Here is a 113,809-nt window from a genome sequence, read left to right on the forward strand (position 1 = left end):
AGTAGACACCCGGCCCCTGGCTCCTGCGAGCCCGAGAAAATCGTCGGTGCCCCGCCAAGGTCCACGTGGACCACGGAGGTGGGTGCGGGGCGGGGGCGCGGATCCCTAAAAATCCAGGCGTCTCCGCCCCGCACCCACCGGGCCGAGGGATCACAGATCGCTGGCTCGGTGCCATGTCGGCACCGCCCAACCCCGTGCTGGCTCGATGGCGGAGGCGTCTCGGTCACAAGCGTTGCTCCCTGACGATGTCGGCGGGAGATGTGCCGGCGGCCAATCAGATCTGAAGGCTGTCCGCCAACCCCTTATCCTGGCTCATCGGCGCATCGCCCATGACCTTTCAGGCGAAGGCCCGATTGACATCAAAGTCGGTCCCCTCGCGCAGCATGTAGTAACAGGCTCGTGCCAACTTGTGCGCCACCGTCTTGATGGCGACCACGCCATTGGTCTTGGCGCGCTTGCGCTGGTCGTAGCGCTTGATCGCGGGGTTGTAGCGCACCGCGAAATTGGCCGCATCCAGATAGGCCCAAGCCAGATATTTGTTGCCGCTCTTGGTGTTGCCCCGGCCCTTGCGTTTGCCGTTGGAGAGCCGCTCGCTGCCGACGAGGCGACTGTATGACGCGTCGTTGCCGACGCGGGCAAAGCGCTCGATGGGGCCGGTCTCCAACAGGATCGTCAACCCCAGCACCTGACCGATGCCGCTGGTGCTGAGGAGATGCCGATACTCGGGCCGGCTTTTGACCTGCGCGCAGGCCTCGCGCTCCAACAGATCGATCGCCGCCTCTTGACCACGCATGGCCAGCAGGGTGCTCTGTACCGCCAGGGCCAAATGTACATCCGGCAGCAGCTCGCCCACGGTCTCGGGCGTCAGGCGTCGGATCGCATTGGCACTCAGCGAGCGCCCGCGGTTGCGGGAGAACAGGTTCTGCACCGCCAGGACGTTGGCCGTATGCTGTTGGACCAGGCGACTGCGCCGGCGCAGCAGATCGCGCACGGCGCGCTGTTCCTTGGGGTAGATATAGCCCTCCGGCAACAGCCCGAGGCGCAGCAGCTTGGCCAGCCAGGCGGCGTCGGAATCGTCGTCGCTGTACTTCAGCCCGAGTTTCTCGTTTTCCTCAGGCGACCAGCCCCATGACTGCGGCGATGAGTGGATTTCGGGTGCCGTGGCGGGGATCGTCGCAGTCGACCCCGAAACCCACGTCGGCGAGATCATGGGCGAGCGCTCGGCGCACATCGGCGAAGGCATATTCGGTCCGACGCGCGGCGGCATAATGCCACGCGGGGGCCTGCTCCAAGCTGGTCGCGTCGCTCCAGGTGATGGTGGTGGCCACCATACAGAAGTGCAGATGGTTGGTGACCGCATCGGGATTGCGGGTCTGCGTCCGGGCACTGCCGATCTCCTGCTCGATTTCTCTGAATCCGGCTTCGATTTTCCAGTGCGCCCCATAGATTTCAATGATTTGCGAAACCATCAGGGTCAGATCTGTGGTCACCGGCGCGACCCATTGGGTGCGTCGGTAGACCCAGACCACGCGCACTTGGCAGCGCAGGGTCTTGAGCATCACCACCTGCTCGGCGGCCACCACGTCGCGCACCCGACCGTAGAGGTTGAGCGAATACGTCCGCGCGGTGGCCCGCAGCGCGGTCTGCATGGCCTTGACACTGCCAAGGCGCTCACCGTACTTGCGGGGGCGTCCGGCGCGTCCCGGCACGGCCACCGGCAAGTCATGAAGCACCGCGTTCACGCGCAGACGCGAGAGCAGATGCGCACGCGAGCCGAGCGCCCGGCGCAAGGGCTTGAGCAAGCCGTTGTTGCCGAACCAGCTGTCGGTGACCAGCAGGATCGGCGCCCGCGGAAAGACCCCGGCAAAGGTCTGAATCAGGCGCACGGCTTGGGTGAACTTGCTCTCGAACGTGAGCGCCCGACCGCGAATGCGCACGCTGCGTAGCACCATGGTCGCTTTGCGCAGATAAAAGGCGAAGGCCAGCGGCAGGCAGCACCAGCGCCCGTGAATGACCTTCAGCAGACCGAGCGTGACGATGGTCTGCGCCCACGGAAACGCGCTTTGATTGGTCTTGGCGGCATGATCGAAGCTGCGCTGGCAGGCAAACACCTTGGTGCCGGTCTTCGGATTGATCGAGTCGTCCAGCGCCAGCACCACACGCCCGTCGGTGAGGGGGCGGGGATCGCCCGCCAGAGCACCGCGCAGACCCGCGCCCACGGCAGCTTCACCGAGGCCATGAAGGTGTCATACTTCGCCTCGCCGATCACCACGCCGCAGAGCGTGGCGATGGTGCGCAGCAGGTTGGAGGTGCGCGAGGCGGTGATCGGCAGCAGGATGGCCTGCAGAGTAAGAATGGGTCTCGGGCTGATTCGACGCGTGGACAGCCAGGCCGAGGGCTTGAGCTTACCTTAGAACCAGCACCTCGATCATCGACGATGCCGAGCGACGCTCGCGCTCCCCGGCGAGTTTGAGCGGCGCCTTGATCTCGGCGGAGGTGCGGATGATGAGGACTTAATTCTTGGGGCGTGCCATGCCGAGGTCACCTGATCGTCATCCGTCCGGTACCGCCAAGATATGACTGTGCCGGCAATCGCTAAAGGCGTTGAAGCGTGTGCGAGTTCATGGCTTGACGTGGATCTGTCTTCGCTGATCTCGGATTGGCCGATGGGGCGATGCTGCTCAACCATCGGGATCGCGTCCGCGAGCATGCCTACCTGGCTGCGGTTACCATTATCGGCTTCGTGTAGCCGTTTGTCCGCTGTCCGGACGACAGAAAGATCCGGTGAATAATCCGTCAACGAAGACATGCGAGGACTCTCTATGGCGCTCGATCAAAAGGCATTGCAGAGGAAGCGGGCCAAGCGTGAGCTGAAACGCAGGCAAACCAAGCCGGCGGCTTCGGGGCTGCCGGGAGTCTTGTCTCAGGCGCGCGTCTGGGCCAACGCGGGCCGGGCGCCGATCGCGGATGTCTTTGTCCCGTCGAACCTCTTCGAGCTGGGCATCGGCACCGTCTGGGTGAGCCGGAGTCTGCCCGATGGGCGCTATGCCGTCGCGGGGATCCTGGTGGATGTGTTTTGTCTGGGCGCCAAAAACGCCTTGTACAAGATTGTCGATGCGGCCGAGTATCCGACCGTCCTGGCCCGCATCCGAGGGAATCCGACGGAATCGGCCGAGGCCCGGCATCCTAGCTGTGCGCGCAAGCTAGTCGAAGAGGCATTGGCCTATGCCAAGGACCTCGGCTTCGAGCCGCACGCAGACTACCGGATTGCCCGGTTGATCTTCGGCGACATCGATGCCGATGCCTGCTCGGTGTCCTTCACCTTCGGGAAGGACGGCAAGCCCTTCTATATCTCTGGGCCGAACGACACAGCGGCAATGCAGCGGCGCATCGTCAAGCAGCTGGAGCGTCGCTGTGGTCCGGGGGATATGACGATCTCGTGATGGTGTGACGTCGTCGGATCGGGATCGGCTTTCGGGCATGCGGAGTCGGGCTGACTACTCACGGAAATCGTCTTACGGCAGGTCGCCCCGACGGAAGAGCAGGTAGCCGCCTAGGGCGCAAACGGTGCCGACCAGCATCGGGTAGACAATGGCATAGACCATGTATCCGGCCTGCCCGAAGTTGTCGAGGATGACGTAGGCGGAGGGGCCGAGCATGACCAGCTGTGAATCGAGCAGGAGCATCGCTGCGGTGCGGAACACCTGCATCGGATTGGCCAGCGCGATGCCGACGACCGTCTCGGGCGGGATCTGATTGCGGATCAGTGTGCCGAGCAGGATGAGATCCAGGAACAGCAGGAGCGTCAGCCAGACCACGAAGGCGGACGCCTGGGCGACATCGGCCGAACGGCTGAGTGTGGAGAGCAGCATCCCGATGCCCAGAAAACACCAGGCCAGCGCCATCAGAAGTGTCGTGTACCAGATGAAGAGCACCCAGGGCACCGCGGCCCCTTTGACCGAGCCCCAGATGATGGCGCCGACCATCGCGAGGAACACGGGTAGGAAGACGACCAGGAAGCGCCCGGCGAGCTTGCCCCAGTACCAGGGCGCCAGACCGATGGGCAGCGAGAGCAGATATTCGTAGACGCCGGCCTCGCGGTCGCCGGCCACCGAGCGGACCGTCGTGATGAGCACGAAGACCGGCAGGATCGCCATGGCGAGCTGGATATAGGTCACCATCAGGCGGGACAGCCCGGTAAAACCCATGATCCGCGACTCGGTGAGCCCGAAGGCGAACAGCAGGACCACCAGCCCGCCGAAGACGAGCGTGTAGGCAACGAACCACTTGGCCCGAAACGATTCGAGGAGATCGGTTTGGGCGGTCAGCCAGAATTCACGCATGGTCTCGGGACTCCGTTAACAGCTCAATGCGCATGGTCATGCGGGTGCTCGTTCGGCAGCACTTGACCTGCCGGCGGGATCTCAGGCGATGGCACGCCGGGCGACGCCGGGTTGGCATCCAGATGTCCGCCGTGGACATTGAAGCGCGCTTCGACATCGAAGATGTGCGCCTTGGCCTGCGCGAAGTCGAGCCCGTCCGGCGCGGGCTCGGGTTGGGCACCGAGTCCGTATTCCATCGGCGTGACCTGGCCGCTCAGATAGGTCGCGGTGCGCGCGTCGATCCAGTCGCCCGTGCGCCAGTCGTTCACCCAGATCTCGGTGGCGGGGTCGTCGCGCTCGGCGCGCTCTTCGAGCCAGATCAGGGCGCATCCGATGTCGTCGAAGCGATAGACGCGTGAGCGTCCGTCCGGTGTCGGGACACGCACCTGAGCGGAGTGCAATCGATCCGAGAGGACCATGCGGCAGCGCTCGCAGGTGTCGCGGTCCCATTTCACCTCGACAGGCCCTTGTCCCGGATCGCCTCCGCAGGCGGAGAGGATGAGCGCCAATAGGGCGAACAGCAGGCCGGTTCTGAACCGCGTCCCGACTGAGAAAGGGAGGCTTGGCGGTACAGTCACCGACCGGTGCAACCCAATCGATTCGAGCTGGACGCGGTTCAGAAAAAGACAGAAAACATCATCAAACCGCGTCGACTGCAGCGCCTGTTGGATGCCGCGAGTTGAGATGCAGGCTGACGCCGATCCATACCGCACCTGACGCGGTTTACGCATACGCCACCTCGGCCAACTCCGGCTCGCTCGCCGCATCCAAGCGGATGGACTCAAGCAGCGCCGCATAGCGCGATAGAAGCCCCAAAAATCGTAGCCGATCCGCCCCGGCGACCCAGCCCTCCCAGGTGATGCCCTGATCTAGGCTGCGCAGACCCCAGGGCGTGACCGCCCGTGCAAAGGCGTCGTCGGCACGGGTCAGGACCAGGCGGCAGCGCAGACGGCTGGTGAGATCGACCAGGTCCGCGACGCGATCGTCGAGGACCACCAGGCCCTGATCCATCTCGATGACCCGGTTCACGAGCGCGGCGACCTCGTCCAGACGGTGACTGGAGATCAGCATGGCGACCTTCTCCTGACGCTCGGCGAGGAGCTCGAAGAAGATGTGTCGCGCGTCGGGATCCAGGTTCGCGGCGGGCTCGTCCATGACCAGCAACTCGGTATCCCGACCCAGGGCGATGCTGATCAAGAGCTTTTGTTTCTGGCCGCCCGAGAGCTTGACGAAGGGCTGGTGCCGAAACGCCTTGGCGTTCAGCCCGAGCCGTGTCGCGACTGCTTCCATGCGCCGCGGATCTGCACCGCAGACCCCGGCAGCGAACTGGATCAACTGCCCGACCGGCATCTTCAGCGGCGGCGGCAGTTGCGGCACGAAGCCGATCTTGCCCAGCACCTCGCGACGGTGCTCGCGCGGGTCCAGATCATCGACGCGGACCTTGCCCTGACAGACATATTCCCCGAGCAGACAGCGGATCAGCGTGGTCTTGCCGGCCCCGTTGGAGCCGACCAGGGCGACGCGATGTCCGCGCTCGATGGTGAGGTCGATGCCCTTCAGAACGGTCTGGCGACGAAAGCGTTTGCTGACCTGCTCGAAACGGATCATAGGGCCTTCTCCAGTCCCTTGAATTTGAAGCTCAGCGAGCTGGTCGGACAGATGTCGACGCAGAGACCGCAGCGGGTGCAATCGGCGCCGATGTCGGTGGTGAGCCCGGTTGCCCGACCGCGAATAGTGACATCGAGTACATGCGGCACCATGCAGATCTTCCGACAGTCGCCCTCGTGGTGGCAGCTCTGCATGTTGTACTGCACCCGCAACGGCGAGACGACACCGACCAGGCCATAGGTGATGCCGATCGGGCAGACATAGCGGCACCAGGCCCGGCGCGAGAGCAGCACTTCGAAGGCCAACAGGGCGAGGATCCAAAGCAGGGCCAGACCGGGACCATAGATCAACGCGCGGCTGAGGATCCCGGTCGGCGAGATGGTCTCGAAGACCGTGTAGCCGGTCAACAGTGCAAGCAGGGCGAAGATGACATAGAAGACCGCCCGCACGGAGCGATGGAGCTGGATGTCGATCGCCCAGCCGCGCTTGGCGAGCCACAGATGCAGCGACTCGGCCCATTCGGCGACGAGATGATAGGGACAGACCCAGGAGCAGAATGTGCGCCCGCCGAGCAGGATCCAGAGCACCAGGACGGTCAGTGTGCCGATCAGCAGGTTGATCACGATGTGCTTGTAGGCGAGCGTGACCTGCAGCGCCGAGTTCAGATCGGCTAGGTGAAAACCGATGACGCGCGAGGCGGTCAACGCGCCCTCGACCAGTTGCACGTCGAGCACATAGGACACGACGAACAAGAGGTTCACGACGATCAAAGTGATCCAGCGGCGATTGCGCCATTTGTGGCGGCTCGGGCTGCGCGCGTGACCGTCCTCGGCCGCGCGCAGCGCCTCGCGGGTCAGCGGCGTCTTGCGCTTCTCTTTATAGATCAGCTGGATCGGAATCGGAATCTGCTCGGGTGCGGGCTTGACCGGTTTGAGCCCAGCCAACTGACGCAGCGAATCGACGAAATAGCTCATTGGAAGTCGGCGCTCCGGTGGATGTCCACGACGATGGCGGCGGGCTCGGCGGGACAGACCATCTCGCAGACTCCGCATCCGACACAGCCGTCTTCGACCACCGGGATCGTGCCGCGACCGGTCGGCATCGGCTGCATCCGGATGGCGTGCAAGGGCGGGCACTGATTGGGATCGCCCGAGGGCGGCGTGCCGGCATCGCATTGGGCGATGCGGATCTCGATCGGGCAGAGTCGGACACACAGATCGCACAGCGGCAGGTCGAACGGATGCTCGGCGAGCGGGATCGGATTCCAGCGGTCGACGGCCTCGAAGCGCAGCAGGCCGGGGTGATCCGTGCCGCGCGCCGCGCCTTTGAAGGGTTGACCGCGCACGGCGAGACAGCGGCCGGGCCGGGCGAGTCGTGCAAATCCCATCCGCGTCTCGGCGGGATAGTCGATGTCGTGCGTCAGTGCACCGGTCGGACAGGCCAGCACGCATTGCAGCCCGTCGCAGGAGAAGTCGCAGGCCTGGTCGCGCGCCTCGATGTAGGGTACACCGATCCCGACACCGTCGGTGATGTCCGCGAGCTTGATCGCTTCGACCGGACAGACCTGCACGCACTGGCCGCACTTGATGCAGGCGGAGAGAAATTCCTGCTCGTCGAGCCGATCCTTGAGTGCGCCCGGTGGGCGCAGACGCGCGTTGGCCTGGCCGATCAGCGGGATGAGTCCGGCGAGCGAGGCCCCGACCATCCCGACAAGCAGGGCGGTGCTGCGCAGAAACTCGCGCCGCCCCTGCTCGCGCAGCTTCTTGGTCTTGCGCCGCGGCTTGGGTTTCGGCTGGGCAGTGGATGTGTCTTTCATCGTCGGTCGACCTCTCAATCCCGCCCGAGCGAGCGACGCAGCGCCTCGTAGGCGTCATAGCCGCCCGGCTCGACGTCCGGGGCGGGCGCCTCGGGCTCCGCATCCGGATCCAGCTCCCAATCCGACCCGCCGGCCAATCCGGCTTCGGGCACGGCGAGCACGACCCGGGTATCGGCGTTCCACAGCGGATGCTCGTCGCGCACCAGCAGATCCGGGGTGGTGAAGGGCGCGAGTCGCTCGAGGAAATCGATGACTTCGAGCATCGGCGAGCCCTTGAAGAATTGCGCCGGGGGCACGTCCATCCAGAGCCGATCGGCGAAGGCTTGAATCAGATGCGCGGAATCACCGATGCCGTCGTTGTTTCGATCGAAGCCCTCGTAGTCGTCCCAGTAATTACCGTTCCAGGTGTTGCGATTGGCGGTCTTGCCGCCCTCCACCACCACCTGCGTGGTGTTGCCCTTAAACCGGTTTCCGGTCAGGACGTTGCCCTGCCAGTCATTGATGAAGCGGATCCCGATGCCGTTGTAGGCGATCAGATTGTCGCGAAAATGATTGATACTGCCGGGCTGGTAGGGCGAGACATCCAGATACAACCCCTCGGCGCAATAGAGGATGCGGTTGCCCTCGATGACGACGTCCGAGGTCTCTTTGAAACCGATCCCGATGCCGGTCGTGCCGGTAGCGTTGGCGATCAGGTTGTTGCGCACGACGATGCCGTCGCTGTACATCAGGAAGATCCCGACCGTGTTGTTCTCGTAATGGTTGCCCTCGACCCGGTTGGTCTGGGAGTACATGAAATGCAGCGAATAGCGCCCGCCGCGCGCATCGTTGCGGGCGATCAGATTGTCGCGCGAGTACCAGACCACGGTGTCGCGTGCATCGCGGATGACGTTGTCGGTCACCTGGTTGTTGAAGCTGTACCAAAGCCGGATCGCATCGCCCCGCACACCGAGATCGACCGGCTTGGAGGAGATGTGGTTGCGCCGCACGATGTTGTTCTCGGACTGCTGCAGGTCGACGCCGAACAGGGCGTTGTCGATGCGGTTGTCGCTGATCACGTTGAACTTGCCGCGGACCTGCACGCCCGAATCCAGATCGTTGTGCGAGCTGCCCGAGTTGGTGAGATGCAGGTTCCGAAGCGTCGCCCCGTCGGTCTCGAGCAGCACCACGGTCCCCTTGCCGCCCCCGTCGATCGTCACCCGATCGCGACCGTCGATGGTCAGCGGCTTGTCCACACGCACCGGCCCGGCGTAGATGCCGGGCTCGGGCATCAGCACCGAACCCGCTTCGGCGGCATCGACCAGTGGCTGAAAAGGTGGGTAAGCCGCGTGGGCCAGTGCCGGCAGTAGCAGCAACGCCGCCCATGCAAGCCGGCCGGACCGGGTTGGACTTGAGCTCATGCCGAGGACTTGATCTGCTTGCGTCGCAGCAGACTCGCCGCCGCCAGCACGACCGAGAGCAGCAGCATCAGCCCGAAGCCCCAGTAGGGATAGGAATGGGTCCCGAACTGGGCGACCTTGCCGTCGCCGAAGACGGTTGGCATAAAGGGCTTCACCGTGAACGCGCCCATCGCGTTCATATTGTGGCCGTACCACCAGAGCCAGGCGGAATAGTCCAGGATGAAGATCAGCGGCAGGGCCATCGGCGCGATGATCAAGAGCCAGTAGAGCGGGCCTTGGGATCGGCGGGCACCCCAAAGCAACAGCAGCATGGCGCCGATGATCCCCCAGAAGACGACATGCGCGGCCGTGCTCATGATGCCGACCATCGGCCGGATCTCTTCGGGGTTGTTGAAATAGCGCCCGAGGCTCTTGCCGTAGTGCCAGGCGAGCAACTGGTGGCCGCTCCCGGTCCACTCCATGCGCTCGCCGGCGGCCTGTTTGGCCTGATCGCGCTCGAAGGCACCACGCAGGCTTGCAGCCAGTACCGACTTGTCCGGCTCGCCGGCGATGTCGATGTCCGCAGCACCCGAATCGGCTTGCGTGACCGCATCACCCTCCAATGAGGCCTTCATCTGGGCGATCAGCGCCTCGGCCGGCGACAGGCGCTTTTCGGCTTCGGGTGTGGCCGTCTCTTGATCGAGCGCGAACGCCAGGGCACTCAGATAGCCCCGGCTGTTGAGCTTCATCCCGTCGGCCGTGTAGAAGGTCATCGCCATCCAGCCGACAATCAGCGCAAACCCGGCGCCCATGACCGCCATGCGGGTCTTGGAGCCGGGGATTGCGAATCCGATGATCATGACGCCGAGCATCGACAGGAGAAAGGGCGCAAAGGCCCGCTCGACCACGCCGCCGGCCGAGATGGGATACATGCCGACATAGTGATTGATGGTGTCCATCTCGTGGACACAATTGAGCGCCTCGTCTTCGATGATCTCCGACTTCTCCACCATTTTGCAGCCATTGAAGACGCCGTTCATGTGGAAATGGATGCGCACGCCGTCCGGGAAGGATTCGGGCGGATAATTGGGCGCGGTCAAGGAGACCCACCAGATGGGAACGAAATAGATAGCGCCGAGCAGGATCAGTCCGATCAGGCTCAAGCCGAAGATCAACGGCGTGCGCTGATCCGAAAAGGATGGAGTCGAGTGATTGCTCATGATGGATACGGCCATGCGCGTGCGTTGCGTGGAGGAGCCTTCAGCATCGATCCGGCCGGCAGGATCCGCGTCGCGGGCCTGTGCGTCACTCCGGCCAAGTCGGCGGGCGTGCCGCGTCGCCAGGTCATCTCGGCCTGATACCATCAGGGCTGGAAGCCCCGGCGACGCCGGTCAGGCTGCGCCCGACTCACTCGAAGTCAGGGTTCTTCCAATCCACCGAGTCGGCCAACTGCTCCTCGGGCACCGGCTGCCAAGAGGTGTAGCTGATGACCGCCTGCATGTCCTTGTCGGAGAAGTTTTTGATCTGCTCGACCATCTCCGGATTGGCATTGCGGCGCTTATGGTCGCGGATCCATTCGAACTGGCGAACCATGTATTCGTAATGCTGCCCGTTGATGCGCGGATAGAATTTCTCCACGTCGCCCATTCCGATCTCGCCGTGGCATTTCACGCAGTTGTCCTTGTAGAGCTGCTCGCCCAGCGTATATTCCTCGGTTCCGGGACCCCAAGGCCCTTTGCCCCACGCCGGGTTCATCGGCAGGCTTTCGATATAGGCCACCACATCGGCCAGCGCTTGTGCATCGCCGATCGATTGCGGGAGCGAGAAGGGATACATGGTCGGGTTGTCGCGGTTCTGTGCCCGGATGTCCGCCATCTGCTTGATCAGCACACCACGATGCTGGCCGGCTAATTGCGGGAAGGTTCCGTCAGGCGTACCCCAGCCTTCGGGCAGATGACAGGCGGCGCAGACCTCGTAGACATCCATGCCGTTCTCGATGTCCGGTTCGAGATGCAAGGCGGCATCCTGCTCGCCTCCGCCTTGATTCCAATCCACAGGCTCGGCGCGATGGACACGATCGGTGTCGCTCGTATCCTCTGCTGAGAGTGTTCCGGCTGTCCCGACGGCCGCGGCCAGGATCGCGACTTGAAAAAGGTGACGTTGATTCATGACATACTCCGAATCGAGCTTGAAGGACTCACATTGCGGTGAAAGGCGATAAGAGTCGCTTCGACGTCTTGTGTGTTGAAAGTGAACATGCTCGCACCGCGAGGGGACACGAGCCCCGTACAAGCGACGGATGATATGGGCGACGTTGGGGGACGCGCGTTTAATTCAGCGTACCCAGCCAGTTCGCGATGGCTCGCATCTCCGCCTCGTCGACAAGGTGCATGACACCTTTCATCGCTGCGGTCATGCCGTTGCTTCGGGCGCCGCTCTTGATGTCCACCATTTGATTGTAGGCGTAATCCGGACTTTGTCCCGCGAGCTTCGGGTAGATGGGCAGGATGGGTGTGTTGGCGTCTTTGCCGTGACAGGCGACACAGGTCTTGGTGACATAGAGTTCGGCGCCGTCCATCGCGAGAACGGGCAAGGATGCCGTTGTCGCCGCGGCGATCGAGATCGAGATGAGAGCGGACTTCAAGGCGTTCATCGTGGATTCTCCGGCGATTAGCCGATTGCGGATATCGAGAGGCTGTCATCGACCGGGATCGAGATCCCGGTCGATGACGCGACTTCACTTGTTGACCGTCGCGCCCTCCTCATCCAGGAGGTTCTTCGCACGCAGGCCCAGGTCGGCGGCCTTCACCTGGTACTGCCACCACTGATTGGCCCAGAGCATGGCGTTCTGCCAGTCGGCCTTGGCGGCGGCATCCTCGGATTTCTTCTTGGACTCTTGTGCGAATCCGAGCTGGTCGGTCGCATCCTCCACGAGCGCGACTGCGATCGGGAAGTCCTGGAAGTTTCGAGCCGTGATGTAGGCGACGACCTGGTCGATGACTGCTTGGGTCTCGAGGTTGGTCTTGACCTGGGTGTCGTAGTCGGCTTGCGAATACAGAGTCCCTTCGACCATCGAGACCTCGGTTGCCTGATAGCCCTTCGGACGGACCAAGAGATAACCCTGCATCTCCAGATGCAACGCGGAGCAGAACTCCGTGCAGTAGTAGGGGAAGACGCCTTCCTCGTCGGCGACGAAGCTGAACGAGGCGGTCTTTCCGGGCTCGATCGAGAGGTTCACGTTTTGCCCGTAGAGGGCGAATCCATGCACCTGGTCCTGGGCACGCTCGAGGTTGGTGAGGTGCAGATGGATCTGATCGCCGACCTCTGCCTCGATGATCTCGGGTGTGATGTGCGAGCGAATCACGGTGCCCATCACGCGCGTCGTGCAATTGCCGTCTGCATCGCAAGTCCGTTCGGTGGTCTCGCGGCCGGCACGGGTCCGATTCGGATGCACTTCATCGGTGCGACTGTTCCAACCCGATTTGTAACGCACGGCGGGCTGCAGCTTCTCGGCACGGATCGCGGCTGCATAGTGGGGCTCGCCGAGCGGCAAGGGCATGTCGTAGAGGAGCTGCATCTTGTCGCCGCTGATGTCGATCAGCTGATGGTTCTGCGGATGCAGCGGGCCGACAGGCTGATGACGATCGATCGAGAGCTTGTTGAGGGCCACCAGATACTTGCCCTGCGGGTTGACGGTGTCGCCCTCCATCGTCATGAGGTGACCGATGTTGTAATGGATCGACAGCTTGTCGAGAACCTTGCCTTCACAGTAGTCGTATTTCGCGACTTGCGAGTCCACATACAGCGAGGTGTAGGCGACGCAGGGTTTGGAGTCGAACTGTGTGTGCAGCGGGCCTAGGCCCAGATTCACCTGAGTATGGAGCGCCGCCTGCATCGGAATGATCGGCACGCCGTAGGGATCCTTGCCCTCGAAGTTGCCCTCCTCGATGGCCTTCATGATCTTCTCGAAGCTGTAGACCGAGACATGGCTGTCGAGCTTGCCCGCAACGATGATGAACTTGCCGTCCGGAGTGACGTCCACCCCGTGTGGACTCTTGGGTTCGGGAACCAGGTAGATCAGGCCCTCGGCGATCGCTTGCTCCATCGGGATGAAGTACATCCCCTTCTCTTGCTTGACCTTGCCGGCCTTCACCAGTTCCTCGGCCTTCTTCCAATTGGTCACGTGCAGGAAGTCGGTGTCCTTGGAGGAGCACCCGGCCTCGAAGGGCGGGCGTCCGCGCTCGATACCGCCCACATAGCGTTCGGTACAGAATGAGTTGGTAAAACCCCAGCCGTAACTGTCCTTCTTGCCTGCATCGGAGAGATCCTGACTGTAGGGGCCGAGCTCGAGCGTGAAGGAGTTTTCGGGCGCGATGCGGCCCTTCTCCTTATTGAAGCTCCAATAGGTGAGGCCGCCGCGGTACTTTTCGTTGAACTCCTCCAGCGGCACGAAACCGTCGTCGAGGAGCGGGGCAGCGTATTGCGCCGCTTCCATGACGTATTCGGTATTCGGCGTCACGAAAGCGCCGCCGTGCGAGGACTTGAAGAAAGGGTTGACGACGATCTGCTTGGTTTCGAAGTCGTGCAGATCGATCACCGCGATGCGCGGGTTGGCCTTGTCGTTGATGAAGACGAATTTAGCGTCGTAATCGCCGTCGGTCTCGGACATCGCGGGGTGATGGGTGTCGCCGTAGACCAGATCCTTTCCGCGTGTACGACCCTGAGCAAGGACCGCCTTGGACTCGTCGTCGAAGCCGTAACCCTGCCAGGGCTCGGGCGTGAAGACGCCGATATATTTCAGCAGCCGCATCGAGGGGATCCCGTAGACGATCACCTGCCCGGACTGTCCGCCGGAGGCAAAGACCACGAACTCGTCGCGTCCGCCCGTCGGAACATAGGTCTTGGCCGCGGCGAGAAGATCCTTCTCGGTCAGGCCGCGTCGATCCATGACGTCCTTCAGGGTGTCTTCGGACCAGGCGGCGCCTGCGGCCCCGAGTCCGAGGATGACCCCTGTGGCGAGGGTCGTCAGACGATGTGCTCTTTTGTTCATGTGTCCTCCTACGGTGCCATTGAACGAGATCTCGAACCGGTCAGTCGACCTGCTCAAGCTAGCAAAAGGCTCCGAGGAGAAACTTGATTCATGTCAAATCCTGCAGGCGGTGCGTGATATCACACACCTTTGAACTGCGCCGGACGTGGTTTAGCTGCGGTGACATGCCGTGCGCTCGACGGCTGGATTGGCTTGGCGAGGGCCGTGTTGTGGTCCGGCAAGAATAGTAGAATATGCTAATATTTTAAGTGGGGCTAAGTTCAATGCGGAGGTTTCGGCGATGTCCACGCGATACGGTCTGTCGGTTTCCTGCGTCGGTCTGCTCATGCTACTGGCCGGCTGCTCCATGGGCTCATTGTTCATCCATGAGCAGCGCAGCCCTTACGACTTCGATGCCACGGTGGCGAAGGTCGTGGAGAACGCACACGCAAGAGGTTGGATCGTCCCGCAAACATTCGACTTTCAGAAGTCTCTGGTAGCCCATCATCAGCGGGATCCCGGACGGATGAAGGTCATCAAGCTCTGCTCGCCCGAGCTGGCGTCGCGGATGTTTGCCCATGATGACTCGAAGTTCGTGTCCGTGATGGCGCCATGTTCCATCTCCGTGTACGAGAAGTCCGACGGTCGGACCTATCTCGCCGCGATGGATATGGCTCTGATGTCGAAGCTGATGGGGGGTGAGGTCGGACCGGTGCTTGCGGAGATCGCGGATGAAGACGCCGCGATCATCGGTTTCGCTTCGGTCGATCGATGAGAGGTTGCTGGATGCGCGGCCTCCGAGGATGTTCTCGGTACCGCGCATCCATGTCGCTCAGGTGGGGAATGACAATAGGACGATAGTGACTGTCGCCCGCGTCAGTCCGATGCCTGGTCCGGCGTCTCTTGCGGTTCCGCGGCATCTGCCGGAGTCGGTTCGGTTTCCGGCTCTAGTTCCGGCTCGGGTTCGGGCAGGGGCTCCTCGGCAAGCGGCTCTGCCGTTTCGGTCGTGACCGTCTCTTCGGAAACGACGGCCTCCTCGGCACCGGACGCCGCCTCCTGCGTGGCGTCGGCGGGAGGTGCGGTCTCCTCGACGACGCCCGACATCTGCTGAAGCTGTGCCCAACCACGCGCGACATGCCCTTCTCGCCAGAGCAAGAGAAGTACACCGAGTAGGACGAGGAGCACGAGATAGAGTCTCCAGGGACGGCGCTTCTCGGCGAAGGGATCGATGAGTGAATACTCCGAGCCGCGAGGACGCTCGGCGAGGCGAGTGAGGCTGGCGCCGAAGGGGATGTTGATCTTTGCCGAGCTGTTGATCGCCCAGCCGTTGCCGTCCAGGAGCGGCCCGAGATTGCGCGCGCGCAACTTCAGGTACGCGAGCAGCATCGAGGGTCCGGAGATCGCGAGGATCACCCCGAGCACGGCGAGCGGGATCTGCCACCAGGCAAGGTTGAGCAGACTGGCCAGCACCGTCGCCAGGGCGGTGCCGATTGCACCGACGGCGAGACCCAGCGCGGCGAAGATACCGGCGAACTTGGCGATGTCGAAACCGCTTGCTGCGGGAGCCGCCGCCGGACCTGCGGTTGCGGCCTCGGCAAGGCCCTTGCCGGCGGTCTCGTCGACCGCCTTGTCGCGCTCGCCGGCGAATTTCTCGATCTGCTCCGAGACCATCCGTGCGATGCGCTTGTAGGGTCTCCAGAAGGCCTCGCCGACGCCGATCGGCTGCTCCACGATCTTCGTGACCGTGGCATCCCAGTCGCGGCCATGTCGGTCATAGAAGATGCCGTTGCGCCCGACCATCAGGTTGTCGGCATGGCCGCCGGTCATCGCGGCGACGATGCTCATGGTCTCGGTCCCGCCGCGACGCACGCAGTGGCAGTAGGCGAGATAGGTGCGGCTGAGCGAGGCCATCGCACTGTGTGCGTCGATGTCCTTGACCTGAATACAAAGCTCGCAGCTGCGGCCGTCCAGGAAGAGTGTGCCGGCCTGAAAGATCGCCTTCTTGTCGCCCGAGTAGAAATCCGTCAAACAGACGAAGTTGTTCAGCAGGGTAAAGAGGTATCGGTAGTAATGCACCAGCCGATCCACCAGGACGATGGCGTCGACGGCCTCGGCGAGCTTGAGATCCTCCTCGATGAGCATGCGGATCGCCGATTCGGTCCCGTCGGAGAGCAGCTCGCGCACTCGCAGGATCCCCAGCGGATCAACCGCGGCACCCTGCATGCGGGCCATCCAGGCGGCATTGGCGGCGAACCGCCGACGGATATCGAGCCACTCGGTCTCGGTCAGCTCCTGGTGCGGACCGAGCAGCGTGTTGACGACACGGTCGCGAAATTCACGCAGTGCCGCCGACCACGCCGGATTGACGCCTTGGTCGAGCGGAAGCGCGCGCTTCGCCTCGATCCGGGCGATCGGGAAGGCGGCAATGTCGTCCGTGCCCTCGGACAGTTCTCGCACGGAGACCGCCAGATAGGCCGCTTCGCTCGGATTCAAGGCGCCGGCCGCGTTGCGGTCGTACTCGGCGAGTCGGGTCCGGGTGAAGAAGTCGTCGATCTTGGCCTTGACGGCATCGACGGCGTGCCTCGCCGATTCGGTCGCCTCGCCGAGCGGGAGCAGATTGGCGGGATCCGCCTCGGCCTCGGCCCACCAATCGGAATAGGCGCGCGCCTCGGTGAAGAAGTGCTCGCACAGCTCGGGGGAGATGCCCTGTGCGCCGCTGCGGTCGGTCACGCTGCCGACGCAGGTGATGATGTCGGCGATGGCGCGGGCGATCTCGGGATCTGTCGCCGAAGCGGGGGGGACGACACCGTCGCCGTTGAAGCGCGCGGTGGCGAAGATCTTTCCGGTATCGGCGGTGTCCTCGGCCGTGATGACCACCGCGTCGGGCTTGCCGAGGTTGGCGAGGATGTTCCGGGCCGACTCCAGCACGCGGCGCCCCTCGTCCGTCTCGGTGTTGATGACCGAGAGCGGGAGCACGGACTCGCCCTTGACGAGATCGTCCGGGTTCTTCAAGGCGCGGCAGGTCCAATCGGCCGCGGCCAGGATCTCGGGCACGCGGATGCGTCCGTCCTCGTCCGTGTCGAGCAGGGCCAGGGTGTGGGTGTCGAGCTCGAGTCCGGTGGTCGGGCAGCTCAAGGCGGCCCAGAGCTTTTGATCCAGCTCGGCGAGATGACAGACGTCTGCGCCGGTTTCGATGCGGACTTGGTCGAAACCGCCGAGGCGATGGAAACGCCAGCGGAAGTCGCGGGCGCGATCGGATCTGGCCATTCGATGCTGCTCCTTGGAGTGTTGTCTCATCGGGAACTATGGACCGCAATCCGAAAGATGCCAATCCGGGCGTCTTGGTCGATGCCTTGGGCCCGAACGGTGACGGGCGTCGTATCGGGCGCTTGGATGCTTCGGCAAGGATTGTTCCTCCACAGCCTCTCCGGAGCCTAGGCTTCGTGGTCAGTCCGAGCCGTAGACGCCGCATCCGTCTCGGCCAACCGTGCCGTCAGGATATCGAGCAGTCGGGGGTGACCGCCGACCAGCGCGGACGGATGGACGCGAAAGCCCGGGTGATCGCGCTCGACCGAGTGACAGATCTCGGCGATATCGCCGCTCGGACCGGCATGTCGTCCGGGCGACAGGAACAACATGGAGAGGATGACCGGGGTCGAGACGTCCTGCGTAGCGAGTGCGCGCAGACGATCCTCCAGAAGTTCTCCATTGAAGTCGTACTCCGCTCCGGGACGCCGCTCCATCACAGCCTCGCCGAGTTCGACTCGAGGCCCGGAGTCGTCGGCGAGGCGCCGCGCCAACTGCCGGGCAAGCCAACGCCGCACCTCGGTCACGGCGGGGATGGGTGAGCCGTGGTCGACCAGTAAGATTCGACGCGGGGCGACGCCCTGCTCGGCGGCGCTCTCCCGAATCCGCTCCAGAAGGATTTCGACCAAGTCGGGCTCACCCTCCGGCAAGGGGCAGAGTGCTCGCGCAATCCGGACCTCGAAGGGGCCGAAATCATCCTGCAGGGTCGCGACGCGCTCCGGGACATAGTCGCTGATGGCCCGGCTCGGGCCGAAGAAGAGCGGGAGGATCAAGAAACGCCGGGCGTCCTCGTCCAGGCGACGACGCAGAAAGGACTCGAAGGTGTCGGCGGGTTGCCCGTGCAGTTCGCTCGGTGGGATTCGGTCCGAGTGTAGAAGGGAGACGGGGTGGACGGTCTCGCCGAGACGCTCGGCGAGACTGCTCGCGATCCGCCTCAGACTCAGCGTGGAATCGGCGCGCTTGGAGCCGTTGTCGATCAGCAGGATATCGCGCATGGTGTGGTCTTGTCGTCGGGGTTGGTCAGGTTGCATGCCGTATGAGATGGGGTGGCGTAGGGTTCCGCTCAAATCCGATTGATGATCCGACCAGCCGTCGGATCGACAGGGACATGCTCGGGTCGATTCCGGGTCCTAAACGGAAGTTGACTGGATCGTCGGCAACAGGTCCGGGCGGGTTTCGCCCGAGAGGTCAGTGTCCACGCAGGACGAATCGGTCGAAAGACGCGGGATTGATTGCGCCGGCAAGCTGCGCGAGAGGGATTGCAGAGGGACTAAGCAGAGGATCCAGGGCGTGTCGAGTCTCGCAGGCCTGAACGGCATATCGCCGCACACCCTGTTGGGCGAGCGCGGCGGCGAGCGTCGCGAGATCGAGCGCGGTCCACTGCGGCATGACGGTGGTGCGGACCTCCAGCTGAACACCCGAGGCTTGGATCAACGACAGGCTCTCCCATGCCGCCTCGCCGGATTGCGGAATGCCCGTAATGGCCGGATAGCCCTCGGGCAACGCCTTGATGTCGAGGGCCACCCAATCCAGGAGCGGTAAGAGGCGTGCCAAACGTTTCGGCACGGACCCCGCGGTGTGCAGACCGACCTTGAACCCGAGCCCCCGAACCTCGGTCATGGCCGCAGGCAGTGCGGACTGGAGGGTCGGCTCGCCGCCGCTGAAGACGACGGCGTCGAGCAGCCCGCGGCGACGCTCGAGGAATGCGCTGATCTGCGACCAAGCGATGACCGGGGTGGCGCTCGGGTCGATCAAGGCGCCGTTCTGGCAGTAGCGACAGCGCCAAGGACAGCCTTGGAGGAAGACGACCGCAGCGAGCTCGCCGGGGTAGTCGATCGTCGTGAGTGGAACGAAGCCGCCGATCCGCAATGGTCCCGCGTCGGCCGAGTCTGCGACGTCGGAAGAGATCGGCAGATCGAGATCGCTCGGGAAGGGCATTTGTCGAGACATGGGTGCGGCGGGTCGACGGGCTCGAGTCGGCTCGAAGACCTAGGCGGCTGCGCGGCGCTCGTGGCGGATCGCCGATCCGGTGGGCGCCTCGTTGAAGTAGCAGCGCTCGGCGTGCTCGGCGCGCTTGCCGACGTTGAAGGCCGAGACCGGGCGGTGGTAGCCCATGACGCGGGTCCAGACCTCGCAACGGGTGCGTTCTTCGGTCTTCAGCTCGATGGTTGGGTTGGTCATGGTCTCGCTCCTGATGTCGTTTCGAATGATGGTGTGTGGTGTTGGTCTGTCGAGCGGCCGAGCGTTTGGTGATCCCGTGCTCGAGCTACGCCGCCGTCTCGTCAAGCGCTGCGGTCTTGCGTGCGATCAGTTCGCGGTCGCAGACCGGGCAGAATTCGTGCTCGCCCGCGATGTAGCCGTGCTTGGGGCAGATCGAAAAGACCGGCGTGACCGTGATGTAGGGCTGACGGAAGTTCTCCAGCGCCCGCCGGACCAACCGTTTACAGGCGTCGGTCGTCGAGATCTGCTCGTTCATGTAAAGGTGCAGCACCGTGCCGCCCGTGTATTTGGTCTGCAGCGCCTCCTGCATGGCGAGTGCCTCGAAGGGGTCGTCCGTGTAGCCCACCGGCAGCTGGGAGCTGTTGGTGTAGTAGGGCGTTTCGGGCGTGCCGGCTTGGAGGATGTCCGGGAAGCGCTTCTTGTCCTCGCGGGCGAAGCGATAGGTCGTGCCCTCCGCCGGCGTGGCCTCCAGGTTGTACATGCTGCCGGTCGACTCCTGAAACTCCACCATCCGTGCGCGGACATGATCGAGGATCCGGCAGGCCATGGCGTGGCCCCATGCCGTGGTGATGTCTTCGGCATCGTCGGTGAAGTTGCGGATCAGCTCGTTGACCCCGTTCACGCCGATGGTCGAGAAATGGTTGCGCAGGGTGCCCAGATACCGCTTGGTGTAGGGGAAGAGCCCGGCGTCCATGTGACGCTGGATGACCTTGCGCTTGATTTCCAGACTGTTGCGCGAGAGGTCCAAGAGTGTATCGAGCCGCGCCAACAGCCCGGCCTCGTCGCCGCGATGAGTGTACCCGAGCCGCGCACAGTTGATGGTCACGACGCCGAGCGAGCCGGTCTGCTCGGCCGAGCCGAAGAGCCCGTTGCCGCGCTTGAGCAGCTCACGCAGGTCCAGCTGGAGCCGACAGCACATGGACCGCACCATGTTCGGGGAAAGCTCCGAATTCAGGAAATTCTGGAAGTAGGGCAGGCCGTACTTCGCCGTCATCTCGAACAGGTGCTCCGCGTTCTCGCTGTCCCACGGGAAATCGGAGGTGATGTTGTAGGTCGGGATCGGGAAGGTGAAGATCCGACCCTTCGCGTCGCCCTCGGTCATCACCTCGATATAGGCCCGATTGATCAGGTCCATCTCGGCCTGGAGATCGCCGTAGGTGAAGGGCTGCTCCACGCCCGCGATCACCGGTACCTGCTCGCGCAGATCCTCGGGGCAGACCCAGTCGAAGGTCAGATTCGTGAAGGGTGTGTTACCGGTGACGAAGGTTTTGCCGTGACGGCGTGCCACGAAGGTGCCGTTGCGGGTGGTCGGACACCAGACCCGGCCCTTGTAAGGCTTGCGCTCGATGAGCTGGATGTAGGTGTCGCGGTTGCGGATGATGTTGAGCACATGCACGCCGGAGTCTTTGCGTGTGTAGACCGTGCTGCCATAGCCGGCCAATGCGCACAACTCCTGCAGGGCATCGAGATTCTCCCGGTCGTTGGTGTAGATCCGGACGCGTCCGCTCTCCTCGACGCTGCCGTTGCCCTTCACGTAGGTGTCCAGGAAGAGTCGAATCTGGCGGACCGACAGGGTGCGGATGAATCCGGGGACACACTTGCGCTCGAGATACCCGAGCACGAAGTTGCTCGCGTCGCGGTTCAGGCGATAGCGGCAGACGGGGTGATTGGCGTAGGTCCCTGTGTGCTCGTAGCGATGCCAGCTCAGATCGAGTTCGTGCAACAGCCACTCGATCTCGGCGGCGTTTTCAGGGTTTCCCGTCGACTGATAGAGGGCAACCCGGCGGCGACCGTCGCTGAAGTCGAAATTGCCCTCGGCCACCACCCAGGCCATCAACATGACCAGCTTGTCGTCGACCTCAAGCGTCGATGTCGTCTCCCAGGCATTCGGTATGATGACCGGGGACTTCATCTCCGCGACGGTTTCGATGTCTTCCAGCACCCAGCGGTCGTCGCTGTTGAAGACCTTGCGCAGGATCTTGTGGCGTGGCGTAACCCATTGCTCCTGCGTGCGGTTGCGCAGCACGTACATGTCGCCGTCGAAATCGTAGGCGGTGATCGCCAGCGGCTCCAGATATTCGAGCTGATTGGTGCGCCAGTCGAGTGTGGCGATCTTCTCGCCCGGGGCGATCTGGTCATGTCGCTTCCACCCGTTCTCCGTCAGACACTCGGTCTCTTCGTCGACACACTGACAACCCCAGCGCGACGGCACGTTCAGGTTATAGATCAGCTCCTGGATCGCCTGCTTGACATGCGGATAGTCCAGCCCGTCGACGCGCACGAAGGGCGCCATGTAGGTATCGAAGCTCGAAAACGCCTGTGCGCCCGCCCACTCGTTCTGGAGCGTGCCGAGAAAGTTGACGATCTGCCCGATCGCCGAGGACATGTGCTTGGGTGGACCCGCCTCGACCTTGCCCGGAACCCCGTTCAGCCCCTCGTTGAGCAGGGTGCGCAGCGACCAGCCGGCGCAGTAGCCCGAGAGCATGTCTAGATCGTGGATATGGATATCGCCTTCGCGATGGGCCTGGCCGATCTCGGGCGGGTAAACGTGACTCAACCAATAGTTGGCGATCATCTTGCCCGAGGTGTTGAGGATCAGGCCGCCGAGCGAGTAGCCCTGATTGGCATTGGCCGCGACACGCCAGTCCGAGCGGTCGAGATACTCGTTGATGGAACCGCCGACATCCACCAGTGTGCGATGCTCGTCGCGCAGCTTCTTGTGCTGCTCGCGATAGACGATGTAGCTGCGGGCGGTCTCGAAATGGTTTGCGCTGATCAGCGTCTGCTCGACGACATCCTGGATGCCTTCGATATCGGGCAGGCGGTCGGCCCCGTAGCGATGCGCCAGCACCTTGACCACTTGAGCAGTCAGTAGACTCGCCTCGGGCGTGCCGAACTCACCGCTTGCCTGTCCGGCGCGACGGATCGCCGATTCGATCTTGGCCGCATCGAAACGCACCTCGACACCGTCGCGCTTGCGGACCCGCAAGGGCAGGGTCGACAGGTTGTTGTGCTGGTGTCCCATGGAGACGTCTCTTGTCCGTTGCCACTATATATTGTGGTGTAGACTATAACGCCAACTAGATGCTGTGTTGGAGAGTTTGCGGGGAAGTTGATCGGGATCAACACGAATGCATTCTTCGGTTGCGCTCCAGGCAGCTCCGGTTGCGCGCCAGTGGGACGATCGGCTGCTTGACACCCGGGCACCGAAACCGGACGATGCAGATCCGCACGGCTGGTCGTTCGACGGCCGGGGGTTGTGGATTGCTTATCCTCACCCCATCAACCTGATCTACTGCGCGGTCGCGCCTCTCGCTCTCATGCCTTCGATGCCCCGCAAGCTTTTTATCCAGACCCACGGCTGTCAGATGAACGAATACGATTCGGCCCGATTGGCGGACGTTCTGCATGCGTCCGCAGGTCTGGAGCTGACGCAGCGGGCGGAGGATGCCGATGTCCTGCTGCTCAACACCTGCTCGATTCGCGAGAAGGCTCAGGAAAAAGTCTTCTCCCAGCTCGGACGTTGGCGGGCGTTGAAGCTCGAGAATCCTGACCTGGTGATCGGGGTGGGCGGTTGCGTGGCGAGCCAGGAAGGCGAGGCCATTCGTACGCGTGCACCCTATGTCGACATCGTGTTCGGCCCCCAGACGCTGCATCGGTTGCCCGAAATGCTCAAGAACCTCGAGGAGCGTCATTCTCCCCAGGTGGACGTGTCATTCCCGGAGATCGAGAAATTCGATTGCCTGCCGACACCCCGGGCCGATGGACCGACCGCCTTCGTGTCCGTGATGGAAGGCTGCTCCAAGTACTGTACCTACTGTGTTGTGCCCTACACGCGCGGGGAGGAGATCAGCCGCCCCTTCGACGACGTGATCGCCGAGGTCGCCGTCCTGGCCGAGCAAGGCGTGCGCGAAGTCACCCTGCTCGGGCAGAACGTGAATGCCTATCGAGGCGCTTTTGCCGACGAGACCTGCGAGGGTGAAACCGCCGATCTTGCGCTTCTGATCCGCTATGTCGCCGCGATCGACGGGATCGATCGTATCCGCTTCACCACCAGCCATCCGGTGGAGTTTTCAGACAGTTTGATCGATGTCTATGCCGACGTTCCCGAGCTCGTCGGCTTCGTGCACCTGCCGGTGCAATCGGGCTCGGATCGGATCCTCGCCGCCATGAAGCGCGGGCACACGGCGCTGGAGTACCGCTCGAAGATCCGCCGGCTGCGCCAGGCTCGGCCCGGAATCGGCATCTCCACGGACGTCATCGTCGGCTTTCCCGGCGAGACCGAGAGCGACTTTGCCGCGACCATGGATCTGGTCGAGGAGATCGGGTTCGACCAGAGCTTCAGCTTCATCTATAGCCGGCGGCCCGGCACGCCGGCGGCGGATTATCCGGACGATGTGTCGCTTGCCGACAAGAAATCTCGGTTGGAGCGGCTTCAGGCGCGCATCAACGACAATGCTCGTCACTACAGCCAGGCGATGGTCGGCACCCTTCAACGCATCTTGGTCGAGCGCCCGTCGCGCAAGGATCCGTTCCAGCTTGCAGGTCGGACCGAGAACAACCGCGTCGTCAATTTCACCGGCGCGCCTGCGTTGATCGGCGATTTTGTCGAGGTCGAGATCACCGAGGCGCTCCCCAACTCGCTGCGTGGTCGTCTCGTCACCGCCCCGGCGGTTCGGCCGGCGATGAGCGGAATCGACGCTTGAACGCGACCACCCCCTTGTCCGCCCAACCGCAAACACTGGATCTGGAGCTCAAGCCCGCCGACAACGTGCGGCTCGCCAATCTTTGTGGCCAGTTCGATCAGCATCTGCGCCAGTTGGAGCGTCGACTCGGCATCGAGATCAGCAATCGCGGCGTCAACTTCCGTCTGATCGGCGATCCGCAAGGCGTACGCCTCGGCGAGCAGCTGCTCCAAGATCTCTATGCCGAGACTGTCGCTGAGGTCCTCACGCCCGAGACTATTCATCTCTGGCTCCAGGAGTCCGGGGCCGACGCGCTTTTGGAATCGGCCGAGGATCGTCTGCCGGATGTCGTCATCAAGACCAAGCGCGGCCTGATCCGAGCACGCGGACCGAATCAGCAGAGTTATCTCCACGCCATGCTCAAGCACGACATCAACTTCGGTGTCGGTCCTGCCGGGACGGGCAAGACCTATCTCGCGGTGGCCTGCGCGGTCGAAGCGCTCGAATCCGACAGCGTGCGCCGGCTCTTGCTGGTGCGACCTGCAGTGGAGGCCGGCGAGCGTCTGGGGTTCCTGCCCGGCGATCTGGCCCAGAAGATCGATCCCTATCTGCGTCCGCTCTACGACGCACTCTTCGAGATGCTCGGTTTCGAGAAGGTCACCAAGCTGCTCGAGCGCAACGTCATCGAGGTCGCCCCGCTGGCTTACATGCGCGGTCGTACGCTCAACGACTCCTTCATCATCCTCGACGAGGCCCAGAACACGACACCCGAGCAGATGAAGATGTTCCTGACGCGCATCGGTTTCGGCTCGACCGCGGTGATCACGGGCGACGTGACCCAGGTCGATCTGCCGCGCGGGCAGCCCTCGGGTCTGCGGCAAGCCGTCGAGATCCTCAAGGATGTCGAGGGCATCAGTTTTACCTTCTTCAACGCTCGCGACGTGGTGCGCCACGCCTTGGTTCAGCGCATCGTCAGCGCCTACGATGCCTTCGAGCAGCCGGTACCTCTGCGGGGGCGGGCGCCGAAGGCATGAGCGGCGATCGGCCCGTGACGCTGGATCTGGATCTGCAGATCGCTTGCGAGGCAGAGGATCTCCCGGCCCCGGCCGACTTCGAGCGCTGGGCGGCGGCAGCCTTGTTCGGTCGGCGCGAGCGTGCGTCGCTCACCATTCGCCTCGTGGATGCCGAGGAGGGCGCGGCCCTGAACGGAACCTACCGGGGACGCCAAGGGCCGACCAATGTCCTGTCCTTTCCGTTCGAGCTTCCACCCGAGCTGGGGCTCGGTCTCGATGCGCAGGATCCGATCGCCGATCTGCTCGGCGATCTCGTGATTTGCGCCGGGGTGGTGCAGCGCGAAGCACGCGAACAGTGCAAGATCGCGCAGGCCCACTGGGCCCACATGGTGGTGCACGGCGTCCTGCATCTGCTTGATTACGATCACCTTACAGAGCACGATGCCGAGGAGATGGAAACCCTGGAATCGGGTATCCTCGGCGCGTTGGGCTTTCCTTCACCTTACGAGGATCAATAACACACGATGGCCAGCGATCGATCTACCGAGGGCTCGCGTTCACGCAACTGGTTCGAAAGGATCGGCCAGATGCTCGGGGGCGAGCCACAAGACAAGGAGCAGCTCTTGGAGGTGCTCAAGGATGCGAAGGAGCGTGAGCTGCTCGATACCGATGCCTTGAGCATGATCGAAGGCGTCTTGCAGGTCTCCGACCTGCGTGTGCGCGACATCATGATTCCACGCGCAGAGATGGTCTCGCTCAGACGCGACGACCCGCTGGACAAGATCCTCGAGATTGCCGTCAAATCGGCACATTCCCGTTTCCCCGTCACGGGCGACGACAAAGGAGAGGTCGTCGGCATCCTGCTCGCCAAGGACCTGCTGTCCTTCTGCCGAGATCACGGCGGCCGCGCCTTCAACATCCGCGATCTGTTGCGCTCCGCGGTCTTCGTGCCCGAGAGCAAGCGCCTGAATGTCCTGCTCAAGGAATTTCGTTCCAGCCGTAATCACATGGCGATCGTGATCGACGAGTACGGCAGTGCCGGCGGACTCGTGACCATCGAGGACGTGCTCGAGCAGATCGTCGGCGAGATCGACGACGAGCACGACTACGACGAAGGTCCCGGGATCTTCCGACGCGGCAAGAACGAGTTCAGCGCCAAGGCGCGCACGACCGTCGAAGACTTCAACGAGTATTTCGGCAGCGACTTTTCCGACGAGGAGTTCGACACCATCGGCGGTCTGGTCGTCAACGCACTCGGCCATCTGCCCAAGAAAGGCGAGTCGGTCGAACTCGGTCGGTTCCGCTTCACCGTGATGCGTGCTGACAGCAGGCGTGTCCACCTCGTGAGCGTAGAGGCGTTGGATTTCAACGAAGACGCGCCCGTTGTCTCGGAAGACGCCGCGCGACCGACCTGAAGCTGACGGCTGACGGCTGACGGCCGGAGATTGGAGCCAATGGAACTGAAACACCTATGCGTGTGTCGATCACTGCTGTCTGTTCTTATGCTGCTGTGGTCGGCTTCATCATTCGCCGAGCGCCTGGACGCCGTTCTGAGCGCCGAGCAACCTTGCCCTGCGACGGTCTCGATCAAGCGTCCCGACAACCCGGGTTCGATCCATCTCGTCCCCGGACAAGACTACCCGGTCGTCGGGACCAATCGTGCCGATCCGAGCCACTATCGACTCAGGTTCGAGGACGCGAGCCCGAAGGAGCGCTGGGTCGAGATCCGATGCGGTCGACTTGCCGACGACGCTGCGAACACTGCGGGTGCGGACGCACGCCCGTCGTCGCCCCCGTCCCCGTCACCCCCGCCGTCATTGCGTGCAGGCGCGATGGAGAGTCAGCTCGTGCTGGCGGCCAGTTGGCAGCCCGCCTTCTGCGAGTTGCGCGCGACGCGCCCGGAATGCCGGGACCAGACGCCCGAGCGTGCGGATGCGCGGCGCTTCTCGCTCCACGGTCTCTGGCCTCAGCCCATCGGCAACAGCTATTGCGGTGTCGGCGAGCGGGAGCGGACGCTTTCGACGTCGGGCCGGTGGCGCTTCTTGCCCGCGCTCGATCTGGATGCGACCACACGCGCGCGCCTGGACAGGTTGATGCCGGGGACACAGTCCGATTTGCAGCGGCACCAGTGGGTCAAGCACGGGTCCTGTTACGGCACGGATGCGGATACCTATTTCCGTCATTCCATCTTGCTGCTCGAGCAGCTCAACGCCTCAGGCGTTCGTGCACTGTTCGAGGAGAACATCGGCAAGCGTCTGAGCGCGACCCGGGTGCGGGCCGCGTTCGACGACGCCTTCGGCAAGGGGGCGGGCGAGCGGGTCCGCTTGAGCTGTTCAGATGGGTTGATCGAGGAGCTGCGGATCGGTCTGAAAGGTGTCGTCGACGACACCGCCGAGCTGGGCGAGTTGATCCTTGCCGCGCCCAAGCGGAGTCCCGACTGCCGCGGTGGATGGGTCGATCGAGCGGGCCTCGACACAGCCCGTCAGCGCTGAGTCCGTGCGGCAGTCTAAATTCGACCGATCGTCCATGACGGTACCGCTCCGGCCGTCTTCTCCATCGCGAGTGCATCGGCGAGTCGCGGCAGCAGCTCCGCGAGCCGCTCTTCCAGGCGCCAAGGTGGGTTGAGAATCAGCATCCCGGACCCGTACATCCCGAAGTCGTCGACCTGTCGCCGTACCCTCAACTCGCACAGAAGCCCGTCCGGGACGGATTGCCGGATGCTCCCGATCAGTTCCGCGGAACGATCGCGCTGCAGCCCCAGACGTGGGAACCAGAGTGCGTAGACCCCGGTCGGCCAGCGGGCATGCGCGGCGACGAGTGCGTCTGCAACGCGTCTGTACTCGGAGACCTGCTCGTATGGCGGGTCGATCAGAACCAGTCCGCGTGCGGGCTTCGGCGGCAAGAGTGCGGTCAATCCTTCGAGACCGTCGCGACGATGGATGCCGATCCGGGGGTCGTTGCCGAGATGGCGACGCAGCGTCTGCGACTCGGTCGGATGAAGCTCCATCAGAATCAGCCGATCCTCCGCGCGCAGCAGATGCGCGGCGAGGGCGGGTGAGCCCGGATAGACCGAAAATCCTCCGCCTGGATTCAGCGCGCAGATGGCCCCAAGATAGGCCGACAACTGCGGAAAGGCATCACGCTGCTCCCAGAGTCGCTCGATCCCGAGCCGATATTCCGCGGTCTTGAGTGCCTGCTCGGCGCCTAGATCGTACCGACCGGCCCCGGCGTGCGATTCGACGTAGACCAGCGGTTTGGGCTTCTTCAGGAGTGTCTCCAACATGAGGCTGAGAACCGCGTGCTTGAAGACGTCTGCGTGATTGCCGGCGTGGAAGCCGTGAAGGTAGCTTAACAGGCTGGTGCTCCTCTCGGATCCAGTGCCTTGGATGTGCCGATCGCAAACCAAAACGCGTTCGGCGCACCCGAATAGCGCGACGACGCTGCACGGGGACGCGCCGCCCCGCGGGAGAGACTACCCGCGAGGCAGGTTGTCGCGCGCGTTTTGCTTAGACCCTGCGCGCGTCCATCATGCGCTCGATGATGGGCTGCAGGATGATTTCCATCGCCATACCCATCTTGCCGCCCGGCACGACCATGGTGTTGCGCCGCGACATGAAGGATTCGTGGATCATCGACAAGAGATACGGGAAGTCGATCTGGAGCCGCTCGGGATCTTTGAATCGGATGATGACGAAGCTCTCGTCGGGTGTCGGAATATCACGTGCGATGAAGGGGTTTGAAGTGTCGACCGTCGCCACACGCTGGAAGTTGATGTCCGTGAGCGAGAACTGCGGCGTGACGTGGCGGATGTAGTCCGGCATGCGGCGCATGATGGTGTCGACGATCGCCTCGGCCGAATAGCCGCGCTCGGCATTGTCGCGGAAGATCTTCTGGATCCACTCCAGGTTGATGATCGGGACCACGCCGACGCCGAGATCGACGTGCTGGGCGACGTTGTCCGCCTCCGTCACGACCAACCCGTGGAGTCCTTCGTAGAAGAGCACGTCGGTGCCCTCGGGAAGATCCTCCCACGGCGTGAATTGGCCGGCCGTCAGCTGCGTGCCGAGGCGTGCGTTGTGGTGATCGGCCTCCGAGTCGCTGTGGATATAGTAGCGCTGCTTGCCGGTGCCGCTTTCGCCGTAATTGCGAAAGAGTTCCTCGAGGAGGTCGAACCGATTGGCCTCGGGGCCGAAATGGCTGAGGTTGCGGTGGGTCTCGGCCGCTCGCGCCATCTCGGCCTTCATCTCGACGCGATCGTAGCGGTGGAAACTGTCGCCCTCGATCACGGCGGCCTTGATCCCGTCGCGATAAAATATGTGCTCGAAGGCGCGCTTGACGGTGGTCGTACCGGCACCCGAGGAACCGGTTACCGCAACGATCGGATGTTTCTTGGACATGGTCTTCTCCTCGTTCTCTTGAGCTGAGAGCCTCGTCGCGGCCGGCTTTGAGCGGGCTGCGATCGGGCTTGCGATCGGTCCGGGGATCGAACCCGGAATCGGAATGGATGCGCGCGGGCCGGTCGATCTCGTTTCGCATCCCTGGATCGGCGACGGGCCGAAATGCGCGAAACGATTCGCTAATATACCATGATCGATCCATACGGCAGCGATCGCGCAAACGCGTCTCGGAGGGAAGGGAATGAATGGAATGATCAGGCGTTTCGGTGTGTCGGAGGGGCTGGCGGGGAACCCGGAGTTTCAATCGGCCTTGGTGCGTCTTACCGCCTGCCTGCTGGGCGCGCTCTACATCGCCGTCGGCGCCTCGACGCAGTACTACCGGGTCGACGTTCCCTACTATCTCACGCTCTTCGGCATCTACCTGGTCTCGAACATCGGATTTCTGGTCAGTATCGCCCTGCGCTCCGAGTGGCCGGCGCGGGTCTACCTGGGGATCTGTCTGGATGTCGTCGCCATCAGCCTGGCGATCTTCATCACCCGCGAGGCCATTAGCCCTTTCTACCTGCTCTATATCCTGGTCTTCATCTCAGCCGGAACGCGATTCGGCAAACACCATCTCGTGGTCGCCTCGCTCGCCGCTGTCTTCGGCTACAACGTCGTCCTGATCGCGCTCGACGAATGGCGTCTTCACACCTTCGAGGCGACATTCTTCCTGGCGCTCCTGGTGCTGCTGCCACTGTATCAATACTCCTTGCTGCGCAAGGTCCAGGATGCGCGCGCCGAGGCGGAAAGGGCCAATCAAGCGAGAGGCGATTTTCTGGCCTTCATGACGCATGAGCTGCGCACCCCCTTGACCGGCGTCGTTGGCATGACCGAGCTCTTGCGAGGAACCCGACTGGATGACGAGCAGCGCGATTGTGTCCAGGCTATCGCCAACTCGGCGGATATCCTGGGTGCGCTGATCGGAGACATTCTGGATTTGTCGAAGATCGATGCGCATCGGATCGTCCTCGAGCGTATCCCTTTCGATCCACGCAGTCTGGTGCGCGACGTTTCCGATGCACTTGCGATGCGCGCGTATTCTGCCGGACTCGAGCTCATCGCCGATGTCGATCCGAACGTCCCCCCTCGGTTGATCGGCGACCCGCTGCGGTTGCGCCAGATCCTCTTCAACCTGATGGGGAATGCCGTGAAGTTCACGCCGACGGGCGAGGTCCGGGTACACCTGAGCGTTCGACCGCCCGAGGCCGAGCAGAGCGGCCCGCACTTGCTCGTCGAGGTCGTCGACACCGGGATCGGCATTCCGCCCGATAAGCTCCCGCAACTCTTCGAGCGCTTTCGCCAAGCCGACGAGTCGACCACGCGCCGCTTCGGCGGGACCGGTCTCGGCACGACCATCTCGCGCGAGCTGACCCTCTTGATGGGTGGGGCGATCGGTGTCGAGAGCGAGGAGGGGCGCGGGAGCCGCTTCTGGATGCGTCTGCCCTTGATCGAGGATGACGCGGCGGTGTCGAGCGCGCCGGGCAGTCGGCTCCGCGGCTTGCGAATCCTGATCCTGGAGCCGAACGCCACCTGTCGCGCATTGGCCTGTGCCGCCTTCGGGCGCGAGGGCGCGGCCTGCGAGACGCTTGCCGAGCCTGCCGATGTCGACTCGGCGCAGACGCGGGGGCAGCGTTTCGATCTCCTCGTCATCGCCGATCATCCGCAGGGACGGGATCTGAATGCGGCGCGGGCGGAGGTCAAAGCGGCACTTGGCGAGCCGGTGCACTGCCTCTTTCTGGTTTACCCCGGACGACGCCCCGCGCTCGAGGAGACGACGGATGGCTGTCTGACGAAGCCCTATCTGTCCGAGGATCTGATCGCTGCGGCCGAGTCGCTTTTGGGGCGCGCCGAGGTCGCGACGGATGGAGCGCTGCGAGCCGGGGCGTCCTCGCCGTCGCTCGGTTTGGAGCCGATCGCCGATGCGGCCCGGATACGTGTCCTGGTCGCCGAGGACAACGAGATCGCGGCCAAGGTGATCACTCGTTTCCTGGGCAAGATGGGCTTCGATCTCACTCGGGTTGCCGACGGCGAGGCGGCCTTGACCGAAGCGCTCGGCGGCGACTACGGGATCGCGATCGTCGATCTGCGGATGCCCAAGCTCGACGGGATCGGCTTCGCCCGGCGCTACCGCGAGCAGGCACCCGAGCGGGCGATCCCGATCGTCGCTCTGACCGCGAACGCCTCGGAGGACGTCAAGCGTGACTGCCTGTCGGCCGGGATGAATGACTTTCTATCGAAACCAGTCAAGCCCCAAGAGCTGCGCCGAACCCTGGAAGCGGCACTCCGCGAGCTTCCGGCCGCCGACCGCCAGACTCCAGCAGTCGATCGATCGCTTTGACAGTGTCGACGCCCGTCATCAATCCCGAGGCTGGAGGCTGGCCGAGCGCCTCCTCAACCCGCCGCAGGTGCCGCTACGCCGCCGGCGGGTGCCGAAGCGTCCGCGGATTTCGCTGCACGCACAGCCGCGCGTCGCTTGACGCGCTTGTCGATCAGGTTCTTCAGTGCGATCAAGAGGCCGAGGCCGATGAAGGCGCCGGGCGGGAGGATCGCGATGAGCGCGCCCTGGAATCCTTCGCCCAAGCTGAGACTCAGGCCGGTCGCGGCGTCCCCGAGCAGGAGGTTAGCTTGGTAGAAGAGTGTGCCTTGACCGACGAATTCGCGCATCCCTCCCAGGGTGACCAGGACCAGCGTAAAGCCGAGCCCCATCGCGATCCCGTCGAGTAGTGCGCGGTCGACGCGATTCTTGGAGGCAAACGCCTCGGCCCGGCCGATGATGGCGCAATTGGTCACGATCAGCGGAATGAAGAGCCCCAAGACCAGATAGAGCTCGTAGAAATAGGCTTGGATGCTCAACTCGACCGCCGTCACGAAGGACGCGATCACGAGTACGAACACGGGCAACCGGACCTCCGGGCGAACCAGGTCGCGGATCAGGGAGACGGCCGCGTTGGAGAGGACAAGTACGGCCGTCGTGGCCAGGCCCATGCCCAAACCGTTGGTGGCGCTCGTGGTGGTCGCGAGCAAGGGGCAGAGCCCCAGCAGGGCGACGAGTGCTTGGTTGTTGTTCCAGAATCCGTCGCCGATGATGCTGCCGTAGGGTTGCGATGCCGCCATCAGCCCGCTCCCTTCGCTGCGGTCTTCACGCCTTCGACGGGTTCGAAGAGGGCATCGCCCTGTTGCTGAACGAAGATGAGTGTGTTTTTGACCGCCTGCACGATCGCACGGGGAGTGATGGTCGCCCCGGTGAACTGATCGAATTCGCCGCCATCGCGCTTCACCGCCCAGCCCTCGAGCGTCGGATTGGAAAGCGACTTGCCGTCGAAGCTCAACACCCAATCGGATTTGCGCTCCTCGATCTTGTCGCCCAGCCCGGGGGTTTCATGGTGGTAAAGGACCCTCACCCCGCCGAGGCTGCCGTCGCGCAGGACCGATACCAGCAGTTGGATCGGGCCGGCGTAACCGTCCGGGACGACGGGGTCGAGGATGACCGCGGTGGGTTCGCCTGCCTTGCGCACGCGATAAACGCGCGTGTTCTCGGCACCGAGGAGTTCGCGCGCACTGACCTGGATCAAATCCTCGAGCGGCTCGTTGTCGAACTGTCCGTCCGGGATGATGGATTCGAGTTTGCTCTGCATCGCGACCCGTTGGTTCTCGGCGATGCGCCCGTCCATCAGGTGGTGGGTCACGGCGACGAGTGCGACGCCGGTGACGGAGAAGGCGCTCAACACGACGGCGGCAAGGATGATCGGTGCTTTCTTCATGGGTTTGCTCGGTTTCCGCTGTGCCCGAAGACCCTGGGCTGGGTGTAATGGTCAATCGTCGGGGCGACGATGTTCATCAACAAGACCGCGAAGGCGACGGCGTCCGGGTAGCCGCCCCAAGTGCGGATCACGAACACCAGCAACCCGATCGAGGCCCCGAAGATGAGCTGCCCGGTCTTGGTCGTACAAGCGCTCACCGGATCCGTCGCGATGAAGAAGGCCCCTAAGATGGCCGCTCCGCTGAATAGATGGAAGGCCGGGAAGGGGTGGGTCGTCGGATCGATCAGCCAGATTGCACCAGCTGCGACGGCCAGCGCCGCCAGCATGGAGACCGGGATGTGCCAGGTGATGATGCGCCGCCACAGGAGATAGACCCCGCCGAGCAGGAACCCGTTCGCCACCCATTCCCAGCCGCGTCCGCCGAAGTCGCCCCACAGCGGACTGAGACGGATCTCCGCGATGGGCATGCCTTGATCGAGCTTGCCGCGCATCTCGTCGAGCGGTGTCGCGGCGGAGATAGCGTCCCACTCGACACCGCTCGGCAAGGCACCCCCGAAGATCAGTCGCAGCGACTCGGTGAAGGAGACCGCGTGCTCGGCCAGCATGTCGGGCGCCAGCCAGGTGGTCATGGCGACCGGGTAGGACACGAGCAGAAAGACGTAAGCGGCCATCGCCGGGTTGAAGGGGTTGTAGCCGATGCCTCCGTACAACTGCTTGACCAGGACGATGGCGAAGAGCATGCCGAGCAGGGTCATCCACCAAGGCAAGGTCGGCGGAACCGAGATGGCGAAGAGCACGGCGGTGACGACGGCGCTGTAGTCGCCGATGGCCGGCCCGATCGGGCGTCGGCGCACCCGCATGACCGCCGCCTCGGCGATCAGGGCCACCGCTACGGCAAGCGTGATGTTGATGAGCACGCCCCAGCCGAAGAACCAGATCATCGCCGCCACCCCGGGCACCAGGGCGAGCAGGACCTCCTGCATGACCCGGTCGACCCGATTCGGCCGTGACCCGTGGGGCGAGGAGACGAGCGTCGCGCTCATGCCTGTCCCTGCCGCGCTGTCCCGGCGTAGGCCGAACGCGTCGCCGACCCTGCGGGCAAGCCGGTCTGCTCGGTATCGGCCGTGGTCTTGCGGCTGGTGTGCCGGCGTGTCTCAGGCGTCATCGGTTTCCTCCGCCTTGGCGGCCGCGGCCTTCTTGGCCGCAGCGCGTTGCTTGGCCGCCTCGATCGCGGCCTTCTTCGCGTCTTGGTCGGTTTGGCTCTTTCCGGGACCCGCATCGAGCGATTCCTTCTTCTGGCGAAGCCGGGCCTTGCGCTCGCGCTCTTGGCGTTCGAGCCGGGCCTGCTTGGCCTCGTGGCGCATGCGTGCGAGCTCGGCCTTGCGCTTGTCTTCTTCGCGTGCCCAGACCTCGTTCTTGGCGTACCTGTAGTACTGAACCAGCGGGATGTGGCTCGGACACACCTGTGCGCAGCACCCGCATTCGATGCAGTCGAAGAGGTTGTAGTCCTGGACCCGGTCGAGATCCTTCGCGCGCGCATGCCAGTAAAGCTGTTGCGGCAGGAGCTTGGCCGGACAGACCTCGGCACACCGACCGCAGCGGATACAGGCGAGCGCGGGCCCGGGGTCGGGGGTCTCCGCCTCGGTCAAGGCCAGCACGCAGTTGGCCGGCTTGGTGACCGGGATCTCGGCATGCGCGATCTCGAAACCCATCATGGGTCCGCCGCAGACGAGCTTGCGCGGGCGCTCGCGATAGCCGCCGCAGTGTGCGATCAGGTCCGACACGGGCGTGCCGATACGCACCTCGAGGTTGCGCGGCTCGGCGATCGCACGTCCGGTGACGGTGACGATGCGCGAGGTCAGCGGGCGACCCTCGAGAACGGCGTCGGCGACCGCAGCCGCGGACCCGACGTTCTGGCAGACGATGCCGATCCGCGCCGGAATGGCGTGGGTCGGGACCTCCTCGCCGGTGAGGATGCGGATGAGCTGCTTCTCCCCGCCGCTCGGGTAGAGGGTCGGGATGGAGCGGATCTCGGTATAGCCGCGCATGTCCGTCTCGGCGAGTGCGAAGCGCATGGCTTCGAACGCCTCGGGCTTGTTGTCCTCGATCCCGATCAGGATCCGCGGATCGCCGAGCAGGTGATGCATGATTCGCACACCCGCGAGGATATCTCCGGCGCGCTCGCGCATCAGCAGATCGTCGCAGGTGATGTAGGGCTCGCATTCGGCCCCGTTGATGATCAGTGTGCGGATGCGTTGATCCGGGCCGGGGTTGAGCTTGACGCTGGTCGGAAACGAGGCGCCGCCGAGTCCGACCACGCCGGCCCAACGGATGCGCTCGCGAATCTCGGTCGGGTCCAGCTGCGCGTAATGGGTTATCGGCTCGGGCAGCTCGGCCCAGGTGTCCTCGCCGTCGGTCTCGATCACGGCGCAGAGCGCGGAGAGCCCGGACGGGTGCGGGACCGGATGCGGCTCGATCGCAACCAGGGTTCCCGAGCTCGAGGCATGGATACAGGCGCTGACATAGCCTTCGGCCTGCGCCAACAGCTGTCCTTTGAGAACTCGGTCGCCCACCTTCGCCACCGGCCGCGCGGTCGCCCCGATGTGCTGCTGCAAAGGGATCACGAGGCGCTTGGGCAGCGGCATGACCTCCACGGCGCGGCCGTTGGAGAGCGCCTTCTCGTCGGGCACATGGATCCCGCCGTGGAACGTCCACAAGCGATCGCGGCGCAGGAGTGATTGGATGGCTGCCATGGCAGGGCTCCGGTCAGGCTGCCTCGGTCTCCCGCTCGGGCGATGCCGTGCGGGTGGCGGGCTCGCTGGACGGATAGGGCCAGCGCCAATGGGGGATGTCGGTGGCGATCGGCACCATATGAATGCACTCCACCGGACAGGGCGGCAAACACAACTCGCAGCCCGTGCATTCGGCGGCGATGATGCCGTGCAGCTGTTTAGCGGCGCCCACGATGGCGTCGACCGGGCAGGCTTGCAGACACAGGGTGCAGCCGATGCAGGTCTTGGCGTCGATCACGGCGACCGAGGGCGGTTTCTCTTCGATCTCGAGTGCGGCAGGCTCGCGCCCGAGCAAATCCGCCAAGGCGAGCAGGGTCGCTTCTCCGCCCGGGATGCACTTGTTGATCTCGTCCTCGCCGCGGGCCAGGGCCTCGGCATAGGGACGGCATCCCGGGTGGCCGCATTGGCCGCACTGGGTTTGCGGCAGGAGCGCATCGATCTGATCGGCGATCGGATTGCCTTCGACGCGAAACCGGATGGCCGAATAGCCGAGCAGGAGTCCGAGGACGGCGGAGAGTGCGGTCATGGCGAGGATGGCGGTCAACATGACGATCGTCCGGTCAGCTCGATACGAGCCCGGCGAAACCCATGAAGGCCAGCGACATGAGGCCCGCGGTGATCAGGGCGATGGCGCTGCCCTGGAAAGGCTCCGGGACATCACCGACCGCGACGCGCTCGCGCACCGCGGCGAACAGCGTGAGCACGAGCGAGAAGCCCACGGCGGCACCGAAACCGTAAAGCGTTGCCTCCACCAGGCTGCGCTCGTCCTGCAGGTTCAGCAAGGCGACACCGAGCACGGCGCAGTTGGTGGTGATGAGCGGCAAAAAGATCCCCAGCACCTGATAGAGCAGCGGGCTGGTCTTGCGCATGATGGTCTCGGTGAACTGCACCACGGCCGCGATCACCACGATGAAGGCGATGATGCGCAGATACTCGATGCCGAGCGGCACCAGCATGTACTCGTTCACCAGCCAGGAGGTCACGGAGGAGAGCGTCATCACGAAGGTCGTCGCCAGACCCATGCCCGCGGCCGTCTCGAGCTTCTTCGAGACGCCCATGAAGGGGCAGAGTCCGAGAAATTTGACCAGCACGAAGTTGTTGACCAACACGGTGCCGATCAGGATGAGCGCGTATTCAGTCATGCTCTCTTGGGCTTCGAGGCGTGCGATGGGCGGTTATTGCGCTGTCGGGCCGCGAAATGCTGCAAGCGCGAAATCAGCGAAGGATACGCCTCGGGGGCGGTTTGCTACAACACCGGGACCGAGGGGTTATCGGGGATCGCCCCCGGCCTCCAGCCGTCAGCGTCGAGCCCTCTAGCCTTAGACCTTTACTAAACTGCGCCCGGCGCGGTTTGCGCTGTTCTCGGATGGGATTGGCCCCGGCAGACTTGACGACGCTTGGAGCCGGCGCAGCTTAAGATGATCAGAAAGATATCATTTTAAATCGCGTCCCGGCTAAGGGCTGTGGATGCATCCAACGTCGACTTCAGTCGAAAGCGAGCATATCGCTCCAGACGCGGTTTAGCTCTATTTCACCCGCATCCCGGGCTGCGCTCCCGCATCCGGGCTCAGAATGAAGATGTCTTTGCCTCCTGGACCGGCGGCCAGCACCATGCCCTCGGAGACGCCGAAGCGCATCTTGCGGGCGGCGAGGTTGGCGACCATGACGGTCAACCGGCCTTCCAGGTCGCTCGGGTCGTAGGCGGAGCGGATCCCGGCGAAGACGGTGCGGGTCTCGCCGCCGAGATCCAGCTCCAGCTTCAGGAGCTTGTCGGCGCCCTCGACCAGAGCGGCCGAGCGGATGCGCGCGATGCGCAGATCGAGTTTGCCGAAGGTCTCGATGTCGATCGTCTCGGCAATCGGCTGCCCGCTCAGGTGCTTGCCCGACTCATTCGGGGTGGCCGGCGGCGTTGACGTCGTGCTCAGGTCTTCCTTGGATGCCTCCAGCATAGCCTCGATATGGGCGGGCTCGACGCGTGTCATCAACGGTTTGAAGGGGGCGATCTCATGGTCGAGCAGGGGCTCGGCGATTGCGTCCCAGGTCAGCGGCTCGATCTGCGTGAAGGCTTCCGAGTCGGCGGCCGTACCCGGCAGGATCGGTCGCAGATAGCCGATCAGGATCCGGAAGAGGTTGATGCCCATCGAGCAGACCGCCTGAAGGTCGGCCTCTCGAGCCGGGTCTTTCGCGATCACCCACGGTGCCTGCTCGTCGATGTATTGGTTGGCGCGGTCGGCCAGCGCCATGATCTCGCGCACGGCGCGGCTGAGCTCGCGTCGCTCGTAGGCGACTGCAATGGATTCGCCGGCCTGGACAAACTCGGCATGGAGCTGCGGATCGGCCAGGGTCGGCGAGAGTCGGCCCGCGAACCGCTTGGCGATGAATCCGGCGCTGCGGCTGGCGATGTTCACGACCTTGCCGACCAGATCCGAGTTCACGCGTGCGGTGAAGTCCTGGAGATTCAGATCGATGTCGTCGACGCCCGGCCCGAGCTTGGCCGCGAAGTAGTAGCGCAGATACTCGGGATTGAGATGGTCCAAATAGGTGCGGGCCTTGATGAAAGTCCCGCGCGACTTGGACATCTTCTGCCCGTCGACCGTCAGGAACCCGTGTGCGAAGACAGCGGACGGCGTGCGGAAGTCCGCGCCGTGCAGCATCGCCGGCCAAAAGAGTGCATGGAAGTAGATGATGTCCTTGCCGATGAAGTGATACAGCTCGGCGGAGGAGTCCTTGGCCCAGAACCGATCGAAGTCCAACCCGGCGGCGCGCCCGCGAGGGCTTTCGCAGAGATTCAGGAAGCTCGCCATGTAGCCGATCGGGGCATCGAGCCAGACATAGAAGAATTTGCCCGGATGGTCCGGGATCTCGAAGCCGAAGTAAGGCGCGTCGCGCGAGATGTCCCACTCCTGCAGGCCGGCATCGAACCACTCGTCGAGCTTGTTCGCGACCTGGGCCTGCAGGCCGCCGCCGCGGGTCCAGTCACGCAGCATCGGTTCGAAGTCGCCGAGGCGGAAGAAATAGTGATCCGATTCGCGTTGCTCGGGCACGGCGCCCGAAACCGCCGAGCGCGGGTTCTTCAGCTCGTTCGGCGAGTAGCTCGCCCCGCAGGCCTCGCAGTTGTCGCCGTACTGGTCCGGCGCGCCGCACTTGGGACACTCGCCCTTGATGAAGCGATCGGGCAGGAACATCTGCTCGACCGGATCGTAGGCTTGGGTGATGGTGCGTCGACTGATATGGCCCTTGTCGCGGTTGCGTTCGTAGATGAGGTTGGCGAAGTGGCGGTTCTCGTCCGAGTGCGTCGAGTGATAGTTGTCGAATCCCACCCGGAAGGCCGCGAAATCCGCCGCGTGCTCCTCGGCGACCCGCGCGATCAGTGCCTCGGGCGTGATGCCTTCCTGGCGAGCACGCAACATGATGGGCGTGCCGTGGGCATCGTCCGCGCACACATACCAACAGGCGTGCCCGCGCATCTTCTGGAAGCGCACCCAGATATCGGTCTGGATATATTCGACCAGATGGCCGATGTGGATCGGCCCGTTGGCGTAGGGCAGTGCGCTGGTGACCAGAATGTCTCGGGGGCTGCCGCCCTGGATGTCGCGGGTTTGGCTCATGGATGGGCTCAAGTGGATCGGCTTTGGGGTCTCGAACAATGTCCAAGTATCTCACGGCCTGTTGCGGTCCGGACAGAGCGGCCCCGGCCGGCCGGTTTCATGTCGAGACTTGATTTAAGGCCTGTCCACACCAAACGTCGGTGTGAACTTTTCCGAACCCGGGCTCATCATCGCGGCCCATCGAAAAGCATCTGTTTTACGTGACCCGGCGGCGCCGGGCACATCCATCTATCCTGGAGTACCTCATGTCCGAACCCACGAAAGAAGCCGTCGAAGCCGCCATCAAGGGCTACAAGGAACCCCATCTCGGGCGCGATCTGGTGGCGGCGCATTCGATCAAGGGCATCGAGATCGAGGGCGGTCAGGTCCGCATCAAGGTCGTCTTGGGCTTCCCGGCCAAGACCATCTGCGCCGGCATCGCCAAGACGATCGAAGAGGCTGTTCTGAAGGTCGAGGGTGTCGAGATGGTGCAGGTCGACGTGACCTGGGAAATCAAGTCGCACTCGGTTCAAAAGTCGCTCAAGCCGATCGACAACATCAAGAACATCATCGCCGTGGCGTCGGGAAAAGGCGGCGTCGGCAAGTCCACGACCGCCGTCAACCTGGCACTCGCATTGTCGGCCGAAGGCGCGAGCGTGGGCATCCTGGACGCCGACATTTACGGCCCGTCCCAGCCGCGCATGCTCGGCATCTCGGGCAAGCCCGAGTCCAAGGACGGCAAGAGCCTGGAGCCGATGAACGCCTACCACCTCCAAGCCATGTCGATCGGCTTCCTGATCGATGAAGAGACGCCGATGATCTGGCGCGGTCCGATGGTCACCCAGGCCCTGGAGCAACTGCTCAACGATACCAACTGGTCGGATCTCGACTATCTCGTCATCGACCTTCCGCCGGGTACGGGCGACACCCAGCTGACCCTCGCCCAAAAGGTGCCGGTCTCGGGCGCCGTCATCGTCACCACTCCCCAGGACATCGCCCTGCTCGACGCGCGCAAGGGCCTGAAGATGTTCCAGAAGGTCGAAGTGCCGGTGCTCGGCATCGTCGAGAACATGAGCACCCACATCTGCTCGGCCTGCGGTCACGAGGAGCACATCTTCGGCGAAGGCGGCGGACAGAAGATGTCCGAGCAGTACGGCATCGATCTGCTCGGCTCGCTCCCGCTGAACGGCCACATCCGCGAGGAGACCGACAACGGCAAGCCGACCGTGGTCGCCCAGCCGGATTCGCGTGTCGCCGAGATCTATCGCGAGATCGCCCGCAAGACCGCTGCCAAGCTGTCGTTGCAAGCCAAGGATTACGCTTCGAAATTCCCGCGGATCGTGATCCAGAATAATTAGGCCGTTTTAGCATCCCCCAGGTATCCCCGGAAAGCCCTTCCGGGGCAACACTTTAGCCTCACTGCCACCTAGTTATCCCCTCCTTTCCCCACTATAATTCCCTTAGTGAGAACTTAGGGGAGTGCTTAGTGTGGCAGCCGCAACAATCCTGACCGCGTACAAAGTCGAGACCCTGCGCTATAAGGCAGGTGGCCCGACGATCCAGCGCCTCTGGGACGCTCAAGCTCGGGGGCTGGGGCTGGAGGTCTTTCCCTCGGGGCGCAAGTCCTGGGTCTTCCGCTACAGCTTCGAGGGCAAACAGCGGATCAAGACCCTTGCCCCGTTCGCAGATGCGACGCTGGAGGAAGCGCGGGCCGATGTGGTGCGCCACCGCGAGACGCTCAAAACAGGGCGCGACCCTTTCGCCCTGTCCGTGTCGGGCAACCCGACGACTGTCGCTCAGCTCTGGGAGCGGTACAGCAAGACCGCCTACTACCTCAGCCGCAGCGACGATTTCCAGAACAACATGAAATCCGCCGCAAAGGTCTACTGGCTCCCCCTGTGGGGCTCGCGTCCGCTTGCCTCCCTCACCCGCGGCGACGTGCGGGAGTGCATCAACGCGCTGCTGTCGCAGGGCAAGGAAGGGGCGGCGCGCGGGCTGCTCAACCGCACGCGCATCCTGTTCAACTACGCGTTGGAGGAGGAATGGGTCGAGTCGAGCCCCGCCGACCACATCAAGCCCCGGTACACCACAAGCGGGCGGCGCGACGCGTGGCTTGAGACCGACGCCGAGCTGCTCGCGGCGTTCAACCTCAACGCCCCCGTCCAAGTCCGCCTCATGGTCCGCTGGATGCTGCTCACGGGCTGCCGCCGGGACGAGGCGCGGCTGATGACGTGGGACGCGGTCGCGGACGGTGTGTGGCGCGTGCCCAAGACGAAGAACGGCCACGCCCTCACCCTGCCCATCCTGCCCGCGATGCAGGCGGTCCTTGACGAGTCGCGCGCGACGTTCGGCACGACCCCGTTCGTCTTCCCGAGCACGACGACGAACCGCAAGGAGATCCCGCGTGCGAGCTTCGACTACAGCGTCCGCGTGGCGACGTGGGACAGCGACACGGGCAAGGCCGCGTGGTCGGCCCATGTGCTGAGGCATACGGTCGAGTCGCATTTGAAGGAGCTGGGGGTGGGGGAGGAGCAGCGGGACATGGTCCTCAACCACGTCCGCGCAAGCTCGGGCGAGCGGTACGGCCACGGCCAAGCCCTTGCGCTCAAGCGCGACGCCCTCGCTCCGTGGCACGCCAAGCTCGCCACCCTGCGTCCCGAGCTGCACGCGGTCGAGGCCGCAGCGGCGGCAGCGGCATGACCCAACCACAGAACGCAACGGAGACCGACACGATGGACGACCTCACCCCGATCGAGCGCGCTGTCGTCGCGATGCTCAAGCGCCCTGCCCCCTTCCCCGTGCCCGAGGTCAAGGCGGACTTCATCGTCCGCGCCTACGGCGACCCGAGCGACGTTATCGCGGCGGTGTTCGCGGCGGTGGACTGGGACGCGATCGCCGCGCGCATAGCGGACGTTCCCGAGGTGTAGCGGGCGCGCGAACCGAGGCAAAGTGCCCCCTTGTTTTCCGCGCGCGAGGGCACTAAACTGAGGGGTAATCGACGCGCGGGATGGAGGCCTCAGGCCCGCGTGGTCCGCCGTGTCGTTGCGTGCGCCCGATCCCTGCTCCCCCGAGCTGCCCTCGCGCCGCCGCCACCCCCGCCCAGCCCCCGAGAGGCATCATCGGGGCCAATGTCGAGCGACCGCAGTCCGCAAGGGCTGTCCGTTGCTCGCACGCTGGCCAAATGCTCAGTGCCGCCGCTGCGAGCGCCGCCGTTTTCGAGGCCGCTCACGCCATGCAACCCAACCCCACCACAGACCAAGCCCTCAGCGCGCTTGCGCGACTGCTCGCCCCGTACCTGATCGCCCACCTCCCCGCCTACGTCCCACCTCCCGTGGGTTACACGCCCCCTGACCCGGATGAACAGCTCAACACGCAGGAAGCGGCCAAGTTGATGACCTACAAGGAGACCACGCTGGTCGCGTGGCGACGGGAGGGGAAAGGCCCCAAGTTCTCACGCCCAGGGGGCCGCGTCGTGCGGTACCGCAGGGGCGATCTCGTCAAGTGGATGGAGGAACAACGGGGCGGGGGTGCGAAATGACCCTGCTGAACGAAAGAGCCCCGAGTCCGCGTGGCACAGACTCGGGGCGGGGGGAGGTAACGCAGTGCCCGCCGAGGGAGGCCTCCTCGACTGACACGCTCAAGTATAAGCCTCAAGCGCCTGAAACACAAGTGGAAAGTGCCCCCGCGGACGGCTGCGACAGCAACGAAGCCCGGATGTTCTTGCAACTGCTCGACCCGCGCGCGGTTCAATTCTGCTTCCAGACCTTCGACGACAGCGCGGGCAAAGACGCGCGGCTTGCAAGGACGCTGCACGGCACGCTTGAGGAGCGGTTCCGCGAGCTGGAGGGGCTGAACAAGCGCGGCGCGGGGGTGTTCGTCACCGTCAACGAGGTGGACGGCAAAGCGCGGACGGCTGAAAACATCGTCCGCGTGCGCGCCGTGTTCGCCGACTTCGACCCGCCCAAGACCCGCGTGGCAGGACAGACGGCCTACCCCCTAGCCCCGAGCTTTGAAGTCGACAGCAGCCCCGGCAAGCGGCACGTCTATTGGAGGGTGGACGGGTTGGACTGCGCCGAGTTCCAAGCGGTGCAAACGGCGCTGATTGCGCTGCTCGGGAGTGATCCCGCTCCGAATGACCTGCCTCGCGTTATGCGCCTCCCTGGGTTCTTTCACATGAAGAACCCGAGCAAGCCGCACATGGTCAGCATCGCGTGCATGGAGCCCGCTGCGGTCTACAACGCGGAGCAGATCAAGCGCGCATTCCCCCTCAAGCTCAATGGCCATGACCACCGCGAGCCGCAGGAGGTGTTATCGCTCGCGGACAGGGCGGCGTTGACCTCCGCGCTGTTCTACATCCCTGCCGATGACCGCGCGCACTGGGTGAAGATGGGGCAGGCGCTCAAGAGCGCCCTCCACTCGCACGGCGAGGACTTTGAGAGGCTGTGGCTGAGTTGGTCGGCGACTTCCGAGAAGTACGATCCAGATAATGACCCCGCCACGTGGCGCACGTTCAAGGGCACCCGCACCGGCATCGGGGCGGTGTTCGCTGAGGCTCAGCGTCGCGGATGGGTCAACCCCAAGTCGAAACCGGCCCCGGAGCCGAGCGATGTCGTCTATAGGAATGCGGCGGAGGTTCAAATGCAACCTATTGAGTGGTTGTGGGACGGGCACCTTGCTCGGGGCAAGCTCCACATCCTTGCGGGGGCTGTAGCCACGGGAAAGACGACAATAGCACTCGCGATGGCCGCGACCGTCTCGATTGGCGGGAGGTGGCCCGACGGGAGTATTGCCCAGCTGGGGCGCGTGGTCATCTGGTCAGGGGAGGACGGTATAGCGGATACCCTCGTCCCGCGATTGGCGGCGGCTGGGGCCGACCTCAACCAGATTACGTTCTTGGAAGGAATAGTAGACAACAAGGGGCGGCGGAGCTTCGACCCGTCCATTGACATCTGGGCGCTATACGAACGCTTTGCAGAGGAACGGCCCGCGTTGTTGATTATTGATTCCGTTGTGTCCGCTGTATCGACGGACAGCCACAAGAACGCGGAGGTGCGGCGTTCGCTGCAACCCCTTGTCGACCTCGGGCACGACTACGGGTGTGCTGTCCTGGGGATCTCGCACTTTACCAAGGGTACTCAAGGGGGGAACCCCGTCGAGCGGGTCACGGGGTCGCTCGCGTTCGGAGCCCTTGCCCGCGTGGTCCTGGCTGCGGCCAAGCGGCAGGAGCTGGATGGGGGCGGGCGCATTATGGTGCGCGCCAAAAGCAACCTCGGACCTGAGGGGGACGGCGTGCTGTATGACTTGCGCGTGGAGGAAATACAAGGGGGGATCATGGCGTCCCGTGTTCTCTGGGGCGGGGTGGTGAAGGGCAGCGCGCATGATCTACTCGACGCGGCGGAGAAGCGGGAGGAGCCCGGAGCGGTGAGCAAGGGGAAGGAGGCGGAGCACTTCCTGCGCGAGGAGCTGAAGGACGGCCCTGTTGCATTTAAGGATCTGGAGAAGCGGGCCGAGGCGGCGGGCATCAAGATTGACACACTCAAGCGGGCGAAGGACCGTCTAAAGATCGAGTCGACGAAGGCCGCGGGCAAGGGGGGTGCGTGGCGCTGGGAGCTGCCTGCAGGAGCAGGGTAAGAAGGGCAAGCCCCCTGAGACACAAAAACATGCCCTTCTTACCCCCTTACTCGTAGGAGTCGAGTGAAAGCGCATAAAAGTCAAAGACTTGGGCAAGGGGGTAAGGGGGTAATGTTTTCGTATCGCAGAGAGGCGTGCCCCCCTTACCCCTGCCCCCCTTACCCGAAGGAGGAAAAACCGAGCCAAGTCAACCACTTGCGTGATTCGCACGGTTTGAGGGCTTGCCCTTCTTACCCCCGCCTTGCTCTTCTTACCCTGTCCCTGTCGATGCCCTTCTTACCCCTGCCTGCGCGAGCGAAAACCCGCGTTCTGAGCCGCTGCGGACGCGCGGGGTTAGTGGGACAGCGGCCCCCCGCGCGACGCGCGCACGCGCACGCTGAGCCCCGATGCTCGCGGGTTCTGAGCCCGACCCGCGCCCCCGCCACTCTGACCAATAGGGGGCGAGCCGATCAACGGGGCTCAAGCCCTTGTGTTTTCTGCAAAAAACAATTACAATCAAGCCATTATCAGTCGCTCAAGGCCGCAAGCACATGGCGTGGGAGAAGGGACAAAGCGGGAACCCCAACGGTCGACCCCGCGGCCCCGCGAAGGAGCTAGGCGAGCTGCGGGGGAGGATCCGGGGGGAGGTGCCCGAGATCATCGACGCGCTCATCAGGCAGGCGAAGGGTGGGGACACCGCAGCCGCGAAGCTCCTGCTCGACCGCGCCGTGCCCGTGCTCCGCGCTACCGACCTGCCCGTGACGCTCGACCTGAGCGGCGATCTGCTCGCGCAGGCACAGTCCGTGGTGGCGGCGGTTGGGCGCGGCGAAGTCACCCCCCTACAAGCGGCGCCCGTGCTCAACGGGCTGGGCATCCTTTCGCGCATCATGGCAACGGAGGAGTTGACCCAGCGCATCGAGGCGCTTGAGGTCCGCGTTCATTGGGATCCACCCCCGGAGGAGGCAACACGCAATGATTGAAACACGCGCAGACGGCATCACCACCTACACGGGTCCGGACATGGCCGCCCGATTGGGCGGCGCCCCGGTCTTCCTCTCGGACGGCCCTGGGGTGCGGATCTCCTTCTCCCCTCAGCCCCTTGCTCCGTTCAAGCCCTTCGCGGCTGAGCCGAGCCGCGCCGCCGAGCCGGCCAAGCTCAGTGTCCCGCCCACGGACGACAAAACAGCCCTAATCGAGAGGATGGCCGCGCTATGATCTCCCTCCCTGCCCGAGACGAACAGGCCCGCATCCAGGCGGACTACGACACCCTCACGGCGCGCATTGGCGCGCTGGACGAGGACTGTGCTGCGGCACGCGCCGCGCTTGCCCGAGCGGAGGCGGACAAGGGGGCAGCGGCGGAGTCGTGGGCGCGCGACCCCGCGAGCAAAGCCTACGCAACCGCAGCGCGGCGGCTCAGCGAAGCGCGCGCGGGGCTGGAGGAGCTTGAGGACAAGCGCGGTGCCCTCGCCACCGTGCTCGACACGACGGGCGCCGCACTGATCGAAGCCGAGCGCCTCGCCTGGCTTGAGGGGCAGCGGTGGTGGGAGGCGGAGGCGCAGCGCATTGCCGAGCCCCTGCGCGAGAGCATCCTGGCCCTCATGACCGCGCGCAAGGGGGCGGGGGATAGCGATCCGTTCGCCGGGGTCTTCCGGGCGCTTGACATCAGCGGAGCCACCCCCCTGCCCGAGCCCCCCGCGGGCGCCCCGTCGATGTACCGGCGGCGGCTCAGTGTGAAGGGGTGGCAACGGTGACACCCGACCTGACGCGCTTCGAGGCGTGGCGCACGGAGCGCCGCTTCCACCTTGACGCCCTCGCGTGCGCGCTCCAGTATGGACGCGACCCCGAGCCGCACCGCACGCGCGTGGTGGATGAGGCGCTCGCGCTTGCCCGCGCTGCCAACGTCCGCGCGGAGCAGTGCGCGGAGTGCGGCGACGCGCAGGGCGCGGCGTGGGAGGAGGAGCAGGCGCGGCGGCTGGGCCGTGTCGCCCTGTCGGGACTCGGTTTCGCGCAGTGCCCCCAGCCCTTTGCGGAGGCGGTGGCGGAGTACCGCGCGTCCCTGCCTAGCCTTCATGGGTAATTCCCATGGAAAACCCCCGCGCAACAGGGAAAGCCTTAGTAGAGTCTTAGTGTCGCCCTGTCGCCCGCAGAATAAAACCTCAATAAACAGGGCGGTAGGCACGTTCTAACTATTGTGATCCAAAACAACTAAACTGCGCCTTTTGGAGTCTGCGAGGGCCGGGTTTGCTTCGGCCTCGTGGACTCCTGTCGGTGTCGTGCCGCGCGCAGTTTAGGATTTTTTGGGATTCGATCTCGACGAGCGGCCCAGTCCAGGGCAGGTCCGGCTGGAAAAGACACGGACCACACGTAGCAACGAATGTCTCTTCTCCGTGTACTCCGTCTTCCCGTGACAAGGAGCTGCCGAAAGTTTATACGGCCCTAATCGACAGGGGTGCTTTTCGGCAGCGGCTCTCCTGGTTGTTGTACTCGGCTCCGCGGTGTAGCCTTTCCGGCTTTGCGCGCACACCGAGATTTCGCGATGGCCATCAAGTCCGACCGTTGGATCCGCCGAATGGCCGAAGAAGGCGGCATGATCGATCCCTTCGAGCCCGTTCAAGTCCGCGAAGGCGAACAGGGGCGGGTGATCTCCTACGGGACTTCGAGCTACGGCTACGACGTGCGATGTGCCGACGAGTTCAAGATCTTCACCAACATCAACTCGGCCATCGTCGATCCGAAGAACTTCGACTCCAACGGCTTCGTGGATCTCAAGTCCGACGTCTGCATCATCCCGCCGAACTCGTTTGCGCTGGCGCGCACGGTCGAATATCTGCGTATTCCGCGGAATGTCTTGACGATTTGTCTCGGAAAAAGCACGTATGCGCGTTGCGGCATCATCGTGAATGTCACGCCGTTGGAGCCTGAATGGGAAGGTCACGTGACCCTGGAGTTCTCCAACACCACGCCCTTGCCGGCGAAGATCTATGCGAACGAAGGCGTGGCTCAGATCCTCTTCTTTGAATCCGACGAGGTCTGCGAGACCTCTTACAAGGACCGCGGCGGCAAGTATCAAGGCCAGCGTGGGGTGACCTTGCCGAAGTCTTGATGTCCGCTGAACCGGGTCCAGAGCGGAATGCGGATTTTCGAGTGAGTTCGACGTTTGGTGCATCCACGGCCCTTGGCAGGGACGCGGTTTAGCCGACGTCGTGTTTCTTCCGGGTTGGATCGACCGCCCGATCCGCCGCCCGATCACAGCTCCGCCGCTCGATGACCTGCCGGTAAAAATCCAGCATCCGTTCCGCGAGCACGGGTGCCGACCAGGACCGTGCGTGCTCGACCGCCTCCACGGCCAGACGTGCACGCAGTGCCGGATCCGTGAGGAGCCGAACTGTCTTCTCGGCGAAGTCGGCCTCGTCGTCCTGCGCGATCAGCGATCCGCCGCCGCCGGCCAGCACCTCCTTGGTGCCCATCACGGCCGTCGAGACCACCGGTACGCCCAGCGCCATGGCCTCCAGGAGCACGAGACCTTGGGTTTCCGTCTTGGAGGCAAAGACGAAGGCATCCCCTGCGCTGTAGCAGTCCTCGAGGGATCCGTCCCGCTCCAGATATCCCGTGAACAAGGTGTTGTCGGCCAGCCCGAGATGGTTCGCCAGGGTCTGAAGTCGACGTTGTGCCGGGCCCTCGCCGGCGATCACCAGGAGCACATCCGGGACCTGCGTCTTCACGCGCGCGAGCACCCGCAGGATGAAATCGATGTTCTTCTCGAAGGCGAGGCGGCTGACATGGACCAGAAGGGGTCGCGTGGACGGGATGCCTCGAGTGTTTCGGAAACGAGCGCCGTCGCCTCGGCTGAATTGGACCAGTTCGATCCCGGTCGGGATGACCGTCGCGGGCGTCTGCACCCCGTAGCCTTTCAGGACCTCGAGCATGGCGTGCGAGGGTACCGCCAGGGCATCGACAGCGTTGCACTGGGCGGTCGAGAAGTCGCGCGCGAGCCGCTGCATCCAAGCGGCGGGGACGAAGGGGACATAGTGGTGGAGATACTGCTCGAAGAAGGTGTGGTAGCTCTCCACCACCGGGAGAGCAAGTCGCTTGGCGATCCCGAGGCCCAGATAGTGCGCGAAGAAGGGCGTCTGGATGTGCACTAGATCGTATCCGCGGCTCGCCAGCATGCGGTCGTGGCGACGGACCTCGCGCGGGCGCAGCATGCGATCTTCGGGGTCGATCACCAGATAGCGCGAAGGGATGCGCAGAACCTCGAACGGCTCCGGCGCGGACTCGCCCCCGGCGGCCGAATAATCCGGCGCGATCAGTGTGACCTCATGTCCTTTTTCGACGAACTCGCGCGCAAACGTCTGGATCGACGTCGATACGCCCGTGATACGAGGGAAGTAGACGTCCGAGATCATCAGGATGCGCATGAGATGGACTTGCGGGCTGTCGGCAAATCGGCGAATCATACCCGCAGTCGACCACCAAGCCCATTCAATGAAGGATTCATGATATGACCGATCGTTTGCGCCCGAGCTCGCCTTGTGGGCCGATGTTTCCGATCCTGCTCGGCATTGTACTGGCAGTGGGACCGTTCGGGAGCGCGCTCGCTGCCGGGGCGCCCGTGCTCTGGGGCGCGGGCGTGAAGCCGTGCACCGACTTCTTGGCCGTTGCACCGGCCGATGCGACCGCGCAGGCGATCGCGGGCGAGGGCTATCGGCGCTACCAAGAGTGGTTGTCGGGGCTCGTCACCGGCTTGAATCTCGCAACGGGGCGCGACGTGTTGAAAGGCGCCGAGCTCGATGCCGCCATGATCCGTATTCGGGCCAACTGCGAGCGCCACCCGACCGACGACTTCTTCAACGCCGCCATGCGCTTGGTCCGATCGCTCGGCGACTCGAACAAGCCTTGATCCCTCTCGGCGTCGGCGCGCGCTGCGGCGTCGTCATCGAATCGTCACACGAACTTCATACAATCGGCATGATGCAAGGTCACAATTCCGGCTCGCTTCCCAACGCTCTCCCGGAGGTCCCATCATGAACAAAACGATCATCGCCACTGCGGTCACGTTCGCCGTGGCTTCGCTTTCGACTCAAGCCATGGCCCGCGATTCCGTCTGGATTGCCGGCTCCTCCACCGTTTTCCCCTTCTCCACCGCGGTCGCCGAGACCTTCGGGCGCGAGTCGTCCTTCCCCACGCCCAAGGTCGAGTCCCTGGGCACCGGCGGTGGCTTCAAGCTCTTCTGCTCAGGCGTCGGCGTGGACAAGTCCGACATCAGTAACGCCTCGCGTGCGATGAAGAAGTCCGAGTTCGATCAGTGCCAGGCCAACGGCGTGACGGAGATCACCGAGGTCAAGATCGGCTACGACGGCATCGCCATTGCGAACGCCAAGACCGGTCCCGCCCTCAACATAACCCTGGGCGAGCTTTGGATGGCCCTGGCGAAGGACGTCCCGAACGAGGACGGCAAGCTGGTCCCGAACCCCTACAAGAAGTGGAGCGAGATCAACAAGGATCTGCCCGACGTCGCGATCGAGGTTCTGGGTCCGCCGCCGACCTCCGGCACCCGCGATGCCTTCGTGGAGCTGGCGATGGAAGGCGGTTGCGACAGCTTCGATTCCGTAAAGGCGCTCGCGAAGACCGACAAGGACATGCACAAGGCAGTCTGTCACGGCATCCGTGAAGACGGTGCCTTCATCGAGGCCGGCGAGAACGACAACCTGATCGTCCAGAAGCTGATCGCCAACCCGAATGCGGTCGGGGTGTTCGGCTTCAGCTTCCTCGATCAGAACGCCGACACGCTGCAAGGTGCCAAGATCGGCGGCGTGGAGCCGACCTTCGAGACCATCGGCGACGGATCCTATCCGGTCTCGCGCTCGATCTATTTCTACGTCAAGAACGCCCATGTCGGCACCATTCCGGGCATCCAGGAATACGTGGTCGAATTCACCAACGACAAGGCATGGGGCCCCGACGGCTATCTGGCCGACAAGGGTCTGATTGCGCTGCCTGACGAGATGCGCGCCAGCGTCGCCGAGCAGGCTCGGGCGCTCAAGCCGATGGCCGCCCCGGCGAAGTAGGACCAGGGAGACCCGTTGCTCGGGTCCGACGTTCCCGATCGGTTGGCGGCCCCCGGGGCCGCTGACCCATTTTCCGTCTTTGCGCAGTCCTGGTTATGCAAACATCGACCCTTTTGATTATTGTGCTCGGCTTGATGTCGCTGGCCTACTATGTCGGGCGTAAGCGAGCCATCGTGAGTGCCGGCGGCGCGGGGCGGATCAGCACACTCCATTCGCTTCCGACCTATTACGGCCTCTATGCGGCACTTTGGGCCGGGATTCCGGCGATCTTGTTGATGGCGCTCTGGACGGCCTTCCAAGACGAGATCCTGGTGACTCTGGTCAAAGCCGAGCTGCCGGGGTCGATGCTCGAGGGACTTACGCCCGGAGCTGTGGGGCTCCTGGTGAACGACATCAAGAACCTGGCCTCGGGAGCGATCGTTTCGCGTGTGGCGACTCCGGAGATGCAGGCCGCCGCAGATCGCTTCTCGCTCTTCAGTCAGATCGCGGTTTGGGCGATGTGGCTCGGCGTGTTGGCGTTTGCCGTCGGCGGCATGGCGTTTGCTTGGGCTCGGACCAAGCCGCAGATGCGCGCACGCAACCGCGTCGAATCCATCTTCATGGTCATCCTGGTGGTCTTCTCCTCGATCGCCATCTTGACCACCCTGGGGATCGTACTCTCGGTCCTGTTCGAGTCCTTGCGATTCTTCCAGGAGATCTCTCCGCTCGACTTCTTCTTCGGCACCCTCTGGAGCCCGCAGACAGCCCTGAGGGCCGACCAAGTCGGTGCCACGGGGGCCTTCGGGGCGGTGCCCCTGTTCACCGGCACATTGATGGTATCGACCATCGCGATGCTGGTCGCGGTCCCGATCGGCCTGATGTCGGCAATCTATCTCTCGGAGTATGCGCCGCGGCGCGTGCGGTCTTGGGCCAAGCCGACGCTCGAGGTCTTGGCCGGGGTGCCGACCGTGGTCTACGGTTTCTTCGCCGCCTTGACCGTTGCACCCTTCATCCGCGAGCTCGGCATGTCCATGGGGTTGGACGTCGCCTCGGAGAGTGCGCTGGCTGCCGGTCTGGTCATGGGGGTCATGATCATCCCCTTCGTTTCATCCTTGTCCGAAGACGTCATCAATGCGGTCCCGCAGGCGATGCGTGACGGCTCCTATGCGCTCGGTGCCACCCAGTCGGAGACGATTCGACGGGTGATCATCCCGGCCGCCTTGCCCGGGATCGTCGGCGGTGTCCTCTTGGCGGTTTCCCGCGCGATCGGCGAGACCATGATCGTGGTGATGGCGGCGGGGCTCGCAGCCAACCTCACCGCGAACCCGCTCGACAGCGTCACCACGGTCACCGTTCAGATCGTGACCCTGCTCACCGGCGACCAAGAGTTCGACAGCGCCAAGACCATGGCAGCCTTCGCCCTGGGTCTGACCCTCTTCGCGGTGACCTTGGTTCTCAACGTGATCGCCCTGCAGATCGTTCGCAAGTATCGAGAACAGTATGAGTAACAGCCAAGCGGCCGGTGCGCCGCCGAAACGCACCATCGACGTCGTGAATGCGAGCCTGAAGCGGCGCTATGCCCGCGAACGGCGATTCCGTCTGGTCGGTCTCGCCGCGGTGATCCTCGGGCTGACCTTCGTGGGATTGCTGTTCGCCGACATCATTGCGAAAGGTCACACGGCCTTTGTCCAGACCTACATCCAGCTCCCGGTGACCTTCGAGGCGCAGACGCTCGACCCCGCGGGGACGCGCGACCCCGAGACCCTGGCGGGCGCCAATTATCAGGCCGTCATTCGGGATGCGCTGCGCAGCGAGTTCCCGCAGGTGACCGAGCGGCGCGCGACCCGGGCGCTTGCGTCCATGATCAGCGTGGGGGCGCCCTCGCATCTGCGTGATATGGTCCTGGCGAATCCGGATCTGATCGGTACCACCCGAGAGGTCTGGCTGCTTGCCGATGACGACATCGACATGCTGATGAAGGGACATATCGATCGGAACCTTCCCGAGAGCGAGCGCCGCGTGAAGGATCAGACGGTCGCTTGGGTCGAGCAGCTCGAGTCTCGGGGGCGCATCGAGAAGCGTTTCAACACCATCTTCTTTACGACCGGGACCTCGCGCGAGCCCGAGCTGGCCGGCATCGCAGGTGCGCTGATGGGTTCCTTCTACACCCTGGTGTTGACCCTGCTCATCTCTTTCCCGATCGGTGTCGGTGCGGCCCTTTATCTCGAGGAGTTTGCGCCGAAGAATCGCTGGACCGACCTGATCGAGGTCAATATCAACAACCTCGCGGCGGTCCCCTCGATCGTCTTCGGGTTGCTCGGGCTCGCCGTCTTCATCTCAATCTTCGGCGTGCCGCGCTCCACACCCTTGGTTGCGGCGCTCGTGCTGTCGCTGATGACCCTTCCGACCATCATCATCGCCAGTCGGGCGGCCTTGAAGTCGGTTCCCCCGTCGATCCGTGAGGCGGCCTTGGGGGTCGGGGCATCGCCGTTGCAGACGCAGATGCATCATGTACTGCCCCTGGCGATGCCCGGAATGTTGACCGGGACCATTATCGGGATGGCTCAAGCCCTGGGCGAGACAGCGCCGCTGCTGATGATCGGCATGATTGCCTTCATCGTGGACATTCCGAGTGGATTCACCTCGCCGACTACGGTCCTCCCGGTTCAAATCTTCCTGTGGGCGGACAGTCCGGAACGCGCTTTCGTCGAGCGAACCTCGGCGGCGATCATGGTGCTGCTTGCCTTTTTGATTCTGATGAACTTGGGCGCTGTCCTGCTGCGGCGCCGGTTCGAGAGGCGTTGGTGAGTGCGTTTCGCAACATACTTGGCCCCGACGCCCTCGAGCGCAGGGTCAATACTTGAGGTCAGTTATGAGCACCACGGTTGATGATATGAGTCGACGTATCGGCGCGATGAGTTCGGCGGAGCTTGCCGGTGGGCGCGAGTCGCGGGTTACGGTCGGCGATGTGACCTGCGCCAATCCAAGAATGGTGTGTCGCGATGTGGATGTGTTCTACGGGAGCACGCAGGCGATCAAAGGCGTGAGCCTGGATATCGGCAAGAACGAGGTCGTCTCCATGATCGGCCCGTCGGGCTGTGGAAAGTCGACCTTCCTGCGCTGCCTGAACCGAATGAACGACACGATCGACGGCTGCCGCGTCACCGGGTCCATCAAGCTCGATGGTCAGGACATCTACGATAAGGGGCTTGACCCGGTACCGCTGCGCGCGCAGGTCGGGATGGTGTTCCAGAAGCCCAATCCCTTCCCCAAGTCGATCTATGAAAACGTCGCCTACGGGCCTCGCATCCACGGCCTCACCAACTCCAAAGCGGAGCTCGACGAGGTGATCGAGGGCAGCCTGCAAAAGGCCGGTCTCTGGAACGAGGTGAAGGACCGACTCGACAAGCCCGGCACGGGTTTGTCGGGCGGCCAGCAGCAACGTCTCTGCATTGCGAGGACCATCGCGGTCTCCCCCGAGGTGATCCTGATGGACGAGCCCTGTTCTGCGCTCGACCCGATCGCCACCGCCATCATCGAGGAGCTGATCGACGAGCTGCGGGCCAACTACAGCATCGCCATCGTCACCCACTCGATGCAACAGGCCGCGCGTGTCTCGCAACGCACCGCCTACTTTCATCTCGGTGACCTGATCGAGGTGGGCGAGACCAACCAGATCTTTACCAACCCCAAGCACAGGTTGACCGAGGACTACATCACGGGGCGGTTCGGCTGATGGCCGGCGACAACAGCCTCGCGTCCGCAGGCGACATCGCGGGCGGTCACACGGTTCGCCGTTACGACCAAGAGCTCGCGAAACTGCGCGGGATCATCCTCGACATGGGTCAGCGGGTCATCGAGCAGACCCAAGCCGCCGTTGCTGCGGTGGTGGACGGCGAAGTGACCCAGGCGTACCGCGTTCTCGATCGCGAGCCCCAGATCGATTTTCTCTCGCTCGATGCGGACGAGGAGATCTTCCGGGTCATCGCACGTCGTCAGCCGACCGCCGTGGATCTGCGCATCGTGCTCGCACTCTCCCGGATCGCCGGCGACGTCGAGCGTGCCGGGGACAAGGCAGTGCGCATTGCCCGTCAAGCCTTGGTCCTGCGCGAAATCGGCATCGGTCAAGGCGGCATCCCGTCGGATGCACTCAAGGAGCTGCTCCGACGCCTCGACGACCAGGCCTGCTGCATGTTCGAGCGCAGCATCCAGGCCGTCGCCGCCTTCGATGTGGAGCTTGCGCTCGGCGTCTTCGAAGACGAGCCGCGACTCTTCGGCGTCTCCGACGAGGCACGCGACTTCCTTGGCCAAGAGGATCTCGCCGGATTCACGCCGCGCCAGATCGTGTGTCTCCTGACCAGTGCCCATGCGTTGGAGCGCATCGGCAACCACGCCTCCAACATCGCCGAGCAGGTCATCTACGTGGCCGAGGGCAAGGACATCCGCTACCGCAATCGCGAGATCCTGATCGAGACCCTGCGCCGCGACCGCGGTCTCTAGGCCGCGGTTGTGTTTCGGCGCCGCACGCCCGACAATCGACGGGGTGCGGACGATGCGCACGACCGGTCAACCAAACGATTCGGAGAAGTTATCCATGGCGAACGAGGGCTACCACGAGCCGACCGAAGAACTGTCCGAGGAGACCCGGGATATGCACCGGGCCATCACCTCCTTGATGGAGGAGCTCGAAGCGGTCGATTGGTACAACCAGCGGGTCGACGCCTGCAAGGACGAGGACCTGAAGGCAATCCTGGCGCACAATCGCGACGAGGAAAAGGAGCATGCGGCGATGGTGCTCGAATGGATCCGCCGCAAGGATCCGACCTTCGACAAGGAGTTGAAGGATTATCTCTTCACCGAGAAACAGATTGCCCATCACTAACTGAACCGCGTCCGGGGATACATGTTCGGGCGGCGTGAGCCGTCTGTCCGAGGTCATCACAACTCTTGGCGGTGACGCGGTTCAGGTGAAGCCAGCGAACGGTTTTACGATGGAAATGTGTTGCCTCTTGAACCGCGCCTGCTCAAACCTTTTAGGGGTTCATGTGAAGAGAGACATATCCTGGATCAGTCCATGTCTTGCCGGGCGCGGTTCAACATGAGCCGTGCCAAGCTCGATGCCGAAGCGATTGCGAGGGCGCTCTCGGAGCTCAATGCCTCCGCTGCGTCGCCGTGGACTCTGGCCGGCGGCAAGTTGCACAAGGCATTTCAGTTCAAGGACTTCGTCGATGCGTTCGGCTTCATGAGTCGAGTCGCGTTGGTGGCCGAGTCCATGGATCATCACCCCGAGTGGAGCAACGTCTACAACCGAGTCGTCGTCGATCTCTCGACCCACGATGCCGGCGGGATCACGGCACTGGATTTCACGTTGGCGAGCCGGATCGAAGGTCTGAACGGTTAGGCGTCCCGAGGCGTGGGCGTGCCCGTTCTGAGCTTGGCTTGGAAGAGCCTTCTGAATCGCCGTGGCACGGCGCTGCTGACGGTCCTCTCGATCGCTCTGAGCGTCGCGCTGCTTGTCGGTGTCGAGCGCCTGCGCACGGAGACGCGCGCAAGTTTCGCCAACACCATCTCGGGCACCGACTTGATCGTCGGCGCGCGGACTGGACCGGTGCAGCTCCTGCTCTATGCGGTCTTTCGGATCGGTCACGCGACCAACAATATCTCTTGGGAGTCCTACCGGGACATCGCGGCCCACCCCCGGGTCGCTTGGGCCATCCCCATCTCTCTGGGTGATTCGCATCGCGGCTACCCCGTCCTCGGCACCACGCCGGCCTATTTCGAGCACTATCGCTACGGCCGCGGTCGCGCGCTCGTCGTGACCGAGGGTGCGCCCTTCTCCGACCTTTACGACGCAGTGCTCGGGGCGGAGGTGGCCAAGGCGCTGGGGTACGGCTTGGGGGATTCCGTCGTGATCGCGCACGGTGCATCGGATGTCGCCTTCGCGCGCCATGACGACCATCCATTCCGCGTTGCCGGGATCCTCGCGCCGACCGGCACCCCGGTGGATCGTACGGTCCACGTGAGCCTGGAGGGGATCGAGGCGATCCATGTCGGCTGGGAAGGCGGGGCGCCCTTGCCGGGTCGGGTCGTGGATGCCGACGCGGCGCGTACGATGGATCTTGCTCCCAAAGCCATCACTGCTGCCTTGGTGGGCCTGACCTCGCGGATCTCGACCTTCCAGGTGCAGCGCTTCGTCAACGACTACCGAGCCGAGCCGCTCATGGCGATCCTGCCGGGCGTGGCGCTCGCCGAGCTGTGGGGTCTGATCGCGGTCGGCGAGCGAGCCCTGCTGCTGGTCTCGGGATTCGTCGTCGTCGTGGGTCTCTTCGGTCTTTTGACTGCGCTGCTGACGAGTCTCGGCGAGCGCCGGCGCGAGATGGCGATCCTGCGCTCGGTCGGCGCCCGTCCGGCTCACGTCTTCGCGCTGATCCTGGGCGAGGCGCTCGCGCTGACCCTTCTCGGGATCCTTGTCGGCCTCGGTCTTCTTTACGGGGCGCTGCTGGTGGCCCAGCCGCTGATTCTCTCGGCGATGGGGATCTTCGTTGCTGTCGGCACCCTCTCGCCTCATGAGATGATGTTGCTGGTGCTGGTCCTCGCCGCCGGGTTTCTGGTCGGTTTGATCCCGGGTTATCGGGCGTATCGGTTGTCCCTGGCGGACGGGCTGTCGATTCGCGTGTGAGTGATCAGCCCATGTGTTCAAGACTTGTGGCCCAAGGGGCTAATTCCCGAGAATCAAAATGACGAGACTGTTTGCGCGGCTCTTTCCGGTCATTCTCGCCCTCGGGCTCGTGGGTTGCGGCGAAGAATCGACCGGACCCGAGTCCGCGACCTCAAACGGGGTGCAGGCCGAGGAGATCGATTGGGATCGCTTGATTCCGGTCGAGTGGCAGCCCGAGACACTGCTCGAGGACTTCGACCTCGACGCGCTCGATGAGATGGACGACGAGGATCCACGCGCCGTCGAGTTGATGGACAAGCTCTTGGCACTCTGGGCGGATGCCCCGGTCGTGGAGGAGCTGGATGGCCTCGTGGTCCGTCTACCCGGCTTCGTCGTGCCTTTGGAGCTGGACGAGCGCAAAATGTCCGAGTTCCTCTTGGTGCCTTACTACGGCGCCTGCATCCATGTTCCGCCGCCGCCTGCGAACCAGACGATTCATGTGGTCGTGCCCGAGGGCCGCGAGTATGTCGGCGAGCTGTTCGATACCGTCTGGGTTACGGGGACGCTTGGTGTGATCCGCACCAGCAGCGAGCTGGCTGAAGCCGGCTATCGGATCGACGTAACCGAGATCGAGCCCTACGATGGCGAGGTGGAGCCCCTTTAAACTGTGCCCGTTATGACATGCGCCGTGTTCGTCTTGGATCGGTCTCTCATGACTCTAATCAACCTTTCAGCAGGCGCAGTTTAAGTCTTTCAATTTTTCTAAACCGCGTCGACTCCAACGTTGTTGGTGTTCTCGAAAGGGCGGGTGGATCCAAGCATCATCATGTACCGCGGACGCGGTTTAGCTTGGATTCGGCCGAGTGACCCCACATCCCCCAAGTGTCGACGAGGCGCTGCGAGCGATTGCGCACTTCACCGACAGGTGTTCCGGGCCCGGGGCACTCGATCCGCAGCGGAGACGACCTTGGATACCGACATCCTGACCCGAATCGAGATCAGCAAGGAATATCTCAATTTCAGCTCCGGCCATTTCACCATCTTCTCCGCGACCGAGCGGGAGAATCTCCATGGCCACAATTTTCGGATCCGGTGCAATGTGACGGCGCCGGTCGGGGCGGACGGCATGGCGTTCGATTACGTCATGCTCAAGCGGGTGCTCAAGGCGCTGTGCGACGAGCTCGACGAGCGCCTTCTGCTTCCGGAGCGCTCGCCGCATCTGCGCATCGAGCGCGGCGACGGGATGGTGATCGCCTGGTTCGGCGAGGAGCGCCTGACCTTACTCGAGCGCGACGTACTGCTCCTGCCTATTCGAAACGTGACGATCGAGGAGCTGGCCGAGCTGCTGCTTGCGCGCCTGCGCGTGCGACCCGAGCTGGCTGGCCGGGATCTACGCGCCATCGAGCTGGGTGTCTCGTCGGGCGACGGACAATGGGCCTTTTCGTCTTGGAGGACACCATGAATCTACTCGTCGTTACCGGCGCGAGCTCGGGGATCGGTCGTGCCATCGCGACCCGCTTCCTGTTGGAAGGCAGCGTCGTCGTCAATCTCTCTCGGCGTCCCTGCACGGAGCGTGGGGTGGAGAATCTCGCATGCGACCTGGCCCAGCCCGACGCCATCGATCGGATTGCCTCATCTCTCGGGACCTGGTTGGCCGATGCCGAACGCATCTGCCTGGTCCACAACGCCTCGATCATGCGACGCGACAGCATCGACGCCTTGCCGAGCGATGAGCTGCGTGCGGTGCTGGAGCTCAACCTAGTGGCCGCCAACGGTTTGAACCAATTGGTTCTGCCGCATATGGCCGCCGGGTCGAGCATCATCTATATCGGCTCGACCCTGGCGGAGAAGGCGGTTCCCGGCGTGGCGAGCTATGTGATCGCCAAGCATGCCTTGGCCGGGATGATGCGCTCCACCTGTCAAGATCTTGCCGGGCGCGGGATCCACACTTGCATGATCTGTCCCGGTTTCACGGATACCGAGCAGATCCGTGCCATGATCGGCGGCGATACGGACACACTTGCTGCCCTGACGGGGATGTCGGCGTTCGATCGGCTGATCGAGCCGGAAGAGATCGCCGAAACCGTGGCCTTTGCGGCACATGCCCCGGTACTGAACGGGGCGATCATTCACGCCAACCTCGGGCAGCGCGAGCGATGACCGCTGCGGCGCCGCGCATCGTCTGTATCAGCGGCGGGACATCCGGGATCGGGGCGGGGCTCGTCGCCGCCTTCATCGAGGCCGGCGATCGCGTCGTGACCTTCGGGCGGGATCCGGAGAAGGTTGCCGCGCTTGCCCAGCGGTGGGGTCAGGCCCTTGACTGCGGGAACTTACGTCTCCTGGTCGGCGATGTGACGCATGCGCACTTCCGCAAGCGTCTCTTCTCCGAGATTCGGGACGCGGACGGGCGACTGGATGTCTTGGTGAACAATGCCGGCGTGATCTTGAGCCAAGGCGATCTCGAGGAGACGGTCGATGCCTGGCGGACGACCCTGGAGGTCAACCTGATCGCGCCCTTCGCCCTGACCCAGGGCTTTCTCGGACTGCTCGAGCAAAGCGCCGCCCCGGTCGTCATCAATATGTCTTCGGCCTGTGCACAGCACCCCTTCGAGACCTGCACATCGACAAGCTACTCGGCCAGCAAGGCGGGTCTGGAGATGTTGACGCAGCGACTGGCGATGGCGCTGGGGGCACGCGGCATTCGGGTGAACGCCGTGGCTCCGGGCGTGGTGGAATCCCCGATGTGGGGCGGGGCGATCGATCTGATCGACTCGACCGTGAAACGCCGTCACCGCTTACGCCAAGAGGCCGTCGAGCCGAGCGACGTGGCGCGTGCCGTCCTCTTTCTTGCGTCCGATGATGCGCGCCGGATCACCGGTGCGTGCCTCAATGTCGATGCGGGATATGCGCTTGGCTAATCCGAAAAGAACCGTTATTCAGTCAAGACGCCAAGTGCGGAAAGACCTTTCAACCAACCTGAGCCGCGTCTCGCCTGGTCTGTCGATTCGCGGTGACTTTGCAGTCACCTCGAATCGACCCATGTTGCTGCTGACGCGGCTCAGCCGAGCTCGTCGGTCGGGATTTGCTGCATGAGCCCGAAGCTCTTCACGAAGGGATTGGCCATGCGCGGGTCCTTCAGCATCGCCTTGTAGTCACCTTCCTTGAACTTGAGCTTGCCGGTCATGAAGGCAGTGCCCATGCCGGCCATGCCGATGCCTTTCTCGACCCACTTGAGCCAATCCTTCAGATCGGCGCGCATGTCCCAGTTGGCCGGCGGATCGCTCTCCGACCAGGCGCCGGCACGAACGCATTCGCCCTTCTCGACGACGAAGATCCCGCGCGGGGTCTCCTCGTTCTTGAACCCGCAATAGATGACCGAGTTGAAATCGATCTCGGCCAGCTTGTCTTTGACCTCCGGCTCACCGTTCCAAGCGTCCTTGAGATGGTTCATCCAATCGGCGGAAAAGAGTGCGGCCATTGTTGTAGTCCTCCAGTTTAGCGGCGTGGGAACCGCGCGCGATACAGCGGCGGCGGGTAAATTCCGTTCCGGGGTCTGCAGTGTCGAGCCCCGATAGGCTCGCAATTTTACCAGGATGAGGGGAAAAGGATACGGGCCGGCATGAGGGGCCATCCGGGCGGTCCCGACAGGTTCAACCGAATTCAAGACGAATCCCGGCGGAAGCCAAGCGCTCGGCCTCTTCTTCGAGTTCCAATCGCGTCAAGGGGTGATCGGCGAGCCAGTCGTCCGGGAAGCTCAACGCGAGGTTGTCGCCGTTGGTCGTGAGTGTCGGATCGGGTTTGCTTTCCGAGGAGCGTCCGCGATGCAGCAGAACGGCCAGCCGCAGGATGACGCAGAGCCTGCGTGCCGGTTCCCTGCTCCCGTGGGGTAGGACTGCAAGCTCTTGGACGGGAAACTTCCGCCTGTGTCCGAGCACCAAGGCGGCGAGCAGCATCTGCTCCGGTCGCGTGAAGCCGGCGAGATCGGCATTGCGCAGCAGATAGGCCCCGTGTTTCTGGTGCTGGCTGTGGGCGACCATGACGCCGATTTCGTGGAGGCGTGCCGCCCACGCCAGCATGAGCCCGTGGTTGGGATCCTGCAGCGCCCAAGGTGCGGCGAGACGGCGCATAAGGGCCAAGGCGGTCGCCCGGACACGTTGGGCGTGGTCCTGATCGATCTGAAAGTGTCGGCTGAGGGTCTCGACGGTGCGTTCCCGGACATCCACGTGTTGGCTGCGCCCCATCATTTCGTAGATCAAGCCTTCGCGCAGTGCGTATTCCGAGACCTGCAGATGCTGGATCCCGAGTGTCTCGAAGACCGATCGCAGCACGGCGACACCGCCGGCGAAGACCGGCTTACGCTCCTCGGCCAAGCCCTTGAGCGCGAGGGTGGAGATTCGGCCCGTCTCCACAAGTGCATCGCGAAGCCGCAGCAACGCCGTCGCGGAGATCCCGTCTTCGCACCAGCCTTCGGCCGCCACGACTGCGGCGATGGACTTGATGGTCCCGGAGCTGCCGACCGCCGTTTGCCAGCCGGTGCGACGAAACAGCTCGCGTACGGGTCGTACCTCGAGCGCTCCCGTGAGCTCGGCCTTCTCCATGGCTCGGGCGGTGATGCGCCCGTCGGCGAAATGGCGGCGCGACATGCTCACGCAGCCCATGTACAGGCTCTCGCGCAGGCGTGGTGAAAAACCGAGTCCGACGATGATCTCGGTGCTTCCGCCGCCGATGTCGACGACCAGGCGGCGCTCGGTCCCCACGGCCAGATCATGGGCGACGCCGAGGTAGATCAGGCGTGCCTCTTCGCGACCCGCGATGACCTCGATGGGGTGGCCGAGCGCCGCCTCCGCTCGGGGAAGGAAATCACTGTCGGGCGCGAGCTGACGTAGGGTGTTGGTTCCGACCGCACGCACGCTGCCGGGGGGGAATCCACGGAGCCTCTGGCCGAATCGCTCCAGACACGCCAAAGCACGCTCGGCGACCTGCGCGTCGAGCTGCTTGTCCTCGCCCACGCCTTCGCCGAGGCGGACCATCTCCTTGAGGCGATCGGTCACCTGCATGTGACCCTTGTCGATGCGGGCCACGATCATGTGAAAGCTGTTGGACCCGAGATCGACGGCTGCGACGACCTCTGGCAGCATGGTCTCGACGGCGGCCTGGACGGGCTCTTCAATCATGGCAGGTTCCAACGCTGAACGGCGCCTAAATGGTACCAGAAGCCGGCTCGATGGCGGGTGTCGCGCGTCGCTGTCGCTCGGGATGGCCGAACGCGCGAGCACAGAGGGTCGCGCGTACACGAATGGGCTAAAATGCGCATCGCAACCGATGCGGTTGCGATGGTGTGGAGTGACAGGATGAACGAGACGCCGCTTCAGGTTCTCAACCGCGTCTTCGGCTACGAGCGTTTTCGCGACGCCCAGGCCGAGATCATCGGCCGCGTGATCGCCGGTGGAGATGCGCTGGTGTTGATGCCCACGGGCGGCGGCAAGTCGCTCTGTTATCAGATCCCGGCGATCCTGCGGCCGGGGGTCGGCGTGGTGGTCTCGCCTCTGATCGCCTTGATGCAGGACCAGGTCGATGCGCTGCGACAACTCGGGGTGCGGGCCGCCTTCCTGAACTCGTCGCTGACACTGCAGGAGGCTCGAGCGGTCGAGGAGTCGATGCTTTCGGGCGATCTGGACCTGGTCTATGTCGCCCCCGAGCGCCTGCTGACCGAGCGTTTCCTCGCCCTGCTGGATCGCGTCCGGGTTGCCCTTTTTGCCATCGACGAGGCCCACTGCGTCTCCCAGTGGGGCCATGATTTCCGTCCCGAATACATCCAACTCCACCTGCTGCACGAGCGCTGGCCTCACATCCCGCGCGTTGCGCTCACCGCGACCGCCGATGCCCCGACCCGTGCCGAGATCCTCACCCGTTTGGGCCTGGAGCAGGCCGGGCAGTTCGTGTCCAGCTTCGACCGACCGAACATCCGCTATCGCATCGTCGAGAAGGCCAACCCGCGTCAGCAACTCATCGCCTTCCTGCGCAACGAGCATCCCGGCGATGCAGGCATCGTCTACTGTCTGTCGCGACGCAAGGTCGAAGAGACGGCGGACTATCTCGCGACCCAGGGCATTGCCGCGCTCCCCTATCACGCAGGACTCCCGGCCGAAACACGCCGCAAGCATCAGGCCCGGTTCCTGCGCGAGGAGGGTGTGATCATCGTCGCGACCATCGCCTTCGGGATGGGGATCGACAAGCCGGACGTGCGCTTCGTCGCCCATCTGAACCTGCCGAAAAGCCTGGAGGCCTACTATCAGGAGACCGGGCGCGGCGGCCGGGACGGTCAGCCCGCGGACGCCTGGATGACCTACGGCTTGGGCGACGTGGTGATGCTGCGTCGCATGATCGAGGACTCCGAGGCCGAGGAGCGCTTCAAGCGCGTGGAGATGCAGAAGCTCGACAGCATGCTCGGCTTCTGCGAGACCACCGAATGTCGGCGCCAGGTTCTGCTCAACTATTTCGGCGAGCCTCTGCCCAAGCCCTGCGGCAACTGCGACACCTGCCTGGAGCCGGTCGCCACCTGGGACGGAACGCAGGCGGCGCAAAAGGCGCTCTCGTGCATCTATCGCACCGGCCAGCGTTTCGGCAGCAGCTATCTGGTGGATGTCTTGCTCGGCAAGAAGAACGAGCGCATCCGCCGCTTCGGACATGACCAAGTCACGACCTTCGGCATCGGCCAAGAGCTCTCCGCGGATCAATGGAAGTCGGTCTATCGCCAGCTCGTCGCGGCCGGGTTCATCCGGGTCGATTTCGAGGGACACGGCGCGCTCTGCCTGACCGAGCAGAGCCGCCCCCTGCTGCGCGGGGAGCGCAGGCTCCGACTGCGGCAAGACCCGGACCGCAAACGCACGAGCTCCGCCGCACGTCGGCCCGCCATGGCGCCGCCGACCGATCCGGAGGCGCTCGCGCTCTGGCAGGCCCTGCGCGACTACCGGCGTCAGCTCGCCCTGGAGCAGGATGTGCCGGCCTACCACATCTTCAACGATGTCACGCTCAACGAGATGCTGACCTATCGCCCGCGCGATCGCGACGAGCTGTCTCGGATCAACGGTGTCGGTCAGGTGAAGCTCGAGCGCTTCGGCGCGGGCTTTCTGCGGTTGCTCGCCCTGCACGAGGCGGAGCACGGCCGACCGGAACGCGTCCCGCGCTTGCCTGCCGCCAGAGCGGCTGCAGGCGAGACCCGCGCCGGAGCGATCGAGCTGGCCGACTCGGTTTTGGAGACCCTGAGGCTGCTGCGCTCCGGACTCTCCGTGGAGGCGATCGCCGATCGCCGCGAGCTGAAGCCCAGCACCATCTATACGCACCTGTCGCGCTGTATCGAGGTCGGCGAACTCTCGGTCGGCGAGGTCGTCGCCCTCGACCGGGACAGCCTGCGGGCGATCGAATTCGCCATCGAGCAACAGTCCGAGGGCGCGCTCATCAGCCTCAAGCCGATCTACGACGCCTTCGAAGGCCGCTACAACTATGGACTCTTAAGCTGTATACGGGCCGGGATGGGGATCTCTGCAGGGGGTTGATCCGCAGCAGCTCGTTATATAATCCCAACCGTGCGCGATCCAGCGGAGCCCGCCATGAGCCTGACCCAGCAAGATATCGATTTCATCAAGACCAACATGCCCGTGTGGCTTGCCGAGCAGAGTCTCGGCAAGCCAACGGCTGTTTATGAGATCGAGCTGCGCGAGCGCATGGTGCGTGTCGAGGAGGAGCTCAAACACCAGCGTGAGTTGATGCGTCAGGGCTTCGAGCAGATGGATAAGCGCTTCGAGGCGATGCAGGCCAACATGGACAAGCGCTTCGAGCAGGTCGAGCGACGCTTCGAGCAGATGGACAAGCGCTTCGACGAGATGATCCGACGCCACGACCGCCACTTCCTGTGGCTGATCGCGTTCATCACCACGGTCGGCGGCCTGGTCATTGCCGCCGGTAAGTTGTGGTAGCGTGCCCGCCGCCGAACGCTCTTACCATGTCCGATCTCGAAGGCGGCCAGCACGGAACTCGCTCAGCGTACTCTTATTTTTTTAATATCTTAAAACGGGCCAGCTCCAACGCTTATCAAGTCTGCCTGGGCCGATCCCATCCAAAAACATCGCATACCGCGCTAGGCGCGGTTTAATCCGCCTCGTACGCCAAATTCGGTGCCAGCCACCGCTCGATCTCGGGCAGCGGCATGCCTTTGCGCTCGGCGTAGTCGGCGACCTGGTCGCGGGCGAGCTTGCCGACTGCAAAGTATCGGCTGTCGGGGTGCGAGAAATAGAGCCCGCTGACCGCGGCGGTCGGGACCATTGCCTTGGACTCGGTCAGCCAAATGCCGGTGTTGCGCTCGGCATCCAGGGCCTGCCAGAGTAGATCCTTCTCGGTGTGGTCGGGCGAGGCCGGATAGCCCATCGCGGGACGGATGCCCTGGTAGCGCTCCTCGATCATGTCCTCGTTGCTCAAGGTCTCGTCGGGGGCATAGCGCCAATGGCGTGTGCGCACCCGCGCATGCAGCATCTCGGCCAATGCCTCGGCGAGACGGTCGGCGATGGCCTTGAGCATGATGGCGGAGTAATCGTCGTGATCGGCCTCGAAGGCGGCGACGCGCGGGTCGATCCCGATCCCGGCGGTGCAGGCGAAGCCGCCGACATAGTCCGGGATGCCCGTCTCGGCCGGTGCGATGTAGTCGGCCAGACATTCGTTGTACTTGCCGGGCGGCTGCTTGCCCTGTTTGCGCAGACAATGGAAGGTCAGCAGGGTCTCGCTGCGGCTCTCGTCGGTGTAGACGGCGATGTCGTCGCCGACCGCGTTGGCGGGGAAGAGACCGATGACGGCGGCGGCGCCGAGCCACTTCTCGGTGATGATCCTGTGGAGCATCGCCTTGGCGTCGTCGAAGAGCTTGCGCGCCTCGACGCCCTTCTCGGGGTCGTCCAGGATCTGCGGATAGCGCCCGCGCAGCTCCCAGGCGTGGAAGAAGAACGTCCAGTCGATATAGGCGGCGATTTCCTCGAGCGGGATGTCGTGGAAGCTCTGCACGCCCGGCTCGGCGGGGACCGGCGGCTGATAGTGCTCCCAATCGATCGGTGTGCGGTTGGCTTGCGCCTTGGTCAGCGGCACCAGATCGCGGGCCTCGTCGCGCGAGGCGCGGCGCTCGCGGATCTGCACATATTCGGCGCGCACACCGGCGACATACTTCTCCTTCATCTCCTTCGACAGCAGGCTGCCGGCGACACCGACGGCGCGCGAGGCGTCCTTCACATGGATCACCGGATGCGCATACTGCGGCTCGATCTTGACCGCCGTGTGCAGCTTCGAGGTCGTCGCACCGCCGATCAGCAGCGGGATGGTAAAGCCCTGACGCTGCATCTCCTTGGCGACATGGACCATCTCGTCGAGCGAGGGGGTGATGAGCCCGGACAGCCCGATAATGTCGGCGTTCACCTCGCGCGCCTTGGCGAGGATCCGGTCGGCCGGCACCATGACGCCCATGTCGATCACTTCATAGCTGTTGCACTGGAGTACGACCCCGACGATGTTCTTGCCGATGTCGTGCACGTCGCCCTTGACAGTCGCCATGAGGATGCGCCCCTGGGTGTCGCCCTCGCACTTCTCGGCCTCCAGAAAGGGCTCCAGATAGGCGACGGATTTCTTCATGACACGCGCGGATTTGACCACCTGCGGCAGGAACATCTTGCCNNTCCATCAGCGGGCCTTCGATGACATTGATGGGCGTGCCGAGCTTCTGGCGCGCCTCCTCGGTGTCCTCGACGATGAAGTCGGTGATGCCCTTGATCAGCGCATGCTCGATGCGCTTCTCTACCGTCGTCTCGCGCCAGGAGAGATCCTGCTTGTTCTCGATGCCCGAGCCGTCGCCTTTGTATTTGGGCGCGATGTCGAGCAGCCGCTCGGTGGCATCCGGGCGCCGGTTGAGGATGACGTCCTCGACCGCCTCGCGCAGCTCCGCGGGCAGATCGTCGTAGATGGCGAGCTGACCGGCGTTGACGATGCCCATGTCCATCCCGGCGCGGATCGCGTGATAGAGAAAGACCGAGTGGATCGCCTCGCGTACCGGGTCGTTGCCGCGGAAGGAGAAGCTGACGTTGGAGACGCCGCCCGAGACCTTGGCGTAAGGCAGCTCGCGTTTGATGCGACGGGTCGCCTCGATGAAGTCGACAGCGTAGTTGTTGTGCTCTTCGATGCCGGTGGCCACGGCGAAGATGTTGGGGTCGAAGATGATGTCCTCGGGCGCGAAACCGATCTCCTCGACCAGGATGCGATAGGCGCGCGCGCAGATCTCGAACTTGCGATCCTGGGTGTCGGCCTGGCCGACCTCGTCGAAGGCCATGATCACGGCCGCAGCGCCGTAGCGTTTGACCTTCTTGGCCTGCTCGCGGAAGGCCGCCTCGCCCTCCTTCAGGCTGATCGAGTTGACGATGCATTTGCCCTGAACGCACTTGAGCCCGGCCTCGATCACCGACCATTTCGACGAGTCGATCATGATCGGCACGCGCGCGATATCCGGCTCCGCGGCGATCAGATTCAGGAAGCGCACCATGGCCGCCTGCGAGTCCAGCATCGCCTCGTCCATGTTGATGTCGATCACCTGGGCGCCGTTCTCAACCTGCTGGCGCGCAACATCCAGCGCGGCATCGAAGTTGCCGTCCAGGATGAGTCGCTTGAACTTGGCGGAGCCGGTCACGTTGGTGCGTTCGCCGATGTTGATGAAGGTGGCTTGTGGGGTCATGGCGTAGTTTCGCTATAGCGGATAGGCGGTTGCGTTGCAGCGCGGCGCGGACGGGGGTGAGCGATCACGCAAGCAGGGTTCGCACATCATACTTGGCAATCTGCGGATCGCGCGTGCCCAGGACCAAACCGGAGGTTTGTGCCTGCGCGACCAGAAGCCGGTCGCACGGGCCGCGACGATGCATCGGTAAGCCGAGATCTGCGGTGATGTGAGGGCTCTCGATCTGGAGCACACCATAGCCGGCCTTCGGGATCGCCTCGAAGAAGTCCGCAGGCAGATCGAGCTTGCCGATCGATGACTTGATCGCGCACTCCCACAGGGGCACCAGGCTCACGCAGACGAGGTTCTCGGCCGACCCGATAACCTCCTGCGCTGTTCTCGAGAGCGCGGTTGGCTGATGGAGTGCCCGTAGAAGGGCATGCGTATCAAACAGGACTCGAACGGTCAGTCGACCATGCCGAGGTCGCGTGCGATCTCTTCGGGCCATGTGTCGCAGTCGTCGACGATCCGCAATTGCCCCCGAAGAAGCCCGAAGCACTGATTCGGCGGCGCTGACTCATGGCGGGTCATCCGCACGACACGCTTACCCATACTCGTGATGATGACGTCTTGCCCTCGGCTTGCCTGCTCGACGACCTCGGAAAAGCGGGCCATGGCGTCCGTCACATCGAGGATGGCGTTCGCCGTCGAAGATTCCGGGGACCCGGCCTGGCCTGACTATAAGGTCCGGGCCGACAGCGAGCAAGGCCGTCCGGTACTGTGTTCAGTACCCTCGTTATGTGTGGATCAGGATAAATTCATTTCCATTTCAAATCGATGCCGTGAGGCTCGACGGTTCGATTGTGCGTGACCAGGTGCAGACGTTCGACAGGCGCCCGAGGGATGAGTATCCGATCGAAGGGGAGGCGATAGTCGCTTCCCTCGTCGATCAACTGCCGGGCAAAACCGGTCTTGTCGACGTAGCCATTGTCGTGATCGCCGATCTCGCGAAAGGTCTGAATCCCGACCGGCAGTTTGCGGCGGTATCGGCTCGGACAGGTCCCTTTTTTGCATGACGACACGCATCGCCGGGTCATCCTGTCTCCGAATGTTTGCGAATCTCCACCACCTCTCCCACCACGCGGCCTGGCGGCGACAGCTCGAGATGTTGCTCGAGTCAGCCGGTGAAGGCATCTACGGCATCGACCTTGCCGGGCGTTGCATCTTCATCAACCGGGTCGGCGCCGAGCTGCTGGGTTACGACCCCGATGAGGTGCTCGGGCGCCAGATGCACTATCTCATCCATCACTCGCACGGAAACGGTGCACGCATGCCGGTGGAGGACTGCCGGATCTTCAAGGCATTCAAGGAGGGCTGCAGTTGCCGGGTCGAGGACGAGGTCCTCTGGCGGCGCGACGGCAGTCCCTTTCCGGCCGAGTATGCCTCCTACCCCATCCGCAACGGCGAGGAGGTCGTCGGCGCGGTCGTCACCTTCACCGATATCACCGAGCGCAAGCGTACCGAGGCGGCACTCCATGCCGCCCGTGCCGAGTTGGAACGGCGCGTCGTGGAGCGGACCACGGAGCTGTCTGCCGCGCACCTGCAGCTGAGCCAGGCGCACGACGGACTTCTGCGCCTCTCGGCCCATCTCAACTCGGTCAGGGAAGAGGAGCGGGCACACATCGCACGCGAGATTCACGACGATCTGGGTGCCTCGCTGACCGCCATGCAGCTCGAGCTGAATTGGCTGCGGCAACGCCTGACCGATGACCCGCTGATGCGCCGCCATATCGACGCGGCACTCGAGATCGGCGGCGGCGCCATGGATGCCCTGCGCCGCATCCTCAACGACCTGCGCCCCGGCGTCCTCGATCACCTGGGTCTCTGGGCGGCCCTGGAGTCCTTGCTGGAAGAGACCGAGGCCCGCTCGGGTCTTCACTGCAGCTTCATCTGCCCTGGCGAGGTCGAGCGCTGCCGGCTGGGCCGGGATGCGGAGATCGCCGTCTACCGTATCGTCCAGGAGGTGCTGACCAACACGCAGCGCCATGCCGAGGCACGCCGGGTCTGTCTCTCGACCCAAGCGCAGGACCGCGATCTGCTGATCGAGATGTCCGACGACGGCCGCGGGATGCGGCTGCCGGCACAGCCCGTCAGTTTCGGATTGCTCGGGATGCATGAGCGGGCGCGTGCCATCGGGGGCGAGTTCGCCATCGCCAGTCATCCCGGCGAGGGCACTCGGGTGTCTTTGAGGCTGCGGGGGGTGCTCGCGTGATCGGGCTCCTCGTCGTCGACGATCACATGATCATCCGCCGGGGTCTTATCCAGATCCTGTCGGAGGAGGTCCGGATCGGCTCCATCCAGGAGGCATCCGATGGACCCGGGGCGCTGCGTATCCTGCGCACGACCGCGGTCGATGTCATCCTGCTCGACATCGCCCTGGGCGACCGCGATGGGTTCGAGGCGTTGAAGCTCATCAAGAGCGAGTTTCCCAAGGTCGGGGTGATCATGCTCTCGGTCTATCCCGAGTCACAGTTCGGTGTGCGCGCCATCCGCGCCGGTGCCGGCGCCTATCTCAATAAAGGCTGCTCGCCCGAGGAGCTGCTCGGGGCCATCACCAAGGTGGCCGCAGGCGGTGTCTTCATCACGCCGGGCATCGCCGAGATGCTCGCGCGCAGCGTGCGCGAGGACAGCGCCCGTCCACCCCACGAGAGCCTTTCCAATCGCGAGTTTCAGGTGCTCAACCTGCTTGTCCAGGGGCGGTCCGTCTCCTTGATCGCCGAGCAGCTCATCCTGTCCTCGAACACCATCTCGACCTATCGCAGCCGCATCTTCGAGAAGCTCGGCATCCGAACCCTGGTCGAGCTGGTGACCTATGCCAATCGCCATGGTCTGATCGAGCCCTGAGCCCTACCGAACGCACGACGACATCCCTGTAGTGATTCCACTACGAGGAAATCATGGGTTTCGCGATACCGGGTGCGATCGTCGGTCCGGACAATGGGACCATCGAAAAAAGCCGGGGACAGCACGCGATGCGCAAGGCCGGATTCAGACTCGGGGTGTTCGTCTTCAAGGACGCGGAGGTCATCGACTACGCCGCACCCTGCGGTGTGCTCTCGGTAGCACGACGGTTCGACCCCGAGATCGATGTCTTCCTGGTCGCCGAGACCCTGCGTCCTGTCCAGACCCAGGCCGGCATCACGGTGTTGCCCAATTACGGTTTTACCGACCGACCGGCGATGGACGCCTTCCTGATCCCGGGAGGGTTCGGCACACGTCAGGAGATGCACAACCGCAATCTGCACGACTTCATTCTGGGGCTTCCCGACGCCTGTCTCCTCACGAGCGTCTGCACCGGCTCCTGGATCTACGCCTGTATGGGCCTGCTCGATGGGCTGCCGGCCACCAACCGCAAGGAGCCCGATCGGCTCGAAGCATCCCACCTCGGCAAGACCCCGATCGCCCGGTTGGCCGAGCTGGCCCCGGCCTGTCGAATCAGTCACGCCCGCGTGGTCGATGCCGGACGCATCGTCACCGCAGGCGGCATCAGCTCCGGGATGGAGCTGGGATTCCATCTGCTGCGGCGCGCCGGATATGACGCCGCGTTCATCCAGGGCGTCGCTCGGGTCATGGAATATCAACGGGCCTACGCGCTTTACGAGCACGACATCGAGTATGCGAATCCGCCACTCGGCTCGCCCAAGCTCATCTCGGCCTAGGTCCGACCATCCCTGTCGGAACGCGCGTCTGAGTTCCCCATCGGCATCCACTATCGGAACGAGGAACCACTCATGTCCCTGCCCAATCCCTTCGATCCCGACGTCAAACTGCACCGCGGCGGCTGCTCCTGCGGACATCATCGCAACCAGGCCGAGCATGATCAGGCCCATGCCCAAGACCAGCGGCAGCAGCAGGATCGGCTGGTCGAGGGCGCCGTCATGCGCGCGCTCTTCCCTCGGGACGCCGAGCGGCGTCGTTTTCTGAAGACGGTCGGGACAGGAACGGCCCTGGCCGCGATCTCGAGCATCTTCCCGCTCGGGCTCGCCAAAGAGGTCTTCGCGGAGACCAACGGGCCACTCGAGAAGACCAAGTTGAGCGTCGGCTTCATCCCCATCACCTGCGCGACGCCCATCATCATGGCGCATCCGCTGGGGTACTACTCGAAGTACGGGCTCGACGTCGAGGTGGTCAAGACCGCCGGTTGGGCCGTGGTGCGCGATAAATCACTCGCGAAAGAGTACGACGCCGCCCACATGCTCTCCCCGATGCCCCTTGCCATCACGATCGGTGCAGGATCCAACCCCATTCCCTGGACCATGCCGGCGGTCGAGAACATCAACGGCCAGGCCATCACGCTCGCGATGAAGCACAAGGACAAGCGCGACCCGGCCGACTGGAAGGGGTTCAAGTTTGCCGTCCCCTTCGATTACTCGATGCACAATTATCTGTTGCGCTACTACCTCGCCGAGCACGGCTTGGATCCGGATCGGGACGTGCAGATCCGCGCCGTACCGCCGCCCGAGATGGTCGCCAACCTGCGTGCCGACAACATCGACGGCTTCCTGGCTCCCGATCCCGTGAATCAGCGCGCGGTTTACGACGGTGTGGGCTTCATCCACCTCCTCTCCAAAGAGATCTGGGACGGACACCCCTGCTGTGCCTTCGCCGCCAGCCGCGAGTTCGTCACCGGCATGCCCAACACCTATCAAGCCCTGCTCAAGGCGATCCTGGATGCCACCGCCTATGCCCGCAAAGCCGAGAACCGCAAGGAGATCGCCGCGGCGATCGCCCCGGCCAACTATCTCAACCAGCCCGTCACGGTGGTCGAGCAGGTGCTCACCGGGACCTTCGCCGACGGCTTGGGCAATATCGTGCAGGATCCAGAGCGGATCGATTTCGATCCCTTCCCCTACGAGTCCTTCGCCATCTGGATCCTGACCCAGATGAAGCGTTGGGGTCAGATTGATGGCGATGTCGACTACGCGAAGGTGGCAAGCGAGGTCTTCCTCGCGACGGATGCGGCCCGTCTCATGAAAGAGGTCGGCATGGAGGTTCCGACCGATCCGGTGATGGCCTTCTCGGTCATGGGCAAGCCGTTCGATCCGTCGGAGCCGGCGGCCTATATCGAGAGCTTCCCGATCCGGAGGACCTGACGGATGAAGCCAACCAGCTTCTGGGCAGCACCGATTCTCTCGCTGCTCTTCTTCGCCGCCTTCGTCGGTGTCTGGCATTTCTCGACCCAGCAGACCCTCGGCGAGGTGACGGTGGATCCGGAATACGCGGCCCTCATCGGCGCACAGGCGGCCACGGGCGGGCAGTCAGCGATGCCCGGTCCGCTGGATGTCGGCGCGAAGCTCTGGGAGCACATCCGGGATCCCTTTTATGACCGGGGGACCAACGACAAGGGCATCGGCACCCAGCTGATCTACTCGATCGGGCGCGTGTTGATCGGATTTGCGCTCGCGGCGCTGGTTGCCATCCCCCTGGGCTTTGTGATCGGGATGTCGCCGTTGATTTATAAGGCGCTCGATCCCTTCATCCAGGTGCTCAAGCCGATCTCGCCGCTCGCCTGGATGCCACTTGCGCTCTACACCATCAAGGACTCCAACATCTCGGCCGTGTTCGTGATCTTTATCTGCTCGCTCTGGCCAATGCTGGTGAACACCGCTTTCGGTGTCGCCTCGGTGCGCAAGGACTGGCTGAATGTCGCCCGAACCCTCGAAGTCTCGTCACTGCGCACCGCCTTCCAGGTCATCCTTCCCGCCGCCGCGCCCACCATCATGACCGGGATGCGGATCTCGGTCGGCATCGCCTGGTTGGTCATCGTCGCCGCCGAGATGTTGGTCGGTGGCACCGGGATCGGCTACTTCGTGTGGAACGAGTGGAACAACCTCTCCATCACCAACATCATCACCGCCATCCTTCTGATCGGCCTGGTCGGAATGATGCTGGACACCCTGCTCGCGCAGCTGGCTCGCGCGGTCACTTACAAGGAATAAGCCGCATGTCGCAGCCCTTTCTGAAGATCGAGGGATTGACCAAACGCTTTGCAGGCACAGGCGGATCGCCCGACTTCACGGTCTTCGAGAACATCTTTTTCGGGATCGAGAAGGGTGAGTTCGCCTGCATCGTCGGCCACTCCGGATGCGGCAAAACCACCATCCTGAACGTCCTGGCCGGACTGGACGAGGCCACCGAGGGCGGCGTGGTCATGGGCGGTCGCGAGATCGCAGGTCCCTCGCTCGAGCGCGGCGTGGTCTTCCAGAGTCACGCCCTGCTGCCCTGGCTGTCCGCCCTGGGCAACGTCGCCTTCGGCGTGCGCTCGCGCTGGCCCCGCTGGTCGTCCAAAGAGATCGAGGCCCACAGCGTCCGCTACCTGGAGATGGTCGGCTTGGGCGCGGCCCTTCACAAGAAGCCGGCGGAGCTTTCCGGCGGCATGAAGCAGCGTGTGGGCATCGCGCGCGCCTTTGCGATCGAGCCCAAGATGCTTCTGCTCGACGAGCCCTTCGGAGCGCTCGACGCGCTCACGCGCGGCACCATCCAGGACGAGCTCCTCTCGATCGTCCAGGCCACGCACCAGACCGTCTTCATGATCACGCACGACGTCGACGAGGCCATCCTGCTCGCCGACAAGGTGCTGCTGATGAGCAATGGCCCGTACGCAAAGATCGCCGAGATCGTCGAGATCACGATGCCGCGCGACCGCACCCGCGCGACCGTCCATCACGACCCCCAGTACTACCGGATCCGCAATCACCTGGTCGACTTCCTGGTGAATCGCTCCAAGACCTATGCGGGCGAGCAAGGCGACGACCCGGTGCACCCGCCGATCGTCCGTCCCGGACTCGACGGCGGCGCTCGGGTTGTCCCGCTCACCAAGACACCGGCCACATCGAATCAGGCCAGCCCTGAACCAGCCCTTCGCAACGCATCCAACTGATGGAGACCACACCATGACACGCGACGACGTCACCGCTCTCATCCTGTCCGCCAAGCTCGAGAAAGGACTGAGCTGGTCCCGGCTCGCCGAGATCATCGGCCACAGTAAAGAATGGTCGACCGCGGCCCTACTGGGTCAGATGACCCTCACCGAGAACCAGGCCAAGGCCGTCGGCGCCGCGCTCGGGTTGCCCGACGAGGCGATCACCCAGCTCCAGATCGTCCCCTTCAAAGGGTCCTTACCCACCGCTGTGCCGACCGATCCGCTCATCTACCGCTTCTACGAGCTCGTCAATGTCTACGGGACATCGATCAAGGCGCTGATCCACGAAGAGTTCGGCGACGGCATCATGAGCGCCATCGACTTCAGCATGGATATCCAGCGCGAGCCCGACCCCAAGGGCGACCGCGTTCAGATCCGGATGAGCGGGAAATTCCTGCCTTATAAGACCTATTAGCGCAGCGTTCGCCGGGCGCCGTTGTCGGATCTTTTCAAGGGGCCGGAGTGCTCGTCCGCAGCGATTCGAGAAGCAGGCGATGCGGCTGCGATTCGGGGCAAGGAAGAAGCGGTGTAGGGTGACGTCAGTCGCCCAGCGGTCCTGCGTGGCTATGGCGTCAGGTCCGGAAATCACCCACCGGGTCGCTCGACTCCGGCGCTAAATCGTCTCGACCTCGAAGCCGACCAGGGTGCGACGCTCTCGGCTGAATTCGATGCCGATCAGATGGATGGGTTCGCCGGCGGCGCGGTTCTTCTCCGCGTAGCCGCGATCCTTGATCTGCTGGAGCGCGCGTCCCTCGGCTGCGAGCTCCACGACCTTGAATTCGAACAGCCAGATCCGGCCGTTGAACTTAAGAGTCAGGTCGATTCGGCCTTGATTGCCGGAATCCTCCGGTGTCAGGTCCAGTCCCGGGGCGGCAAGGTGGCTGTAGAAGACGCTGGCATAGAAGCCTTCGTACCGAGCGATCGGGTGGCCGTCATGCCACTGATGCGGAATGGCTGCGAAGAGCGCTTCGACATGGGCACGTAGGGCGCTGAAATCGCCGGACAGGAGCACAGATCGTGATGTCCTTCAGGTTGTTTAACCCCGAGAAGATACTCACCTTGCTGAATTTGGTCACCCCGCTAAGGAAGGCGAAGCGGATGTGGGCGTCGGATCCCTTGACCACCGAGTAGAGATTACGCAGTCCGTCGCGCATGGCGCGAGCCGTGTCGCGGTCGTTCAGATTATCGAGGATCGGCTTGTCGTATTCATCCGCCAGGACCACGACACGTTGACTGTAGTGGGCGTGGGTCTTGCGGGTCAGCTCGCCGAAGGCCCCGGCGATGTCGAGATCCGGATGGACGGCGACCGCCAGTGCCTCGCGGTTGATGCGCAGCAGATCGGCGATTCGCGCATCCAGTCCTTCGCGACTTTTCAGCACCCCTTCGGCAAAGCTGATCCGGATGACCGGATAGCGCGTCGACCAGTCCCAGTGCGGATGGATCGCCAGGCCCCGGAACAGCGCCTCGTTGCCGGCAAACAGCTCGGCCAGGGTGTCGATCAGCAGCGACTTGCTTAGATCACCGGCACACTCGTCAACCGGTGTCTTCATCCCTTTCCGGATCGATTCGCGCATACCGGGGACAGATAGCAGAAACAGTGACTCACGCGGTGTAAGCTGGTGTTTGCTTGCCTGAGCGGTCTCCCCGTGGGCTTTGCCGTTTTCCAGGGACAATGGCCTCCACGCATACTCGGCTCGGCGCAGATAATCCCATGCAAATTACTGAAAGAATAATGGTTTGTTGGATGCGTCAGGGTGCTTGCATCTAACCCCCTCGGCGTCGGGCAAGATTGTACGAGCCCATGACCGGAAGAAAATCCAGATCGGCCTGAAGGACATCGACCTCCAGGCGCACGCCGCCACCGAAGACCAGGGGCAGCACCCGATCACTGCGCGGCGGCTCGAGGGCTTGGCTGAACGCCACCGGCAGCAAGCGCAACGGCGCCTCGGCGCGGGATCGCGCCTGCCCGCCGCCGGCTTGGTGCTCCCGGCCGAAGACGGCCCGCCAGCGCGACAGACTCCCGGTCGAAATGCCGTGGCGTTCGCAGTACAGTGCCTGCGTCAGACCACTGCCCGGCCAGCCCCGGATCAATTCCCGCCACTGCTCGCGACTGCGCCGCTGCTCCACCATGCTGCTTTCCCTCGGTGCGTTGAACATGGCGACGGCAAGGCGCGCTACGCCAAGCGCAAGGCCAGGGTCGAGGCCGTCTTCGGCATCATCAAGCAGGTATAGGGCTTCCGCCAATTCCTGCTGCGCGGCCTGAGTGCGGTGCAGGGCGAATGGCACCGGTGTGTCCGGGGTGGAATCTCAAGCGCCTTTTTGTGCTTAAAGGATGAAAAAGAGGGAAAATAGTGCTTTTTCGTGAAATATACCGACATTTTCGATGTTTCACGCCCCGCTGCCTATCTTATTTTGGCAATGCAGGCTGTCGCAACCCAATCCGGAACCTAACTCGGACAGGCTAGCGCCTAAACGTCAGTGCCCAGCGACCCTGATCCGGTTGCGCCCCGCCGCCTTAGCCTGGTAGAGTGCATCATCGGCGCGGTCGAGCCAGGCATCGGCGCTTTCGGGGGGATGGAATTGCGCCACGCCGAAGCTGGAGGTGACCTGGCCGACCCCGGGGAAGGGTTCCGCGGCGATCAGTGCACGCAGCTTCTCCGCCAGGTGCTGGGCCTGGGCAGCGTCGCAATGGGGCAGCATGACGACGAACTCCTCGCCACCCCAGCGGGCCAAGATATCGACATCGCGCAGGTGATCGCGCACCCGATGACTGAGGCCGATCAGCACCTGGTCGCCCACCAGGTGGCCATGGGTATCGTTGACCGCCTTGAAGTGGTCGATATCGAGCAATAACAACGACAAAGGCTCGCCGTAGCGCCCGGCGCGCTGGATCTCCGCCGCCACGACCTGCTCGAAGTGACGCCGGTTCCAGACCCCGGTGAGGGTGTCGGTGGTGGCGAGACGTTGGAGCTCGGCGTTGGCGGCCTGAAGCGCCTGGTTGGCCTGTTCAGTGAGGTCCCGCGCCTGGCGCAATTCAAGCTCATGACGTTTGCGCTCGCTGATGTCACGCGAGACCCCCAAAAGCTGGCGTAAAGTCCCGTCGGTATCCTGCTGCGGGTAGACCATGACATCGCCCCAGACGGTCGAGCCATCCCGACAGCGATATTCCAGTTCACCCCGGAAGGGCTCCAAGGGGAGATTGGACCTGGCCCGGGTCTGTACGTCCTGGAAATAACGGCGGTAGTTGGCCAGTGAGGCCGGGGTGAGAACCTCCTCCGGTGCCTGGCGGAGGGCCTCGGCCGGGGTGAAGCCCCGCAGCTTCTCGACGACGGGACTGACATAGGACAGGGTGCCGTCAGGCTCGAGGGTCCAGATGACATCCAAGGCGTTCTCGGCCAGCAGCCGGTGCCGCTCTTCACTGAGGCGCAACTGCTCCTCGACCAGTTGGCGGTCGGTGATGTCGCGGATCAGCATGATGTATTCACCATCGTCCGCGGTTGGCTCCCCTAGTCGGGCGATCGACAGCTCGTACCAGGTCGGTCCCTGAGGTGTGGGCAACGAATAGCTGGCACCCCGATGATAGCCCTTGCGCTCCGCCTCCTCCAAGGCGGCGAGAACCACCCGTGCAGCCTCCGGGGGCAGGAACAGTCGACCCGGGTCCGCCGAGTGACAGTCCCGGATCCGCCCCTCGCGATCCACACGCAACAGCAGATCCGGCAGGGTGTTGATCGTGGCCTCCAGGCGCGCCTTGGCCGCGCGCAACTCGCCTTCGATGCGCTCACGCTCGCGGACATCCTCCTCCAGCGCTTCGCGGGTCCGCCGCAGGTCGTACTCGAGCCGCTGGATGTTCATGACCACCTGACTCAGGGTGACTAGGATCGAGGTCAGGATCAGCAGCAGGATCCACTCGCTCTGATACGCGGGAGAGGTCAGGTAATCGGGCAGTGGGGGCGCCAGGATGCCGACATAGATCGCCCGCATCAGACCAAACAGGGTCAGCACCGCCCAGATGCCCGCCTGCCAGCGATCGAATGAGCCAAAATAGGGCGGGCGCCGGGTCAAGAGCGCCAGGCACAACCGCGACGACCAGATCGCGATCAAGAACATGCCGACCCCGACACGGGCGTTTCGACTGGGCTCGACATAGGTGAACCAGAAAAACGCAACGAGGAAGATCAGGGAGCCGGCGACATCCCAGCGGACACGGACCGGTTGGCCGCGAAAGATCAGGGTCCCGCGCAGATAGAGGATGAGCTCGGCAAAGAGCAGATAGTTGGCCAGGACGATGGTCAGCCAGGGGGGGAATTGATCCCGCGGCAACAGGAAGAGCGCCGCCGAAAGCGCCCGGCATACCGAACCGGCCAGCCAATAGCCGAAGCCGGGATAGGTGCGACGTGTCCAGAAGACCATAGCCATGCTGAAGCTGACCGCCAGGGCGACCACCAGACCGGCGATGATCAGGGTTTTCGTGTCCATTCCACTCCAGGTCTGCCACAGGGCCGGATCGCATCGCCGCTGTTGTTTCGCACCCTGATCCGCGAACCAGCAGCTGGCCATTGAGGCATCATTCCACCGGTGATCCAGTCCGAGGGAGCGCGGTGCTCGGCCGTCTCAGTCGTGCCACTGGTGCGCCGTTGCGGCGCCGATACGGCAGAATGGGCAGACCCCCCGTCACAGAGAGGCCCGCCACGGGGACAACCGTGCGGGCCGTAGGCCGGTGCAACAGCGTTTCGAGTGTCATCTCACCGGCGCGGGTTACATTAAGCAAAAAGGCTGGTTGAGCGCAACGCCTCCGCGCCGAGGAGCCGACCAAGGCCGCGGAGAGGCTGTACGACGACCTGATTCAGTCACGTCTGCAGACGCTGCAGATGCTCGGTCGCGCCGCCGAGTTCAAAGACAACGAGACCGGCCTGCAGATCATCCGCATGCGCGTTTCTCGATATCATGCCGGAGATCCTCGCGATCCGGGAGCAATGGCGGGAATACTGATGACGGCTGCAGCAGCGAGGGCTGTCGACATCCACTCGTACTCTTGGGTCTTGTCCCGTTCTGCCGATGCCCGCCCATGTCGATTCCGGTGCAAGGCGAATCCTGCTGCCGATGGCCGGCGTCCGGGACATCCCCGGGGAGCTGTTCGCCAAGTTCCAAACGTCTTTCTATGCGGACCCGGTCGATGCGGTATTCAAGGCGTTGGGAGTCGAGTCGGCAGGTTTCCCGGCACGTGGAGGCCGCGCGGACGCCGTCCTCGCTCAATCCTTGCCGATCACCGTCCGGGTCTTTTCGCGCGGCCGGTTGATCTCAGGCGGAAGCGCGCCCCGGATCGTCGCATTCCGTTCCTCGATCAGCCATTTCTGGTAAATGAGCGAGGTGTTTGTCCGCGGCTGCTGCCCTTTGGTTGGTTCTCTCGATCGCTGCCGATCGAGCCGGGTTGCCGGAGGTTGCGCCGTCGGGGACGGGCTCAGGTCGAATCCCTGATTGAGTGCGGTGCTCGCCGGTTTGCCGGCGGTGTCCAGCATCTCCCCGGCTGTATCGAGAGGGCAGGCGACGTCGCTGAAGGACACCTTCCCGTCCTTGCTTGTGCACTTGTGTATTTCAGCTGCTGTCGGTAGCGAGAAACCACAAACGGCAATGGCGAGAATGACGAGGCAATCTTTGCAGCGTCGCGGCATTTCCTGACTCCTGGTGTGCAATGACGCGTTCCGGCCGCCCTATTCACTCCCGGCCGGGTGATAGAGCTGCAGGGTTTCCTGCTCGTTGGCGTTGTTTCGCGCCACGATGGCGAGCGCAGGCTCGGTTTCGCTTAGGTTCCGGGGTTGATGGGGTACTCCCGCCGGGATAAAGATGAAGTCGCCTTCGTCGTTGATCACCGAGTCTCGGAGATTCTCGCCGTAGCGTGTCTCGACGCGGCCCTTGAGCAGATAGATGGCGGTTTCGAACCCCAGGTGCAGGTGGGGCTCGGCCTCGCCTGCGGGCGGGATGACCACCAGGTTCATCGAGATCCCCGCAGCGCCGGCCGTGGCCTCGGAGATGCCTACGAAGTTGGGCAGCCGCTGCAGCGTGTCGGCGGGACGCTCGGGGCGGACCGTCACGATCTTTGCGTTCATGACCTGGGCTCTCCGGTTCGCTGACGTCTCTCCGATCATGGGGGTCGCGACCCGCCGGGAGAAGGCGCGCGGGTCGCAACGGATCATCGAGCGCAGGGCCACTGCCTGTGCCTTCTACCAAGCAGGCTTATCGGTCGGCCGGTCATGGAGCCGGTGGCAAGCGACCTGCCTTCGCGCGTACTACACTCAAGCGATTGCGACTACCGGGCGGCACGGTAGGATGAACGATCGCATTCAGTCCGCGATCGTTCGGGCAATCGCCGAGCCGCGATCGGCCGAGATCAGGCCCGACGCGATCGGACGGCCGCGTCATCGGCCTCCAAGAAAAAACGACGACAGGAATGGATGTGCGCTATCACCCGCGCTTCGACGCGGCCAAGCGTGAGCGTCTGTTCAAGCGCTGGCACAAGGCCGTCGAACTTTCCAAAGGCTGGGCCCTTGATGAGGATTGATGCCATGACGCTGCGCGTCAGCAACATCGCCAAGCTGCGAGAAGGTGTGGTCTATGACGCACTGATCATCGGCGGCGGCATCAACGGGGCGGTGTCTGCCGCCGCACTGTCCGGCAAGGGCGCCCAAGTGGCCCTGATCGACAAGCGCGATTTCGCCGGATTCACCAGTCAGCAATCGTCCAACCTGGCCTGGGGCGGGATCAAATATCTCGAAAGCGGTGATTACAGGCTCGTGCGCAAGCTGTGCCTGAGCCGCAACGAGCTGATCCGCAGTTATCCGAGCCGGGTCAAAGAGATCCGCTTCTTCGCCACGATCGATCGCGGGTTTCGCTTCTCGCCCTTCTTTCTGTGGCTTGGCACCTGGGTGTACTGGCTGTTCGGCAACGGTTTCACCCGGATCCCGCGCGTCCTCACCAAGGAGCGCATCCACCGCGAGGAGCCAGTGGTCAAGACCGACAAGGCGGCCGGCGGATTTGAATACTCCGACGCCTATCTGCACGACAACGACTCGCGCTTCGTCTTCCAGTTCGTGCGCTCGGCGATGGACCGCGGTTGTATCGCGGCGAACTATGTCGAATCGCTCGGTGCACGGCGCGACGGGGAGCTCTGGGTCACCCGTGCGCGCGATACCCAAACGGGCGAGACCTTCGAGATCCGCTCCAAGGTCTTGATCAACGCCGCCGGTCCTTTCGTCGACGATCACAATCAACTCAGCGGTGAGCAGACCGAGCATCAACATCTGTTCTCCAAAGGCATCCATCTGATCGTGCCGCAGATCACGCCCCATCAGCGGATCCTGACCTTCTTCGCCGACGACGGACGGCTGTTCTTCGTCATCCCGATGGGGCTGCGCGCCTGCATCGGCACCACCGACAACCGGGTCGACACACCGCAGACCGAGGTCACCGACGCAGATCGCGACTTCGTGCTGGAGAACATCAACAAGAGGGTCGCGTTGGCCGCTCCGCTGACGCGCGAGGACATCATCGCCGAGCGCTGCGGGGTGCGGCCGTTGGTGGTGAAGCGCCAGGGCGGCGACGCCGGCGTGCGCGATTGGATGCAGCTCTCGCGCAAGCACGAGATCGATGTGGATCGCACGCGTGCGCATCTGTCCATCTTCGGCGGCAAGCTCACCGACTGCGTCAACGTCGGCAACGAGGTCGCGCGGATCGTCGCCGGGCTCGGCATCGACCTGCCGCATGCCGGGTACCGCTGGTACGGCGAGCCGCACCGCTCGGTCTACGCGGAGTACATGCACCAGGTACGCTTGATGAACTTGGACAGCTACACCTCGCCCGAGTCCATCGAGCCGCTCTCGAGTCGGCTGTGGCGGCGCTACGACCAGCAGGCCTTCGAGCTGCTCGCCCGGATCCGCGAGGATCCGCGCCGGGCCGATGTCTTGATCAAGGGAACGGATTATCTGCGCTGCGAGATCCAGCTCGCCAAGCGTCAGGAGATGATCGTCACGCTCGAGGATTTCCTGCGCCGTCGCTCCAAGATCGCCCTGGTGGTTCCGCGTCGGCAGATCCAGGAGGCCGAGGGCCTGATGGAGGCTTGCGAGATCCTCTTCGGAGAGGCTGCACAGGCGCGATACGCTGAGTATTTCGGCGAGTCTCGAAGCGTCACGCCAGCGCAATCCCGCCACCTGGAGTCAGTCGGATGCCGCCTGACGTCGAGTCGGCGCTCCGTGCCGAGACGCCGATCGGACCTCGGCGCTCCGCGTATCGAACGATCCGCGATGGCAGCGAGCAGTCACAACAGCGCCGCACGACCCGTTTCCGATCTCTCGACGGAGCAGGATCTACCGGCGACCACCGATCCGATCACGCTCCAGGATAACCAGGGTGATCCCGCCGAGCACCGCCGCCGAGGCCAACACGAGACGCAGCGTGATCGGCTCGCCGAGCAGGGCGACGCCGCCGATCGCGACGATCACGGGCACACTGAGCTGAACCGTGGCCGCGCTCGTCGCCCGCAACATCGGCAGGACTCGATACCAGAGCGCATAGCCGAGTGCCGAGGTCAGGGCGCCGGAGGCAACGGCATAGCCCGCGCCGATCGCATCCAGCGAGACCTCCGTGATCATCAGCAGGCTCAACAGCGTCGTGATCGGCACGGTCAGCAGAAAGTTGCCGGCGGTGACGCGTATCGGGTCACCCGCGCCCTTGCCGCGCACCGAGTAGACACCCCAGGCCATGCCGGCGCCGATCATCATGAGCGCACCGCCCAACGGCGGTGCGGATAGCCCGGGCAGCAGCAGGCCGACCAGACCTGCGAAGGCAAGCGCGACACCGGCGATCTGAATGCCGTCGAGACGTTCGCCGCCCCGCAGTCCAAGTGCGATCATGGTCACTTGCACGGCGCCGAACAGAAGGAGTGCGCCGGTCGCCGCGGTCAAGCTCAGGTAGGCGAAGGAGAAGAGTGCGGCGTATGCGAACAGGGCGAACGCCGAAGGCCAATTGCCCGCACCCGCACGTGCCTTGCCGGTCAACCACACCAGCAGCCAGAGCATCAACGCGCCCGAGATCAAGCGGATCGAGGTGAAGCTTGCCGCATCGATGGCCGTATCGCGCAGTGCCGCCCGACACAGCCAGGAGTTCGCGGCCAGAGGGATCATCGCGAACGCGGTCAGGACGATGAGGCGGGGTTTGGTCATGGCTGGGTCGGCATCCTGGTTTAGGGGTATTGAATTGATAGGAAATAGCCTTGTTCTTGATCCCCGCGTCGGGAGCCGACAACTCGTCACAAATCCAGTCATTTTCCGCCTTGCAGGAGCCTGTCTATGCATGTCTGGTCAGTTAAGGACGCCAAAGCTCGCTTCAGCGAGTTTCTGGATGCCTGTGTGACCGATGGCCCCCAGGTGGTCACGCGACGGGGCACTGATATCGCCGTGCTAGTGCCCATCCATGAGTGGCGCCGCCTTCAGGCGGCCGCCCGCCCCTCGCTGAAGCAGCTCCTGCTGGCCGATACGGCTCGGACCGATATGCTGGTGCCGGAACGCGGCAAGGCTCGCGGAAGTCAGCCCTGGCCCTCCGGAGATCCAAAACGAAGACGCGATGATTGCAGCGATTTCCAAAGTTAAGGGGACTTCTCCTCCTTCGGCATCGGTATTCTCAATCCAGTTCGAGTTTGGCGCGAAGCCCGGAAATGCAGACTCATCGCGACATCCGATCGCGTCCGTCGCGCGTCGCTTCCTCGGAATAAGTCCCCTATCAGACGAAATCCTCGGTCGACAACTCCGCCTGCCGCAGCACAAGGTGGGTCGCGCCCTCGGCGAGATCCGGCGGATAGCCGTACTGCGCGAGCAGGCGCCGGACGTTGCGCCGCAGGGTGGCCCGGACCGATTCGCGCTGTGTCCAGTCGAGCTTCGGCATCCGGCGTACCATCTCGGTCAGCTCGCGGGCCATCAGCCGCAGTGCGTCGCTTTGCATGACCTCGCGCGCCGAGGCGTTCTCGGCCAGCGCGTCGTAAAACGCAATCTCTTCGGTGCTCAAGCCCAGCGCCTCGTCCTGCCGTTGCGCCTGGCGCAGGTCCCGCGCCAGGTCGATCAGACGGGCGATCATCTCCGCCGTCGTGATCGCCTTGTTGGTGTAGCGCAGCAGGGCGTCTTCCAACGCCTCGCGGAATTTGCGGCTGCGCACCAGGTTGCTGCGCTCGTTGCTGCGGATCTGATCGTTCAAGAGCTTACGCAGCGTCTCCAGGGCCAGATTCTTCTGCTCCAGCGCGGCCACGCGCTCCAGGAACTCATCGCTCAGGATGTCCAGCCGCGCCTCGTCGAGGCCGGCCACAGCGAACAAGTCGATCACCTCGTCCGCATCCACCGCCCCGCCGATCACCTGCCGCACCGCGGCATCGATATCCCGCTGCCGCGCGCGGCTGTCCGGACCCTTTCCGTCGTCCGCCAGCCGTTTGCGGATCATCGCCGCCGCGCGCTGGAAGAAGGCCAGGTGCGGTGCGATCAGGTCGGTTTCCGGGCGCGGCACGGCGAGCGCGAAGGCCGTCGCGAGCTCCTTGACCAGGGTGCGAAAGCGCGTCCAGCCGTCGTCCTGTCCCAGCACATGATCGATCGCCACCAGATACACCGGCAGCACATCGCGCGGTGCGGCGTCGAGCGCCCGGGCGTAGTTGCAGCCGTGAAAGAAATCGCGCAGCTTCTCGAAGGCCGACTGCATCGCCGGCACCGCCTCGTCCTGCACCTGTCGCACGGCCTGCCCGGTGCCGCCGGCGCGGCTGTAGGTGGCGAGCGCATCGGCCAGTTGGTCGGCGAGCCCGAGCAGATCCACGATCAGCCCGCCCGGCTTGTCGCCCCAGACCCGGTTGACCCGCGCGATGGCCTGCATCAGGTTGTGCCCGGCCAGCGGCTTGTCGAGATACAGCGTATGCGCCGGCGGGCAGTCGAAGCCGGTCAGCCACATGTCGCAGACGATGACCAGGCGCAGATCATCCGCCGGGGCCTTGAAGCGCTCGGCCAGGCGCTTGCGCGCGGCCTTGGTGCGGACATGGTCCCGCGATGGCTCCGGGTCATCTGCGCTTCCGGTGACGACCACCTTCATGGCCCCGCGCTCGTCGTCGCCATCGTGCCAAGCCGGGCGGAGCACGCGGATCTGCTCGTAGAGCCGCGCCGCGATGTCCCGGCTCATGGTCACGACCATTGCCTTGCCTTCCATCGCCGAGCGGCGCTTCTCCCAGTGCTCGACGATGAACGTCGCCAGGCGCTCCAAGCGCTCCGGCGCACCGACCAGGGACTCCAGACGCACGCGGATGCGCTCATCGGGATCGGCGCCGTTGCGATCGGCGTTGACGACGTAGTCCACCTCGTCCTCGGCCACCCGCGCGCCGTCTTCGTCCACCTTAAGCTTGACGATGCGCGATTCGTAATACAGCGGCCGGGTAGCGCCGTCCTCCACTGCCTGGCGGATGTCATAGACGTCCGCGTAATCGCCGAAGACATGGATGGTGTTCTTGTCGTCGCGCTCCAGCGGCGTGCCGGTGAAGCCGACGAAGGTCGCGTTCGGCAGTGCCTCGCGCATCCAGCGCGCGCCGCCCTCGACGAAGCCGTATTGGCTGCGGTGCGCCTCGTCGGCCAGCACAACGATGTTGGCCCTGTCACTGACTGGATTGGACGCTGCGGTCTCTGGATTAAACGCAAAGGCGCCGAGGCGCGAAGGCGCCATGGATTCCTCTTGTTTGCGGCTTTGCGCCTCGGCGTCTTCGCGTTGAAAATCAGAGAACTTATGTATCGTTGTGAAGATCACGCCGCCCGCGGCGCGGTCCAGCAATTCCCGTAGATGATCGCGGCTCGTGGCCTGCACCGGGTCTTGCCGCAGCAACGCACGGCCGGCCGCGAAGGTGTCGAAGAGTTGGTCGTCCAGGTCGTTGCGGTCGGTAATCACGACCAGCGTCGGATTGACCAGGACCGGCTCGCGGATCAAGGTGCCTGCCAGCATCAGCATGGTCAGCGACTTGCCCGAGCCCTGGGTGTGCCAGACCACCCCGCCGCGCCCGTCGCCGGCCGGTTTCAGGTGGGCGAGCACACTTGAGCGCGCCTTGCGCACGGCGCGGAACTGGTGATACCCGGCGATCTTCTTGACGATCTCGCCGTGTGCGTCCTCCTCGAAGACGACGCAACTGCACAGATAGTCGAGCAGCGCCCGCGGCTCGAAGAGCCCACGGATCAGCGCCTCCAGCGTGGGCGCGCTGCCGGCCTCGTCCGCGAGTGGTCGCCAAGGCATGAAGCGGCTGCGGTCGCTGGTGATGGAGCCGACCCGGGTCAGCATCCCGTCAGAGACCACCCGCACCAGGTTCGGCACGAAAAGCTCCGGCGTCGCGTCCTGATAGCGGTCGAGCTGCTCGATGGCCGCCGTGAGATCGGCTTGCGGGTCGGTCGGGTCCTTCAGCTCGATCACCGCGATGGGCAGGCCGTTCAGAAAGACCACCAGGTCCAGCCGGATCAGCTTGCCGGTGGGTCCGGTGACCGCGAGCTGGCGCACTACCAGTAGGTCATTGGCGAGAGGATCTTCGAAGTCGATGAGCCGGCAGCGTCCGCCGCGCAGCCTGTTCTCATCCGGGCCAATTTGCGAGTCGCGATACTCCACCTCGACGCCATCGGTCAGCAGCCTATGGAGCCAGCGATTGTTCTGGACCAGCGTCGGATGCGGCGGGTGCGCAAGCGTGCGCACCACGCCTTCGATGACCTCGTGGGACATTGCCGGGTTGAACCGATGCAATGCCGCGGAGAGACGAACCTGGAGCACACACTGGCCCGAATCCAAGCGCTCGCCGGCATCGTCGATCTCCACGCCGCGCCGGACCTGCGCGCCGATGACGCCGAAGTAGACGGCGGCGACATCCTCGACGAGCTGCTCGGTCGGGGATGGCATGATCGTGGCCTCCCTCGACGGCGTGCTCATGCGACCGCCTCCAGAACGGCATCTCGGAAACGGCAAAAGCTCGCCGAACGATTGCGCCCTGCCTCGAACACCCCGCCCAAGAGCCGCGCCGCCTCGATCTTGCGCAGGCCGCCCTTGAAGTATCCATTCCGTTGCATGATGCGCTCGAAGGCCTCCCAGGTTCCGCCGCCAATGGCATCCGGGTCGCGGTAGCGCTGTTGATTCGGAATGGTCGAGGGCAGGCGCGGGTAGGCTGCACGGACGGCTGACCAATCGCCGAAGTACCAGGCTTCCAGTTCCTCGATGGCGATACGATTCACGAGCTGCCAAGGCAGACCGCCAGCACGGCTTTTTGAACAGAGCCCGGCCCGCTGAGCAGTGGTTTCCAGCCGCTGCTTCAAACCCAGGCAATCCTCGTCGTCGCGATCCACTACGACCAGGATGCGCCAGTCGGCGGGCAGCCAGGCCGCGTAGCCGCGCAGTCGTGCCTCCAGCTTTCCCATCAGGTCCCCCTTGCCTTGGAAGGCATGGATTTCGAAGGTTCTGTCCTGTGGCAACAGCCGTGGCAGAAACGCACGCAGAAAGGCCTCCATCGAGGGCTCCTCGACCAGCAGCTCGAGATGGGTGGCCGTCATGCGGAGCGCCCGCCTTTGATTGGCCGGGTCGGCCCCCCTTGGTTGGTCAGCGGATCGCCGACGCCAAGTTGGCCTTCCATCCACAGATGACCGAGCAGCGCCCCTTGTTCGGTAAATTCGCGCACCCCCGGCAAGTCCTCGGCCCGCTGCGTTTGGGTGTAGCCGCGCTCATCGCGCCAGAGCACCCGCACCTCCTGCGGCCTTAGCGCGTTGAGGAAGAACGGCGAATGCGTGGTGACAAGAAGTTGTGTGGCTGCCGTGGCCGCGCGACACTCCTCGGCCAGCTCCGGCAGCAGCCGGGGATGCAGGAAGTTCTCCGGCTCCTCGATGCCGATGAACGGCGGTGGGCTCGGGTCGTAAAGCAAGACCAGATAGGCCAGCATCTTCAGCGTGCCGTCCGACGCGAACCGGGCCAGGACCGGGTGGCTGAACGGCGCGTCCTTGATCTGCAACAACAGCCGGCCATCCGGCATGGTGTCGGCCAGCACGCGCTCGATCCGCGGCACCCGCCGGCGCAACACCTCGAAGATGCGCTCGAGCCGGTCGCCGTGGCGCTCTGCCAAGTACTGAATCACGTTGGCCAGATTGTCGCCGGTGCGGGACAGGCGCTCCTGCGGTCCCGCTTCGGGCTGACCACGCGCGCTGTCGGCCGACAGGTAGGATACATGCCAGCCGGTGATGAACTCCCGCAGTGCCGCCACGCGCGGATGATCGGCGAATTGCCCGAGCGCATTGACCGCGAGGAGCTCGGGCGATTTCAACGGGATCTCAATGCGCCGGTCGTTCTCGTCCGGGGCCTCGCCGCTCACGGCCCGGCCTTGCCCCTCCCGATAGTCCAGAAAGCGAATGGGTTTCCCGTTCTGGCCCCGACGCCATTGCAGCCACTCCTCAACGACCACCGGCCCCCCGCTGCGTTCGTCCACGGCCAGGTGATAGGTGATCAGTGGATAGCCCGACTCCTTATACTTGACCTCGATCACCACCGGCCCGTCGCCGCCGCGCGTCTTCAGCTCCTTCGCACGACCGCGCTTGTCCCAGGCGCGGCGCAGGCCCAGCTCGAAGCATTCGGACAGGAAGGCGAACACGTTGAAGACCGTGGACTTGCCGCTGCCGTTGGGTCCGAGCAGCACCGTCAGCGGCGTCAGCTCCTTGAATTCCACTTCATGCAGCGCTCGAAAGTTACGTACCCTCAAGTACTGAATGCGCGGCGGGCTGAGCGGTTTGTCTGCGGCTGTGTTCATCGCGGGGTCTCCGGGAATCGTTCTACGTCCTTCACGCGCAACTCGCCCGAAAGCAGCTTGGGGAGGAGGTAGTCGCGCATCTCGGCCAATTTCCGAGACTCAAACTCCGTTTCTGCCTTCAGTCGAAAGAGCGGTTCAACGATCGAGCGGAGGGCACTTTGCAGCGATGATGTCGGTACGGCGAGCCGCATCGCGCGTTGATCGGACAGACTCACGAAATCCGCCATATCCGTGTTTCCCTTCACGGCCATCCACTGGTGTGTAAAGCTGTCTGAGCAGATCCATAGATGCAGAAAGAAGGGGTCGATCGTGCGCTCGTCTAATGATCGCCAAAAGCACACCTGAGGCGCATAGACGACATCGCCTGTCCAAGGGGTTATTAGGCCAATGCGGCCTACCGTCCCTTTAGAAGTGAAAACGGTATCCCAGACGCGAGAACGCTTGGGTCCAGCTTTGGTCGCAGATTCCGCGCAAAGCAATTCGGCGCCTTCCGTATTGACGGTTCCGTTGACGTTTCCCGCTCGAATAAAAGGAAACCCGCTATCCGCGAGCTCGCTCCGCTTTGCACGATAGCCGTCACCGACGGAGAGCGCTCCTTGTGCTTCGAGCTCGGCTACACGATGCTGAAAGACTTCCCAGCCCTCAGGGACGGGACCAATCTTGGAATCAACGAAGCCGGTGGGCAGGGCGTCAAAAACGGGCTGGGGCATGGACGGGAAGACGGTCGCGCCGGCGGCCTTGGCCTTGACCGGCTGGAAGTCCACGAACCAGGCGCGGAAGATCGCACGTGCCAGCCGCTCCAGCGCTTGGGCCGTCCGCCGGTTATGTTCGATCTTCTCGTCCAGCGTTCCGAGAACCCCGGCGATGGCGCGTTGCTCGAAAGGCGGAGGAACGGCTACCTCATAGCGATGTAAGTCATTGCGGTTCAGTCCAGGAACGCTGCTCTTATCGTTTGCGGCCTGAAAGTCCAGAGACCGCAAGAAATAGGAAATGAATCGCGCGTCATTCTCTTTGAAGTCGCGCACGTACAAAGTTGTATTGAGTGGCCAGTAGTCCTCGATGATGTAGTGCACCTCGCCAAGTGTGCCATATCGACCGGTGACTACACCTGGCGCCCTGGCTTTCGCCATATCGTGCCAACCGGAAAGCCCGGAAGACGACACCACGGGAACTGATCCAGCACGACGATCGGACTGAGGAAGGTCATAGCCCCTCTTTAGTTCGATCACATCGCCGAGCAGGCAATAGCGCCAAGCCTTAATCATTTTCTGGCTCCCACGCTGGAGCGTAGGAGCGAGAGAATGCGAGCCCGCTTCCGCAGGCGCTGCAGCGGCGCTGTCCGCGGATTGCAGCACGACGTAGCGCACTTCGATCTCCTCCCGAAAGGCTGCCGGTATGCGCGCCCAATCGACGATCTGCACCAGGATTGGCAGGTCGCTGTCGGAGAAGGCGCCTGCGACCTCGTCAAGGTCCGACTGTCGGCGGCTCAGGTCGTCGGGCTGACGCACGACGAGATCCAGATCGCTGGCGTCGTAATGGTCGCCGTTGACGCGGCTCCCGTAGGCCCAGACCTCGGCATGCGGTAGGTAACGGCGCAGGATGTCCTGGACGATCGCCAGGTAACGCGCGGGCAGGTGCAGTGCCGGACGGGCGTTGCCGCTACTCATGTCGCATCCTTGCCGAGCTTGGCGTCCAACCGATCCGCCAGCCGCGAGACATCCTCCAGGAACCCAGGCATCAGCGTCAGTGTCTCCCGCGCAAAGGCCTCGCCATAGTCGTGGGCGGTGTCGTTGCGATTGTCGCGATACTTAAACCAGCGCTCGACCTCCTCGAGGGTCAGCAGGCCATGCACGGCGGCGAGCCGCAGAATATCCTTGATGGGCGTGGATTCGAGTTTCCGGGCGCTGTGGCCGAACGCCTTCAGGGCCTTCTTGAGAAGTTTGAAGGCGATTTCCTGCGTCAGCTCATATCCTTTGACGATGGCGTTGCGAAACACCTCCTGCTCGATGCTGTCGGGCTCGGCGCTTTGATAGAGCCGCAACGACTGCTGCAGTGTTTCGATGCAGCGACGCAGATGGTCGAGATTCAGGTAGCGCATGGTATTTGCTTCGGTTGGAGCGCGGTCGACCGATCAGCCACGACCTACCCCCTTCAGCCGCTCGCGCACGACGCCCATCAACCGTTCACCCTCCACGAAGCACGCCTCCACCTCAGCCAGCAGGCGCGGGTATTTCTCCTCGAACGGCTCACTGTCTTCTTCCTGCTCCTTGGCACCGACGTAGCGGCCGGGGGTGAGCACGAAGCCGTGCTTGCGGATGCCGTCGATGGTCTCTGCCTTGCAGAAGCCGGGGAGGTCGCGGTAGGTCCAGTCGCCGTGGTCGGCGGTGTTCCACCAGGCGGGCGCGGGCTCGCCGCGCCATTGGCGGAAGGCGTAGACGATGCGGCCGATATCGGAGTCGGCGTCCGGGTCGCCGAGTCCGTCGGCGAGCAGGGTTTCGCCGTCGTCGCCGCCGGTGAGCACGCGCAGCGTCCGCGTCTGTAGGGTGCCGAGCTTGCGGGCGTCGATGAACAGGGTCTCGCCGCGGCGGTCGCGACCGCCGTGGGGCAGGTTGCGGCCGGTCTTGTCGCGGGTCAGGAACCAGAGGCAGGCGGGAATGCCCGTGGTCAAGAAGAGCTGGGCCGGCAGTGCGACGATGGCGTCCAAAAGGTCGGCTTCGACGATGCGCTGCCGAATCTCGCCCTCGCCGCCGGAGCCGGAGGAGAGCGACCCGTTGGCCATGACGAAGCCGGCGACCCCGCCGCCGTGCCCGTTCGGCGGCGCCAGATGGTGAATGAAGTGCTGAATCCAGGCGTAGTTGGCGTTACCGGCGGGCGGGGTGCCGTAGCGCCAGCGCACGTCCTTCTCCAGCAGCTTGCCGGACCAGTCCGAGATGTTGAACGGCGGATTGGCGAGGATGTAGTCGGCCTTTAGATCCGGATGCAGGTGGCGCAGGAAGGTGTCCGCGGGCTGGGAGCCCAGGTTGGCCTCGATGCCGCGGATCGCGAGGTTCATGTGCGCCAGTCGCCAGGTGGTGGGGTTGGACTCCTGACCGAAGATGGAGATGTCGGTCGTCTGTCCGCCGTGGGCCTCGACGAAGCGCTCGGACTGCACGAACATGCCCGCGGAGCCGCAGCAGGGGTCGTAGACGCGGCCCTCGTAGGGCTCGATCATCTCCACCAGCAGCCGCACGATGCAGCGCGGCGTGAAGAACTCGCCGCCGAGCTTGCCCTCCGCTTGGGCGAACTTGCCGAGGAAGTATTCGTAGACCCGGCCGAGACTGTCTCGGGCCTTGGCGCGGTCGCCTTTGAAGCCGATGTCGGCGATCAGGTCGATCAGGCCCTTGAGCTTTTCGGGCGCGATGCTGCGGCGGGCGTAGTCGCGCGGCAGCTTGCCCTTGAGATTCGGGTTGTCACGCTCGACGGCGAGGATGGCGTCGTCGATCAGTGTGGCGATGTCGGGGCGGATGGCCTGGTTCTGCAGGTTCTGCCAGCGCGCCTCGGGCGGTACCCAGAAGACGCGCTCGGCGGTGTACTCGTCGCGGCTCTCCAGCAGGCTCTCCATCTGGGCGCCGGTGATACCGTCCGCTTCGAGCTCGGCCATGAGCCCCTCGCGTCTGGCCGCGAAGGCATCGGAGATGTACTTCAGGAACAGCAGGCCCAGCACGACGTGCTTGTACTCGGCCGCGTCCACCTGACCCCGCAGCGCGTCGGCCGACTTCCACAGGGTGTCGGCATAGGCGAGGTCGTTGTTGTTCGAATCCTGACTGGCCATCGAGGCTCCTGTCTGCATCATGCTGTCGTGCCGTCGTCGTCCGGCGACGGCTGTCTTCGGGATGCCCCTCGCATTCCTCGCGGATTTCCTGTCTACGGTACCATTGAAGACGGCTCGGAGCCGGGAACCACAAGTTCAGTGCCCACGCCCAAGCGTTGCGCGGGTCGCGCAAACCGACGGTCATCGAAGGTATAGAGCGCCTCGCAGTGACGGCTGCCGGCAAGATGAAGCGCGTCGGCGAAATCCAGATCCCGACCGAGAAGCTCCAGGGCGGCCGCGATTCGATCGATCCCCTCCACGTTGACGTTCGGTAGTCCCAGCAGGTGCGTCATGACCTGAATCACCTGTGCCGTGTCGAAGCGGTAGAAGGCCCGCAGCACCCATTCGAACTCCAGAACGACGGTGAGCGGGACGAAGAGGCTGGGACTCGTGGTGAAAATCTCGTAGGCGATCGGTCGTTGTTTGGCCCCTTCCGGGTCGCCGGGGTCATCGACATAGAAGCGGGCCAGGATGTCGGTATCAAGGGCAATCATCGCGCTCGTCCCGCATCGCGGTGGCGACGTCGAAGTCCGATAGGCGGCGCTCTCCGGGATGGTCGCACCTCAGTAGCCCGAAGCCGTCCTCGGGCCGCGTCTGTTTGATGGTGCGGAGTACCCGGACTCGGATGCTGTCGCCTTCGAGCTCGAAATCCAGTTTGCTGCCGGGTGCGATTCCGAGCCGCTGGCGGATCGCGGCGGGGATGACCACCTGGCCCTTGTCCGATACGGTCACGGTCGACATCGTGTGCATTCCGCCTCTTACATGGTAAGAGGCAAGAGTTTACGCCAGCCGCGTTCCGATGCAAACCGGGCCGTGTTTGCCGTGTGTCCGCATGGGCTTGGTACGGTCGGTCTCGTCGGTCTGTTCTACGCCGTTGGCGCCCAGAGATCGCTCAGGTTGATGGCTACCGCATCGAAGGGTGCGACCGATGCCGAGGCCGCACCGGCAAAACGGCCGATCTCTCTCCAGGCTCCATCTTCGAGGGAGTAGGCTTCCAATGTGTGTGCTAAACCGCGTCCAGAGTGAAATGCGTAATCGTCATTTCGTGTTGGGCTTAGGGGTTTTTCCGACCTTTATGGAGACGCGGTTTAGAGGATCGACCAGCCAAGCATAGGACACGCCGAACTCGGCGTAGATCGGCATCTTGATATTCCTGTCCTTGCTTTCGGAGGACGGGGGACCTCGCAGATCCAATCAGGCACGACCTCGATGCGGTGAACCGGCGGATGGTTGAGCATGCGCTCGCGCCGCCAGCCGCCAAGATCCGGCACATCGACCTCGGCGTCTCGGATGAAATGCAATTCAGGCTCGTCGACGATCCACTAACGTCAGGGCTTCCAGCCCTGATTCCGTCAGGCCAAGATGGCCTGACTACGCATTCGGTGGCCGACGTTGGCGAAGGGATGATCGAGGCCGAATATCGGGATTCGCTGAGATAACCTTATCGATCTGCAGCGGCAAGCGATTGAAATGCTTTGATAGCCCGTCGCTATGCTGCTCAAATCGCGTCTACGAGTGCTCTGCGAGGTTTTCGCATGGATGCAGTCTGGTTTGGATCAACAGGCGTTGGAGCGGACGCGATTCGAGGGTGTCGAATGCTTGGGTGAGGCGTGCGATGATCGGGTGTTGTTTAAACCGCGCCGTCTCCAGCGGTCGTCAAATCCGCCGGGGCCGATCCCATCCAAAAACAGCGCATACCGCACTGGGCGCGGTTTAATGCGGAAACGCTCGGGGGTATCGATGGATCTGCAACAGCTTGTGCTGCGCTCCGATGAGCTCGGGGTGCGGCTGGAGGTCGTCAATGGGCTAGCGATCTGGGAGGCGCAGCCGCTGTATCGGCATCAGAAGCATGTCGAGCGGATCGCCGCTTCGATCGGACGGTCGGAAGGCGGTGATTGCGACTGCGTTCACGCGTTGGATGTCTACATCCAGTTCCCGAACGGGTTGAAGCGACCCGACATCTCCATCTTCTGTCGTGAGCCCGACGAGGCTGAACAGGATAGCGTTTTGACGATGGTGCCCGAGGCGGTCGTCGAGGTCGTGAGCAAGGGATACGAGGCAAAAGACTTAGAGATCGGCCCGCCCTTTTATCTCTCTCAGGGCGTCAAGGATGTGCTGGTGTTTGACCCACAGACCCTTTTGGTGCTGCACGTTTGGCAGGGTCAAGCACGCCGTCTCGTTTCGCCCGTCGTCGTCGATCTAAAGTGCGGCTGTAGTGTGGTGATCTGACGATCTGACCCGCGCAGCGCCTGCGTTGGGGGTGCAGAGGGGTTTGAGCTCGGCGGGATATGTTGCCTGTCCCGCCGGGCGCGGGTCAGCCGAGACTGCGCAGGACATCGGCCTCGATTTGTCGCGCATAGGGGCCGAACGGTTTTTGCTGCTCGGTCGCCCACTGCAATTCGGCCCACGTCTGCATCCGTCGCTCGGGCTGGGCGTGCGGGTGGAGACACCCCGCCGAGCGGGGTCGGGCATCACGATAGTCTCGGTCGAGATCGATGTCGTACATGGCTGGATCCTCGGTGCTTCTGGCTGAAAAAGGTCGAAGACGCAGATCCTGACGCAAAGACTGCACCAAAATCCTACGACGCCAGTCGTCTTTCGGGAACTCTGAGTCCACTCATCGGGAAATTCAATCCCGAGCGGCGGTGTCGCCGTCGGAGTTGTGCTTGGAGATCAATTTGATCTCGCGAGATCGGGTGTGGATCACGGGCGGATCGTGACCGGTTCATGTGTGCCCGCCAGTCTCATCGCGATGCGGAGGGTTCGGCCGGTCGGACAGCGGCTCGGGGCCCGAGGCGGCCCCGAATTGGTGCGACCCTCGACCCGAAACGGGTCGGGGATCCTTTCGACTTCAGAGCGCGCGGCAGTCCGCGAGGACCACTTCGGTCTTGGTCCCGCCGGAGCGCGAGCCTTGGGCCTCCATCGCCTCGACGACGTCCATGCCCTCGACGACCTTGCCGAACACCACATGCTTGCCGTCCAGCCAAGGGGTGGCGTCGACCGTGATGAAGAACTGCGACCCGTTGGTGTTGGGGCCGGCGTTCGCCATCGAGAGCAGGCCGGCCGCGGTGTGCTTCAGCTCGAAGTTCTCATCGGCGAACTTCTCCCCGTAGATGGACTCGCCGCCCGTGCCGTTGCCGCGGGTGAAGTCGCCGCCCTGGATCATGAAGCCCGGGATGATGCGATGGAAGGGACTTCCGGCATAGGACAGCGGCTTGCCGCTCTTGCCCGTGCCCTTCTCGCCGGTGCAGAGCGCGCGGAAGTTCTCGGCCGTCTTCGGGACCACGTCGGCGAACAGCTCGATCGTGATGGTGCCGGCGGGCTCGCCGCCGATCGTCACGTCCAACGCAACCTTGGGATTGTCAGCAAGAGCGGGTGTCGTCATAGCAGCTAAGAGTACCGTGGTGAGGTAAAGGGATGGTTTTGACATGGTCAATTCCTGTCGTGGTGGAACCTTGTGAGTGATCGTCGGAAAAAAAGGCCGGAGGTCGCCGTAGATCATGCCGCCGGTGGCTCGGTCTCGCTCCCGACGAGCCCCTCCGGGGGAGGACATCGTGCGACCAACGCATCGGGTAGCTCTCCGCGTCCGGCTTGGTAGAGCGCGCCGGACTCGAGCATGATGGTCACCATCACGGCAAGCAACAGGGGCACGACGCCGATGCGTGCCCAAATGGCGCTGGCCATGTCCTGCGACTCGATCTTGTGCCGCTCCATCTCCTGCATCGCCGGCGGCAGCGTCCTCAGCTGTGCCGCGATCTCGGTCTCGTCCTGCTTGCCGAGTAGGGCGATGCTCAGGATCGCGGCGCACACCAGGTAGGCGATCAGGATCAGGCGATAGCGGCTTGCGGCCAACCGCCAATGCGTCGCGGCGAACCAGCTCATGTCCTTGCCGGGTCGCCTGGACCTCATCCAGGTTCCGCCGATCAGCACCAAGGAGAGGGCGAGCGGGATCGAGACCGCGAACCACTTGTAGCGCCCGATCATCGAATCCGGCTCCGCCATCGAGCCCGCGAGCAGCGCGACCCCGATCAGGAGATTGAAGACGATCAGGTTGACCATCGCGAGTTCATGCGGCGTCTTGGCCTTACGGCGGACTGTCTCGTCGACGGGGAAGAACATGGCTGTCGCGTCCGTGGAGGTCAATCGGAACATTCGATCCGGGTCACGCGCAGAGCGTACCCGGAGCCGGCACCATTTTGGAGCCTCTGCTCCCGAGAACGCAAACCCGAGGGGGCCGACTTAGGTCCGGGCTTGGATCCGGGCCTGCACACGGCGGCGCGCTCGGGTTTGTGCGATCATCGCTCGACCGTCACGAAAACGAAATCACTGAGGAGCCAGGACGAGGATGCCCGAGATCACCCCCTACGCGGACAACAGCGCCGAGGCCATGCTGCGCGTCATCTCACTCTTCATCATCGGCGATGGCGAGGTGAAGGACGAGGAGATGGAGATGCTCGAGGAGCTCGGCGTCTTCGAGCGCTTCGGCGTCGACCGCGATGACTTCGCGCGGATCTTCGACGGTTACTGCGACGACCTCATCGCTCATGCGGGTACGGCGCGCTTCGTCGGGCTCGCCGACCCGGATTGGGTCGACACCATCTTGGCGCCGGTCACGGACCGCATCTCGCGTCGGAACTTGGCTCGGATGCTCCTGCTGCTGGCGCGCTCGGACGGCTTTTTCTCCGACGCCGAGCTCGTGATCTATCGCCAAATGCTCGACCGCTGGGAGATCGACATCGACTCGCTCGCCGAGCCGGACTGAGCGGCGGCCGACACGGGTCGCTGGAAGGAAGCGTGGCACACGCGACCCGGCTCAACAGCGCGGACAAGGCTCCACCGGCAAGCTCTCTCGAATCCAGCCGGCCCCGGCGCGGCTTCCGGCCATCCCGCCGAGGACGTTGTAGACGTTGGTGAATCCTCGGTCGAGGAGCGCCTTCTGCACGTGACCGCTGCGGTTACCGGTCCGGCAGATGAGTGCGACCGGGGCGTCCTTGTCGCCGCCGACCTCGGCCAAAACCCGATCCGCGAAGCCCTCCGGCCCTTTCGGGTGGCGCATGTCGATGCGATGCGCGCCTTGCGCGACCCCGGTTTGGCGCCACTCCATCGGCGTGCGGATGTCGATCAAGGTCACCTCGCCGCTGTTCGTGCGTTCGAACGCCTCGGAGGCGGTCAGGGTCGGTCCCGTCGTCGGGAGACATCCGGCCAGCAGAAGCGTGGCGGCGACCACCGCAAGGGTGCGATGTGATCGGGGTTGTGTAAGCGACATCGGAGAATCCCCGGGGCAACAGTGAAGATGACTGTCGCGGTAGGTGGTCACGAGTAGAGGCGACACAAGTCCGCGCGGTCGCGGCGGGACGCGCTCGGTATACTTGACACCTCGACCGATCGGCACCGTCCTTCTGCGCATTGCCGGAGTCGGTTCTTCGGATCATCCACATTCGCCATACACGGAGTGCTTGTCATGAGCCAGTCCATCCTCGTCGGCAAAGGGCCCGAGCCGGTCTCGATCCTCTCGCGCATGGCCAACCGGCACGGTCTGGTCGCGGGTGCGACGGGTACGGGCAAGACGGTGACCCTGCAGCGGCTCGCCGAGCAATTCAGCCGCATCGGCGTGCCCGTGTTCCTTGCCGACGTCAAGGGCGATCTCGCGGGCATCAGCCAGCCGGGCGGCGGCAATCGGCGTGTTGCCGAGCGGGTCGCCGAAATGGGTCTGGAGCAGGAGGAAGGTTTCGTCTTTGCCGGCAATCCGGTGATGTTCTGGGACATCGAGGGACAACAGGGCCATCCGGTCCGCACCACACTCACCGAGATGGGACCGGTGTTGTTGTCGCGGCTCCTGAATCTCAACGAGGTGCAGGAAGGCGTCATCAACATCGTCTTTCATGTCGCCGACGAGAACGGCTGGCTGCTCCTCGATTTGAAGGACTTGCGCGCCTTGTTGGCCCATGTGGCCGAGAACGCCGCGGAGCTCCAGACCCGTTACGGCAACGTCTCGCCGGCGAGTGTGGGCGCGATTCAGCGCCGCCTGCTGGTCATCGAGAAGCAGGGCGGAGATCGTCTCTTCGGTGAGCCCGCGCTCGCGTTGCAGGACATGATGCAGACCGACGAGAACGGCCACGGCTATATCAATATCCTCGCCGCGGATAAGCTCATCCATACCCCCGCGATCTACTCTACCTTCCTGCTCTGGCTGCTGTCGGAGCTGTTCGAGGAGCTGCCCGAGGCGGGGGACCAGGATAAGCCCAAGCTGGTCTTCTTTTTCGACGAGGCACATCTGCTGTTCAAGGACGCACCCAAGGTTCTGCTCGACAAGGTCGAGCAGGTCGTGCGGCTGATCCGCTCCAAGGGTGTCGGGGTCTATTTCGTGACCCAGAACCCGATGGATGTCCCGGACACCGTCCTCGGGCAGCTCGGCAACCGTATCCAGCACGCCCTGCGCGCCTTCACGCCGCGCGACCAACGCGCGGTGCGGGTCGCCGCGGAGACCTTCAGACAGAATCCGGCGCTCGACACCGAGGCCACCATCACCGCACTCGGCGTCGGCGAGGCACTCGCCTCGACCCTCGACGAGCAGGGGATTCCGGGGATCGTGCAGCGGGTGAAGATCGCGCCGCCCGGGAGCCATCTCGGCCCCATCGAGCCCGAGGTTCGCAAGGCCGTCATGGATGAGTCGTTGGTGAAGGGTGTTTACGAGGTCGCGATCGACCGAGTCTCCGCCTACGAGATCCTGGAGCAACGAGCCGAACAAGCCGCGGCGGCCTCGGCCGCGCCCGAGATCCCGGATCTGTCCGAGTACTTCGGCCGCAGCGGCAAGAGCGCCTCGGCGTCCTCGACCGGCAAGGCGCCCGCCCGACGCGCCAGCACACGCCAGACCCCGGTCGAAGCCTTCGCGACCAGCGCCATGCGCTCGCTCGGCAGCCAGATTGGTCGTCAGTTGATTCGCGGGATCATGGGCTCGCTGACCGGCGGGAGCACACGCGCACGCCGGTGACGGATTGCCGGTGGTGTCGTAACACACCTCACCGTCATCTCGCGGACGGATCCGGATCGGTCGCCCTGCTGTGTCATCTCGGAGGTGGGCAAGCTGCTGGTCATGAAATCACCCTACGACGATTATCCGGAGTTCTATACTCCGGACCACAGACCGCAACGTCTTTTGTCGCCCGCCAATAAAGAGCAGTTGGAGAAGCCTCACGCGGCTATGTTCGCCGAGTGGAATATTCGGGATAAGACCGTCCTTGACCTCGGTTCTTGTCTTGGCGCGACGGGCCAGTGGGTCTTGTTCCATGGTGCTCGGCACTACACCGGCGTCGAGGCTCAGACCGCCTATGCGGAGCAATCGCGGCGTCTTCTCGGGCATTATTCCGATCGTGTCAGGATCGAGCAGGGCGCCATCGAGGATTTCCTGGACGAGAATAGGGATGAATTCGACGTTGTCGTGATGCTCGGCGTGATCGACGCCTTCTTGAACTATCACGACCTGCTCGCGAAGGTCGCGCGAATCTGCAAGGAGACGCTGATCATCGAAGGGGTCCATCCGTATCCGAATGTCTGTAATCCCAAAGCCCCGATCGTCGAGATCACGACCGAGCAGTCCATGGTGGTGGCCGACGCCGAGCAGCACGTGCAGGGGATCGGTGTGCGTATCTCTCCGTCGGCACTGTCGATTGTACTCGGCACCATGGGGTTCGAGTCCGTGGGTAGGCCGACGATGCCGAAGCACATCAAGGGCGTGATTGATCATTTCCGGGGGGATCCATCCGAAACCTACTCGGTGCGCTACATCGAGTCGTTTCGGAAGGTGGACAGCATCTGTCGGGGTCTGACGGATGAGTTGGTCCATCCGACAGAGGACGCCAAAATCGAGGCATGGGCCGGCTTCGAAAAACATCGGCTCTTTGTCGAGCCGAAAACACAGGCGTTGTCGGACAAGAAATGGCTTTTCGATCAAACGGTGGCGGATAATTTTCCGGCCGAGGCGCGTCAAAATATCCCCGATTACGGACGCGTGCTTGACGTCTGCATCGAGGTTGCCGACATGTTTCTGGATAAGGACGCACCGGTGATCGATGTCGGCTGTGCCTTGGGCGAGGCATTGAAACGTCTTTACGCGCACGGCTATCGGCGTTTGTACGGCGTCGACAACTCACGCGATATGCTCGAGCGTGCATTCAACACGACCGATCGGGAAGTGACCTATATCCGTTCCGACAGGTTTCCGCCCGAGCATGGGCCCTATCGGCTGGTGACCGCGAACTGGACACTCCATTTCATCAAAGAACGCGAAGACTACTTAAGAGACATCCATGCGGGGCTCGAAGACGGGGGCTTTCTTGTCTTGACCGAAAAGGTGATGTTGTCTTCGATGATGGATCGTCTCTATAGGCAATTCAAGTCGGATGCGGGATTGAGTCAGGAGTATGTCGATTACAAGGAGGAGGCATTGAAGGACGTTCTCGTGCCTTATCCTTTGGATTGGTACCTGGTCAAGTTGAGGCAGATCGGCTTTCGCTCCGTGGAGATTCTCAACGCGAGGCTTTCGTTCGTGACCTTTCTTGCACGCAAATAGAAGGTTTATTCGTCCCGGACCGATGCCGATAGGGTGGTGGGTTTCGGGCGATTTTCGTCGGGGGCAATCAGGAGGGTATCTCGATGTATGTCGTCACGAATCGGAAGGTCAACGCGCGCAAGGAGGTTTGGATGTGTTCGGAAATACGCCGAATACGGTCGGCCCCAACGAGCTGCGGCTCGTGCAGGTCACCAAGCAAGGTTCCCACTACATTACCGAGCTGCTCACAGACAAGCTGACGCAGGCCGAGGTGCGGGAGCTGAAGCGGCGGCACGCGCTCGACATCGACGAGCGCGAGGATTGGTACGCGAGCCTGCGGGTGGCTTGCGATCTGATGGAGCAGGCGGCGCGCGAGAAGCGTCACCTGCTCATCTATGTGCACGGCTACAACAACGACATGAAGGACGTGCTGGGCACGGCGGAGACGCTCGAGGCGCTCTACAACGTCATCGTCCTGCCTTTTAGTTGGCCGGCGAACGGCGGCGGGGCGGTCAGCGGGACGGCGGACTACCTCGACGACAAACAGGATGCGCGAGTCTCGATGGGCGCGCTGAACCGCTTCTTCGAGAAGGTCCAGTTTTACCACGAGAAGCTGACCGAGGCGCGTCGCGAGGCATTCTGGCAGCAGGCGCTGGCTGAAGACGGCAGTCGAGGCAACCGGGAGGCCATTCAGGCGCGCTTCACGCAGCTCTTGGCCGAGGACTGCAAGGTCACGCTCAATCTGATCTGCCACAGCATGGGCAACTATGTACTCAAGTACGCGCTGCAACCCAGTGCTGCGGCCGCCGCGAAGCTGATCTTCGACAATGTCTCTCTGGTCGCCGAGGATACGAACAACGCGGCTCACGAGACCTGGGTCCAGCGCATTCAGTTCCGCAACCGTCTCTATGTCGTCATCAACGAGAACGACTTTGCCCTTGCGTGGTCGCGTCGCAAACCGGGCGAGGCGCAGCGGGCCCGGCTCGGCCATGACCTCAAGAACCTGTTCGCGGCGAACGCACGCTATATCGACATCACCCGTGCCGATGGCGTGGGCAATGCCCACGGTTACTTCGCGGGAGAACCCGTGCATCGAAACCCCGAACTCAAGCTGCTCTTCAAGGATGCGTTCGAAGGCGGACGGGCCGAGGACCGACTCCCTTATGCGGCGGATATCAACGCCTATCGGTTGATCTAGCCGCGCGTCGCGGGTTCAGGCGGATGCCCTGTGGTGGTTCGGACACGCAGGCATCGGCATGTCGGAGGATGACGCTGTCCTGCGCGATAATCCTCTGGAACGATTCGCTCGCAGCGGCCCAATCCACGACATCGACACGCCAAGGCCGGTCGGACTCGGAGAAATCCTCGGCCAGTGCGGCGCGGGCATCCAGGGAAAGGGGTTCGTCGGTGATGATCGCGAGAGCCAGATCCGAGTAGGGCCGAGCGGGTCCCTTTGGTGCGCGAGCCGAAGGCCCGGACCTCGCAGTGCGGGAGATGCCGATCGAGAATGTCGCGGACGATCGTCCAGTGATCGGGACCGATGTCGATCGGGGGTGCGGCGGCCGCCTCGGTCATGTTCCGCGTTCCTTCAACCGGTCACGCAGATAGGTCGCCTCGGCGAGAAATGACGGAATGGCGTCGACGACCGCAAGTGCCGTGTCTTCGTCGTAGGTGTGGCTGGTCATACCGCGCATCTCGCTGTATCGGCGCCAAGTAGGCCAGTCACACTGCAGCCGACCCTGTGCGTTGCCCGAGCGGATCAGATCCTGCAAGGCCCTGCTTTGATCGGTGTCGGGACTGGGCGAGACAGATACAAGATCACGTTTCAGCATCTTGTGGCTGAGCTCGTAGGTAAACTCGAAGCGCTGAATCAGGCCATCACGGATCTGTGTGTCCGTGATGGCCTGTTGATACCGGGCTATGCCTTCCGCCAATCGGGCGATGACTTTCTCGAGGGCGCTGATGTCGAGCATGAGGGCGCGTCTCCCGATGCGGCTCGCCGATCGTGGGCGTGCTTAGCGTAACATGACGGCATCCTCACGCCTCGCGCCCAAGTCGGGCGCGATCAGAGCAGCACGCTGACCAGCCGCACGGCCGAGCGTTCGACGGCCTTCTGCATGACGGCGCCGGCCAATGCCTTGCCGAAGACCTCGTGCACGCGCGTCGCACCCGAATCGGTGCGGATCGAGGCACCGAGACAGCCGACCTGCTCAAGTCTTTCCAGGATCTGCGCTTGGGTCAGGCGTTCGGTCTCGTAATGGACGGTGATGCTGCCTGCGCGTGGATTCACGCGCACCTCACGCACCCCTTCGGTGGCAAGCAGCTCGCCTTCGGCGAGACGTGCGCTGACCGGGTCGCACCGAAACGAGCTCGAACGAATCCGTAGGCGGCCGGGCACGTGATGGATATAGTGACTCATGGACGGATGCCTCGCGATGGAAGAGCGGATGACGACAACCGCATGGTATGACCGGTCATCAGCAAATGCAAATCCTTCGCATTACCGGTATTCTCTCGGGGTCTTCGGATCCGCAAGACAAACACTCGACCGGGAGTCCCGCGCCGATTCCCTTCAAGCGGCTCGCTCCAAGACACGAGCAGCGGGACTTGACCGGTCCATGCATCAGCTTTCACGACGAGAATGCGCACGATGAACAATGACGATGATTGGTTGGTCTTCCAGCTCGAGGAGCTGATGGCACGCGTCGAGCCGGGAACCCTGTCGCTCAAGGAGTTTCTGCGCACACCCTCGCTCAGCTGCTCGGTCTATCACCTCCCTGCCGGATCGCGCGACATGGCGAGCGCGCACGAGGAGGACGAGCTGTATCTCGTGCTCGGCGGGCGAGGGCGACTGCGGGTCGGGGACAGCGAGCATGCGGTGCGTGAAGGTACGCTGATGTACGTGCATGCCGCCTGCGATCATGCCTTTTTCGATGTCGAGGAGGATCTCACGGTGCTGGTCTTCTTCGGTGCGCCGGTCCGGCTACCCCGCGCCTAAACCGCGTCTGCGCCGCCGTTCGAGGATATGCGCGAGATCGCGTCCGGGCGAGGACCGTGCATGTCCTAGCGGATGCGGTTTAACGACGGACGATGTCCTTGATCCGTTCCAGTCGGGCGCTCGACGTCCGGTCGGTCTCCCCTTCGAGCCGCACACCCTTCAGCGCATTGAAGAGGATGCCGATGGTGGTGCCGTTGTGCAGCAGGGCGCTCGCAACCGGCGAGAGGACACCGCCGATCGCGCCGGCGAGGATGCCGGTGTTGATCCCGATGGCCGCGCGGAAGTTGCCGCGGATCAGGGCCATGGTCTTGGTCGCGATCTCGCGCGCGTCGGCCACGGCTCCGAGACGGTCGTCCATCAGCAGGATATCGGCGGTGGCGCGGGCGATGTCGGCGCCGCGCGGCATGGCGATGCCGACGTCTGCGGCGACCAGTGCCGGACCGTCGTTCACACCGTCGCCGACGAAGGCCACGCGGCTGCCGTCCGCCTGGAAGCGGGCGATCAGGTCGGCTTTTTCCTCCGGCGCGACCTCCGCGTAGACGGCGTCGAGGCCCAACTCGCGGGCCAAAGCCTCGGCCTTTTGGCGGCGATCGCCCGTGATCATCACCAGACGACGAATCCCTTGTGCCCGCAGACGCTCGAGCGTCTCGCGTGTCTCGGCCCGCAAGGTGTCGCGCAGGGCGATCAGCCCGACCGGTCCATGGGTGTTGCCGACGAAGAGCAGGATCTTGCCCTCCTCTTCGAGACGCGCGATCTGCTCGGCATGATCATCGAACGCGATTCCCCGATGCTCCTCCAGGTAATGGCGACTGCCGACCAGGATCTGCTCGCCCTGGACGTCGGCCGACAGACCGTGCGCGACCAGATAATCGACCTCGCCGTGCGAGATATGCCGTAGATCGCGCGAGCGCGCCGCTTCCACGACGGCGTTGGCCACCGGATGGGCGGCGTGCTCCTCGACCGAGGCGACGAGTGCGAGGAGTGCCGTCTCGGTACAATTGGCCTCTTTCCTCAGGACGACGACATCAGTGACCTCGAGCTCGCTGTGGGTCAGCGTGCCTGTCTTGTCGAAGACGATGGTGTCGACACCGGCGAGGTGCTCGATCGCCTCGCCGCCTTTCATCAGGACGCCGTGCGCGGCGGCTTGATACATCCCGGACTTGAAGGCGACCGGCGTGCCCAGCTTGAGCGCGCAGGAGTAATCGACGAGAAACACGGATTGCAGGCGGGTGAGGTTGCGGGTCACCCCGTAGACCGCTGCGCCCGTTCCCAGGGTCAAATAGACCCGCTGATCGGCGAGTCGGTCGGCCTCGCGCTGCGTGTCGGAGCGCTTGTCGAGTGACTCCTGGATGAAGCGCGAGATGCGTGCCGTCGTGGTCTCCTCGCCGACCTGCGTCGCCTCGATCCGCAGCCGGCCCTCGACCAGGACCGAGCCCGAGATGGCGCGGCGCGGCGCTTCCTTGCGCACCGGGACGTCCTCGCCGGTGACGGCGGCCTGATTCACCAGGGCGCTGCCGCCGACGACCCGTCCGTCGACCGGAATGGTCTCACCCGTGCCGACCACGACCACCTCGCCGGGCATGACCTGATCGCCCGGAATCTGTGTCAGCTCGCCGTCGCGCTCGACCCAGGCCATTGCGGGCTCGGGTCGCAGCAGCTTGCGCAACAGACGGTCCGACTGGCGCTCGGTGCGCCGCTCGAGGAAGTTGCCGAGCGCGAGCAGGAAGTCGGTGATGTTCGCCGTGTAGAGCTCGCCCCTGGCCGTGGAGAGACCGATCGCAAGCGCGTCCAGCACCTCGACCTTGATGCCCTTGCGGATCAGGGTCTCGGCCCCGGTCCCCACGGTCGAAGCGACGTTGGCCACCGTGAGCGCGACTTGGAGCGGGCGGCTCAGAAAGGGCAGGAGTGCAATGGTCGCTACAGCGCTCACCATGGGCGCGATCTCGGCGTCGCGCGAGCCGCCATGCGAGGACAGGTTTTCGGCCGGCGGCGAGTAGGCTTTCAGCCGGTTCAGTACGGCCGTTCGCGCCCCTGCGGATGGTCGGTAGTCGACGACCAGAGTGCGTGCCCCGCGATTGGCCCGAGCCGAGGCCACCGCGCCGAGGAGCTCCATCCAGTCCTCGATGTCCTCGGGCTCGAAACCCGGTCTGCCGAGTGCGGGGATGCGCAGCCGCACGCGCCCCGGAAGCTCGTGGACGATGCGATAGCCGACGTTGGATGAGGGTGAGTCGAGGTCCATAAGTCCGCTAAACCACGTCCGGGGTGATATGAGTTTCGGTGATGTGCGCAGCGCCCGTCGCGCAGCGCTTCCTTGAGAAGGGCTGCGGCGACGGCGAGACGGGGTTCAGCCGTGGGGGGTCAGCCGGCCTCTTTCTTGGACTGGGCCGCATGGTGAAGCTCGGCCTCGGCGTCATGAAAGCGTTCCTTGGCCTCCTCGATGCCGCCCTGCAGTGCCGACCAGACCTGGACCACGCCTTTGATCGCGGTGCGCTGGACGCTCTCGTTGGTGAGCAGATAGGTCGCAGCGGCACCGATCAGCAGTCCTTTCAGGAAGCGATCGTTGCTGAAGTTCAGGAACGAGCTTGTCTGCTGTGCCTGCCGAGGGTAGGCGTCCCCGGCCTGCATCGCACCATAGCCTTGCGCGTATCCGTATCCCGGTGCGGCCGACCCGTAGGCGGCATAACCGACCATCGGCGAGGCTTGGCCGCCGGCTTGGCTATTGGATTGAACCCCGGGCACCTGTGCGCTCGGGTTGGCCGCCATCGGGTCACCGTGAGGGTAATAAGGTCTGTTCATGTCGATCCGTCTCCGTGTGAAAGTGTCGGCAGCGCGGCTGCTGGCCGGTCTGAAGTGATAAGGGACGAGGCTCATCGGGGTGTCGCCGGGCGATCGGTTCGCACTCAAGGACCGCTCATGGGGCGCGCATCCGGTGCGTACGGCTGGTTCCCTGAGGGTGCGGGCGCCGGTGACGGGGGCGTCTGCGTCGAGGCCGACCGCGCCCGAGCCTTGAGCACGGAGCGCACGAGCAAGACGAGCGCTGCACCGACGAGCAGGCCGCCAATCCCTTCGGCGAGGTTTTTGTGTACGCCGTGACGTTGACGCTGACGATGATCACTCATGGGAGTCGCCCCGGGCCTCTGCCCAACGCTGCAGGCCGTAGAGCGCTAGAGTGCCCGCCGCGAACATGATGCCGAGACGCATCAGGCCCTGTTCGGCGACGCTGGACGCAGCCGCACCACCGATGGCGGTGGCGACGGCTGCGGTAATGGCCGTCTTGCCGGTCTCGGCGACGGCGGCGGTTGCGGTCAGATCGCCGGATTCGACGCGTTGCAGGTTGGATGCGGCGGCGACGCTGCCGCCGACGACGGCGCCCAAGGTGGCGAGTCGGACCAGGGTCGCGCAGTCCGCGCCGCCGGCCCGGCTCGCAGATTGAGCCGGTATTTGAACGAGCCCGTGATCAGACATCGGATGGCTCCGCCCGATCTGTCGGCCGCGGTCGCTGCGGGCCTTCCTTGACGCGATCGACTCCCGTCTTGAGCACCGACGTCGCCTTCGCACCTGTCTTGAACAGGGCGCCTTGAACGGATTCGTTCGTCAACACAAGGACGGCCGCAGCGCCGAGGAGTGCGCCCTTCCAGAACTCCGAATCCTCCAGATTCAACATCTTGGACAGACTCGACAAGCCGTTCCCGCCATTGGCGATCTCGTCCACCAGCTCGGACATCCCCGGACCTCGCGGTCCATGACCGCCGCCGGAAACGTGCGTCTGAGCGGGCATGGCGCCGAAAGCCGGTGCGTAATCCGGGTGCGGCATCCAGGGCGGGACCATGCCGGCATAGGGCGACGGCGAGGCATAGGCGGCGTGGGCTTGAGCATGGTAGGCCGCCCAGTACGGATCGACACCCGGTGGGTGGCCGTAGCCTGCCGGGTGGGGCGCCTGGCCTGGATGCACGCCCGAAAACGTGCCCGGCTGCATCCCCGGATAAGGCGGGGGTGCGCCGTAACCGGGCTGACCGAGGTATGGGGTCGGGCCGGGATAGGCGCCCGGCATCCCGGCATGAGGGCCGTTCGCAGGAGCGGTGTTCGCGCCCTGAGTCGGGGCCGGATGAACAGCGGATGCGCCGGGAGCGTAGCCCGCTGTGGATGCGCCTTGCTGCGGTGTGTCGGACGGCGGCTGACCGGTTGCCGCTGGGTGTCCCTGTTGACCGTTGCCGTGATCGCTCATGCTCAGTGTTCCTTGTCGGTGTTGGACCGGGCCGGCACAGCGCCGGCTCGCCACAAGTGATTCTGAGCGAATGATAACGGTTCTTGTTTATGTTCTCAACAAGGCATGTTGCGATCGGTTTTGAATCGCTCCTCAACCGCGCCAGTTCCGACAGTTCCCGGAGCTGGCGCGGCCAAGCCATTCCAACAAAATGACGCAGACCGCACCGGGCGCGGTTTAGGCGACCTGCGTCCGGTCTTCGCTCCGACGCCGTGCGCTGCCGGATTCGCTGTCGGTGCGCACGGCCGGGGTCACCCAGACGCGACCCATGCCCGGGCCGAGTTCAAGCTCGAAGGGTGTCGGCAGTCGGTCCAAAGGTGACTCCGGCGAGACATCCAGCATGGGATCGGCTGCTCGGGCGACCTGGCAGATGTCGTCGATCCGCAGGTGTTGGTGATTCCAGGGATCCTTGTTCAATGCGAGCAATGCCGTGTCCCGACCCGTATCGGATCCTTTGCGCAGCAGGAGGATGGCCGGATTCGAATGATGGAGGCGCTCGATCGGCCCCTCCTGCTGGAACACCGGGAAACGGTCCTTGATCCGGTTGACTTCGGCGATGAAGTCGGTGAGATCGAGGTTCGTGCCCTCCCAGTCCTCGGGGCGGGTGTTCACGACGTCGAGACGCCGTCTGAAACCGTGCTCGAAACCGATCGGGCTCATGATGCCTGCCGAGAAGAGCGCGGCGAAGAGATAGCGCTGCTTCATGGCGTTCGGGTTGCCGCCGGATTCGTGGAAGAGCCGCTCGGTGTCGTGACTCTCCGGGAAGCTGATCGAGGGGACCAGCCGGCGCGTCTGCTCGTATTGCTCCAGAAGCCATCCGCCCTCGAAGTCCCACCATTTGGAGCTGTTGAAGATGGCGTCGAAACCGGCGGCCGCCGTCTCGCGCGTCTGCTCCGGCGAGCAGCCCAGTGTCTCGGCGACGAAGATGACATCCGGATGTGCCTTGCGGATGTGCGTGATCAGATGCTCCCAGACCGGCCTCGGGATCTGGTAGGCGGCGTCGCAGCGAAAGCCCCGAAATCCCAGATCGATCAGGTACTCGACCATCTTGACGCAATAGGCAAGCAAACCTGCGCGATCGGGCGAGTCGCGGTGATCGAATTGCGCCAGATCGTGCCAAACGACGCGGTTGCCGTCGGACTCGACACAGAAGGCGCTGGCGACGGCGTCCCCGTCGCGGACGAACCAATCCGGGTGCTCGTGCACCAGTCGCGAGTCCTTGGCGCAATGGTTGATCACCAGATCGATCATCATGCCCAGACCGAGCCGATCGGCCTCCGCGACCATGGCGCGAACCTGCTCCTCGGGGGACCGGTCCGTTCCTGGTGCGACGAAGGTCGCGTTGATCGCGAAATGATCCGCGATCGAGTAGAGGGAGCGTGACTGGCCGAGCACCTGGATCGGGTTGACGAAGACCCAGTCGAAACCCATGCGGGAGGCCCGCTCGAGGTGGGGTGTCCAGTCCTTGAACTGTCCGGCGAGCCGTGGAAACAGATTGTAGATCTTCATCGAGCCGATACGCTCCTTGCCGCGCCGAGGCGCGGCGGATTGGGGGCTGGGTCGAGGCCGTCGGACGGCCGTTCAGCCTTCGCGGATATAGTCGTAGATATTGAGATAATCCTGGCCGGGCGTGTTCCAGGAGTAATCGGTGCGCATCCCGTTCTTCATCAACTCTCTGAAGTGCTCGGGATGGTTGTGATAGCAGGCGATGGCGCGCCCGAGCGCGGACTCCAAGCCGGCGTTGTCGAAATCGCGGAAGACATAGCCGTTGCGCTCGTGCAGCGGGCGGTGCGAATAGTCCTTATCGAAGACGGTGTCGGCGAGCCCCCCGACCTCTCGGACCACCGGCACCGTGCCGTAGCGCAGCGCGATCAGCTGGGTCAGTCCGCAGGGCTCGAAGCGGCTCGGCACCAGCATCATGTCCGCCCCGGCATAGATGAGGTGCGAGAGATCCTCGTCGAAGCCGATCTCGAGATGACAGTCGGGGCTGTCGTTGAGCATCCGTTTGAGGCCCCAGAAATCGCCGTTGATGCGCTCATCCGGACTGGATCCGAGCAGCACGAACTGGGCGCCGCGTTCCAGCGTGTAGAAGATGGCGTGACGCACCAGATCCAGACCCTTTTGCGGGTCCAGCCGGCCGATGAAGGCGACGATCGGCTTTGCGTTGTCGGCGAGCATCAGGCGATGACGCAAGGCGCGTTTGTTGTCGTACTTGCCGTCGATGCTCTCGACGCTGTAGCGCACCGGGATCTGGTGGTCGACCTCGGGGTTCCAGATGTCGTAGTCGATCCCGTTGACCACACCGCCGTATTTCATGTGATGGGTATGCAGGGTCGGCTCCAAGCCGAACCCCTGGCCTTGGTCTTTGGTCTCGAAGGCGTAGCGCGGCGAGACCGTGGTGATGAAATTCGAATAGACGATCCCGGCCTTGAGCAGATTCAGTGCCTTCGGATAGGTGTTGTCGGCCATGCGATCCTGATTGAAGAAGCGTTCCGGTCGATGCAGTCCGGTCGCGTGCAGGATCTCGACCCCAGTAACCCCTTGATGGGCGAAGTTGTGGATGGTCAGACACACCCGCGGATGGGTCATCCCGAGCGCCTGATAAAACTCGTAGAGGAAGACCGGAACCAGGGCAGTCTGCCAGTCGTGCACATGGATGACGTCCGGATGCTTGCCCGCCTTCCAGAGGAACTCCATCGCGGCACGCGAGAAGAAGGCGTAGCGTAGGACGTCGTCCTTGTATCCGTAGATGCTGCCGCGGTTGAAGAAGTTGTCCGGCGAGTGCGGCTCGATGAAGAAGCACTTACGCCCGTGCACGAAGCCGAAAAAGACCGTGCAGTGGATCGCGCCGTCGTACCAGGGGACCCAGAGATCCTTGTAGACCTCGTGCATCTCGAAGATCTGATCGTGCCGCAGGGTGGCGTACATCGGCAGGATGATCTCGACATGATTGCCGCGGATCGCCAGCTCGCGGCTCAGACCGAAGACCACATCGGCCAGCCCACCGACCTTGGCGACCGAGGCCAGCTCGGGCGTAATGTGGACGATGAAGAGGCTCGGACGCGCGGGCGCGGGCGGTGTCGGCGCCTGGATCGGCTCGGGCTCGGGCTCGGACTCGGACTCGGACTCGGACTCGACGACCGGCTCGGGTGGTGGTGCCGATGGCTTCTCGAGCTCCGGCTCCGGCACCGGCAGGGGCATCGGCGAGGGCTCCGGGTCGCGTGTCGGTCGGGGTCGCGTCGGGGGCGGTGCCGGAGATGCCGCGGGCGTGGAGCTGCG

107 protein-coding genes and 4 pseudogenes are annotated in these 113,809 nt (G+C 63.9%); 50 read left to right on the forward strand and 61 right to left on the reverse strand.

Going from position 1 to position 113,809, the window contains the following annotated elements:
* Positions 1–337: 337 nt before the first annotated feature.
* Together B4N44_RS17885 and B4N44_RS17890 are read right to left on the reverse strand one after the other, a co-directional pair.
* Entirely contained in the window at positions 338–1,210 is an 873-nt protein-coding gene (locus B4N44_RS17885) for a transposase (protein WP_296703829.1), read from the reverse strand.
* Positions 1,113–2,219, reverse strand: coding sequence for an IS701 family transposase (locus tag B4N44_RS17890; RefSeq protein WP_296703832.1), 1,107 nt, complete (start codon positions 2,217–2,219; stop codon positions 1,113–1,115). The genes B4N44_RS17885 and B4N44_RS17890 overlap by 98 nt, the downstream gene beginning before the upstream one ends.
* Positions 2,220–2,237: 18 nt before the next feature.
* Between B4N44_RS17890 and B4N44_RS17895 the strand changes: the two genes are divergently transcribed.
* Positions 2,238–2,414: a hypothetical protein gene (locus B4N44_RS17895; RefSeq protein WP_296703835.1), complete on the forward strand. Its 177-nt coding sequence runs from the start codon at positions 2,238–2,240 to the stop codon at positions 2,412–2,414.
* Positions 2,415–2,822: 408 nt separating this feature from the next.
* Entirely contained in the window at positions 2,823–3,443 is a 621-nt protein-coding gene (locus B4N44_RS17900) for a hypothetical protein (RefSeq protein ID WP_296703837.1), read from the forward strand.
* Between the two features lie 72 nt (positions 3,444–3,515).
* Here the strand turns inward: B4N44_RS17900 and B4N44_RS17905 are convergent, their stop codons facing one another.
* The 10 genes from B4N44_RS17905 to nosZ form a co-directional block, all read right to left on the reverse strand.
* Positions 3,516–4,343, reverse strand: coding sequence for an ABC transporter permease (locus tag B4N44_RS17905; RefSeq protein ID WP_296703841.1), 828 nt, complete (start codon positions 4,341–4,343; stop codon positions 3,516–3,518).
* A 23-nt stretch (positions 4,344–4,366) separates the two neighbouring features.
* Positions 4,367–4,960: a nitrous oxide reductase accessory protein NosL gene (locus B4N44_RS17910; RefSeq protein WP_296703844.1), complete on the reverse strand. Its 594-nt coding sequence runs from the start codon at positions 4,958–4,960 to the stop codon at positions 4,367–4,369.
* 145 nt (positions 4,961–5,105) lie between these two features.
* Positions 5,106–5,990: an ABC transporter ATP-binding protein gene (locus B4N44_RS17915; RefSeq protein ID WP_296703847.1), complete on the reverse strand. Its 885-nt coding sequence runs from the start codon at positions 5,988–5,990 to the stop codon at positions 5,106–5,108.
* The gene (locus B4N44_RS17920) at positions 5,987–6,964 is read right to left on the reverse strand and encodes a NapH/MauN family ferredoxin-type protein (protein WP_296703849.1); all 978 of its coding nucleotides are present in this window, start codon (positions 6,962–6,964) and stop codon (positions 5,987–5,989) included. The genes B4N44_RS17915 and B4N44_RS17920 overlap by 4 nt, the downstream gene beginning before the upstream one ends.
* Complete coding sequence (locus B4N44_RS17925; protein ID WP_296703851.1) at positions 6,961–7,806, reverse strand: 4Fe-4S binding protein; 846 nt, start codon at positions 7,804–7,806, stop codon at positions 6,961–6,963. The genes B4N44_RS17920 and B4N44_RS17925 overlap by 4 nt, the downstream gene beginning before the upstream one ends.
* Positions 7,807–7,820: 14 nt before the next feature.
* Positions 7,821–9,206, reverse strand: coding sequence for a nitrous oxide reductase family maturation protein NosD (nosD, locus tag B4N44_RS17930; RefSeq protein ID WP_296703853.1), 1,386 nt, complete (start codon positions 9,204–9,206; stop codon positions 7,821–7,823).
* Positions 9,203–10,420: a hypothetical protein gene (locus tag B4N44_RS17935; protein WP_296703856.1), complete on the reverse strand. Its 1,218-nt coding sequence runs from the start codon at positions 10,418–10,420 to the stop codon at positions 9,203–9,205. Before B4N44_RS17935 ends, nosD begins: the two co-directional genes overlap by 4 nt.
* A gap of 172 nt (positions 10,421–10,592) precedes the next feature.
* Complete coding sequence (locus tag B4N44_RS17940; RefSeq protein ID WP_296703859.1) at positions 10,593–11,354, reverse strand: c-type cytochrome; 762 nt, start codon at positions 11,352–11,354, stop codon at positions 10,593–10,595.
* Positions 11,355–11,514: 160 nt separating this feature from the next.
* A complete protein-coding gene (locus tag B4N44_RS17945) occupies positions 11,515–11,838 on the reverse strand; it encodes a c-type cytochrome (RefSeq protein ID WP_296703862.1) in 324 nt (107 codons plus the stop codon).
* Positions 11,839–11,922: 84 nt separating this feature from the next.
* Positions 11,923–14,235, reverse strand: a complete 2,313-nt coding sequence (nosZ, locus tag B4N44_RS17950) for a Sec-dependent nitrous-oxide reductase (protein WP_296703865.1) — start codon at positions 14,233–14,235, stop codon at positions 11,923–11,925.
* Positions 14,236–14,515: 280 nt separating this feature from the next.
* Here nosZ and B4N44_RS17955 point away from each other — a divergent pair, with 280 nt between their 5' ends.
* Positions 14,516–14,989 carry a DUF302 domain-containing protein gene (locus B4N44_RS17955; protein ID WP_296703868.1) on the forward strand — a complete coding sequence of 158 codons (474 nt, stop codon included), beginning with the start codon at positions 14,516–14,518 and terminating at the stop codon, positions 14,987–14,989.
* 101 nt (positions 14,990–15,090) lie between these two features.
* On the opposite strand, the gene B4N44_RS17960 is transcribed toward B4N44_RS17955, so the two are convergent.
* From B4N44_RS17960 to B4N44_RS17980, 5 genes are all read right to left on the reverse strand, one after another.
* Positions 15,091–17,481 carry a hypothetical protein gene (locus B4N44_RS17960; RefSeq protein ID WP_296703870.1) on the reverse strand — a complete coding sequence of 797 codons (2,391 nt, stop codon included), beginning with the start codon at positions 17,479–17,481 and terminating at the stop codon, positions 15,091–15,093.
* A 167-nt stretch (positions 17,482–17,648) separates the two neighbouring features.
* Positions 17,649–18,515 carry a sirohydrochlorin chelatase gene (locus B4N44_RS17965; RefSeq protein ID WP_296703872.1) on the reverse strand — a complete coding sequence of 289 codons (867 nt, stop codon included), beginning with the start codon at positions 18,513–18,515 and terminating at the stop codon, positions 17,649–17,651.
* Between the two features lie 193 nt (positions 18,516–18,708).
* Positions 18,709–19,470: an anaerobic ribonucleoside-triphosphate reductase activating protein gene (locus B4N44_RS17970; RefSeq protein ID WP_296703874.1), complete on the reverse strand. Its 762-nt coding sequence runs from the start codon at positions 19,468–19,470 to the stop codon at positions 18,709–18,711.
* Positions 19,471–19,509: 39 nt separating this feature from the next.
* Positions 19,510–19,701, reverse strand: a complete 192-nt coding sequence (gene nrdD, locus B4N44_RS17975) for an anaerobic ribonucleoside-triphosphate reductase (protein WP_296703876.1) — start codon at positions 19,699–19,701, stop codon at positions 19,510–19,512.
* A gap of 85 nt (positions 19,702–19,786) precedes the next feature.
* Positions 19,787–22,765 (reverse strand): ribonucleoside triphosphate reductase, encoded by a 2,979-nt coding sequence (locus B4N44_RS17980; protein ID WP_296703880.1) that lies wholly within the window; start codon positions 22,763–22,765, stop codon positions 19,787–19,789.
* Positions 22,766–23,069: 304 nt separating this feature from the next.
* On the opposite strand from B4N44_RS17980, the gene miaB reads away from it, so the two are divergent.
* Genes miaB through B4N44_RS18005 form a run of 5 tightly spaced genes read left to right on the forward strand, consistent with a single transcriptional unit; the run spans position 23,070 to position 27,930 of the window.
* Positions 23,070–24,446, forward strand: coding sequence for a tRNA (N6-isopentenyl adenosine(37)-C2)-methylthiotransferase MiaB (miaB, locus tag B4N44_RS17985; RefSeq protein WP_296704351.1), 1,377 nt, complete (start codon positions 23,070–23,072; stop codon positions 24,444–24,446).
* Between the two features lie 14 nt (positions 24,447–24,460).
* Positions 24,461–25,459, forward strand: coding sequence for a PhoH family protein (locus B4N44_RS17990; protein WP_296704353.1), 999 nt, complete (start codon positions 24,461–24,463; stop codon positions 25,457–25,459).
* Entirely contained in the window at positions 25,456–25,956 is a 501-nt protein-coding gene (gene ybeY, locus B4N44_RS17995) for an rRNA maturation RNase YbeY (protein ID WP_296703882.1), read from the forward strand. The genes B4N44_RS17990 and ybeY overlap by 4 nt, the downstream gene beginning before the upstream one ends.
* 6 nt (positions 25,957–25,962) lie before the next feature.
* A complete protein-coding gene (locus B4N44_RS18000) occupies positions 25,963–26,853 on the forward strand; it encodes an HlyC/CorC family transporter (protein ID WP_296703885.1) in 891 nt (296 codons plus the stop codon).
* Positions 26,854–26,892: 39 nt separating this feature from the next.
* Complete coding sequence (locus B4N44_RS18005) at positions 26,893–27,930, forward strand: ribonuclease T2 (RefSeq protein ID WP_296703887.1); 1,038 nt, start codon at positions 26,893–26,895, stop codon at positions 27,928–27,930.
* 14 nt (positions 27,931–27,944) lie between these two features.
* Here the strand turns inward: B4N44_RS18005 and B4N44_RS18010 are convergent, their stop codons facing one another.
* Positions 27,945–28,721 (reverse strand): 23S rRNA (adenine(2030)-N(6))-methyltransferase RlmJ, encoded by a 777-nt coding sequence (locus B4N44_RS18010; protein WP_296703890.1) that lies wholly within the window; start codon positions 28,719–28,721, stop codon positions 27,945–27,947.
* Between the two features lie 223 nt (positions 28,722–28,944).
* The gene (locus tag B4N44_RS18015) at positions 28,945–29,835 is read right to left on the reverse strand and encodes a phosphoribulokinase (protein ID WP_296703892.1); all 891 of its coding nucleotides are present in this window, start codon (positions 29,833–29,835) and stop codon (positions 28,945–28,947) included.
* A 241-nt stretch (positions 29,836–30,076) separates the two neighbouring features.
* Here B4N44_RS18015 and B4N44_RS18020 point away from each other — a divergent pair, with 241 nt between their 5' ends.
* Positions 30,077–32,215 (forward strand): ATP-binding protein, encoded by a 2,139-nt coding sequence (locus tag B4N44_RS18020; RefSeq protein WP_296703894.1) that lies wholly within the window; start codon positions 30,077–30,079, stop codon positions 32,213–32,215.
* 53 nt (positions 32,216–32,268) lie between these two features.
* Here B4N44_RS18020 and B4N44_RS18025 read toward each other — a convergent pair whose 3' ends face one another.
* From B4N44_RS18025 to metG, 8 genes are all read right to left on the reverse strand, one after another.
* Positions 32,269–32,991: an electron transport complex subunit E gene (locus B4N44_RS18025; RefSeq protein ID WP_296703896.1), complete on the reverse strand. Its 723-nt coding sequence runs from the start codon at positions 32,989–32,991 to the stop codon at positions 32,269–32,271.
* Positions 32,991–33,638, reverse strand: coding sequence for an electron transport complex subunit RsxG (gene rsxG / locus B4N44_RS18030; protein WP_296703898.1), 648 nt, complete (start codon positions 33,636–33,638; stop codon positions 32,991–32,993). The genes B4N44_RS18025 and rsxG overlap by 1 nt, the downstream gene beginning before the upstream one ends.
* Entirely contained in the window at positions 33,635–34,681 is a 1,047-nt protein-coding gene (gene rsxD / locus B4N44_RS18035; RefSeq protein ID WP_296703900.1) for an electron transport complex subunit RsxD, read from the reverse strand. The genes rsxG and rsxD overlap by 4 nt, the downstream gene beginning before the upstream one ends.
* Positions 34,678–34,803 (reverse strand): hypothetical protein, encoded by a 126-nt coding sequence (locus tag B4N44_RS18040; RefSeq protein WP_296703903.1) that lies wholly within the window; start codon positions 34,801–34,803, stop codon positions 34,678–34,680. Before B4N44_RS18040 ends, rsxD begins: the two co-directional genes overlap by 4 nt.
* Positions 34,793–36,391, reverse strand: coding sequence for an electron transport complex subunit RsxC (gene rsxC / locus B4N44_RS18045; RefSeq protein WP_296703904.1), 1,599 nt, complete (start codon positions 36,389–36,391; stop codon positions 34,793–34,795). The genes B4N44_RS18040 and rsxC overlap by 11 nt, the downstream gene beginning before the upstream one ends.
* Positions 36,392–36,404: 13 nt before the next feature.
* The gene (gene rsxB, locus B4N44_RS18050; RefSeq protein ID WP_296703906.1) at positions 36,405–36,977 is read right to left on the reverse strand and encodes an electron transport complex subunit RsxB; all 573 of its coding nucleotides are present in this window, start codon (positions 36,975–36,977) and stop codon (positions 36,405–36,407) included.
* 13 nt (positions 36,978–36,990) lie between these two features.
* Positions 36,991–37,572, reverse strand: a complete 582-nt coding sequence (rsxA, locus tag B4N44_RS18055) for an electron transport complex subunit RsxA (RefSeq protein WP_296703908.1) — start codon at positions 37,570–37,572, stop codon at positions 36,991–36,993.
* Between the two features lie 384 nt (positions 37,573–37,956).
* Entirely contained in the window at positions 37,957–40,038 is a 2,082-nt protein-coding gene (gene metG, locus B4N44_RS18060) for a methionine--tRNA ligase (protein WP_296703912.1), read from the reverse strand.
* 245 nt (positions 40,039–40,283) lie between these two features.
* Here metG and apbC point away from each other — a divergent pair, with 245 nt between their 5' ends.
* The 10 genes from apbC to dcd all read left to right on the forward strand — a co-directional run bounded on the left by apbC (position 40,284) and on the right by dcd (position 48,730).
* Positions 40,284–41,375, forward strand: coding sequence for an iron-sulfur cluster carrier protein ApbC (gene apbC / locus B4N44_RS18065; protein ID WP_296703915.1), 1,092 nt, complete (start codon positions 40,284–40,286; stop codon positions 41,373–41,375).
* Between the two features lie 130 nt (positions 41,376–41,505).
* Positions 41,506–42,717, forward strand: coding sequence for a tyrosine-type recombinase/integrase (locus B4N44_RS18070; protein ID WP_296703917.1), 1,212 nt, complete (start codon positions 41,506–41,508; stop codon positions 42,715–42,717).
* 32 nt (positions 42,718–42,749) lie between these two features.
* Positions 42,750–42,944 (forward strand): hypothetical protein, encoded by a 195-nt coding sequence (locus tag B4N44_RS18075; protein WP_296703919.1) that lies wholly within the window; start codon positions 42,750–42,752, stop codon positions 42,942–42,944.
* A 305-nt stretch (positions 42,945–43,249) separates the two neighbouring features.
* Positions 43,250–43,555 (forward strand): helix-turn-helix transcriptional regulator, encoded by a 306-nt coding sequence (locus B4N44_RS18080; protein WP_296704356.1) that lies wholly within the window; start codon positions 43,250–43,252, stop codon positions 43,553–43,555.
* A gap of 176 nt (positions 43,556–43,731) precedes the next feature.
* Positions 43,732–45,648 carry an AAA family ATPase gene (locus B4N44_RS18085; RefSeq protein ID WP_296703921.1) on the forward strand — a complete coding sequence of 639 codons (1,917 nt, stop codon included), beginning with the start codon at positions 43,732–43,734 and terminating at the stop codon, positions 45,646–45,648.
* 530 nt (positions 45,649–46,178) lie between these two features.
* A complete protein-coding gene (locus tag B4N44_RS18090; protein WP_296703923.1) occupies positions 46,179–46,607 on the forward strand; it encodes a DUF5681 domain-containing protein in 429 nt (142 codons plus the stop codon).
* The gene (locus tag B4N44_RS18095) at positions 46,600–46,842 is read left to right on the forward strand and encodes a hypothetical protein (protein ID WP_296703924.1); all 243 of its coding nucleotides are present in this window, start codon (positions 46,600–46,602) and stop codon (positions 46,840–46,842) included. Before B4N44_RS18090 ends, B4N44_RS18095 begins: the two co-directional genes overlap by 8 nt.
* A complete protein-coding gene (locus tag B4N44_RS18100; RefSeq protein ID WP_296703927.1) occupies positions 46,839–47,378 on the forward strand; it encodes a hypothetical protein in 540 nt (179 codons plus the stop codon). The genes B4N44_RS18095 and B4N44_RS18100 overlap by 4 nt, the downstream gene beginning before the upstream one ends.
* Positions 47,375–47,704: a hypothetical protein gene (locus B4N44_RS18105; protein WP_296703930.1), complete on the forward strand. Its 330-nt coding sequence runs from the start codon at positions 47,375–47,377 to the stop codon at positions 47,702–47,704. The genes B4N44_RS18100 and B4N44_RS18105 overlap by 4 nt, the downstream gene beginning before the upstream one ends.
* Positions 47,705–48,163: 459 nt before the next feature.
* Positions 48,164–48,730: a dCTP deaminase gene (gene dcd / locus B4N44_RS18110; protein WP_007191816.1), complete on the forward strand. Its 567-nt coding sequence runs from the start codon at positions 48,164–48,166 to the stop codon at positions 48,728–48,730.
* Positions 48,731–48,818: 88 nt separating this feature from the next.
* Here dcd and B4N44_RS18115 read toward each other — a convergent pair whose 3' ends face one another.
* A complete protein-coding gene (locus tag B4N44_RS18115) occupies positions 48,819–50,045 on the reverse strand; it encodes a glycosyltransferase (protein ID WP_296704359.1) in 1,227 nt (408 codons plus the stop codon).
* A gap of 83 nt (positions 50,046–50,128) precedes the next feature.
* On the opposite strand from B4N44_RS18115, the gene B4N44_RS18120 reads away from it, so the two are divergent.
* From B4N44_RS18120 to B4N44_RS18180, 13 genes are all read left to right on the forward strand, one after another.
* Positions 50,129–50,527: a hypothetical protein gene (locus tag B4N44_RS18120; protein ID WP_296703939.1), complete on the forward strand. Its 399-nt coding sequence runs from the start codon at positions 50,129–50,131 to the stop codon at positions 50,525–50,527.
* A 124-nt stretch (positions 50,528–50,651) separates the two neighbouring features.
* Positions 50,652–51,695, forward strand: a complete 1,044-nt coding sequence (locus B4N44_RS18125; RefSeq protein WP_296703941.1) for a PstS family phosphate ABC transporter substrate-binding protein — start codon at positions 50,652–50,654, stop codon at positions 51,693–51,695.
* A gap of 95 nt (positions 51,696–51,790) precedes the next feature.
* Positions 51,791–53,182, forward strand: a complete 1,392-nt coding sequence (gene pstC / locus B4N44_RS18130; protein ID WP_296703945.1) for a phosphate ABC transporter permease subunit PstC — start codon at positions 51,791–51,793, stop codon at positions 53,180–53,182.
* Complete coding sequence (gene pstA / locus B4N44_RS18135; RefSeq protein ID WP_296703947.1) at positions 53,175–54,482, forward strand: phosphate ABC transporter permease PstA; 1,308 nt, start codon at positions 53,175–53,177, stop codon at positions 54,480–54,482. The genes pstC and pstA overlap by 8 nt, the downstream gene beginning before the upstream one ends.
* Before the next feature lie 64 nt (positions 54,483–54,546).
* Positions 54,547–55,410: a phosphate ABC transporter ATP-binding protein PstB gene (gene pstB / locus B4N44_RS18140; RefSeq protein WP_296703949.1), complete on the forward strand. Its 864-nt coding sequence runs from the start codon at positions 54,547–54,549 to the stop codon at positions 55,408–55,410.
* A complete protein-coding gene (gene phoU / locus B4N44_RS18145) occupies positions 55,410–56,174 on the forward strand; it encodes a phosphate signaling complex protein PhoU (protein WP_296703952.1) in 765 nt (254 codons plus the stop codon). Before pstB ends, phoU begins: the two co-directional genes overlap by 1 nt.
* A 94-nt stretch (positions 56,175–56,268) precedes the next feature.
* Complete coding sequence (locus B4N44_RS18150; protein WP_296703957.1) at positions 56,269–56,556, forward strand: ferritin-like domain-containing protein; 288 nt, start codon at positions 56,269–56,271, stop codon at positions 56,554–56,556.
* A gap of 216 nt (positions 56,557–56,772) precedes the next feature.
* Positions 56,773–57,075, forward strand: coding sequence for a 4a-hydroxytetrahydrobiopterin dehydratase (locus B4N44_RS18155; protein WP_296703959.1), 303 nt, complete (start codon positions 56,773–56,775; stop codon positions 57,073–57,075).
* An 18-nt stretch (positions 57,076–57,093) separates the two neighbouring features.
* Positions 57,094–58,353 (forward strand): ABC transporter permease, encoded by a 1,260-nt coding sequence (locus tag B4N44_RS18160; RefSeq protein ID WP_296703962.1) that lies wholly within the window; start codon positions 57,094–57,096, stop codon positions 58,351–58,353.
* Positions 58,354–58,411: 58 nt separating this feature from the next.
* Positions 58,412–58,996: a DUF3299 domain-containing protein gene (locus B4N44_RS18165; protein WP_296703964.1), complete on the forward strand. Its 585-nt coding sequence runs from the start codon at positions 58,412–58,414 to the stop codon at positions 58,994–58,996.
* Positions 58,997–59,299: 303 nt separating this feature from the next.
* A complete protein-coding gene (locus B4N44_RS18170; protein ID WP_296703967.1) occupies positions 59,300–59,794 on the forward strand; it encodes a 6-pyruvoyl trahydropterin synthase family protein in 495 nt (164 codons plus the stop codon).
* A complete protein-coding gene (locus B4N44_RS18175; protein ID WP_296703970.1) occupies positions 59,791–60,492 on the forward strand; it encodes an SDR family NAD(P)-dependent oxidoreductase in 702 nt (233 codons plus the stop codon). Before B4N44_RS18170 ends, B4N44_RS18175 begins: the two co-directional genes overlap by 4 nt.
* Positions 60,489–61,250: an SDR family NAD(P)-dependent oxidoreductase gene (locus tag B4N44_RS18180; protein WP_296703972.1), complete on the forward strand. Its 762-nt coding sequence runs from the start codon at positions 60,489–60,491 to the stop codon at positions 61,248–61,250. Before B4N44_RS18175 ends, B4N44_RS18180 begins: the two co-directional genes overlap by 4 nt.
* Positions 61,251–61,390: 140 nt before the next feature.
* On the opposite strand, the gene B4N44_RS18185 is transcribed toward B4N44_RS18180, so the two are convergent.
* Positions 61,391–61,810, reverse strand: coding sequence for an SCP2 sterol-binding domain-containing protein (locus B4N44_RS18185; RefSeq protein ID WP_296703975.1), 420 nt, complete (start codon positions 61,808–61,810; stop codon positions 61,391–61,393).
* Positions 61,811–61,982: 172 nt separating this feature from the next.
* Positions 61,983–63,506, reverse strand: a complete 1,524-nt coding sequence (locus tag B4N44_RS18190) for a Ppx/GppA phosphatase family protein (protein WP_296703978.1) — start codon at positions 63,504–63,506, stop codon at positions 61,983–61,985.
* Positions 63,507–63,683: 177 nt separating this feature from the next.
* Here B4N44_RS18190 and recQ point away from each other — a divergent pair, with 177 nt between their 5' ends.
* Together recQ and B4N44_RS18200 are read left to right on the forward strand one after the other, a co-directional pair.
* Positions 63,684–65,888 (forward strand): DNA helicase RecQ, encoded by a 2,205-nt coding sequence (gene recQ, locus B4N44_RS18195; RefSeq protein ID WP_296703981.1) that lies wholly within the window; start codon positions 63,684–63,686, stop codon positions 65,886–65,888.
* A 54-nt stretch (positions 65,889–65,942) separates the two neighbouring features.
* Complete coding sequence (locus tag B4N44_RS18200) at positions 65,943–66,308, forward strand: hypothetical protein (RefSeq protein WP_296703983.1); 366 nt, start codon at positions 65,943–65,945, stop codon at positions 66,306–66,308.
* A 172-nt stretch (positions 66,309–66,480) separates the two neighbouring features.
* Here B4N44_RS18200 and metH read toward each other — a convergent pair.
* From metH to B4N44_RS20005, 4 genes and pseudogenes are all read right to left on the reverse strand, one after another.
* Positions 66,481–69,088 (reverse strand): annotated as a pseudogene (metH, locus tag B4N44_RS19835) (methionine synthase).
* 64 nt (positions 69,089–69,152) lie between these two features.
* Positions 69,153–69,575, reverse strand: coding sequence for a type II toxin-antitoxin system VapC family toxin (locus B4N44_RS18215; protein WP_296703988.1), 423 nt, complete (start codon positions 69,573–69,575; stop codon positions 69,153–69,155).
* On the reverse strand, positions 69,533–69,742 hold the full coding sequence (locus B4N44_RS18220; RefSeq protein WP_296703991.1) for a type II toxin-antitoxin system Phd/YefM family antitoxin: 210 nt from the start codon (positions 69,740–69,742) through the stop codon (positions 69,533–69,535). The genes B4N44_RS18215 and B4N44_RS18220 overlap by 43 nt, the downstream gene beginning before the upstream one ends.
* A 143-nt stretch (positions 69,743–69,885) precedes the next feature.
* Positions 69,886–70,149, reverse strand: a complete 264-nt coding sequence (locus tag B4N44_RS20005) for a hypothetical protein (protein ID WP_296704387.1) — start codon at positions 70,147–70,149, stop codon at positions 69,886–69,888.
* A gap of 83 nt (positions 70,150–70,232) precedes the next feature.
* Between B4N44_RS20005 and B4N44_RS18230 the strand changes: the two genes are divergently transcribed.
* The 7 genes from B4N44_RS18230 to cynS all read left to right on the forward strand — a co-directional run bounded on the left by B4N44_RS18230 (position 70,233) and on the right by cynS (position 76,464).
* Positions 70,233–71,339 carry a sensor histidine kinase gene (locus B4N44_RS18230; RefSeq protein WP_296703994.1) on the forward strand — a complete coding sequence of 369 codons (1,107 nt, stop codon included), beginning with the start codon at positions 70,233–70,235 and terminating at the stop codon, positions 71,337–71,339.
* Entirely contained in the window at positions 71,336–71,971 is a 636-nt protein-coding gene (locus B4N44_RS18235; protein ID WP_296704000.1) for a response regulator, read from the forward strand. Before B4N44_RS18230 ends, B4N44_RS18235 begins: the two co-directional genes overlap by 4 nt.
* Before the next feature lie 53 nt (positions 71,972–72,024).
* Positions 72,025–72,786, forward strand: coding sequence for a DJ-1/PfpI family protein (locus B4N44_RS18240; RefSeq protein WP_296704003.1), 762 nt, complete (start codon positions 72,025–72,027; stop codon positions 72,784–72,786).
* 72 nt (positions 72,787–72,858) lie between these two features.
* The gene (locus B4N44_RS18245) at positions 72,859–74,220 is read left to right on the forward strand and encodes a CmpA/NrtA family ABC transporter substrate-binding protein (RefSeq protein ID WP_296704006.1); all 1,362 of its coding nucleotides are present in this window, start codon (positions 72,859–72,861) and stop codon (positions 74,218–74,220) included.
* 3 nt (positions 74,221–74,223) lie between these two features.
* Positions 74,224–75,066 carry a nitrate ABC transporter permease gene (gene ntrB / locus B4N44_RS18250; protein WP_296704009.1) on the forward strand — a complete coding sequence of 281 codons (843 nt, stop codon included), beginning with the start codon at positions 74,224–74,226 and terminating at the stop codon, positions 75,064–75,066.
* Between the two features lie 5 nt (positions 75,067–75,071).
* Positions 75,072–76,007 carry an ABC transporter ATP-binding protein gene (locus tag B4N44_RS18255; RefSeq protein WP_296704011.1) on the forward strand — a complete coding sequence of 312 codons (936 nt, stop codon included), beginning with the start codon at positions 75,072–75,074 and terminating at the stop codon, positions 76,005–76,007.
* 13 nt (positions 76,008–76,020) lie between these two features.
* Positions 76,021–76,464 carry a cyanase gene (cynS, locus tag B4N44_RS18260; RefSeq protein ID WP_296704013.1) on the forward strand — a complete coding sequence of 148 codons (444 nt, stop codon included), beginning with the start codon at positions 76,021–76,023 and terminating at the stop codon, positions 76,462–76,464.
* A gap of 198 nt (positions 76,465–76,662) precedes the next feature.
* On the opposite strand, the pseudogene B4N44_RS18265 reads toward cynS, so the two are convergent.
* The 6 genes and pseudogenes from B4N44_RS18265 to B4N44_RS18290 all read right to left on the reverse strand — a co-directional run.
* Positions 76,663–77,560, reverse strand: a pseudogene (locus B4N44_RS18265) (AAA family ATPase); the annotation flags it as partial.
* Between the two features lie 3 nt (positions 77,561–77,563).
* A pseudogene (locus B4N44_RS18270) lies at positions 77,564–77,656 on the reverse strand (type II toxin-antitoxin system prevent-host-death family antitoxin); the annotation flags it as partial.
* Positions 77,657–77,813: 157 nt separating this feature from the next.
* Positions 77,814–78,335, reverse strand: a complete 522-nt coding sequence (gene tnpA, locus B4N44_RS18275; protein ID WP_296704016.1) for an IS66 family insertion sequence element accessory protein TnpA — start codon at positions 78,333–78,335, stop codon at positions 77,814–77,816.
* Between the two features lie 189 nt (positions 78,336–78,524).
* On the reverse strand, positions 78,525–80,525 hold the full coding sequence (locus B4N44_RS18280; RefSeq protein WP_296704018.1) for a diguanylate cyclase: 2,001 nt from the start codon (positions 80,523–80,525) through the stop codon (positions 78,525–78,527).
* A gap of 773 nt (positions 80,526–81,298) precedes the next feature.
* Entirely contained in the window at positions 81,299–81,718 is a 420-nt protein-coding gene (locus B4N44_RS18285) for a DUF4124 domain-containing protein (protein WP_296704021.1), read from the reverse strand.
* Between the two features lie 39 nt (positions 81,719–81,757).
* On the reverse strand, positions 81,758–82,153 hold the full coding sequence (locus B4N44_RS18290) for a cupin domain-containing protein (RefSeq protein WP_296704024.1): 396 nt from the start codon (positions 82,151–82,153) through the stop codon (positions 81,758–81,760).
* Positions 82,154–82,609: 456 nt separating this feature from the next.
* On the opposite strand from B4N44_RS18290, the pseudogene B4N44_RS18295 reads away from it, so the two are divergent.
* Positions 82,610–84,247, forward strand: a pseudogene (locus tag B4N44_RS18295) (FAD-dependent oxidoreductase); the annotation flags it as partial.
* A gap of 159 nt (positions 84,248–84,406) precedes the next feature.
* Here B4N44_RS18295 and B4N44_RS18300 read toward each other — a convergent pair.
* Positions 84,407–85,261: a DMT family transporter gene (locus tag B4N44_RS18300; RefSeq protein WP_296704027.1), complete on the reverse strand. Its 855-nt coding sequence runs from the start codon at positions 85,259–85,261 to the stop codon at positions 84,407–84,409.
* A 126-nt stretch (positions 85,262–85,387) separates the two neighbouring features.
* On the opposite strand from B4N44_RS18300, the gene B4N44_RS18305 reads away from it, so the two are divergent.
* The gene (locus B4N44_RS18305) at positions 85,388–85,687 is read left to right on the forward strand and encodes a type II toxin-antitoxin system Phd/YefM family antitoxin (protein WP_296704030.1); all 300 of its coding nucleotides are present in this window, start codon (positions 85,388–85,390) and stop codon (positions 85,685–85,687) included.
* A 130-nt stretch (positions 85,688–85,817) separates the two neighbouring features.
* Here the strand turns inward: B4N44_RS18305 and B4N44_RS18310 are convergent, their stop codons facing one another.
* The 8 genes from B4N44_RS18310 to B4N44_RS18345 all read right to left on the reverse strand — a co-directional run bounded on the left by B4N44_RS18310 (position 85,818) and on the right by B4N44_RS18345 (position 95,461).
* Positions 85,818–88,985, reverse strand: a complete 3,168-nt coding sequence (locus tag B4N44_RS18310; protein ID WP_296704033.1) for a type I restriction endonuclease subunit R — start codon at positions 88,983–88,985, stop codon at positions 85,818–85,820.
* 26 nt (positions 88,986–89,011) lie between these two features.
* Positions 89,012–89,629, reverse strand: a complete 618-nt coding sequence (locus B4N44_RS18315; RefSeq protein WP_296704035.1) for a DUF4276 family protein — start codon at positions 89,627–89,629, stop codon at positions 89,012–89,014.
* On the reverse strand, positions 89,626–90,870 hold the full coding sequence (locus tag B4N44_RS18320; RefSeq protein ID WP_296704037.1) for an AAA family ATPase: 1,245 nt from the start codon (positions 90,868–90,870) through the stop codon (positions 89,626–89,628). Before B4N44_RS18320 ends, B4N44_RS18315 begins: the two co-directional genes overlap by 4 nt.
* Complete coding sequence (locus tag B4N44_RS18325) at positions 90,867–92,537, reverse strand: restriction endonuclease subunit S (RefSeq protein WP_296704040.1); 1,671 nt, start codon at positions 92,535–92,537, stop codon at positions 90,867–90,869. Before B4N44_RS18325 ends, B4N44_RS18320 begins: the two co-directional genes overlap by 4 nt.
* Positions 92,534–92,968, reverse strand: a complete 435-nt coding sequence (locus B4N44_RS18330) for a nucleotidyltransferase substrate binding protein (protein ID WP_296704042.1) — start codon at positions 92,966–92,968, stop codon at positions 92,534–92,536. Before B4N44_RS18330 ends, B4N44_RS18325 begins: the two co-directional genes overlap by 4 nt.
* A 33-nt stretch (positions 92,969–93,001) precedes the next feature.
* Positions 93,002–94,702: a class I SAM-dependent DNA methyltransferase gene (locus B4N44_RS18335; protein WP_349681101.1), complete on the reverse strand. Its 1,701-nt coding sequence runs from the start codon at positions 94,700–94,702 to the stop codon at positions 93,002–93,004.
* A gap of 71 nt (positions 94,703–94,773) precedes the next feature.
* The gene (locus B4N44_RS18340; RefSeq protein WP_296704043.1) at positions 94,774–95,214 is read right to left on the reverse strand and encodes a type II toxin-antitoxin system VapC family toxin; all 441 of its coding nucleotides are present in this window, start codon (positions 95,212–95,214) and stop codon (positions 94,774–94,776) included.
* Positions 95,201–95,461 carry an AbrB/MazE/SpoVT family DNA-binding domain-containing protein gene (locus B4N44_RS18345; RefSeq protein ID WP_296704046.1) on the reverse strand — a complete coding sequence of 87 codons (261 nt, stop codon included), beginning with the start codon at positions 95,459–95,461 and terminating at the stop codon, positions 95,201–95,203. Before B4N44_RS18345 ends, B4N44_RS18340 begins: the two co-directional genes overlap by 14 nt.
* Before the next feature lie 485 nt (positions 95,462–95,946).
* Here B4N44_RS18345 and B4N44_RS18355 point away from each other — a divergent pair, with 485 nt between their 5' ends.
* Positions 95,947–96,159, forward strand: coding sequence for a hypothetical protein (locus B4N44_RS18355; RefSeq protein ID WP_296704389.1), 213 nt, complete (start codon positions 95,947–95,949; stop codon positions 96,157–96,159).
* Between the two features lie 301 nt (positions 96,160–96,460).
* Complete coding sequence (locus B4N44_RS18360) at positions 96,461–96,949, forward strand: Uma2 family endonuclease (RefSeq protein ID WP_296704048.1); 489 nt, start codon at positions 96,461–96,463, stop codon at positions 96,947–96,949.
* An 85-nt stretch (positions 96,950–97,034) separates the two neighbouring features.
* On the opposite strand, the gene B4N44_RS18365 is transcribed toward B4N44_RS18360, so the two are convergent.
* The 3 genes from B4N44_RS18365 to B4N44_RS18375 form a co-directional block, all read right to left on the reverse strand.
* A complete protein-coding gene (locus B4N44_RS18365) occupies positions 97,035–97,226 on the reverse strand; it encodes a hypothetical protein (RefSeq protein ID WP_296704050.1) in 192 nt (63 codons plus the stop codon).
* A 345-nt stretch (positions 97,227–97,571) separates the two neighbouring features.
* Positions 97,572–98,150 carry a peptidylprolyl isomerase gene (locus B4N44_RS18370; RefSeq protein ID WP_296704053.1) on the reverse strand — a complete coding sequence of 193 codons (579 nt, stop codon included), beginning with the start codon at positions 98,148–98,150 and terminating at the stop codon, positions 97,572–97,574.
* 68 nt (positions 98,151–98,218) lie between these two features.
* The gene (locus B4N44_RS18375; RefSeq protein WP_296704056.1) at positions 98,219–98,839 is read right to left on the reverse strand and encodes a hypothetical protein; all 621 of its coding nucleotides are present in this window, start codon (positions 98,837–98,839) and stop codon (positions 98,219–98,221) included.
* Between the two features lie 226 nt (positions 98,840–99,065).
* Here B4N44_RS18375 and B4N44_RS18380 point away from each other — a divergent pair, with 226 nt between their 5' ends.
* Positions 99,066–99,482 (forward strand): TerB family tellurite resistance protein, encoded by a 417-nt coding sequence (locus B4N44_RS18380; protein ID WP_296704057.1) that lies wholly within the window; start codon positions 99,066–99,068, stop codon positions 99,480–99,482.
* A 51-nt stretch (positions 99,483–99,533) separates the two neighbouring features.
* Here the strand turns inward: B4N44_RS18380 and B4N44_RS18385 are convergent, their stop codons facing one another.
* A complete protein-coding gene (locus tag B4N44_RS18385; protein ID WP_296704059.1) occupies positions 99,534–99,986 on the reverse strand; it encodes a rhodanese-like domain-containing protein in 453 nt (150 codons plus the stop codon).
* Between the two features lie 195 nt (positions 99,987–100,181).
* Between B4N44_RS18385 and B4N44_RS18390 the strand changes: the two genes are divergently transcribed.
* The 3 genes from B4N44_RS18390 to B4N44_RS18400 all read left to right on the forward strand — a co-directional run bounded on the left by B4N44_RS18390 (position 100,182) and on the right by B4N44_RS18400 (position 104,466).
* Positions 100,182–101,711 carry a helicase HerA-like domain-containing protein gene (locus tag B4N44_RS18390; protein WP_296704063.1) on the forward strand — a complete coding sequence of 510 codons (1,530 nt, stop codon included), beginning with the start codon at positions 100,182–100,184 and terminating at the stop codon, positions 101,709–101,711.
* A gap of 102 nt (positions 101,712–101,813) precedes the next feature.
* On the forward strand, positions 101,814–103,289 hold the full coding sequence (locus B4N44_RS18395) for a class I SAM-dependent methyltransferase (RefSeq protein WP_296704065.1): 1,476 nt from the start codon (positions 101,814–101,816) through the stop codon (positions 103,287–103,289).
* A gap of 133 nt (positions 103,290–103,422) precedes the next feature.
* On the forward strand, positions 103,423–104,466 hold the full coding sequence (locus tag B4N44_RS18400; protein WP_296704068.1) for an alpha/beta hydrolase: 1,044 nt from the start codon (positions 103,423–103,425) through the stop codon (positions 104,464–104,466).
* A gap of 373 nt (positions 104,467–104,839) precedes the next feature.
* Here B4N44_RS18400 and B4N44_RS18405 read toward each other — a convergent pair whose 3' ends face one another.
* Together B4N44_RS18405 and B4N44_RS18410 are read right to left on the reverse strand one after the other, a co-directional pair.
* A complete protein-coding gene (locus B4N44_RS18405; RefSeq protein WP_296704070.1) occupies positions 104,840–105,241 on the reverse strand; it encodes a nucleotidyltransferase substrate binding protein in 402 nt (133 codons plus the stop codon).
* A 92-nt stretch (positions 105,242–105,333) separates the two neighbouring features.
* A complete protein-coding gene (locus B4N44_RS18410; RefSeq protein ID WP_296704073.1) occupies positions 105,334–105,687 on the reverse strand; it encodes an HMA2 domain-containing protein in 354 nt (117 codons plus the stop codon).
* Positions 105,688–105,918: 231 nt separating this feature from the next.
* On the opposite strand from B4N44_RS18410, the gene B4N44_RS18415 reads away from it, so the two are divergent.
* On the forward strand, positions 105,919–106,266 hold the full coding sequence (locus B4N44_RS18415) for a cupin domain-containing protein (RefSeq protein WP_296704076.1): 348 nt from the start codon (positions 105,919–105,921) through the stop codon (positions 106,264–106,266).
* A gap of 79 nt (positions 106,267–106,345) precedes the next feature.
* Here B4N44_RS18415 and B4N44_RS18420 read toward each other — a convergent pair whose 3' ends face one another.
* From B4N44_RS18420 to B4N44_RS18445, 6 genes are all read right to left on the reverse strand, one after another.
* Positions 106,346–108,505 carry a heavy metal translocating P-type ATPase gene (locus B4N44_RS18420; RefSeq protein ID WP_296704078.1) on the reverse strand — a complete coding sequence of 720 codons (2,160 nt, stop codon included), beginning with the start codon at positions 108,503–108,505 and terminating at the stop codon, positions 106,346–106,348.
* Between the two features lie 119 nt (positions 108,506–108,624).
* A complete protein-coding gene (locus B4N44_RS18425; protein ID WP_296704080.1) occupies positions 108,625–109,062 on the reverse strand; it encodes a hypothetical protein in 438 nt (145 codons plus the stop codon).
* A gap of 315 nt (positions 109,063–109,377) precedes the next feature.
* Positions 109,378–109,731: a hypothetical protein gene (locus B4N44_RS18430; protein ID WP_296704083.1), complete on the reverse strand. Its 354-nt coding sequence runs from the start codon at positions 109,729–109,731 to the stop codon at positions 109,378–109,380.
* Complete coding sequence (locus B4N44_RS18435) at positions 109,724–110,491, reverse strand: hypothetical protein (protein ID WP_296704084.1); 768 nt, start codon at positions 110,489–110,491, stop codon at positions 109,724–109,726. The genes B4N44_RS18430 and B4N44_RS18435 overlap by 8 nt, the downstream gene beginning before the upstream one ends.
* Before the next feature lie 216 nt (positions 110,492–110,707).
* The gene (locus B4N44_RS18440; RefSeq protein ID WP_296704087.1) at positions 110,708–112,039 is read right to left on the reverse strand and encodes an alpha-amylase family glycosyl hydrolase; all 1,332 of its coding nucleotides are present in this window, start codon (positions 112,037–112,039) and stop codon (positions 110,708–110,710) included.
* 72 nt (positions 112,040–112,111) lie between these two features.
* Positions 112,112–113,731 (reverse strand): glycogen synthase, encoded by a 1,620-nt coding sequence (locus B4N44_RS18445; protein ID WP_296704089.1) that lies wholly within the window; start codon positions 113,729–113,731, stop codon positions 112,112–112,114.
* Positions 113,732–113,809: the final 78 nt, after the last annotated feature.

Origin of the sequence: Thiocapsa sp. UBA6158 (assembly GCF_002423035.1) — a bacterium.
Taxonomy (GTDB): Bacteria; Pseudomonadota; Gammaproteobacteria; order Chromatiales; family Chromatiaceae; genus Thiocapsa.

Coding starts and splice junctions, on each gene's coding strand:
- B4N44_RS17885 (WP_296703829.1), bottom strand. CDS start 1,210: ATGATCTCGCCGACGTGGGTTTCGGGGTCGACTGCGACGATCCCCGCC.
- B4N44_RS17895 (WP_296703835.1), top strand. CDS start 2,238: ATGAAGGTGTCATACTTCGCCTCGCCGATCACCACGCCGCAGAGCGTG.
- B4N44_RS17900 (WP_296703837.1), top strand. CDS start 2,823: ATGGCGCTCGATCAAAAGGCATTGCAGAGGAAGCGGGCCAAGCGTGAG.
- B4N44_RS17905 (WP_296703841.1), bottom strand. CDS start 4,343: ATGCGTGAATTCTGGCTGACCGCCCAAACCGATCTCCTCGAATCGTTT.
- B4N44_RS17915 (WP_296703847.1), bottom strand. CDS start 5,990: ATGATCCGTTTCGAGCAGGTCAGCAAACGCTTTCGTCGCCAGACCGTT.
- B4N44_RS17920 (WP_296703849.1), bottom strand. CDS start 6,964: ATGAGCTATTTCGTCGATTCGCTGCGTCAGTTGGCTGGGCTCAAACCG.
- B4N44_RS17925 (WP_296703851.1), bottom strand. CDS start 7,806: ATGAAAGACACATCCACTGCCCAGCCGAAACCCAAGCCGCGGCGCAAG.
- nosD (WP_296703853.1), bottom strand. CDS start 9,206: ATGAGCTCAAGTCCAACCCGGTCCGGCCGGCTTGCATGGGCGGCGTTG.
- B4N44_RS17935 (WP_296703856.1), bottom strand. CDS start 10,420: ATGGCCGTATCCATCATGAGCAATCACTCGACTCCATCCTTTTCGGAT.
- B4N44_RS17940 (WP_296703859.1), bottom strand. CDS start 11,354: ATGAATCAACGTCACCTTTTTCAAGTCGCGATCCTGGCCGCGGCCGTC.
- B4N44_RS17945 (WP_296703862.1), bottom strand. CDS start 11,838: ATGAACGCCTTGAAGTCCGCTCTCATCTCGATCTCGATCGCCGCGGCG.
- nosZ (WP_296703865.1), bottom strand. CDS start 14,235: ATGAACAAAAGAGCACATCGTCTGACGACCCTCGCCACAGGGGTCATC.
- B4N44_RS17955 (WP_296703868.1), top strand. CDS start 14,516: ATGTCCACGCGATACGGTCTGTCGGTTTCCTGCGTCGGTCTGCTCATG.
- B4N44_RS17960 (WP_296703870.1), bottom strand. CDS start 17,481: ATGGCCAGATCCGATCGCGCCCGCGACTTCCGCTGGCGTTTCCATCGC.
- B4N44_RS17965 (WP_296703872.1), bottom strand. CDS start 18,515: ATGCGCGATATCCTGCTGATCGACAACGGCTCCAAGCGCGCCGATTCC.
- B4N44_RS17970 (WP_296703874.1), bottom strand. CDS start 19,470: ATGTCTCGACAAATGCCCTTCCCGAGCGATCTCGATCTGCCGATCTCT.
- nrdD (WP_296703876.1), bottom strand. CDS start 19,701: ATGACCAACCCAACCATCGAGCTGAAGACCGAAGAACGCACCCGTTGC.
- B4N44_RS17980 (WP_296703880.1), bottom strand. CDS start 22,765: ATGGGACACCAGCACAACAACCTGTCGACCCTGCCCTTGCGGGTCCGC.
- miaB (WP_296704351.1), top strand. CDS start 23,070: ATGCCCCGCAAGCTTTTTATCCAGACCCACGGCTGTCAGATGAACGAA.
- ybeY (WP_296703882.1), top strand. CDS start 25,456: ATGAGCGGCGATCGGCCCGTGACGCTGGATCTGGATCTGCAGATCGCT.
- B4N44_RS18000 (WP_296703885.1), top strand. CDS start 25,963: ATGGCCAGCGATCGATCTACCGAGGGCTCGCGTTCACGCAACTGGTTC.
- B4N44_RS18005 (WP_296703887.1), top strand. CDS start 26,893: ATGGAACTGAAACACCTATGCGTGTGTCGATCACTGCTGTCTGTTCTT.
- B4N44_RS18010 (WP_296703890.1), bottom strand. CDS start 28,721: ATGTTGGAGACACTCCTGAAGAAGCCCAAACCGCTGGTCTACGTCGAA.
- B4N44_RS18015 (WP_296703892.1), bottom strand. CDS start 29,835: ATGTCCAAGAAACATCCGATCGTTGCGGTAACCGGTTCCTCGGGTGCC.
- B4N44_RS18020 (WP_296703894.1), top strand. CDS start 30,077: ATGAATGGAATGATCAGGCGTTTCGGTGTGTCGGAGGGGCTGGCGGGG.
- B4N44_RS18025 (WP_296703896.1), bottom strand. CDS start 32,991: ATGGCGGCATCGCAACCCTACGGCAGCATCATCGGCGACGGATTCTGG.
- rsxG (WP_296703898.1), bottom strand. CDS start 33,638: ATGAAGAAAGCACCGATCATCCTTGCCGCCGTCGTGTTGAGCGCCTTC.
- rsxD (WP_296703900.1), bottom strand. CDS start 34,681: ATGAGCGCGACGCTCGTCTCCTCGCCCCACGGGTCACGGCCGAATCGG.
- B4N44_RS18040 (WP_296703903.1), bottom strand. CDS start 34,803: ATGACGCCTGAGACACGCCGGCACACCAGCCGCAAGACCACGGCCGAT.
- rsxC (WP_296703904.1), bottom strand. CDS start 36,391: ATGGCAGCCATCCAATCACTCCTGCGCCGCGATCGCTTGTGGACGTTC.
- rsxB (WP_296703906.1), bottom strand. CDS start 36,977: ATGTTGACCGCCATCCTCGCCATGACCGCACTCTCCGCCGTCCTCGGA.
- rsxA (WP_296703908.1), bottom strand. CDS start 37,572: ATGACTGAATACGCGCTCATCCTGATCGGCACCGTGTTGGTCAACAAC.
- metG (WP_296703912.1), bottom strand. CDS start 40,038: ATGAGCCAAACCCGCGACATCCAGGGCGGCAGCCCCCGAGACATTCTG.
- apbC (WP_296703915.1), top strand. CDS start 40,284: ATGTCCGAACCCACGAAAGAAGCCGTCGAAGCCGCCATCAAGGGCTAC.
- B4N44_RS18075 (WP_296703919.1), top strand. CDS start 42,750: ATGGACGACCTCACCCCGATCGAGCGCGCTGTCGTCGCGATGCTCAAG.
- B4N44_RS18080 (WP_296704356.1), top strand. CDS start 43,250: ATGCAACCCAACCCCACCACAGACCAAGCCCTCAGCGCGCTTGCGCGA.
- B4N44_RS18085 (WP_296703921.1), top strand. CDS start 43,732: ATGTTCTTGCAACTGCTCGACCCGCGCGCGGTTCAATTCTGCTTCCAG.
- B4N44_RS18090 (WP_296703923.1), top strand. CDS start 46,179: ATGGCGTGGGAGAAGGGACAAAGCGGGAACCCCAACGGTCGACCCCGC.
- B4N44_RS18095 (WP_296703924.1), top strand. CDS start 46,600: ATGATTGAAACACGCGCAGACGGCATCACCACCTACACGGGTCCGGAC.
- B4N44_RS18100 (WP_296703927.1), top strand. CDS start 46,839: ATGATCTCCCTCCCTGCCCGAGACGAACAGGCCCGCATCCAGGCGGAC.
- dcd (WP_007191816.1), top strand. CDS start 48,164: ATGGCCATCAAGTCCGACCGTTGGATCCGCCGAATGGCCGAAGAAGGC.
- B4N44_RS18115 (WP_296704359.1), bottom strand. CDS start 50,045: ATGCGCATCCTGATGATCTCGGACGTCTACTTCCCTCGTATCACGGGC.
- B4N44_RS18120 (WP_296703939.1), top strand. CDS start 50,129: ATGACCGATCGTTTGCGCCCGAGCTCGCCTTGTGGGCCGATGTTTCCG.
- B4N44_RS18125 (WP_296703941.1), top strand. CDS start 50,652: ATGAACAAAACGATCATCGCCACTGCGGTCACGTTCGCCGTGGCTTCG.
- pstC (WP_296703945.1), top strand. CDS start 51,791: ATGCAAACATCGACCCTTTTGATTATTGTGCTCGGCTTGATGTCGCTG.
- pstA (WP_296703947.1), top strand. CDS start 53,175: ATGAGTAACAGCCAAGCGGCCGGTGCGCCGCCGAAACGCACCATCGAC.
- pstB (WP_296703949.1), top strand. CDS start 54,547: ATGAGCACCACGGTTGATGATATGAGTCGACGTATCGGCGCGATGAGT.
- phoU (WP_296703952.1), top strand. CDS start 55,410: ATGGCCGGCGACAACAGCCTCGCGTCCGCAGGCGACATCGCGGGCGGT.
- B4N44_RS18150 (WP_296703957.1), top strand. CDS start 56,269: ATGGCGAACGAGGGCTACCACGAGCCGACCGAAGAACTGTCCGAGGAG.
- B4N44_RS18155 (WP_296703959.1), top strand. CDS start 56,773: ATGAGCCGTGCCAAGCTCGATGCCGAAGCGATTGCGAGGGCGCTCTCG.
- B4N44_RS18165 (WP_296703964.1), top strand. CDS start 58,412: ATGACGAGACTGTTTGCGCGGCTCTTTCCGGTCATTCTCGCCCTCGGG.
- B4N44_RS18175 (WP_296703970.1), top strand. CDS start 59,791: ATGAATCTACTCGTCGTTACCGGCGCGAGCTCGGGGATCGGTCGTGCC.
- B4N44_RS18180 (WP_296703972.1), top strand. CDS start 60,489: ATGACCGCTGCGGCGCCGCGCATCGTCTGTATCAGCGGCGGGACATCC.
- B4N44_RS18185 (WP_296703975.1), bottom strand. CDS start 61,810: ATGGCCGCACTCTTTTCCGCCGATTGGATGAACCATCTCAAGGACGCT.
- B4N44_RS18190 (WP_296703978.1), bottom strand. CDS start 63,506: ATGATTGAAGAGCCCGTCCAGGCCGCCGTCGAGACCATGCTGCCAGAG.
- recQ (WP_296703981.1), top strand. CDS start 63,684: ATGAACGAGACGCCGCTTCAGGTTCTCAACCGCGTCTTCGGCTACGAG.
- B4N44_RS18200 (WP_296703983.1), top strand. CDS start 65,943: ATGAGCCTGACCCAGCAAGATATCGATTTCATCAAGACCAACATGCCC.
- B4N44_RS18215 (WP_296703988.1), bottom strand. CDS start 69,575: ATGGCCCGAAGAGATCGCACGCGACCTCGGCATGGTCGACTGACCGTT.
- B4N44_RS18220 (WP_296703991.1), bottom strand. CDS start 69,742: ATGGCCCGCTTTTCCGAGGTCGTCGAGCAGGCAAGCCGAGGGCAAGAC.
- B4N44_RS18230 (WP_296703994.1), top strand. CDS start 70,233: ATGTTGCTCGAGTCAGCCGGTGAAGGCATCTACGGCATCGACCTTGCC.
- B4N44_RS18240 (WP_296704003.1), top strand. CDS start 72,025: ATGGGTTTCGCGATACCGGGTGCGATCGTCGGTCCGGACAATGGGACC.
- B4N44_RS18245 (WP_296704006.1), top strand. CDS start 72,859: ATGTCCCTGCCCAATCCCTTCGATCCCGACGTCAAACTGCACCGCGGC.
- ntrB (WP_296704009.1), top strand. CDS start 74,224: ATGAAGCCAACCAGCTTCTGGGCAGCACCGATTCTCTCGCTGCTCTTC.
- B4N44_RS18255 (WP_296704011.1), top strand. CDS start 75,072: ATGTCGCAGCCCTTTCTGAAGATCGAGGGATTGACCAAACGCTTTGCA.
- cynS (WP_296704013.1), top strand. CDS start 76,021: ATGACACGCGACGACGTCACCGCTCTCATCCTGTCCGCCAAGCTCGAG.
- B4N44_RS18280 (WP_296704018.1), bottom strand. CDS start 80,525: ATGGACACGAAAACCCTGATCATCGCCGGTCTGGTGGTCGCCCTGGCG.
- B4N44_RS18285 (WP_296704021.1), bottom strand. CDS start 81,718: ATGCCGCGACGCTGCAAAGATTGCCTCGTCATTCTCGCCATTGCCGTT.
- B4N44_RS18290 (WP_296704024.1), bottom strand. CDS start 82,153: ATGAACGCAAAGATCGTGACGGTCCGCCCCGAGCGTCCCGCCGACACG.
- B4N44_RS18300 (WP_296704027.1), bottom strand. CDS start 85,261: ATGACCAAACCCCGCCTCATCGTCCTGACCGCGTTCGCGATGATCCCT.
- B4N44_RS18305 (WP_296704030.1), top strand. CDS start 85,388: ATGCATGTCTGGTCAGTTAAGGACGCCAAAGCTCGCTTCAGCGAGTTT.
- B4N44_RS18310 (WP_296704033.1), bottom strand. CDS start 88,985: ATGCCATCCCCGACCGAGCAGCTCGTCGAGGATGTCGCCGCCGTCTAC.
- B4N44_RS18315 (WP_296704035.1), bottom strand. CDS start 89,629: ATGACGGCCACCCATCTCGAGCTGCTGGTCGAGGAGCCCTCGATGGAG.
- B4N44_RS18320 (WP_296704037.1), bottom strand. CDS start 90,870: ATGAACACAGCCGCAGACAAACCGCTCAGCCCGCCGCGCATTCAGTAC.
- B4N44_RS18325 (WP_296704040.1), bottom strand. CDS start 92,537: ATGAGTAGCGGCAACGCCCGTCCGGCACTGCACCTGCCCGCGCGTTAC.
- B4N44_RS18330 (WP_296704042.1), bottom strand. CDS start 92,968: ATGCGCTACCTGAATCTCGACCATCTGCGTCGCTGCATCGAAACACTG.
- B4N44_RS18335 (WP_349681101.1), bottom strand. CDS start 94,702: ATGATGCAGACAGGAGCCTCGATGGCCAGTCAGGATTCGAACAACAAC.
- B4N44_RS18340 (WP_296704043.1), bottom strand. CDS start 95,214: ATGATTGCCCTTGATACCGACATCCTGGCCCGCTTCTATGTCGATGAC.
- B4N44_RS18345 (WP_296704046.1), bottom strand. CDS start 95,461: ATGTCGACCGTGACCGTATCGGACAAGGGCCAGGTGGTCATCCCCGCC.
- B4N44_RS18355 (WP_296704389.1), top strand. CDS start 95,947: ATGGTTGAGCATGCGCTCGCGCCGCCAGCCGCCAAGATCCGGCACATC.
- B4N44_RS18360 (WP_296704048.1), top strand. CDS start 96,461: ATGGATCTGCAACAGCTTGTGCTGCGCTCCGATGAGCTCGGGGTGCGG.
- B4N44_RS18365 (WP_296704050.1), bottom strand. CDS start 97,226: ATGTACGACATCGATCTCGACCGAGACTATCGTGATGCCCGACCCCGC.
- B4N44_RS18370 (WP_296704053.1), bottom strand. CDS start 98,150: ATGTCAAAACCATCCCTTTACCTCACCACGGTACTCTTAGCTGCTATG.
- B4N44_RS18375 (WP_296704056.1), bottom strand. CDS start 98,839: ATGTTCTTCCCCGTCGACGAGACAGTCCGCCGTAAGGCCAAGACGCCG.
- B4N44_RS18380 (WP_296704057.1), top strand. CDS start 99,066: ATGCCCGAGATCACCCCCTACGCGGACAACAGCGCCGAGGCCATGCTG.
- B4N44_RS18385 (WP_296704059.1), bottom strand. CDS start 99,986: ATGTCGCTTACACAACCCCGATCACATCGCACCCTTGCGGTGGTCGCC.
- B4N44_RS18390 (WP_296704063.1), top strand. CDS start 100,182: ATGAGCCAGTCCATCCTCGTCGGCAAAGGGCCCGAGCCGGTCTCGATC.
- B4N44_RS18395 (WP_296704065.1), top strand. CDS start 101,814: ATGAAATCACCCTACGACGATTATCCGGAGTTCTATACTCCGGACCAC.
- B4N44_RS18405 (WP_296704070.1), bottom strand. CDS start 105,241: ATGCTCGACATCAGCGCCCTCGAGAAAGTCATCGCCCGATTGGCGGAA.
- B4N44_RS18410 (WP_296704073.1), bottom strand. CDS start 105,687: ATGAGTCACTATATCCATCACGTGCCCGGCCGCCTACGGATTCGTTCG.
- B4N44_RS18415 (WP_296704076.1), top strand. CDS start 105,919: ATGAACAATGACGATGATTGGTTGGTCTTCCAGCTCGAGGAGCTGATG.
- B4N44_RS18420 (WP_296704078.1), bottom strand. CDS start 108,505: ATGGACCTCGACTCACCCTCATCCAACGTCGGCTATCGCATCGTCCAC.
- B4N44_RS18425 (WP_296704080.1), bottom strand. CDS start 109,062: ATGAACAGACCTTATTACCCTCACGGTGACCCGATGGCGGCCAACCCG.
- B4N44_RS18430 (WP_296704083.1), bottom strand. CDS start 109,731: ATGTCTGATCACGGGCTCGTTCAAATACCGGCTCAATCTGCGAGCCGG.
- B4N44_RS18435 (WP_296704084.1), bottom strand. CDS start 110,491: ATGAGCGATCACGGCAACGGTCAACAGGGACACCCAGCGGCAACCGGT.
- B4N44_RS18440 (WP_296704087.1), bottom strand. CDS start 112,039: ATGAAGATCTACAATCTGTTTCCACGGCTCGCCGGACAGTTCAAGGAC.
- B4N44_RS18445 (WP_296704089.1), bottom strand. CDS start 113,731: ATGCCCCTGCCGGTGCCGGAGCCGGAGCTCGAGAAGCCATCGGCACCA.